Here is a 115343-nt window from a genome sequence, read left to right as displayed (position 1 = left end):
CGCGCGCGGCCGCCTCGGCCAGCACGGCCAGCGCTTCGCGCGCCGGCGTGTCGCCGAAGCCGGGACCGTTGCCGGCGAGATAGGACACCTGCACCGGCACATCGGGAGCAGACGGCAGCACCTGCTCCAGCAGCACGCGCGCCTGCGCGGCTCCATACGGCCGGCCGAGGGCGCGCGAGGCGCGCACGTCCATCACGATCGCCATGCCGCGCGCATTGGCGGCGCGGAAGACCTGGCGCAGGCGCTCGACGTGGCCTGGCTCATCGAGCTGGACGTCGGAGGCGGCGAAATCGAGCTTGATGCCGCGCCCGAAACCGGGGCTGGTGGCACAGCGCCCCAGCTCGAGCAGTGCGTAGTCCTTGAGCGGATTGAAGCTGCACAGGGCCACCAGGCGATCCGGATGGCGCGCGGCCTGGGCCGCGACCCAGTCGTTCTCGGCGCGCACGCGGGCGTATTCGTGGTCGATGGCGCGCGCCGGCAAGCCGTAGGCGTAGGCCGCCGACAGGACGGCCGCGCGGCCGACGCCGGCCGCGTCCAGTTGCGCCACCAGCGCGTCGGCGTCGACCGGCGCCAGCGCGGTCGAAGACGACATCCAGGCCGCGGCGGCAGGGCTGAACAGGTGCTGGTGGTGATCGGCGGCCGGCCGCAGTTGCGCCGGGCCCTCGCCCGCGCGCGCCGGAGCCGGCGCGGATACGGACACGAACGCGGCCGTGGCGGCGCAGAAGATGGCGCCGGTGGTGATGCTCAATCGCCTCATGCGAACCTCATGTCTGGAAACCCGAACCATGTTAGCGCAATGTCACCACCCGCTGTCAAGGCTGCGGATTCGACGCGGATGGCATAGAATCATCCGTTTTGCGCCGGCCTTGCCCGGCGCGGTTGTCAAAGGAATCATATGCAGCAGCAGTCGCAGCGCCTACCTACCCCGGGGGCCGCGCTCCCGGTCAGCCAGACCCGCTCCTTCCTCACCGTGGCCCTGATCGAGTTGTGGGAGCGCTTCGGCTACTACGGCATGCAGGCGCTGATCGTCTACTTCATGGTCCAGCGCCTGGGCTTCGACGATACCCGCGCCACCCTCGTGTGGGGCGCCGCGGCGGCCCTGATCTACGTGGCCCCGGCCATCGGCGGCTGGATCGGGGACAAGGTGCTCGGCACCCGCCGCTGCATGATCATCGGCGCCATCATCCTGTCGCTGGGCTACGCCCTGATGGGGATTCCGGTCAGTGGCACCTGGCTCACCTTCGTGGCGCTGGGCGTGATCGTGGTCGGCAACGGCCTGTTCAAGCCCAATACCGCCAACCTCGTGCGCAAGATCTACGAGGGCGACGACGCCAAGATCGACAGCGCATTCACCATCTACTACATGGCGGTCAACGTCGGCTCCACCGTCTCGATGCTGGCCACGCCGGCGATCAAGGACCATGTCAACGCCAGCTCCGGCGGCGACCTCGGCTGGCATATGGCGTTCGCCGTCTGCAGCGTCGGCCTGTGGGTGGGCCTGCTCACGGTCGGCGTGCTGCGCCGCACCGTGAGCCATATCGGTTCGCCGCCGGACGAGCTGCCGCTGGACTGGGGCAAGCTGGCGCTCGTGCTGGCCGGCGGCGTGCTCACCGTGGTCGCCTCGACCTTTATCCTCGAATACCAGTGGCTGGCGCGCCTGTTCGTCTACGTCGCCGGCCTGGTGGTGCTGGGCATCTTCATCCACCTGATCCGCACCAGCCAGGCCAGCGAGCGCGCCGGCCTGGTGGCGGCGCTGGTATTGACCTTGCAGACGGTGTTCTTCTTCATCTTCTACCAGCAGATGTCAACCTCGCTGTCGCTGTTTGCCCTGCGCAACGTCGACCTCGATTTCAACCTGTTCGGCAGCCACCTGTTCACCTGGTCGCCGGCCCAGTTCCAGGCGCTCAACGCGATCTGGATCATGGTTCTCTCCCCGGTGCTGGCCTGGATCTACACGCGTTCCAGCGGCAGCCGGCTGGACCTGTCGATCGCCGCCAAGTTCGCGCTCGGCTTCGCGGTGGTGGCCGCCGGCTTCTTCACCTACGGCTTCGCCGGCGCCTTCGCCGTGAATGGCCTCACCTCGTCGTGGATCATGATCGCGGGCTACGGCCTGTATTCGCTGGGCGAGCTGCTGGTGAGCGGCCTGGGGCTGGCGATGATCGCGCGTTACGTGCCGGCGCGCATGGGCGGCTTCATGATGGGCGCCTATTTCGTCGCGGTCGGCATCTCGCAATACCTGGGCGGCCTGGTCGCGACCATGGCCAGCGTACCGGAAGGGATGACGGATCCGCTGCAGACATTGCCGATCTATACCTCCCTGTTCAACAAGCTGGGGCTGGCGGCGATTGCCTGCACCTTGATCGCGCTGGCCGCGCTGCCCTTGATGCGGCGCCTGACCGCTGCGCATCACGCCCACGGCTGAGCGCCTATCCAGTAAGATGGCGGGGATTCCCACTCCCCGCCATCCCAGCATGTCTCTCATCCTCCCCAACCGCCAGCTCCAGCTCGCCGAGCGCGTGCACGCGATCGCACCATTTCGCGTCATGGAGATGGTCAAGGCCGCCGGCGAACTGAAACGCGCCGGCCACGACGTCATCAGCATGAGCGTCGGCGAGCCCGATTTCACCGCGCCCGACATCGTTGCCAACGCCGCCATGGAAGCGATTCGTGGCGGCGTCACCCAGTACACCGAGTCGCTGGGCCTGTTCGAGCTGCGCCAGGCGATCTCGGGCCACTACGCCGCGACCCAGGGCCTGGACATCGACCCGCGCCGCATCGTGATCACCGCCGGCGCCTCGGCCGGCCTGCTGCTGGCCTGCGCCGCGCTGGTGTCCGAGGGCGATGAAGTCCTGATGCCCGACCCCTCCTACCCCTGCAACCGCCATTTCGTGGCCAGTTTCGGGGGCCGGCCGGTGCTGGTACCCTCCTCGCACGAAGATCGCTACCAGCTCGGCGCCCACCACGTGGCCGACCTTTGGCGCGAGCGCACGCGCGGCGTGCTGGTGGCCTCGCCGTCGAATCCGACCGGCACCTCCATGACGCCGGACCAGCTGCGCGAGATGCTGGCGGCGGTGCGCGCGCGCGGCGGCTTCGCCATCGTCGACGAGATCTACCAAGGCCTGTCCTACGACCACCAGCCCGTGAGCGCGCTGGCGCTCGACCCCGACGCGATCACGGTCAACAGCTTCTCCAAGTATTTCAATATGACCGGCTGGCGCCTGGGCTGGCTGGTGGTGCCCGACAGCCTGGTACCGACCTTCGAGAAGCTGGCCCAGAACCTGTTCATCTGCGCGCCGACCGTGGCCCAGCATGCGGCCCTGGCATGCTTCCAGCCCGAGGCGCTGGCGATCTTCGAGGAGCGCCGGCGCGAATTCCAGCGCCGCCGCGACTACCTGGTGCCGGCGCTGCGCGAGCTCGGCTTCGGGGTGCCGGTGATGCCGGACGGCGCCTTCTATGTGTACTCCTACATCGACCGCGTGGCGCACCCGCTGCATGACGACAGCGCTGCGTTCAGCATGGCCGTGCTGCATGATGCCCACGTGGCGATCGTGCCGGGCGACGATTTCGGAGCGGCGGCGCCGCAGCGCCATGTCCGGTTTTCGTATGCGACGAAGTACGAGCGGATCGAGGAAGCGGTGGCGCGGCTGCGGCGCTTGTTTGCCTGACTGACCGTGGTCCCTACGGCGCCATGCCCGCCAGCAGCGCGATCAGCACGGTGGGCGCGACCGGCTTGACAAGGTAGCGGTCGAAGCCGGCCGCCAGCGCGCGCTCGCGGTCTTGCGGCTGGCCATAGCCCGACAGGGCGATCGTCAGCGGCCGGACGGCGCTCGCCTGCGCGGCGCGCAGGCGCGCCATCAGTTCCAGGCCGTCGAGGCCCGGCAGGCCGATGTCGCACACGATGGCGTCGAAGCGGCCTTCCAGCGCCAGCGCCAGCCCGGCGTTGCCGTCGCCGGCGATGTCGACCTGGTGGCCCTCGGCTTCGAGCAGCATGCGCAGCACGTCGGACGCGTCGGCATTGTCTTCCACGATCAGGATCCGGCGCGCGATGCCGGCAACCGGCGCCGCGCCGTCGGCCACGTTGCTGGACGCCGCGGCGCTCGACAGCGGCAGCGACACCGTGAAGGTGCTGCCCTGGCCCAGCCCCGGGCTGGCGGCGCCGACGCTGCCGCCATGCATGGTGACCAGGTTGCGCACGACGTTCAGCCCGACTCCGAGCCCGCCCTCCGAGCGCGCCAGGGTGCGCGGCCCCTGGGTGAACAGGTCGAAGGCGCGGCCGATGGTCTCAGAGGACATGCCGGAACCGTTGTCGTCGATGGTCACCGTCACGCCGCCCTCGGCGCGGACCCGGGCCGCGACCGCGATGCGGCCGCCATCCTGGGTGTATTTGGAGGCATTGTTGAGCAGATTGGTGAACACCTGGGTCAGGCGCACCCGGTCTCCCTCGACCACCAGGGTATCGGAAACCGAGGCGATCGCCAGTTCCTGGCCGCGCTCGCGCACGCGCGGCATGACCGTTTCCGCCGCGTGCTCGATCAGCTCGGCCAGCCGCAGCGGCTCGATCGCGAGCGTGATCTTTCCGCTGCTCAGGCGCGCGGCATCGAGCAGGTCGTCCAGCAGGCGCGCCATATGGCCCACCTGGCGCTGGATCACGCCGGTCAGGCGCTCCAGGGTGGTCGTGTTCACCGGCGAGCGCTCGAGCAGGCTGGCCGACACATTGATCGGCACCAGGGGGTTGCGCAGCTCGTGCGCCAGCATGGCGAGGAACTCGTTCTGGCGCCGGTTGGTTTCCTCGGCGTCGTCGCGCGAGGTCTGGGCGTCGACCGCGGCCAGCACCAGGTGCTCGTTCGCCTCGCGCAGGCTCGCCGTCAGCGCGAGGCTGGCCGCGAGCTCGCCGCGCAGCTGCGCGGCCTCGCGTTCCAGCGCCGCCAGGCGGAGCGCCAGGGTGCCGTCGTCGTTGCCTGGTGTCGCCGCCGTGAGATTCATTCAGACTGTCCCGCGCGAGATGGGCAGGCCGTGCAGCACGCCCTCGTACTCGGTGGCGACCGGGTCGATATGGATCCCGTCGTCGCCGATATGGAATTCGCGCAGTTCGGTGCTGTGGGCGCTGCCGCGCACCTTGACCACCGAGATGAAGCGGCGGATCTGGCCGCCGCTCTCGCCGAAACGCATCAGCACGATGGCGTCGGTGAGATAGGCGACATCGGCCTGGCCGAACCTGAGCTGGGTGAAGTCGTCGTCTAGCCCCATCGTCACCAGCACGCTGACGCCGCGCTTGGCCAGCGAGGACAGCATCTGGAACACGGTCGAGCGCAGCTGGTTGCGGCCTTCCGGCGCCAGGTACAGCGCCAGCTCGGACAGCGAATCGACCACCACCCGGCGCGCGCCGGTGCGGTCGATCGCCTCGTTCATCTCGTCGAGCAGCTCGTCGATCGTGAGGTCGATCTTGCGGCTCTCGACCATCTGCACGTCGCCGTTGGCCACCAGCCCGGCCAGCTCGGCGTTGCGCAGGCGCGAGGCGCCCTTCTCGAACGAGACCGCGACGCCCTTCTCGCCCTGGCGCGCGCCTTCTTGCAGGAAGCGGGTGCCGAGGATGGTCTTGCCGCAGCCGCTCGGGCCCGACACCAGCAGCGAGTGGCCCTGCGGCAGGCCGCCGTGGAGCAGCTTATCGAGGTCGGGCGTGCCGGTCGGGATCCGTCCGGCGTCGCGATCGACCCGGGCGCCCTGATGGTGGTCCGCCGCCAGCGGCGGCAGGATGCGCGGGTAGACGCGGATGCCGTCGTCCGTGATGCGGAAGGTGTGCGAGCCACCCAGGTGGGCCTGTCCACGCATCTTCACCACCCGCATCTTGCGCACCACCGAGTTATCCTCGTGCACCGGGGTCAGCGAAATCATGCCGTCGGCGACCGTCATGATCGGGCTGGCCTCGGCATCGCCATGCAGGTATTCGCCGATCAGGAAGGTGGTGGCCTGCCAGCTCGTCATGCGGGTGCCGAGATCCTGGATGAAGTGCTGCAGGTCGGCCACGCCCTCGTTGCCGGCGCGCGCCGTCTGCGCGACCGAGCGGAAGGAGTCGACGAACACCAGGCTCGGCGAAAAATCCTCGACCTCTTTCATCAGGCGCGCCAGTACGCCGCTGAAGTCGCCGGTGCGCAGGTCTTCGGCCAGGTTGACGTAGCGGACGCAATTGCCGACCATATCCATGTCGAAGAAGCTGTACTGCTGCTGGTAGCGCAGCATCTTGAGCGGCGGTTCACCCAGCACGGTGAAGAACAGGGCGCGGCGTTCGTTGCTGGCCAGCGAAAACATGATCTGATGGGCGAGCGTGGTCTTGCCCGATCCCGGCGGCCCGGCGATCAGGTTGAAGGAAAATTCGCTCAGCCCTCCCCCCAGCAGAACATCGAGCCCTTGCACGCCAGTGCTCAGCTTTCCAAGGGATACTTTATCGCTCATTACTTGTGCTCCTGTGCATTCTTCTCTTCCCCGTCACGTGCGGCGGCATCGAGCAGGCGCCGTGCGAGCGCCTGGCCGATCAGGGACGCCAGCAACTCGGTAAACGTCTGGAGCAGTGCCGCGTGCGCGGCTTTTGCGTGGTCGGGTGCCACGCTGGCGAGCAGCTCGTCCAGCGCGGTGATTTGGGAGTCGCGGGTCTTGCATGGCGGCGTGTCCGCCAACCATTTGAATTCTGGACCGACCAGACGGCATGCCCGCGCGTACAGCGCGCAGAAGCCGCTGTCACCGATGAGCGGACCCAACTGGTCGGCCAAGCGGCGCCAGGATTGGATGAGCTGGATATGCTCTTCAGAACGCCCGGGGCCGCCCTTACTCGTCATCATGTCTAGGTTGAATAGCAATTGCTGCCGTTTTCTTCATGAAAGGTCCATGCACACGCTCGCGCGGAATCGTCGTGCGCTCGCCCGGCGATAGGTTGACGAACATTATATCTTGGCTTCCTTCCATACCCACTAGTAACCGGCGATTAAAGTTGCCGCGCGCAATGCATCAGCACACGTATTTACGATACAAAACATGCGGTAGGCATGTGCCTGTTTCCCCGCTAAGATGTGTATCACCGAGCAATAATGCTCTTTATCAAGCAGGGGATCAATGAAAGTAACGAAGCTGGGCGCCGCCGTCTCGACGGCCGCCGTCGTGATGGGTCTGGCGTTCGCGCCGACGACCATGGCCGCAACGAGCGCACCTGCGGCGAACGCGGCTGCCGCCGCGGCCGATGCGCGATTCAAGGACATCTACACCAAGGAATGGAAGTGGCGCATCGCCGAGCGCCTGGCGCGCGACGAGAACGCACCGAACGCGCAGCCCGGGTATGCGCGGGTCGACGCCGCGGCCCAGGAAGCGCGCCGCGTCTACTGGGCCGGCATCCTCAAGGAACTCGATGCGATCCAGCCTGCCGCGCTCTCGCCCGCCGAACGCATCAACTTCGCCGTCTACCGCGCCCAGATCGCCTCCCTGCACGACGCCCAGCGCTTCCGCGAGTACGAACAGCCGGTCAACGCCGACACCGCGTTCTGGTCCGACGTCGCCTATGCCGCCCGCCGCCCGCTGAAGAGCGCCGACGAATACCGCAACTACCTGGCGATGCTCGAAGGCCTGCCCGCCTATTTCGACCAGGAGCTGGACAATATGCGCGCCGGACTGGCGCGCGGCTTCACCCCGCCGAAGGTCACCCTAGCCGGCCGCGAGGGCACCCTGACCTCGGTGCTTGATGCGAAAACGCCGCAGGACGTCGTGTTCTACAACCCGTTCAGGCAGATGCCGGCCGCGATGCCGGCCGCCGAGCAGGAAGCGCTGCGGGCGCAGGCGGTGGCCCTCATCCAGGACAAGATACGGCCGGCCTACGCCAAGGCGCTGGCCTACTTCCGCGACGAGTACGTGCCGAAGGCGCGCACCACGCTGGCGGCCCAGGACATGCCGGGCGGGAAGGCATACTACCAGTCGAAGATCGTGGAGTTCACGACGACCGGCCTCACGGCCGACCAGATCCATGCGATCGGCCTGGCCGAGATGGCGAAGATCCGCGCCGAGATGCACGACGTCATGAAGCAGGTCGGCTTCAAGGGCGACCTGCAGGCCTTCCTGCATTTCCTGCGCACCGATCCGCAGTTCTATGCCAAGACGCCGCAAGAGCTGCTCAAGAGCGCGGCCTGGACATCCAAGAAGTTCGACGCCAAGGCCGACCAGTTCTTCGGCCACCTGCCGCGCCGCCGCTTCGCGATCGTGCCGGTGCCGGACGACCAGGCGCCGTTCTGGACCGCGGGCCGCGGCGGCCCCGGCACCTACTGGGTGAACACGTACAACCTGCCGGCGCGGCCCCTCTACAGCCTGCCGGCCCTGACCCTGCACGAGTCGGCGCCGGGCCATGCCTTCCAGATCCCGCTGGCGCAGGAACAGCAAGGCGTGCCGCCATTCCGCCGCGCCTATATCTCGGCCTATGGCGAAGGCTGGGCGCTGTACACCGAGCGCCTGGGCACCGAGATGGATATCTACGAGACCCCGTACGAGGTCTTCGGCATGCTCAGCTACCAGGCCTGGCGCGCCTCGCGCCTCGTGGTCGACACGGGCGTGCACGCCAAGGGCTGGACCCGCGAGCAGGCCCAGGACTACCTGCTGCAGAACACCGCGCTGTCGAAGCACGAGGTGGAGACCGAAGTGGACCGCTACATCTCTTGGCCGGGCCAGGCGCTGTCCTATTACCTGGGCCAGATGGCGATCCAGGAAGCGCGCGCGCGCGCCGAGAAGGCGCTCGGGCCCAAGTTCGACATCCGCCACTTCCACGACACCGTGCTGCACGTGGGCTCGGTGCCGCTGCCGGTGCTGCAGCAGCGGATCGACCAGTTCATCGCGGATGGCGGACCGAGTCCGTATCCGAAGGAAGGCTGATCGTTTCATGACAAAGGGGCCGCAGCGCGGCCCCTTCTCTTACTTGTCGAACAGCTTGAACTTCAGCTGGAACGAAATCCCGCCATACAGCCGGTCCTTGTAGTTCGGGATGATCCCGACGTTCACCCCAACCCGCTTGTATTCATAGGTCAGCGTCGGGATCGCGCCCGGGAACCAGCCGCCGTCGCGGGTCTTCGGATAGCCGTCGAAGGCGGCCAGCGCCAGTCCCACGCGCACCGGGCCGACCGCATACGGCTGCCAGATCACGCCCGCGTAATTCGACCAGGCGCGGTCGCTGTTGTAGAAGCGGCCGGCAGTGGCCGTCATCGTGCCCTTGAAGCGGTACTCGAAGGCCAGGCCCTTGTTGTTGTCGTTCAGGTCCTTGTCGCCGTCGAAGTGGGCGGTGTAGAAGCCGGTGTCGATCCACAGCTCGCTGACGGGCGGCGGGTCGATCCTGGTGAAGAAGTCAGCGGCGGTGGCCGCAGGCGCGGCAAGGCAGGCGGCGCCCAGCAGCGCCAGGGAACATAAAGCACGGCTCAATCGTCGGCTCCGGGATCAAGGTGGGGAAACATCACTTCGGTGAAGCCGAAGCAGGAAAAGTCGCGGATCCGCATCGGATACAGGATGCCCAGCAGGTGATCCACTTCGTGCTGCACCACCCGCGCATGGAAGCCTTCGGCGTCAACCACGATGCGCTTGCCGAACTGGTCGAAGCCTTCGTAATGCAGGCGCGTATGGCGCGGCACGCTGCCGCGCAGGCCGGGCACCGACAGGCAACCCTCGAAGCCCTCTTCCAGCTCGTCGGACAGGGGCGTCAGCACGGGATTGATCAGGACCGTCTCGGGCACCGGCGGCGCGTCGGGATAGCGCTGGTTGCTGCCGAAGCCGAAAATCACCAATTGCAGGTCGACGCCGATCTGCGGCGCGGCCAGGCCGGCGCCGTTGGCGGCGTGCATGGTCTCGAACATGTCGGCGATCAGCGCATGCAGTTCGGGCGTATCGAATTGCGTCACCGGCTGCGCGACCCGCAGCAGGCGCGGATCGCCCATCCTGAGGATCTCGCGCACCGTCATGCCGGGCCCCGTCCTTCCAGCAAGCCGGTCAGCGAAGCGCGGAAGCCCTTGGCCGTTTCCGGGTGCTTCAGGCCGATCGCGGCCGTGGCCTGCAGATAGCCCAGCTTGGAACCGCAATCGTAGCGCTGGCCGGCGTAGCGGTAGGCCAGCACGCGTTCGTTGCGCATCAGGGCCGCGATACCGTCGGTAAGCTGGATCTCGCCGCCCGCGCCCTTGCCGATGTTTTCCAGGTAGCCGAAGATCGACGGCGACAGCACGTAGCGGCCGACCACGGCCAGGGTCGATGGCGCGTCCGCAGGCTGCGGCTTCTCGACGATGCCCGACACCAGCTCCAGGTCCTGGCGGTAAGCCGAGGCGCTGACGATGCCGTACTGGCGGGTGTGCTCGCGCGGCACGTCCTGCACCGCCAGGATGCTGCAGCGCTCATAGCCATAGACGTCGGCCATCTGGGCCAGCACCGGTTTCTGGCCGTCGGCGGTGTCCATGAAGTCGTCCGCCAGCAGCACGGCGAACGGTTCTTCGCCCACCACCGGACGCGCGCACAGCACGGCGTGGCCCAGGCCCAGGGGCGACGACTGGCGGATATAGATGCAGTTGACGTTCTTCGGGATCACGCCGCGCACGGTCTCGAGCAGGGCATGCTTGCCGGCCGCCTCGAGCTCGGATTCGAGCTCGTAGGCCTTGTCGAAATGGTCTTCGATGGCGCGCTTGTTGCGCCCCGTGATGAAGATCAGTTCAGTGACGCCGGCGGCGACCGCCTCTTCGACCGCGTACTGGATCAGCGGCTTGTCGACGATCGGCAGCATCTCTTTCGGCTGCGCCTTGGTCGCCGGCAGGAAGCGGCTGCCCAGGCCGGCAACGGGGAATACGGCTTTGCGGATCAGGTTCATGTAGTCCAGTATGGATGGTTGTTATTGCACTTATGTGACTGCGCCTGTCACTGCCCCAGCAGCGCCAGCAGCGCCGCCTCGTCCAGGATCGTGACGCCCAGCTCCTCGGCCTTGGCCAGCTTGCTGCCCGCATCAACGCCGGCCACCACGTAGGAAGTCTTCTTCGACACCGAGCCCGACACCTTGCCCCCGGCCTGCTCGATCAGCGCGCCGGCCGCATCGCGGCTCATGGTCGGCAAGGTGCCGGTCAGGACGAAGGTCTTGCCGGCCAGCGGCCCCTCGGGCGCGGCCGCCGCCGAGGCTTCGGGCAGGGATTCCAGCAGCGAGCGGCGCAGGGCCGCCAGCGCCTGCAGCCGCTCCCGGTTCTCGCGCACCGCCATCCATTCCTCGAGCGCCGCCGCGACCGTCGCCGGCAGGCCGAAGATGCCGAAGTCGGTGCGCACGCCAATCTCTTCCAGCGTCTGGCCGGCGCCCACCACCTGGCGCGCGCGCGGCTCGGTCAGTTTCGGAATGTCGAGCGCGGCCAGCAGCTTGATCTCGTCGAGCTTTTCGCGCAGCTGCGGTTTCGGCGGATGCTCGCCCTTCGGCCCCACGCCCGCTTCCAGCAAGGCGTTCAGGGCGATCTGGTTCTTTTCTTCGGCGAAGAACTCGGCGATCGATTCGGCCACCGTGCCGCCGATGTCGGGCAGCACGCGCAGCAGCGCGGCGGGCGCGCGCCGCACCAGGTCCAGGCTGCCGAGCCAGTCGGCCAGCGTCTTGGCGGTCGACTCGCCCACGTGACGGATGCCGAGCGCGAACAGCAGGCGTTCGAGCGGCGGCTGCCTGCTGGCGGCGATCGCGGCCAGCAGGTTGTCGGCCCACTTGGTGGCGACCTTGCCCTGTTTAACGGTTTCGGGCGTGGTGCCGTCGCGCTCGTCGGCCAGGCGCTTCATCTTGAGCAGGTCATCGAGCGTGAGCTTGTACAGGTCGGCCACACCCTTGACCAGGTTCGCCTCGACCAGGCTGTCGATATAACGGTCGCCGAGGCCCTCGATGTCCATCATGCGGCGACCGGCGAAGTGGCGGATCGCTTCCTTGCGCTGGGCCGCGCAGGTCAGGCCGCCGGAGCAGCGGGCGATCGCCTCATCGGCTTCGCGCACCACGTGCGAACCGCATACCGGGCATTGCTTCGGCAATGCATAGACCGCCGGCTCCGGGGTCAAGCGGCGCTCCAGCACCACCGACAATACCTCGGGGATGACGTCGCCGGCGCGGCGCACGATCACGGTGTCGCCCACGCGCACGTCCTTGCGCCGTACCTCGTCTTCGTTGTGCAGGGTGGCGTTGGTGACGGTGACGCCGCCGACCGAGACCGGCAGCAGGCGCGCCACCGGCGTGATGGCGCCGGTGCGGCCGACCTGCACCTCGATCGCCTGGACCGTGGTCAGCGCTTCCTCGGCCGGGAATTTGTGGGCCAGCGCGAAGCGCGGCGCGCGCGAGACGAAGCCCAGCGCGCGCTGGTCCTCGATGCGGTCGACTTTATAGACCACGCCGTCGATCTCGTAGGGCAGCGACTTGCGGCGTTCGCCGACGTCGCGGTAGAACTCGAGCAGGCCGTCACGGCCCGCGACCACCTTGCGCTCCTTCGCCACCGGCAGCCCGAGCGCCTCGAACCAGTCGAGCAGGCCCGAATGCGTGTCCGGCAGGTCGGCGCCGTCCACCTGGCCCACGCCATAAGCGAAGAAACGCAGCCGGCGTTCATTGGTGATGCGCGCGTCCAGCTGGCGCAGGCTGCCGGCGGCGGCATTGCGCGGATTGGCGAATTCCTTCTGGCCGGCGGCGCGCTGGCGCTCGTTCAGGGCCTCGAAGTCGCGCTTGAACATCAGCACCTCGCCACGCACCTCGAGCACGGCCGGCGCCTCGCTGCCGTGCAGCCGCATCGGGATCACGCGCACGGTGCGGATATTGGCGGTGACGTCCTCGCCCGTGTAGCCGTCGCCGCGGGTGGCCGCCTGCACCAGGCGCCCATCCTCGTAGCGCAGGCTGATGGCCAGGCCATCGAACTTCAGTTCGGCGTTGTAGACGACCTGGCGTACCTCGAGGCCTTCGCGCGCCTTGCGGTCGAAATTATCGATGTCCTCGTCCGTGAAGCCGTTGTTCAGCGACAGCATCGGCACCGCATGGGTGACCTGGCCGAACTCGGGGGACAAGGCGTCGCCCACGCGCCGGGTCGGCGAGTCGGGGTCGATTGCTTCCGGATGCGCCGTTTCCAGCGCCAGCAGCTCGTGGAACAGCTTGTCGTACTCGGCGTCGGGAATCGTCGGCGCGTCCAGCACATGGTAGTTGTAGCTGGCGCGGTTCAGTTCCGCGACCAGCCATGCCATCCGTTGGCGGTCATTCTGTTGCTCTTGCACGGTCACCGCACGTCCTCAGCTGAACAGGCGCAGCGCGCGGGTCGAGCCGGCCGGAATGTCGGCCGCGTCCATCTCCTGGTAGAACTCGCCCACCTGGGCCTTGATCTCATCCAGCGCCTCATCCACCAGCGGCTGGTCGAAATCGTCGACGATGGTCGCGTCCAGGCGCTGCGTCAGGCCGCGCGCCGTTTCGACCATGCGGCCGAAGCCGTCGCGGGCCGGGGCGACGCACGGCACGTCCAGCAGCAGGGTCAGGCGCGAGGTGGTGTCGGCGCCCAGGGTGACGTTGGTCGACAGCGTGAACAGCACGCCGCCGCCCGCGCTTTCCTTGTCGGGCATCGCGAAGCGGCCGTCCGGACGCACGTCGAAACCCGCGTTCTCGAGAGCGCCGATCAGCGTCGACATCGCCCACGGCGCGCCATTCGCGGCCAGGTTCACGCCGAGCTGGGCGTCGTGGCCGGCCACGAAGCGGTGCAGGATGCGCGCCTCGGCCATCACCTCGATCATGTCCGGCACTTCCGGCTCGGCCCCGATCTCGTCGGCCACCGCGCGCAGGCGGGTGACCAGCTCGGAGTATTCGAGTTCGTTCAGCGCCGTGGTGCGGGTCGCCATCTGCACGCCTGCTTGCAGCTTGGTGTACACGCCGCCATGCACGATCGGTTCCCAGTCGCCGCTGACGGCGAAGCCGATGTAGTGGATCGGCTTGTTGCCGACGCGGCGCAGCGTTTGCAGGGTCGGCAGGATCTTGTCGCCGCGGACAGGCGTTTCGAGCGAGAGGGGAATCAGGCAGTCGATCAGCGGATCGACCAGGCATTCTGCCAGTTCGGCCGGCGGCATGCCGGGACGGGTACCCGGCAGCGAGGCGGCCACCGCATCCTGGGCGGCGCTGGCGCCGGGGGCGCGGTAGGTGGTGGCGGGAGCGCTGGCGGTCGGCGCGACCGGCGCTGACGGCGCCGCCGGGGCCGGCGCGATGGCCGGCGTCGGCGTGTCCAGCAGCGGCTCGGGCTTGACGTCGGCCGGCACGAAGGCGTCGGCGTCGAGCACGGGTTCCTTGGCGACCACCGGCGCGTTGTCGTGCCGGTCGGCCTTGAGGTCGGCTTTAAGGTCCGCCTTAAGGTCGGACTCAAGCACCGGCTCGTGGCGGTCCACGGCCGGGGCGTGCTCGCCGTCGCGCATCAGGACGTCGTCGTGGTCGGAGGCGAAGGCGCGTTCGACGCTCTTCCTGGCCTTGTATTCCTGCCACTTGTTGTAGGTGATGACGCCGACGACGAAAACGCCGCCGGCTGCGATCAGGCTCATTTGGAAATCAGTCATGCTGCGTGTGCCTCAATAGCGAAATTCGCGCCGGACGCCGGATCCTGCTGTCGTGCGCGAAGGTTGATTCGATCGAAATGCCATCCGTGCGGGCGCTCCCCACGAAAACTCGTGCCATCATACCAACTCCCCGCCCGGATGCCATGGATAGGCTTTCAACCCGGCTTTCAACCCGGCTCTCAAGCCGGCTCGCAGGCGGGCAAGGCCACCATGACCTCGCTGCCCAGTCCCTCGCCCGCGCTCGACGCGCGCACCCAGCCGCCGTGCAGGTGCACCAGTTTCTTTACCAGCGCCAGTCCGATGCCCAGCCCGCCCTGCGCCCGGTCGGGCGTGCGCTGGCCCTGGCGGAACAGCTCGAAGACGCTGTCGACCAGGTCGGGCGCCATGCCGATCCCATTGTCGCCGACCGCGATCTCGACCATCTTGTCCACCTGCACCAGCGTGACGACGATACTCCCGCCCGGCGGCGTGTACTTGGCGGCATTGGCCAGCAGGTTGGCGATGACCTGGACCAGGCGCTTGCGATCACCATGGACGCAGGCGCCGTCCGCATGGTCGACGATCGCGAGCGCATGCGCGCGCGCCTCGACCAGCGGGCGCGCCTGTTCGACGGCCTCGTCGACCAGCAGGCGCGCCGCCACGTCTTCCTGCACCAGCGCGATCAGGCCACGCGTCACGCGCGACACGTCCAGCAGGTCGTCGATCAGGCCGGTCATGTGGGTGGACTGGCGCGCGATCACGCGCCCGATGTGCTCGACCCGCGCCGGATCGGCCTTGGCCAGCGGCAGCAGCGCCGCCGCGCTGCGGATCGGCGCCAGCGGGTTGCGCAGCTCGTGACCCAGCATGGCGAGGAATTCGTCCTTGCGCTGGTCGGCCTCGCGCAGCGCGTCCTCGGTCAGCTTGTGCTCATGGATGTCGGTGCAGGTGCCCATCCAGCGCTGGATGCCCCCATGCGCGTCGCGTACCGGCAGGGCGCGGCCCAGCACCCAGCGATAGCCCCCGTCGCGGTGGCGCAGCCGGTATTCGATTTCGTAGGGTTCGCCGGTGACCAGGGAATGACTCCACCTGGCCCAGGCGACCTCCTGATCGTCCGGATGGAACATGCCGTTCCAGCCTTCGCCGTCGGTCGACCCGTACGGCACGCCGGTGAAGGCGTACCACTGGTCGTTGTAGTAGTCGTGGAAGCCGTCGGGGAGAGTTGACCAGACCATTTGCGGCATCGCGTTCGTGATCGCACGAAAGCGTGCTTCGCTCTCCGCCAGCGCGCGCTCGGCGGCACGCGTGGCCGAGATGTCGACCACCACCGCGAAGCCCTGGCGGCGGTCGGCCAGCAGGTTGCCGGCGCCGACCAGCACCGGGATGCAGCGGCCGTCGCGGTGCAGGAATTCCTTTTCGATCAGCGGCATGACCCCGTCCTCCCGCAAGCGCGCCAGGCCGGCATCGTCGACCTCTCGCCATTGTGGCGGCGTCAGCGCGCGCCACGACAGGCCGGCGCGCAGGTCGTTCCGGCCAAGCCCCAGCATGGAGAGAAAAGCGTCGTTGCAATCGAGGATGTCGCCGTCCAGCGTGTAGCGCACCACGCCGACCGGACTGAGTTCGATCAGGCGCCCCAGTTCGCGCGCCGCCTGGTCGCCCTGCTGCGGGGCCGCCGCGGCGACGCCCAGCACGCCGACGATGGCGCCATCGGGCTCGCATACCGGCGACAGGGCCAACTGGACGCGCGTCGCCAGCTCCACCTCGGTGCTGGCCTGGGCCAGGCTGCCGTCGAGGATACGGGCGGCCAGCCCGCTGGCGCCGGGCGGAAGCGCCGCGGGCGGCATCCATGCGCCGGCAATTGCGGCCGGCGCGCCGTTCAGCAGCGCGGTATACGCCACATTGGCCGCGATCATGCCGCCGTCGGCGCGCACGATGAACATCGGCGCCGGCGACGCGCCGATCAACCGCACACCCTGCTCCAATGCTGGTGAAATGGCGGGAAACTGGGGAAGTCGGGAGTGATCGGTCATTGCAAGCATTCATACGGTGGAACAGGCCCCGGCACAGCCGAGCCAGTGTAGCATGGCGAACCGGGTAGCCAGCGTCCGCTCAGGCGGCCGCCAGGTCGGCGGCCGACTCCATGTCCACCGCGACGATGCGCGAGACGCCCTGCTCCTGCATCGTCACCCCGATCAGCTGGCTGGCCATCTCCATCGCGATCTTGTTATGCGAGATGAACAGGAACTGAGTGTGCTCGGACATGCGCTTGACCATGCGGCAGAAGCGTTCGGTATTGGCGTCGTCCAGCGGCGCGTCGACCTCGTCCAGCAGGCAGAATGGCGCCGGGTTCAGGCGGAACATCGAGAACACCAGGGCGGTCGCGGTCAGCGCCTTCTCGCCGCCCGACAGCAGGTGGATGGTGGCGTTCTTCTTGCCCGGCGGCTGGGCCATGACCTGCACGCCGGCGTCCAGGATCTCGTCGCCCGTCATCACCAGCCTGGCGTTGCCGCCGCCGAACAGGATCGGGAACAGTTCGGAGAAGTGGCCGTTGACGCGGTCGAAGGTGTCCTGCAGCAGGTCGCGCGTCTCGCGGTCGATGCGGCCGATCGCGTCTTCGAGCGTGGTAATGGCTTCGTTCAGGTCGGCGTTCTGCGAATCCAGGAAGCGCTTGCGCTCGGTGGCCTGGGCCAGCTCGTCGACCGCCGCCAGGTTGACCGCGCCCAGGCCGTTGATGGCATTCGTCAGCCGCGTGACTTCGCCCTGCAGGTACTGGGGCTTCAGTTCCGGATCGAGCTTTTCGCTCAGTGCCGCCTCGTCGGCGCCGGTGGCGGCCAGCGCCTCGGCGAACTGCTCCTGGTTCAGGCGCGCGGCCTGTTCCTTCAATTGCATCTCGGTGATGCGGTCGCGCTGCGGCTGCAGGCTGCGCTCGGACCCCATGCGCGCCTCTTCGGCCGCGCGCAGTTGCTGGGCGACTTGGTCCAGCTCGTGGCGGGCGTCGGACAGCGCCACTTCCTGTTTCGTGCGGCGCTCGAGCAGCTCTTGCAGGCCTTCGTGCGCGGTGCCGCTTTCCAGGGCTTCCAGTTCCAGGCGCGCCTGGGCCAGGCTGGCGCCGACCTGTTCGGCCTGGGTGGCGGCGGTCGCCATCGTGCGTCGCAGTTCCTCGATGCGGCTGCGCTGGGCGCGTTCGGCGAACTGCGCCTCTTGCGCGCTGCGTTCCAGCTCGCGCAGGTGCTCGCGCGCGCGGCCAAGCGCCTGCTCCTGTTCGAGGAAGGCGGTCTGGCCCGCTTCGTGCGCTTCCTGCAGCTCGGCCAGTTCCAGGTCGAGCTGTTCGAATTCCTGTTCGGCGTCAAGCTGGGCCTGGCGTTGCTCGGCTTCCTGGGCCGCGATCTCGGACAGGTCGTCCGCGATCTGGCCGCTGCGCTGGTTGAAGCGGGCCTCGATCTCGCTCTGCTTGAGCACCTCGATCTGCAGCGCATGTCCCTCGCGCTGCAAGGTGGCCACGCGGCCGCGGGCATCCTGCAGCCGGCGCGCCAGGTCGGTGACGGCGGCATCCGCGCGGACCGCGCGCGCGCGCGCCTCGTCGGCCAGCAAGGCCTGCGCCTTGAGCTGCTTGGCCGTATTCTCGATCTCGTGCTGGCGCGCCAGCATGCCGTCCTGCTCGGCGTCCGGCGCGTGGAAGCGCACGCTGGAACGGGTCACCAGGTGGCCCTCGCGGGTAACGAAGGCGGCGCCCTGCGGCAAGCGCGCGCGCTCGGCGAAGGCCTGGGCCGCGTCGTGGGCGACATACACCCCATGCAGCCAGTCTTCGAGCACGCCGCGCACGCCGGCGTCGTTCACGCGCAGCAGGCTCGAAAATGGCTTGAAACCGTCGGGTGGCGCCGGATGAGCGCCCGCCTGCGGCGCGTACAGCGCCAGGCGGGCCGGTGGTGCGTCAAGCACGAAGGCCTTGGCCCAGTCGATGTTCGACACTTCGAGGGCGCCGGAGCGCTCGCGCAGGACGGCCTCGAGCGCGGTCTCCCAGCCCTCTTCCACGTCCAGCTTTTGCCACAGGCGCGGCAAGCCGGCCAGCTCGTGCTTCTCGAGCCAGGGCCGGACCTTGCCCTGGGTCTGCACGCGCTCCTGCATCTGGCGCAGCGCGTTCAGGCGCGCCTCCAGCTGGGCGTTGGCGGCGGTTTCATGCTGCACCTGGGCGTGCGCCTCCTTGCGTTCGAGTTCGACCGCTTCCTGCCGGCCGGTCGCCTCCTCCAACAACATGGTCTGTTCTTCCAGCGCCATCTGCCTTTCTTCCAGCTGCAGGCGCAGGTTGTCGAGGGTCGCGCTGTCGGGCAGGTTGAGGCCATTGCGCTCCTGCTGCAGCCGTTCGCGCCGCGCCGCCAGGTTGTTCAGGATGCCGGCGGCGTTGCGGCCGTGGGCCGAGGCCAGCTCGATGCGCTGCTGGACCTGCATGATGCGCGCGCGCGAGGCGGTCGCGCGTTCCTGGCCGGCGCGCCAGGCCGCTTCCAGCTCGGGCAGGCGCTCATTGTGGACCTCGACCGCGATCTGGGCGCCTTCGGCGCGCGCGGCCAGTTCCTCGAGCTGCATCTCCGCCTCTTCCTGGCCCTCGCGCTGCTCCTGCTCCTGCGCCAGCCATTGATCGCGCTGGGCGGTGAGCGTGACGATCTGGTTCTGCAGGCGGGTGCGCGACTCGACCACGAACTTGATCTGCGCCTCCAGGCTGCCGATCTCGGAATTGATCTGGTACAGGGCGCCCTGCGCCGTGTGCAGGCGGTCGCCGGCGGCGAAGTGGGCCTGGCGCAGGTGTTCGAGATCGACCTCGACGCTGCGCAGCTTGGCGGTCTGCGCTTCCAGGGCCGTTTGCGCCTCTTCCATCTCGCGGAAGAATTTCACCTGTTCGGCCTTGGCCTCGTTCTTGCGCATCAACCAGAGCAGCTTCTGCTTTTCTTCCTGGTCGGCCTGCAGTTGGCGGAAGCGATTCGCCACCGCCGCCTGGGCTTCCAGTTTTTCGAGGTTGGCGTTGAGTTCACGCAGGATGTCCTCGACCCGCAACAGGTTCTCGCGCGTGTCCGACAGGCGGTTCTCGGTCTCGCGGCGCCGTTCCTTGTATTTCGAGACGCCGGCCGCTTCCTCGAGGAAGACCCGCAGTTCTTCCGGACGCGATTCGATGATGCGCGCGATCATGCCCTGGCCGATGATGGCGTAGGCGCGCGGACCGAGACCGGTGCCGAGGAAGATGTCCTGGATGTCGCGCCGGCGCACCGGCTGGCCGTTGATGTAATAAGTGGACGTGCCGTCGCGCGTGAGCGTGCGCTTGACCGCGATCTCTGCGTACTGGCCCCACTGGCCGGCGGCCTTGCCGGCGCTGTTGTCGAACACCAGTTCGACCGAGGCGCGGCCGGCGCTCTTGCGGTGGGTGGAGCCGTTGAAGATCACGTCCTGCATCGACTCGCCGCGCAGTTCGGAGGCTTTCGACTCGCCCAACACCCAGCGCACCGCGTCGATGATATTGGATTTGCCGCAGCCGTTGGGACCGACCACGCCGACCAGCTGACCCGGCACCTGGAAATTGGTGGGATCGACGAACGACTTAAATCCCGACAATTTGATGGAAGAGAGGCGCACGTGGCTCGGCTATGACGGTAGAGGTAAAGCGCGCATCATACCATTGCCGGCATGGGCCTGACCGCCGCGCTCAGGATGCGGCCGACCACGCCCTCGGCCGCCACCACACGCATCGCGCCTTCGCGCAGCAGCTCGGCCAGGCGCGCGGCCGGCAGCGAAAACGCTTCCTGGCGCCCGGCGCCCGAGAAGATGTACAGCGTGCGCAGCGGGCTGACCCAGGCCAGGCGCACCCGGCGCACGATGTGCGCCTCGCTCAGCTCGAGGCGCATGCCGCGCTCCAGGCCGGCAAGCAGGGCGGCGGCCGGATCGCTTGCGGCGGCCTGCGCTTCCTCGGCCTGGATCCGGGCCTGTTCCCGCTCTTCTTCCTGTTCCCGGGCGACCCGGCGCAGCGCATCCTGCTGCGCAGCCTCGAGCGCCAGTTCGAGCTGGCGTTCGGGCAGCAGCTCGATCGGCGCGCGCACGATCGACGCGTGGCATTCGGCCAGCTCGGCGAAGAACTGCAGGCGTTCGGCATCCTGCCAGCGGGTGGCGTCGAGCCAGTTGTTCAGGCTTGCCAGCAGCGCCGGCAGGCGCGCGATCAGGGCCTTCCTCTGCTCCTGGGTCGCCTTCGGCTTGACGCTCCAGATCAGGTCTTCCATCGTGCGCGTGGCATTGTCGACGGCGCCGGGACGGCTGTCCTCGATCGTGTAGGCCAGCGCCAGCGCGGCGCTCCAGCGGCCTTCGAGAAATCCCGAGACGGCCGGGATCAACTGCTCTCCGGTGAGGCGCAGCGCCACCGCGCGCCGGGCCGAACGCTCGGCGGCGGCGCGCTTTTCGCTGCGCATGGCCTGGGCGATGGGCGCCGCCATCGCCGCCTCTTCCATATGATCGCGCGCGGCCAGGCCGGCTTCGAGGTCGGCCACGGCCGCATCGAACTCCGGATCGACCTGGCCGCGCACGCGCTCGACGCTGCGGCGCATGGCGCGGTAGACCGGGTCGTCCGCGTCCAGGGAGCGTTCCCAGCCGGCCTGCGACAGCAGGTCGAGCAGGCGACGCGCCGGATGGCTCTCCTGGAAGAAGAAGCTGCGGTCGCGCAGCGCGGTGCGCAGGACCGGCAGTTGCAGGTGACCGATCAGTTCGCGCGTCTCGGGGGCGACGCCGTCGTCCTGCAGCACACTGCCGAACACGCGCGACAGCAGGTCGAGCGTCGTTTCGTCGGCGCGCGACAGGGCGCCCTGCGGCAAGCTGGCGCGCAGGCCCGGAAGGACGGGGATGCCGGGGGCCGCGTCCGGGGCCGCGGCGCCAGCGCGGGCCAGCAGATCGATCAGGGGCTGCGCGGACGGCGCCGGCGGTGCGGCGCTGCCGGCGCCACCCGGCGCGCAGACCTGAGCCGGAGGGGCGCTCGCGCCGGCGGCAGCGCTGCAGGGAACGGCGCCCGCTGCAGGCACGGGCGGCGCCAACGGCGCCACAGCGAAGCCGGACGCCGCGCTCGGACGCCAGCCGCCGCTGCCCTGCGGCAGGTTCGGGATCTCGTCGACAGCCAGCGCCGGGTCGAACAGCTGGCGCAGCTGCTGGGCCAGCGCGGCATCGCGCCGGGCGCGCTCGGCCTGGCGCGACGCCCGGTCGTCGGTCTTGCTGAAGCGGGTGTCGGCGTTGCCGCCCTTGCGTGCCTTGAGCTTCTCGATCAAGGCCTCGATCAGGGCTTGATACAACGGCCCCAGGTCGAACATCAGGCCGGGGCGCAGCAGCGGCGCCAACAGGCCGTGGGCCTCGGGATCGGGCTCGAACTGGCGCCAGGCAGCGTCCACGGCGGCCAGGAAAACGTCGGGACGGAAGGGGTTGTGCGCGGCGCGCACCAGGTCGCGCCCTAGCAGCAGGCCGAGGCGCACGCCCAGCGTGGCCAGGCCCTCGGAATGCTGCAGGTCGAAGGGCCGGCTGACGGCGCCCAGCGCCATCTGCTGGTCGATCTGCTCCAGCGGGACCAGGCTCAGTTCGGCCGCCGTGGCTGGAGCCGCATCCGGGGCGCCGGCGGCGTGCGGGAGCAGGCCCGCGACTTCCCGGCGCAGCGCCGCTTCGATCTCGCTCGTCGCCAGGTGGGTGAAGGCGTAGCCGTTGTCCTTGAGGAGATTGCCCGATTTTACGCGCCGCATGACGGTGGCGGGGTCGAGCCCGGCCGCGGTCAGGTCGAGCAGCGCGGACACCATGCGCCGCGCCATGTCCGCCAGGCCGGACTCGGCATGGCTGCGCGCGATGTCGACCAGCTCGGCCAGCGCCGCCTGCTGGGCGGATGCGGCCTTGCGCGCGGCAGAGTTCTGGGCGGATGGGGTGGCCATGACGGTTCGGCGAAGTGAGGCAAGCCCCTATTCTGCCATATTCTTACCTTTCAGCAATGACGAAACACCTTCTGGCCGGAGCGCCGCCGGCCGCCGACGCCCCGGCCGGCGATTACCCCCGGTTCAGATATTGCGCAGGATGGCGCCTTTCGGCGGCGCGAAGTCCAGCACCTCGTGGATCATCTTCGCCTTCTTGGCATCGCGCGCGGTCAAGTGCAGGTCGCCGTACTGGTGCACGCTCCACTGCTCGGGCGCGAGTTCGATTTCCTTGCGCAGGATGGCCTCGGTGCGCGCATCGTCGGCGCGCAGGCCTTCGACGATGATGTTGAGCGCATCCGGCCGCGAACCGGGAGAAGCGGTCGCATGCGACTTGTGGATCATGAAGCGCGCGGTCTCGCTGGCATAGCGGCGCGAGCCGGCCAGGTAGAGCACCACCGCGATCGATGCTACCGCCCCGGCGTTGTACATCACAAACTTGATGGGCGAGCTGGCCATGAAGTTATACAGGCACAAGCCGTCGCTGACATAGCCGCCATTCGACTGCAGCAGCACGTGGGCGGTATCGATCCCGTCCTCGGTCATCGCCGCCACCGCCTCGAACATCCGGTGCACCATATCGCTGTTGACGTCGCCCGACAGCGTGTACCAACCCTCTTTCTCCTGCAAATTTTTTTCTTCGTTCACAGTCCATTCCCGCCTACAAAGTAAGTGGAACAAGTGTAGCAAATCACGACAAACAGCCTGACTGCCCTGCACCAATAGTGCGCAGCAATACTTTCCAGCAATTTTATAATGAGGGTCAGTGTAGATTTATTGGGCAATTCCTCAAAGTTGTCAAACAATTCGACTTTGACCCTAATTGATATTGGGTCGTTTAGCGCTACCAAAATCGGCGATTGATTCTGGGCGTCAAACAGTTCTCCTGATGCACGCTTTTTGTTTCTCGGGAGCCTGGAATTAATGAGGGTCGGAGTAGAATTAACGAGCAACTTAAAAAGTTGTCAAAGAATTCTACTCTGACCCCAATTGATGGGTTGGGGGGGGAGGCAATTCAATGCGGGGCTTGTGTGGTTGACAGGGTTGGCGGGCTGGCATATCCTCCGCAGTCTTGATCGGGAGAGCGCAGCGACGCTGCCGCCGAAGGGGCACTCACCCATAAACTCTCAGGCAAAAGGACCGGTCAAGGGACGGCGGCGCACGGCGCGGCCGGTCAACTCTGGAGAGCGGCCGCGATGCGGCCCACCGAAGGGGCAAGCGGCGCCGGCCGCTATCTCTCAGGTACCAAGGACAGAGGGGTCGATAGCGCACGACGATCGTGCCGACACCCTATTCATGCCCGAGGATTCCATGACGCTCAAAGCGACCCCGCTCAATTCCGCTCACCGTGCCCTTGGCGCCAAGATGGTCGACTTCGGCGGCTGGGATATGCCCGTCAACTACGGCTCCCAGATCGAAGAGCACAACGCGGTGCGCCTGGATGCGGGCATGTTCGACGTGTCCCACATGTGCGTCGTGGACGTCAAGGGTGCCAACACCCGCTCCTTTCTGCGCGGCCTGCTGGCCAATAACGTCGACAAGCTGCAAGTGCCGGGCAAGGCCCTGTACTCGTGCATGCTCGATCCGCAAGGCGGCGTCATCGACGACCTGATCGTCTATTTCTTCTCCGAGGACTGGTTCCGCATCGTCGTCAACGCCGGCACCGCCGACAAGGACGTGGCCTGGATGAACGCGCAGAATGCCGCCACCAACAGCGGCGTGAGCATCATCCAGCGCCGCGACGGCAACGACCCGATCGCCCTCATCGCCGTCCAGGGCCCGAACGCCCGCGCCAAGCTGTGGCAGGTGCTGCCGACTACCAGGTCCGCAACCGAAAACATCAAGCCCTTCAACGCCGCCATCGTCGGCGACACCGCCTTCGGCGAAGCCATGGTCGCCCGCACCGGCTACACCGGCGAAGACGGCTTCGAGATCGGCGTGCCCGCGAGCCAGGCCGAAGCCCTGTGGAACGCCCTGCTCGCCGCCGGCGTCAAGCCGGCCGGCCTCGGGGCGCGCGACACCCTGCGCCTGGAAGCCGGCATGAACCTGTACGGCCAGGACATGGACGAAACGACCAATCCGCTCGACGCCGGCCTGGCCTGGACCATCGACCTGGTGTCCGAGCGCGACTTCATCGGCAAGGCCGCGCTGCAGGCCAAGGGCCAGGGCGCCCAGTTCGTCGGCCTGATCCTGCGCGAGAAAGGCGGCATCCTGCGCGCCCACCAGAAAGTCGTGGCCGCATCGGGTAACGAGGGCGAGATCACCAGCGGCACCTTCAGCCCATCCATGCAGCAGGCGATCGCCCTGGCGCGCGTGCCGATGGACGTCGCCGTTGGCGACACCGTGCACGTGATCATTCGCGACAAGCGCCTGGCCGCCAGCGTGGTCAAGCTTCCGTTCGTGCGCAACGGCAAAGTGCTGGCCGCCTGAGTCGCCGCGCCGGATAACAAACACCTATACTGATAACCCCACCATCCCCAGGAGTTTCCATGAACATCCCTACCGACCTGAAATACACCGAATCCCATGAATGGGTGCGCCGCGAAGAAGACGGCAGCCTGACCGTGGGCATCACCGAATACGCGCAGGACGCGCTGGGCGACATCGTGTTCGTCGAACTGCCGCAGGTCGGCAAGGAATTCACCGCGGGCATGGATGCCGCCGTGGTGGAATCGGTCAAGGCCGCCAGCGACATCTACGCGCCGGTCGCGGGCACCGTCACCGCCGTCAACCAGGCGGTCGCCGACGCCCCCGACTCGATCAACCAGGATGCCTACGGCGCCTGGCTGTTCAAGCTGGCCCGAGCGACGCCGCCGCATACGACAAGCTGCTCGACGCCGACGCCTACGGCAAGACCACCGACCACTGATGGTCCAAGGTGCGCCCGTCCCCGGGCGCACCTCCCTGTGCACCCCTCCTTGATCCAGCCAGCATTGGCGCCAGACTCCTTTCTATCATGACCCGCTCCAGCCTCACCCAACTTGAAGCACGCGATTCGTTCATCCCGCGCCACATCGGCCCGTCCGAATCCGAACAGGCAGCCATGCTGTCGACCCTCGGCTACGCCACCCGCGCCGCCCTGATCGACGCCGTGGTCCCGGCCAACATCCGCCGCAAGGACAAGCTGGACCTGGGCCAGTTCGCCGAGCCGCGTACCGAAGAAGAAGCACTGGCGCTGCTGAAAAGCCTGGCGTCGAAGAACAAGGTCCTGAAATCGCTGATCGGCCAGGGCTACTACGGCACCCACACGCCGAAAGTCATCCTGCGCAACATCTTCGAAAACCCGGCCTGGTACACCGCCTACACCCCTTACCAGCCCGAGATCTCGCAAGGCCGCCTGGAAGCCATCCTGAACTTCCAGCAGGCGATCACCGACCTGACCGGCATGGGCATCGCCAACTCGTCGATGCTGGACGAAGGCACCGCCGCCGCCGAAGCGATGACGCTGATCCAGCGCGTCGGCAAGTCGGCCTCGAAAGTGTTCTACGTCGCCGACGACGTGCTGCCGCAGACCCGCGAGATCATCGAGACCCGCGCCGAACCGATCGGCGTCGAAGTGCGCACCATCGCACCGGCCGACATCGAAAAACTCGAGGAAACCTGCTTCGGCGTGCTGCTGCAATACCCGGGCGTCGATGGCGAGGTGCGCGACTACCGCGCCGCCGTCGAGCACCTGCATGCGGCAGGCGCGATGGTGATCGTGGCCGCCGACCTGCTGGCCCTGACCGTCCTGACCCCGCCGGGCGAATGGGGCGCCGACGTCGTGGTCGGCAACAGCCAGCGCTTCGGCGTGCCGCTCGGTTTCGGCGGCCCGCACGCCGGCTACCTGGCCACCCGCGACGAATTCAAGCGCAGCATGTCGGGCCGCCTGGTCGGCGTCACCATCGACGCCCAGGGCAACCCGGCCTACCGCCTGGCCCTGCAGACCCGCGAACAGCACATCCGCCGCGAAAAGGCGACCTCGAACATCTGCACCGCCCAGGTGCTGCTGGCCGTGATGGCCGGCATGTACGCGGTCTACCACGGCCCGCAGGGCCTGGCCCGCATCGCGCGCCGCGTGCACCGCCAGACCACGATCCTGGCCGCCGGCCTCCAGCAGCTGGGCTTCGAGCTGGCCAACAAGACCTTCTTCGACACCGTCACCGTGCGCGTGCAGGATGCGAACGCGATCCACCAGCAAGCCAATGCGCGCGGCCTGAACCTGCGCCAGATCGACGCCGCCACCGTCGGCGTCTCGCTCGACGAAACCGTCACCCGCGACGACCTGGCGAACCTGTTCGCCGTGTTCGGCAATGGCAGTGGAAATGGCAACAGCGTGGACCTCGACCAGCTCGACGCCGGCGTCGCCGACGCCTTCCCGGCCGCGCTGGCCCGCACCAGCGCCTACCTGACCCACCCGACCTTCAACCGCTACCACGCCGAGCACGAGATGCTGCGCTACCTGCGCGCGCTGGCCGACAAGGACCTGGCGCTGGACCGCACCATGATCCCGCTCGGCTCGTGCACCATGAAGCTCAACGCCACCGCCGAGATGGTACCGGTCACCTGGCCCGAGTTCTCGAACGTCCACCCGCTAGCGCCGAACGAGCAGACCATCGGCTATCGCGAGATGATCGCCCAGCTGGAAGCCATGCTGTGCGCCGCCACCGGCTACGCCGCCATCTCGCTGCAGCCGAACGCCGGCTCGCAGGGCGAGTACGCGGGCCTGCTGGTGATCCAGAAGTACCATGAATCGCGCGGCGAAGGCCATCGCAACGTGTGCCTGATCCCATCCTCGGCGCACGGCACCAACCCGGCCTCGGCCAGCATGGTCGGCATGAAGGTCGTGGTCACCGCCTGCGACGACAACGGCAACGTCGACCTGGCCGACCTGAAGGCCAAGGCCGAGCAGTACAGCAAGGACCTGGCCTGCGTGATGGTCACCTACCCCTCGACCCACGGCGTATTCGAGGAAGGCATCAAGGAATTGTGCGAGATCGTGCACCTGCATGGCGGCCAGGTCTACGTCGACGGCGCCAACATGAACGCGCTGGTCGGCCTGGCCGCGCCGGGCGCCTTCGGCGGCGACGTCAGCCACCTGAACCTGCACAAGACCTTCTGCATCCCGCACGGCGGCGGCGGCCCCGGCGTCGGCCCGATCGGCGTCGGCGCCCACCTGGCGAAGTTCCTGCCGAACCAGCTGTCGACCGGTTATGTGCGCGACGAGAACGGCATCGGCGCCGTCAGCGCCGCCGCCTTCGGCTCGGCCTCGATCCTGCCGATCTCGTGGATGTACATCGCGATGATGGGCGCCGAAGGCCTGACCAGCGCGACCGAAGTGGCGATCCTGAACGCCAACTACATCGCGCGCCGCCTGGCGCCGCACTACCCGGTGCTGTACGCGGGCCACGACGGCCTGGTCGCCCACGAGTGCATCATCGACCTGCGCCCGCTGCAGGACAAGACCGGCATCAGCAACGAGGACGTCGCCAAGCGCCTGATGGACTTCGGCTTCCACGCCCCGACCATGAGCTTCCCGGTGCCGGGCACCCTGATGATCGAGCCGACCGAGTCGGAATCGAAGGCCGAGATCGACCGCTTCATCGAGGCGATGATCACCATCCACGCCGAGATCGTCAAGGTCGAGCGCGGCGAGTACGACCGCATGGACAACCCGCTCAAGGGCGCGCCGCACACCGCCGAAGTCGTGACTTCCGACGATTGGCAGCACGGCTACACCCGTGAAGTGGCGGCCTTCCCGGTCGCCGGCCTGCGCAAGAAGAAGTACTGGCCGCCGGTCGGCCGCGCCGACAACGTGTACGGCGACCGCAACCTGTTCTGCGGCTGCGCGCCGATCAGCGATTACGAGTAATCGCCCGGGTTGACCGAACCCGTCACTTGCGGCTCGAGGCGAGCCGCAAGTGCGACGCCTGGTGACGGCGGCGTTCCCTGTTGGCCCCGCGGCGTTCGCGCGCCGGATCAAATGGTTTTGACAAGGGAACGCCGCCGTCGTCTTTGCGGCCCGCGTCCTCCGCCTGCGGGGCCGCCGCTTGCGCGCCCTCTTCTTCCAGCCTGAACCCCGCCACCGTGCGCGACAGCGCCAGCGCCTGCATCTGCAGGGTGCGCGCCGCGCTCGCCGCTTCTTCCACCAGCGTGCAGTTCTGGCGCGTCACCTGGTCCATCTGCACGATCGCCTGGCCCACGTCGGCCAGGTGCGTGGCCTGGCCTTCGCCGGCGGCGCCGATGCGCCCCGCCAGGTCTTCCACCTCGCGCACCGTGCCGGCGATGCGCTCCATGCTGCTGCCCGCGTGCAGGGCCCAGGCCGCGCCGCCGTCGATCTCGGCCAGCGACTGCGCCGCCACGGCGCGGATCTCGCGGCTGGCGGCGGCCACCCGGCGCGCCAGCGCCCGCACCTCGCCGGCCACCTCGGCCATCGCCGGCGACTGCGCACCGGCATCCATGCCGGCGTCCATCTGTGTGCGCGCCGCATCCAGCGCCGCGTTCAGGGCCAGCGTGCCGGTCTCGCTCGCCGCCAGCTCCAGCCCCTCGACGATCTCCACCACCCGCTGCGCGCCGCGGCGGCTGCCCTCGAGCGTCGCCACCAGCCGTTCGACCACGTCGCTGCCTTCGTGCGCCACCTCGCCGGCGCCGGCGGCCAGGCGGTTGGCGGCGCGCGCCTGGTCGGCGCCCAGCCTGACGTCGGCCGCCAGCTCGCGCAGCGCGCCTTCGGTATGCGCCAGCGCGCTGGCGCGGAACACGGCGCGGCTGCCCAGGCTCAGGCTGCCCAGCTTGATGTCGCGCGAGGCGGCGCCGATCAGGCGCGCCGATTCCAGGATCGAACGCAGGGTGCCGTTCAGGTTGCGGATGCTGGCATCCAGCTGGCGCGAGGTGTCGGCGATCTCGTCGCCGCCGTAGTCGTGGTCGAGATGCGCTCGCAGCGTCAGGTCGCCGCTGGCCAGGCCGCTGGCGGCCCGCCCGATGCCGCGGATCTCGGCCAGCAGGATGCGGCGCACCGCGAAGGTGATCGCCAGCGACAGCGCGATCGCCAGCAGCACGACCGCCGGCATCAGGACCGAGATCATGCGAAAGTCGGCCTTGGCGCTGCTGGAGGCCTCGCGCGACAGCGCTTCTTCGAGCACGCCCAGGTCGGCCAGGCGCTGCGCCACCAGCGCGAACGCGCTTTCGGCCTTCTGCATGGCGTTGGCGCTGATCGAGCCGTCCAGCGGCGCCAGCTCGATCACCTCGCGCACCGCCTCGGCGTAGCGCAGCTGGGCCGCGGCGGCCTGCTCCACGTGGCGGTCCTCGGCCTCGGTCAGGGTCATCCTGCCCAGGGTCTCCAGGCCGGCCGCGATGCGCCGGTGCTGGGCCAGGATGTCCTGGCGCAGCGGCTCGGTGCGCGCCACCGGGAAGCTGCCGCCCATCCAGCTCAGCAGGCGATAGATGTCGGCGTGCGCTTTCTGCGACTGCGCCGCCAGGCTGCTGGCGGCGCCCATGCTGGCCGCGCGCTGGCCGACGATCGATTCGAGCGAACCGTTCTGGCGCACCATCGCGTAATACGCCACCCAGGACAGCAGGAGCAGCAGCGCCAGCACGGCGCCGGGGGCGAGCAGCAGCTTGGGGCCGATTTTCAGCCGTGACAGCATGGAGAACCCGGGAACGCGGTCGGCGGGCGGCGTGGTCATGGCGTCCTCTCGTCTTGGTGCATTATTTCTTCAGTGCATACAACAATGTACGCCGCAGGCGCGCGCCGCACTTGTCGCGGCGCAAGGCCCATGTCCGCTGCGGCGACTTGCCGCGCAGGGGAGTTTTGGGCAAGAATCCGTCCAACCAACAATAACCAGTTACACGGAAAACCTCCCATGCGCCTGCCATGTGCACGCCTCCCGCATTGCCTCCTGTTTGCCATCCTGGCCCTCGCCCTGTGCGTCCGGGCCGGCGCCGCCCCGCTGCCGCCCTGGACCGGCGACCTGCAGCACACCTCATGGACGCGCGAGGACGGCGCCCCGTCCGCGGTGTATTCGATTACCCAGGATGCCGCCGGCATGCTGTGGTTCGCCGCCACCGATGGCCTGTACAGCTTCGACGGCGCGCGCTTCGTGCGCAACGACGAGGTCTTCGGCCACAAGCTGCGCTCACCGCTGACGATGGCCGTGGCCGCCGATGGCGACGCCATCTGGGTCAGCTACCAGTTCGGCGACATCAGCCGCTTCGAGCGCGGCGCCGTCCATCACTACGTCGGCAAGGATTCGCCGCCCACCACGGTTTTCCGTTTCGGGCGCACGCCCGACGGCGTCATGTGGGCCTCGAGCGGCACCGGCATGCACCGGCTCGAAGGCAAGCGCTGGCTTGAGGTAGGACCGTCCGCCGGGCTGCCATACGGCCGGCCGCATGGCTTCAGCGCGCTGGCCGACGGCAGCCTGCTGGTCTACTGCGCCGACGGAATCTACCGCGGCGCGCCCGGTTCCGCCGCCGGCGAGCGGCGCTTCATCAAGGTGCTCGACCAGCCGCAGCTGGGAAGCGGCTACCTCCGTCCCGACGGCAAGATCGTGATCAAGACCCGGGCCCCCGGCCTGCGGCTGTTCGATCCCGCCAGCGGCGCGACGGCGCCGCTGATCCTGCACAATGGAGGCGCGCCGCTGCTCGGCTACGAAGGCGATGCGCGCGGCGGCTTGTGGGTCTCCACCGGCGATGCGGTGCAGCTGCTCGACGGCAAAGGCAAGCTGGTGCGCCAGCTCTCGACCGCCGCCGGCTTCACCGACGGCATCTTCAACGCCACCTTCGACGACCGCGAAGGCAATCTGTGGTTCACCACGGCGAACGGCGTCGACCGGGTGCGCCAGGCCCGCCTGTCGACCGTCGCGCTGCCGCCGGGCTTCGTTCCCGCGCTCAGCGTCGCGCCCGGCGACGCTGGCGCCGTCTGGATCGGCAATACCGACCGCACCGGCGCCTTCGATTTCGCCAGCTTCGTCCTCGCGCCGGACGGCAGCCGGCGCGCCACGGAGGTCATGGACGTCAGCGCCAGCCACCGCGCGCCCGACGGCACGCTCTGGTTCGGCAACAATGCCAGCCTGTGGCGGGTGCGCGACGGGGCCATCCGGCGCTGGGCGCTGCCCCCGCAACTGACGGGACGCAATGTGCAGGCGATGACGACCGGCGCCGACGGCGCGCTGTGGGTGTCGGTGATCGGCCACGGCGTGCATACCTTCCGCGATGGCGCCTGGCGCAAGGGCGACGGACGCGCGGCGCTGGCCGGTCCGACCGCGGTCACGCTGGCGACCGATCGCCAGGGCCGCATCTGGTTTGGCTACACCGACAACCACATCGCCATCCTCGACGGGGATGCGCTGCGCCACTACGGACCGCGGCAGGGCCTGGCGGTCGGCAATGCGCTGGCGATCGTGCCCGGCAGCGCCCGGGTCTGGATCGGCGGCGATCGCGGCCTGGCCTGGTTCGACGGCGAGCGCTTCGTGACCCTCGACGAGCGCGGCGGCCGGGGATTCCGCGGCGTCTCCGGCATCGTCGAGCGCGCCGACGGCGAGCTGTGGCTGCACGACACCGGCGGCCTGGCGCGCGTCACGGCCGCCGACCTGACGCGGGCGCTGGACGCGTCCGACGCCACGGTCGCGGCCGAGCGCTTCGACCACCTGGACGGTCACCGCGGGATGCCGGCGCAGATGCAGCCCCTGCCTTCGCTGGTCCAGGCCGACGACGGCCGCCTGTGGTTCGCCACATCCAGCATCGTGGGCCACGTCGATCCCGCCAGGATTGCGCGCAATCCGCGCGCGCCGACGGTCATGGTGACCGCCATTCGCACCGACCAGGGCAGTCATGCGCCCGCGCCCGGCCTGGTGCTGCCGGCCCGCACGACCCGGCTCGAGATCGATTTCACCGCCACCGCGCTGTCGATGCCGGAACGGGTGCGCTTCCGTTACCGGCTCGCCGGCCAGGATGCGGACTGGCGCGAGGCCAGCGGGCCGCGCCAGGCGGTATATACGAACCTGGCGCCGGGAGACTACCTGTTCGAGGTCAGCGCCGCCAACGAGGATGGCGTCTGGAGCCGGCAGCCGGCGCAGGCGGCCCTGCGCATCGAGGCCGCCTGGCCCCAAACGCTGTGGTTCCGGCTGGCCTGCGCCATTCTCCTGCTGGGCACGGCCTGGCTGCTGCATCGCTGGCGCCTGGCGCGTCTCGCGGCGCGCCTGCGCGAGAAGATGCTGGTGCGTACCCGCGAACGCGAGCGCATCGCGCGCACCCTGCACGACACCTTCCTGCAGAGCGTGCAGGCGCTGGTGCTGCGCATGCACGTGCTGATGGGCAGGCTGCCGGCCGACAGCGGGATGCGGGCCGAGGTCGAGGACGTGCTGACGCGGGCCGAAGACGTGATCGAGGAAGGCCGCCAGCAGGTGCGCCAGCTGCGGGTGCCGGGCGTGCGCCACGGCTGCCTGCCGCAGGCGCTGGAAGACGCCGGCGGCGCACTGGCGGCGTCGTCCGGCACGGCCTTCGTCCCGGAAGTCGCGGGCAACGTGCGCGAACTGGACCCGGAAGTCGAGGACGAGATGTTCACCATCGGCCGCGAAGCGCTGTCCAACGCCTTCCGCCATGCCGGCGCCACGCGGATCAGGCTGACGCTCGACTACCACGCCGACAGCCTGCGCCTGGCGGTGAGCGACGACGGCCAGGGCATCCCGCCCGACATCCTGGCCCGCGGCGGGCGCGAAGGACACTGGGGCCTTCCCGGCATGCGCGAGCGGGCGCGCCTGGCCGGCGGCGTCCTGAACATCGACAGCACTCCGGCCGGCACCGTCGTCAGTGTGCGCATACCGGTAACAACTGCTTACCAAGGCATGCGTCGCGCATGAGCACAGCGCCCTGTAACGCGCTATGCTTGCACGAGACCCGACCGAGGAAAAACCGATGAAAGCCCGCGCCTTCGTATTGACGCTTGTTGTGCTGACGACCGCCGGGGTGCATACCCGGGCCCTGGCCCAGTTGCTGCCCGACCCGGCGCCGCGCCAGCCGGCCCAGCTCGAACCCGGCAAACCCGCTGCGCCCGATCCGTTCGCCGGCAGCCACCAGCCTTATCCGCGCGTGTACGGCGGTAACGTGGCGGCCCAGCCCAACGACCACGTGTTCACCGGCATGCGGCGCGATCCGCGCCTGACTGGCGGCGTCGAGGTGGCGCCCAACGTCGCCATCGAGGGCGGTTACGTCAACCTGCCGGACAAGGGTTTGCACGAGGTCGAGCCGGGCAAGCCGGCGGACGCCTCGATCCCGCTGGGCGAAAAAGGTTCCAGCAACCACCTCGCCGCCAGATACTCGCTGTCGGCCGGCGACCGCCTGTCGGCCTACGGCAAGGCCGGCATCGCCTATACTAAAAAAAAGAAGGAACGAGGCGTGGCCGGGTCGGAGACCGGTCTGTACACCGGCGCCGGCGCCAGCTACAAGGTCGACAAGCGCACCACCGTGAGCGGCGACTTCGTGCGCCATGGCGACGCGGCGAAGAAGCTCGACCGCGTGCGCGACGGCCTGCAGGGCAATCTCAAGATGGGCTTCTGAAAGGACGCGACATGAAACGCCCAGCCATCCTGCTCGCGGCAGCCGTCGCCACCGCCGCTCCAGCGCAGGCGCAACTGGTTGAGCCGGCCGCCGCGCCGGTGGAACTGGCCGACACCCGCCCACGCAGCGTGTTCTCGGCCCCGCGCGATCCCCACTCCCGGACCTTCCCTCGCGTCTACGGCGGCAACCTGAACGCCAATCCCAACGACCGCCTGTTCGGCGGCCTGTTCAAGACCGACCCCAGGCTGCTGATGGGCGTATCGGTGACGCCGGCGCTGGCCTTCGAGGCCGGCTACGTCAATCTGCTCGACCAGGGTTTTCGGCCGGTGAACGAACGCGATCCCGAAGACACGACCGGCGCGATCGGCCTGCGCGGCTTCAATCTGCACACCGCCGTCAAGGTCACGCAGCCGCTCGGCGAACGCCTGTCGGCCTACGGCAAGCTGGGCGTGGCGCACAGCCAGAACCGCCGCGGCGTCCGCAAGGGCGTCGATACCGGCTTGTACACGGGCGTCGGCGCCAGGTACCAGGTCAGCGAGCGGGTCACGATCGACGGTTCCTTCGAGAACCATGGCCACGCGGCCGAGCGCTTCCAGGATGCGACCAACTCCAGCAGCCGGGTCAAGGCCAACCTGAGCCTGGGCTTCTGAAGCCCCCCTCGCGCGACGGGCGCGCGCTACACTAGCGCCCATGAGATTTTCCGCTTTCCTGGCGCGCTACCGGCGCCTGCTCGGCATCGGCCTGGCGTCCCTGTTGCTGCACCTGGCCGCCCTTGCATGGCTGGACTTCCCCATTCAACGCGCGGCGGCCGTGCGCGAGCCTGCCCCACTGGCGCTGAGGCTCGCGCGCGCCGGGACGGATCGCGCAGCACACCGGCCAGCACCCAGCCCGCCGCCCGCATCCCGGCCTGCCCCGGAACCCGCGCCCGAGCCGGATGCACAGCGGGATGTCCAGCCGGATGCCGAGCCGGATGCCGAGCCGGATGCCGGACCAGATGCCGCACCGGCTGCGCTGCCCGTGCTCGCGCCGCTCCAGGCGGACGGCCGAGGCGAGGTGCGGCCGGGCGCGATGCCCGGCCAGTTCCGCGTCTCGCCGGCGCCTCCGGCGCGCCTCGACTATCGAGTGAGCGGCGCAGGCGCGGCGCGCCTGGACTGGCGCACCGACGGCAGCAGCTATCGGCTCACGCTCGACGGCATCCTGGGATCACTGGACAGCGAGGGCGGCCTGGACGACGGTGGCCTGGCACCGCTGCGCGCCAGCGAGCCGGCCGGGCCGGGCCGTGCGACCACCGACTTCGATCGCGAGCAGGGAGTGATCGTCTCGCATCTCGGCGCGCGCCGCGATCAGCTGGCGGGCGGGGCCCAGGACCGCGCCTCGCTGCTGCTGCAGCTGGCCGGCATGGGACGCGCCAATCCGGACCAGCTGCGGGGCGTGCTGGCCTTCTGGATCGGCGCCGCCGGCGGGGCGCGCCAGGAACGCTACGAGGTCATGGGAATGGAGACGGTCGACACCGGGATCGGCCCGGTGGAAGCGCTGCGCATGGCGCAGCTGGCGCCCGAGGGGGCGCCGCGGCTGGAAATATGGCTCGCGCCCGGCCAGGCCTGGCTGCCGGTGCAGCTGCGCCTGACGCTGGTCGACGGCGCGGTGCGCACCCAGACCCTGGAGGCCGTCGAGATCGAAACCGAAACCGACAGCGCGCCCGGGCCTTGACGCAAGCGTCCGGTCAGGCCAGCTTGGCCGCGTGCTCGCGGGTCGCGTGGAACACCAGCTTGGGCCAGCGCTCCTGGGTCAGCCGCAGGTTCACGCCGGACGTCGCCAGGAAGGCCATATTGCCGGCCGCATCGTAGGCGACCTGGTGGCCGAGCTGGTTCTCGAAGTCGGCCAGCGATTTCTTGTCTTCGCTCGAAATCCAGCGCGCGCTGCTGATGCTGCTGCTTTCGAACACCGCGTCCACGCCATACTCGTTGAGCAGGCGGCTGGCCACGACCTCGAACTGCAGCACGCCGACCGCGCCCAGGATCAGGTCCGAGCCCAGCACCGGCTTGAACACCTGTACCGCGCCCTCTTCGCCCAGCTGCTGCAAGCCCTTGTGCAGCTGCTTCACTTTCAATGGATTGCGAATCCGCACCGTGCGGAACAGGTCCGGCGCGAAGTACGGGATGCCGGTGAAGGTCAGCATCTCGCCTTCGGAGAAACTGTCGCCGATCTGCATATTGCCGTGGTTCGGCAGGCCGATGATGTCGCCGGCATAGGCCTCTTCAACCTGTTCGCGGCTCGACGCCATGAAGGTCACGACCGACGACAGCTTGACTTCGCGTCCCAGGCGCAGGTGCTTGACCTTCATGCCTTTCTCGAAGCGTCCCGAGCACACGCGCAGGAAGGCGATGCGGTCGCGGTGGGCCGGGTCCATATTGGCCTGGATCTTGAACACGAAGCCGGAGAACTTGGGTTCGACCGGCGCGACCGCGCGTACGGTGGCGTCGCGTTCGCGCGGGCCGGGGCCCAGTCAACCAGTGCCGACAGGATCTCGCGCACGCCGAAGTTGTTGATTGCCGAACCGAAGAACACCGGGGTCTGCACGCCCGACAGGAAACGCTCCAGGTCGAACACGTGCGAGGCGCCGTGCACCAGCTCCACTTCCATCTTGAGCTGCTCGATCTCGAGCGGGAACATCGCGGCCAGCTTCGGATTGTCGATGCCCTTGACGATCTCGAAGGCGCCGTCGGCCTTCTCTTCGCCGGCCTTGAACAGCATGATCTCGTCGCGCAGCAGGTGGTACACGCCGCGGAAGTTCTTGCCCATGCCGATCGGCCAGGTCACCGGCGCGCACTCGATCTTGAGCACCGACTCGACTTCGTCCAGCAGTTCCAGCGGATCGCGGGTCTCGCGGTCCATCTTGTTCATGAAGGTGACGATCGGCGTGTCGCGCATGCGGCACACGTCGAGCAGCTTGATGGTCTGTTCCTCGACGCCCTTGGCGGCGTCGATCACCATCAGGGCCGAGTCGACCGCGGTCAGCACGCGGTAGGTGTCTTCCGAGAAGTCCTGGTGGCCCGGGGTGTCGAGCAGGTTGATCACGTGCTCGCGGAACTCGAACTGCATCACGGAGGACGCGACCGAGATGCCGCGCTGCTTCTCGATGTCCATCCAGTCCGAGGTCGCGTGGCGGCCGCTCTTGCGGCCCTTGACGGTACCGGCGAGCTGGATCGCGCCCGAGAACAGCAACAGCTTTTCGGTCAGCGTGGTCTTGCCCGCGTCGGGGTGGGAAATGATGCCGAAGGTGCGGCGGCGCGCGACTTCGCGCGCGATCGCGCCGGCCTGGCGGGGAACGGCGACGTCGAGGTCGTCGCTGGAAATGTCGGTGTCGTTGGCCATAAATCGAGCCCTGTAGTCGGGCCGCGGGCGACCCTTGTCGGAAAACCCTCGATTTTACCGTTTCCGGGACGCGCCGTGTGAACAAAACGGCGCGCCCGGCACTGCGCGCATTGCCTGGCCGCGCCCGCCCTAGTCGCGCACCCGGCGCCAGCCGGTGCGGCGCGCGTCCTGGGTCCTGGCCGGCGCCACCTCGGTGGTGATGGTATTGCCCTTGGCGGTCGTGGTGATCAGCTTGAGCGCTCCCGACGGCAGGCGCACGATGGTCGTACCGACCGCCGCCGCGTCGCCCGACAGCAGCACGCCGGCGATGTCGTTCGAGACCGCGGCGCCGCTGCACACGTCGACGAAATAGGCGTAGCTGATGCCGCCCACCGCGCAGGCGGTCGACGACTGCGGCAGATTGGTCACCACGGTCAGGGTCCCGGCCACGATCTTCGGATCGAGGTTGACCCGCTCGCCGGAATTCTTGTCGAAATCGACGAACCAGCCGCGCTGGCGGCCAAGGTCGGCGATCGTCCCGCCGATCGTGAACTGGTTCGAGCGCGGCACGTCGGGAGCGGCGTCATCGTAGGGTCGGGTCTCGGTCAGGGCGCGTTCGGCATAGGTCTCGTCGTCGCGCCAGGCAGCGGCGTCGTAGGCGGCGCCGTCGTCCTTGAGCACGTAGGCGCTTTGCACCTCGGTGTTCTGGATGTCCGGCAGGTCGAGCATGCGGCCGGTGCCGAAGGCCACCACGCGCGTCGTCGGCGAGGCGTCCGCGCCCTCCCCGCTCGATCCGACCTGGCAAACGGCGACGTCGGGGCGGGTGGTGATCGGCTGGTCGGCGCCGGCATCGGCCATCAGCAGCCGCTCGACCCGCTCGCCGGTGAAGTCGAAGCGCCACATCCGGCCCTGGTTGTCGCCGCCGTAGACGTAGGTCACCAGCGGATCGGTGTTCGGGTTGGCCGTGATCGCCGTGATCTTCGCCAGGCCGGACGGCGTCGTCGCGTCGCCGCTGCCGGTGGTGAGCATGCCCTTGTCCAGCACGTCGCCGGCGCCCAGGTTGGCGATCGCCTGGCCGGTTGCGACGTCGATCACGAACAGGTAGCCCTTGCCGCTGCCCGACTGGATGTCGTCGGCGCCCGGGATGTTGTTGTAGCCCGAGGTCAGGAACACCACCCAGCGCTCTTCGCCGCCGACCCGGATGGTGCCGAATTGCGGGTTGCCGAAGGTGAAACCCATGTCGGGCTGGTGGTGCACGCCGCCGCACACCGTGCTGTCGGCGCAGATTTCCCACAAGGGCCGGGGATCGGCCGGATCGGTGACGTCCAGCGCATAGTAGCCGCGACCGCCGGCATTCAGGCCGGCAACCAGCACCGAGCGCCATTCGCCGTTGATCTTGACGTCGGCCAGCTCGGGCGAGCCATCGGTGCTGAACTGGTGGCTCGAGGCGTAATTGACGCTGGCCTGCCGGTACAGCTTCTTCATCGTGATGCGCGGCATGTAGGCCCACAGCTCGGTGCCCTTCTCGGCTTCGAAGGCGTGCAGCATGCCGTCGTTGGCGGCGATGAAGACGACCGGGTCGCGGCTAGCGTTCTCGCTGCGGAAGGCCGCGTAGTCGGCGCTGCCGTAGGCCTTGCGCGGCTCGCGCAGGTAGGCCGGCTTGGACGACGCCACGTCGCCCAGGACCTCCAGCTGCGCGCCGTTGGGGCCGGTGTCCTCCGGCCCGGTCGTGGTGTAGGCGCGCAGCAGGACGTTGTTGGCATGCTGCTGCTGGCCGCGCAACCAGCCGACGATGGTCCGTCCGTCGTTGACGACGGCGCGCTGGTCGGCCGACAGGCGCGCGCATTGCGGCAGCGCCGAGCACTTGTTCGAGAACCAGGCCTGGTCCGCGCCCAACTGGTCGTAGGCGAAGGCGGTGCGGGCGCCGGTGGCCGGGTTGCGCCACCAGATGTTGCGGGTGTCGGAGTCGGCTCCCACCTTCTGGCCGATGCTCCACGACGTCTTCCAGTCGACGTCCTTGCTGACCTCGCCGGTGACGATGTCGATCACGCGCTTGGAGAGGTTGCCCGTCCACTTCACCGTGGTGAAGGTGGCCGAGAAGATGTCGCGGTCTTCCTGGGCCACGTTGGGGGTCGACGTCGCGGCCGCGGCGGCCGCGCCGGTGGCGACCTGGATGTCGTTCAGCACCCGGTTCAGGCTGTCGACCACCTGCAGCGGATCGGAGGCCGGGAAGTACTTGCCGCCGCCATTGATGGCGGCGTGCCACAGGTCGTCCACCCGCGACTGCAGCGCCGTCGACAGGTCGGTAGTGCCGGTATTCGGATCGGGCCAGACGTAGGCGCCGTTGTTGTTCCACGGGCAGCCGGTCCTCACGCCGTTGATCAGGTTATAGAAGTCGCCGCCGACCACCGGCTTGGTGTCGTAGTCCGGCTCATAGGTCATGATGCCGTCCACCCCGAGGCCCAGGGCATAGGTGCGCATATGCAGGTGGTTGTTGCCGGTGCCCGGCACCTGGCCGGTCTTCGACATGTCGTCGATCTCGGGACGCAGCGACACGGTGCCGGTGCTCGAGCCGCCGTTGTACCAGTACAGCGCGACGTCGGCCAGCGAAGGCAGCGTTTGCGCGCGGGTGTCGAGGCAGCCCGTTTCGCGGGTGCAGAAGCGCGCCGGGTTGACGGTGTTGTCGTTGTTGACGACGGTTTCCTCGTACTCGGCGGGCGAGTAGCGGCTCGCCGCCTTGACCAGCGTCTTGGGGCTGTTGCCATTCCAGTAGCCGTCGGTGGTCACGAACGTGAAGTTCTGCTGGCAGGCATACTCCACCGTTTCCGCCCCTGCCGCCTGCTTGTACGGCGCCTGGTTGGCGAACATCTTGCCGATCGCATGCAGCGCCAGGCGCACCGGGGTGCCGCCCGCGCTGTTCATCGCGTACAGCGCGTCGTACCAGTCGATCCGGTTCTGGCCGGTGAACGGCTTCGGACGGCTCATGGCGCCCTCCGCGGCCGCGTCCTGCAGCCCGACCAGGCCGACCTTGTAGGCTTCGCCCAGCGGCTGGAAGGCCAGGCCGACGGCCGTCTTCATCATCTGGTTGCGCGTCTTGTAATAGGCATACCAGTTGGCGAAGTTGGTCATCTCCTCGTCGTAGGTGCAGGCCGCGCCCTGGCAATCGGTGCGCTGCGCCGATTTCGGGTAGCTGTCGCGCGCCGGTACGATGTCGGTGCGGATGAACACACCGGTATCGAAGCCCGATACCGAGGTCGGCACGCCGTCGCTCGTGGCCGGCGCGCCTCCCCAGGTCAGGCTGGCGGGATTGTCGACCCGGGTATAACTCAGGTTGGCGCCAGCCATGCTCAGCGGCGCCACCAGGCAGACCATCGCGCTGGTGGCCGTCGCGCACTGCGGCGTCACGTTGTTCGGTCCCACATAGGCCTTGATCGTGCCGCGGGTGCCGATCTCGCCGGCGATCTGCGAGGCGACCTGGGCCGCCGTGTAGTTCTGGCCCAAGCGCAGCGAGTCGATCAGCGTGGTATTGCCCAGTTTTAGGCCAACCAGGCGGCTGCGGCCGTTGGTGCTGCTGCTGTTGGCGGCGCGCCCGCCGATTTGCAGCAGCGCCGTGGCGGCGGTGCCGGAATCGACGACGATCTCGTCGCCGGTGCGCTCGCCCTCTTGCACCACGGTGCAGTTGTTCTTGTTGGTGACATTGCGGCCGCAGCTGATCGGGATCACGGCCAGCATGTCGCTCGAGTCCAGCGTGATGCCGAAGTCGGCGCAGGCGCGCACCACGCCGCTCGCCTTGGGCACGCAGGCGGTGAAGGGACGATCCGATACCGCCCTGTTGACGATCGAGGCCGCCAGCGCGGTGGCCAGCGCGGTGCGCTTGGCCGCGGTGTTGGTGCCGCCCGAGGCGGTGGCCGCGTCGCGGGTGATGGTCTGGGTGCCGGACACCCCGACCACGCGCACCGCCGTGATCGAGACCGCGCTGGCCGCGCCCGAATCGTTGATGGTGATGGTCGAGTACCAGTTGGCCGAGCGGTTCGGGTCGCCGTAGCGCGGGTACTTGTAGTTGCCGACGTACTTGGCCTGGCAATCGGTCAGCGCCGTGCTGTTGCACCAGCGGACCGGGGCCGGCACCGGATACCCCTGCGGCGCCGGGGCGTTGACCGCCGTGCTCACGCATCGCTTCAGGCTGGCGTCGGTGCAGTATTCGGCGACGTTGATCGTGTAGTAATAGGGGTTGCCGCCGACCGGCTCGGCGCTGTCGTAGGTCAGGCTCGGATAGGCGTAGCCGCCGACGTTGCGGCGGCAGTCGCCGTCGCTGCTGCACCATTGCAGGTCCGGGTAGCCGGTCAGCAGATTGGTGGTGTTCTCGTTCGCATTGCGCATATTGCGCTTGTCGACGCCGAAGCCGTCGGTGGTCACGGCCTTCCAGCCGTCGGTCGCGCTGGAGGTCTGGCTCGGATACGAGGTCTGGTCGGCCCTGACCGGCGGCTGGTAGCGCACCTTCGGGTCGTAGTACTGGCGGTTGAACAGCGGCGCCGCATAGGGCGGATCGCCGATCACGCAGCCGCGCGGGTTGCGCGCCGCGAGCGTCGTGCCGGCGCGGCAGGTGGTGTTGTCGTCGACGTAGTCCGGCGTGTGGTTCCAGGCCATCGAGCCGGAGTCGTCGTACAGCAGCATCAGGTTCGGCTTGACCGTGCCGCTGCCGGTAATGCTCATCAGGGGCAGCGAGGCCAGGCCGGTCGGGCCGGCCCAGGCCGGCGTCGACGCCAGGGTCATGGCCAGCGCTACGGCCAGCGTGGTGAGGAAAGAAAAGTTCATGCGCATTCCATTCATGCTGGCGTCAGGCGCCGATCAGGACAGCCATCTGGTTGATCACGTTGCCGCCGCGCGCGCCGTCGATGCGGGCCGTGATCACGTAGTGAATCTGGGGCGAACTGGCGTAGGCCGGCGCGTCCGACGCCAGGCTCTCGCCGATCGCGACCCGGTTGCCGATCTTGACCGTGTTGGCGGACGTCAGCACGCACTCCTGGTTTTCGCTGCTGAAGCTTCCCGGGTTGCGGCACATGCGGTGGATGACGTACTGGATCCGGTTGCCGTCGGCGTCTTCGACCGCAAAGCTGTCGTCCCAGAAGCCCTTGTCCTTCGGCGTCAGCGTGGTATCGAGGCTGGCGTGGTAGCCACGCGCGAGGTCATCCTGGTTGAGGCTGGCCTTGTCGGCCGATGCGGTTTCGCTCAGCCACTGGAAGCCCGTATGCAGGCCGAAGTCGACCGCCCGGCTCAGGGTGGCGTCGTAGGCCAGGTTCGAGGCGGCCAGCGTGGCCGAATTGCTGGAGCGCAGCAGGTAGATGCTGGTCACCAGCATCACCAGCATCATGATCAGCATGACGGGCAAGGCGACCCCGGCCTGGCTGCGGGTGCTTGTCGGGAGATGGGTCATGCGGTGGGCCTCCAGCCGGTATTGCGCAGCGGGACGATGGTCTCGAAAGTGCGGTAGCGGTAGCAGCGCCAGTCGACCGGATCGTCCTTGACGCGCACGTCGAGTTCGATCTCCACCGGTTCGACGCCCTGCGGCTGGGCGTTGCCGAACACCTTGATGGCCTGCGGCTGCGCCGTGCACACGCCGTCCGCGCCGGGGCGTTCGGGCGTCTTCGCGCGCGCCACGACGGCGATGCGCAGGGCGGCGATGCGCTGGTAGTCGCCTGGCCCGCCGGTCACGCCATCGAGGTCGGCGTCGATCATGGCGCTCGACCATTCGCCCACCTGCATCCCCAGTTCCGGATCGAAGTCGGCGGCGTCGCGCTTGTCGAAGCCGTACTGCGCCTTGAGCGAGACGATGTTGTCGGCCACCGCATGCGCGGCGCCGCCGTTGGCGCCGAGGTTGGTGGCGCGCAGGCGCAGCACGCCGTCCTGCACCAGCCATGTGTGGAACGACAGGTTCGCTTCGCGCCCGAGGTTGAAGATCCGGCTCGCGCTGCCGTCGAAATTGCGCTCCAGGGCGCCGGCGTTGTAGCGGTAGCGCACGTCGCCGATCGAGATCGCCGGCGCGGCGCCCTGGGCCGTCAGCGCCGCGACCTGGGCCAGCGCGCACTTGCCTTCGCCATTCTCGGGCGCGACCACGATCACGTCGCCCGGCGCGAAGCCGTACAAAGGCCGGTCGACCACCAACTGGTTGCCGCCGATGTAGTTGGTGAGCAGTCGCGTGGTGCCGGTCCCGCCCGGCGCGCTGCCCGCGTACATGGTCAGCTGGTCCGGCTTGCCGTCGGCCCCCGGCACGATCACTGCCGCGGCCAGCGGCGTGACGTCGACGTTGTCGCGCCTGGCGGAAGCGAGCGCATAGCCACTGTTGTCCGTGAACAGGGTATCGCAGCCGTTCAGGATCGGATCGTTCAGGCCATAGCCGGCCTGCTCGGCGTCGCCGCTGATCGAGAACATCGCCATCATCCCGTTCTGCATCGAATCCGATCCGCCCAGGGCGCCGCGCTTGGTGGTTTCGCCATCGGTCATCATGCGGGTGGCGAACAGCACCGCCAGCAGGCCGATCACGATGCTGACCATCAGCTCGACCAGCGAAAAGCCGGCCATGCGCTGCGGATGGAACCGGCTCATGCGCGAGCTCATGCCGACCTCGCCATATAGGTGACGATGCGGTGCGTGTTCTGCTGCGCCGCTTCGCTGCGGCGCCACTTGATGACGATCACGACGGCGGTGCGTTCGGTGTCCGCCGCCGGCGTGACGCTGATCTCGACGGCCGCGTTCGGCAGGTGACCGGCGAGCGCCGCATGCCAGGTCTCGAGGCGCTCGCCCGGCTCCGCATCCCTGGCCAGGGCATACTCGTCCAGGTGGTCCAGGTCGGTGCTCATCACGCCGATCAATTCGTTGGCGGCGATGGTGGCCTCGGCGCGCATGGCTGCCTCGGACAGGGCTGCCTGGGAATTGACTTGCAGGGCCAGCGTGCCGACCAGGCCGATCCCCAGCAGCAGGACGGCGATCAGGGCTTCGAGCAGGGCGACGCCGCGCTGGGCCTGGCGGATGGGAGAAAAACGACGAGGCATCATGGACACCTGCGCGCATCGCCAGCGGAGGCGACGCCGACCAGGTCGGGGCGGCACGTCACCACGGCCCCGGCCAGGGTCAGCACCACGGCGGTGGGGGTGAAGACGCCCTCGGCGTCGGCGCTGCCGGGGCCGAGGTCGAAGCGCATCAGCGCCGGCTTGGCGCCGTCGACCCAGCCCAGCTCGGTGAAATAGGCGGACCGTGCTTCGGAGTCGGGCGTGACCGTCAATGCCGTGGTGCGCGGCAGCGAGGCGGCGCTGCGAAAGACCGAGCTGGTCTCGACGTTGCCGTCTTCCGGCCCCGGCGCCGGCTCGTCCACGGTCGACCAGCGCTCGCTGTCGGCGGCGCAGCCATCGTCCGGAACCGGGAAGCAGACGTCGACCTGCCAGTCCAGCTGGCCGCTACCGGCGTTCTCCGTGAACACCACGCGGCTACGGCTGTTGTTGGCCAGCGCCTGGCTGCGCGCGAGCCGGAAACCTTCGGCATAGAACTCGGCCGCGCCGGTGGCGGTCGTGCCGCCCAGCCAGCCGCGCATGCCCGGGATGCCGACCGCCAGCAGGATGCCGAGGATCGCCACCACGACCAGCGCCTCCAGCGCCGTGAAGCCTTTCGCACGCACCGCGCTTGCCGGCAACACTACTGGGCGCACGTGCCCTCCTTGCGGTCGACCCAGCAGACATCGCTGTCGACCCAGCCGTCCGGCACGCCGGTCGTGGCCCGGTGGCCGGCCTGGTCGATGGTGTAGACGAAGCCGGCGGCGGCGTTCTTGCCGGTGGCGACCAGGGTATAGGCCGAGGCGGTGGCGTCTTCCAGGCTGTAGTCGAAATTCATGCCGGGGTCGGGCATGAGGCTGGCGCCTTCCTTGTCGAAGTCCTCGTACTTGTGGTAGTTGGTCCAGTACTGCTCCAGCTTGTTCTGGGTGGACGCCAGTACGCCGTGTGCCTCGACCAGGCGCGCGCGCATCACGTAGCTGTTATAGGAAGGCACGGCGATCGCGCTGAGGATGCCGATGATCGCGACCACGATCATGAGCTCGACGAGCGTGAAGCCGGACTGGCGCTGCTGCATGGGATCTCCTGGGCGGCGGACGGATTCCGCCAACAATGTTGCCATGGGGGATGATATCCCACGAAGCTTTCATTTCCCTGAGGAAAAGCTGACAAAGTCCTGACAGCGACGCAAATACGACGCTGTAAAGTCTTTTATCGCGCCGGTCCGGCGGCAAAACGCACCGTGACGCGGGCGCCGCCACCCTCGGCATCGTCGAGCAGGACGGTCGCGCCATGCGCCAGCGCGATATCGCGCACGATGGCCAGCCCCAGGCCGCTGCCGGTCGTCTTGTCGTCCAGGCGCACGTAGCGTTCGAACACGGCGGCGCGGCGCGCGGGCGGGATGCCGGGGCCGGAATCCTCGACCGTGAACAGCACGGCCTCTCCCTCGCGGGCGCAGCCGACGGTCACCCGCCCGCCAGGCGGCGTGTAGCGCAGGGCATTGTCGACCAGGTTGTCGACCAGGTCGCGCAGCTGGAACGCGTCCCCGTTCACGGGCGCCGGCGCCAGCTCGAAGCCGAGGTCGATGTCCTTGGCCCCCGCCTGGCCGACGAAGAACTGGATCGTTTCCTGCACCAGCTGCGCCAGGTCGAGCGGCGCATGCTGGCCGTCCGGCCGCCCTTCCCTGGCGCGCGCCAGCGCCAGCAGCTGGTTGACCTGGCGGATCATGCGCTCGTTGGCCAGTTCCATCATGCCCAGCGAGCCCACGGTGTCGGGGTCGCGCGCATGGCGCGCGCGCAGCCACTCGAGCTGCAGCTGCATGCCGGCCAGCGGCGTGCGCAGCTGGTGCGCCATGTCTGCCAGAAAATCGCGCTGGGCGCGCGCGCCGGCTTCGACCTTGTCGAGCAATTCGTTGAAGCCGGCGACCACCGGCGCGATCTCGTAGGGCACGCTGGCCTGCGGGATCGGCGCCAGGTCGCCGGGCCCGCGCGCGGCCAGCTCGGCGCGGATGCGCGCCAGGGGGCGCAGGCCGTTGCTGACCGACAGCCAGACCACGCCGGCCAGGGTCAGTGTCACGAGCGACACCAGCACCACCAGCGAGCGCACGATGGCCGAGCGCACCTCGAGCCGCTGGCGCAGCGTGCGCGCCACGCCCAGGTGGCGCTCGCCGTCGGTCGTCTGTACCGCCAGTGCGACCACCCGCACCGGCTCGCCGTCGACCTCGGCGTCATACGGCGCCGCGCCGGGCCGCAAGGCAGGAAAGCCGGCCGCGCCGGCCAGATGGCGGCCCTGCCCGTCGCGCACCACGAACCAGCTGCGGTCGGCATTTGGCGCGCCGGGAGGCAGTTGCGGCGCCGCGCCCGCCGCCAGCCGCGCCGCCACGTTGTTGGCGGTGTCCAGCAAGCCGCCGTCGAAAGCGACCTGGGCCGGGGTCCAGGCCAGGCCGGTCACCAGCGCGGCCAGCACCAGGTTGACCAGCAGGATCGGGCCCAGCAGCCACTTGAGCAGGCGCAGCCGGATGCTGCTCATGCCACCAGGATCATTCGGCCGCCTCCAGCAGATAGCCGAAGCCGCGGATGGTGCGGATCGCCACGCCCGAACCATCGAGCTTCAGGCGCAGGCGCGACACATAGACCTCGACCGCGTTCTGGGTCACGTCCTCGCCCCAGGGCAGGATGGCGTCGATGATCTGCTGCTTGGACACCACCCGCCCCGCATGCTGCAGCAGGTATTCGAGCACGCCCCATTCGCGGACCGACAGCTCGATGGGATTGCCGCCGACGCGGGCGCGGCGGGTGGCGCGGTCCAGGCTCAGGCCGGCGAGCGTCATGAGCGTCGAGACGGGGGCGTGGCGCCGCGCCAGCGCGCGGATGCGGGCCACCAGTTCGGCGGTGGCGAAGGGTTTCACGAGGTAGTCGTCGGCGCCGGTCTCCAAGCCGCGCACCCGGTCCTCGACCGCGTCGCGCGCCGTCAGCAGCAGCACCGGCGTGGCCGCCCCGCGCGCGCGCAGGCGGCGCACCACCTCGAAGCCGTCGATGCCGGGCAGGCCGATGTCGAGCACGGCGACCTCGATCCCTGGCTCATGCAGGGCGCGGTCGGCAGCCAGGCCGTCGGCCACCTGCGTGACCGTCATGTCCTGCGCCTGCAGCGCGCGCAGCAGGCCGTCGGCCAGCACCGCATCGTCTTCCACCAGCAATACCCGCAACCCCATATCCCCGTAGCCCTGTCTTCGTCATGCGCCGGTCGCGCCGGCGAATTATGCGGCATTTCGTCATTCTTTAACGAAACTTTGCGGCGGAAGGTGCGCCAACGCACGGTCTTCCCCAGTAGGACTGGGCTGACACAACATCATGCTTGGAGCCTACATGGGGGCGGATACTCGTCTTATGTGCGGCAACAGACGGTAGCCTTAAAGTACACCCATCGCGATGAGGTAAGAAAGACAAGCCTCAAAGAATCGCCCCCGACGCACGATAGACATAAAAGAGGACATAAGATGAACAACACTCAGTTTGGTGGTCTCACCCAAAAATCGAAAAACCAGGTCCCCGCCGCGAGTGAGGCAATCAAGTCCTCGTCGAAACCGGTCGTGAGCTACAGCGGCACCCAGCAGAACGAACTGCTGGCCGCCCTGCCCCGCACCGACCTGGAAGACATGTTCGACCACCTCGAACTGGTCCCGATGCCGTTCGGTAAAGAATTGTTCGAGTATGGCAGCAAACTGGAATACGTGTATTTTCCGACGACCGCAATCGTGTCGCTGCTGTACGTGATGGAAGACGGCGCCACCACCGAGATCGCCGTGGTCGGCCATGAAGGCGCGGTCGGCGTGTCGCTGTTCATGGGCGAGCGCGCCACCTGCAGCGCCGTGGTCCAGAGCGCGGGCTACGGCTACCGCCTCAAGACCCAATACCTGCGCGACGCCTTCAACCGCGGCGGCGCCCTGCCCCAACTGTTGATGCGCTACACCAATGCGCTGTTCGCCCAGATGGCCCAGAACGCCGTTGGCGGCCGTCACAGCTCGATCGAACAGAAACTGTGCCGCTGGCTGCTCGACCGCCTGGACCGCTCGGCCAGCAACGAACTGAAAGTGACGCAAGAACTGATCTCGATCATGCTGGGCGTGCGCCGCGAAAGCATCACCGCCGCCGCCGGCAAGCTGCAGGACGAAGGCCTGATCCAGTACCGCCGCGGCAATATCACCGTGTTGGACCGCGCCGGCCTGGAAGAATATGCGGGCGAATGCTACAAGGTCGCCAAATCGGAATACGACCGCCTGCTCATGGATGTGGCGCGTTGAGATGACGCCGTGCCGGAGCCGCCTGCGCCCCGTCCGGGGCCGGCGGATCCAGCAAGAGCGCTTCAGCCTGTACGCAAGACAAGGCAACCGCAGCCGCACTGACGGCTTCCGCCGCACCCACCTCTTCATTGCCCCCCGGGGCCGCCGCCGGAATGATGGCGCGCACGCAAGTTCCCACCCCATTCACACCACGCTCCACCACCAGGCTGCCTCCCAGCAGCAAGGCGCGTTCGCGCATGCCGAGCAAGCCATGCGATTTCGACCTGACCATGGCATCCGGGGCAATGCCGATGCCGTCGTCGGTGATCTCGAGACCCCACCCATCGGGCTCGCGCGTCAGGTTGACGATCACATTGCGCGCCTTGGCGTACTTGGCGATATTGTTCAGGGCTTCTTGCGTGATACGGAACAAGGCGATCGCCTGCATCGGGCCGGCGGCGTCGGCTTCGGCATCGATCAGGGCGTCACAGTCGAGCGACGTGACTCTTGCATAATCGGCGCAATAGCTTTGCAGCGCGGCCGACAAGCCCATATTGTCAAGCAGGCTCGGCCGCAGATTCTCGATGATGCGGCGTTTCAGCTGCACGGTATCGACCAGGGTCCGCTTGGCGCGTCCCAGCTTCGACGCCTGTTCCGGATGGCTGGCGCGCAGATGCTCGGCGACCGTGGACAGGTCCATGCCGATCGCCGTCAGGTTGGCCCCCATTTCATCGTGCAATTCGCGCGCCAGCCGCGATTTTTCCTCTTCCGACACCTTGATCAGGTGGCGCGACAGCACCGACAACTGGGCGGTACGCTCGGCCACGATCTCTTCCAGGCCATCGTTCGTGCGTTGCAGGGCGCGCTCGGCCAACAGGCGCAGGCGAAAGGCGCGCTGGATCGTCTTGTAGAACAGCAGCAGCACGAAGATGGCGGCGGCATTGATGCCGACGCCGAATACCACGGCGTGCCGGTATTGCTGGTAGAACGCGGCGGTGCGGGTGGTGAGCAATTCGTTCTGCTCGCGCGTCATGATCACGACCTGCAGGCGAATCTCGTCCATCTGCGCGCGGTCGTCGGGCGAGGCGGCGATCGCCACGATATCGTTCAGGCCACCCTCGCGGTAGACCTCCAGCGACTGCCGAAGCAGGCCGAACTTCTTGTCGACCAGCGTGCGCAGCTGCTGCAGGTTTTTTGCTTGGGAAGGATTGTCCCGCAGCAGCTCATCCAGTGAGCGCATCTGCTTGTCGATTTGCTGGGAGGCGCTGCGCAGCGGGCCGAGGTAGACCTCGTCGCCCGACAGAAAATAGCCGCGCAAGCTGCTTTCGGCATCGGTGACGATCAGGTTCAGGTATTGCAGCTCGTCCGACACCTGGGCCGTCTGCGCCTGCAGCGCATTGGCTGCCCGCATATCGTCGAGGTTACGCGCCAGGAACACGCCGTTGACGACCAACAGCACCACGCACATCAGGCACAGCAGCTTCTTGTGAAGGGGGAGACTGCGAATGGATTTCTCGTCCGCAGCGGTAGTGAAGACCATCCAGGCTTCCTTTCGCGCAAGCAATGGCGACCTTCATTATAGGCGTATGGACGCAATGTTGCACTGCGAAATTCTCTGACGTAACCTTTTGTTGCATTTGCGCCTGAGTGTTCTGTCCATTCGACCAGCCAGCAAAAACGCGCCCGGTGGGCGCGTTGTCGGATGAATCTGCCTGGAAAATCAGCCGAAGCTTAATCGAGCAGATTGTTCTTCATGGCGTAATAGGTCAGGTCGGAGTTCGACTGCAGGCCCATTTTTTCCATGATCCGGGTACGGTAGGTGGACACCGTCTTGATCGACAGCGACAGCGCGTTGCCGATGTCGGACACGGTCGCACCCTTCGCCAGCCGCAGGAAGACCTGGAACTCGCGATCGGACAGCTCGGTGTGCAGCGCCGTGTTGGGATCGCGGTCGAAGCTCTGGGCCAGCAGCTCGCCGACCGTGGAGGACACATAGCGGCGGCCCTGGTAGACGGTGCGCACGGCGGTCTTGAGCTCGTCGGCTTCGCACTCCTTGTTCAGGTAGCCGTTGGCGCCCATCTTGAACAGGTTGAGCGCATACTGCTGCGCCGGGTAGCCGGACAGGATCAGCACCGGCAGATTGGGCTGCCCCTGGCGGATGGTGCGCAGGATGTCGATGCCGCTCTGGTCGGGCATCGCGATATCCAGCAGCAGCACGTCGCAGATCTCGCGGCGTGCGATATCGAGGGCCTCGCGGCCGGTGGCGCCTTCGGCGACGACTTCGAAATCGCCCGACGACGAGAAAATCTGCTTGAATCCTGCTCTAACTATCTGGTGATCGTCACAAATGGCAACGCGTATCATTGTCTTCCCTTAAATTTTCCTTGCGCAGGAAAGTGCCGGGTCTGAACCGCCCGGTTTACATGCGTTAGATTCAGCATATGCGCGAGTGACATTTTAACACCCACAGGGCCGCGTTCAACAGGTGCACGAATGCTTGAGTCGTCATAAGCAGCGTGTGACCGACGCCGAGCAGTGCAAGCCCGGCAGCTGAACCGGGGACGACCCGCCGGCGAAGGGACGCGTGCAGGCCTTACGCCGGCCGCGACCCGTTCTTGAGCAGGTCGAGAATGTCCAGCAGGTCGGCGCGCAGTTTGTCGCCGTCGATCGCTGGCGGGCTGTCGGGCAGGTCCAGCCGGTCGAACTCGGCAGCTGCGCTGGCGCGACCGTCGAGACGGTTACGCGCGCCGCTGATGGTAAAGCCCTGCTCGTACAGCAGCGCGCGGATGCGCCGAATCAGCAGGACTTCGTGGTGCTGATAGTATCGGCGGTTTCCACGACGTTTGACCGGCTTAAGCTGGGTAAATTCCTGCTCCCAGTAGCGCAAGACGTGGGGTTTGACTCCGCACAAGTCGCTGACTTCGCCAATCGTGAAATAACGCTTGGCCGGAATCGGCGGCAGCACGTTCGGGTCGATCTTGTTCGGTCGGTCATTCATCGCTTATCGGGCGTCCTCAGGCTGCACGCGCCAGGGAACCCGCGGGTGGACTGCCTGGCGTGGTCTCTTCGACCATTCCCTTGAGTTTCTGGCTGGCGTGGAATGTCACGACGCGGCGCGCCGTGATGGGGATTTCTTCCCCCGTTTTCGGATTGCGGCCGGGCCGCTGTGGCTTGTCGCGTAACTGGAAATTGCCGAAGCCGGATAGCTTGACCGCCTCGCCGCGCTCGAGCGCATTGCGGATTTCGTCAAAAAAGGTTTCGACCATGTCCTTGGCTTCGCGCTTGTTCAGGCCGACCTGCTCGAACAGCAGCTCGGCCAGCTCGGCCTTGGTCAAGGTCGGCAATGACTGTTCAGCTTCCTTGCGTACCCGCGCCACCTGCATGGCGCGGTCCAGGTCGGCGGCCAGCGCCTCTTGGAAGACGGCGGAATCAACGTCGTTGTTGTTAATTTTGAAGCCCTGCCTTCAAGTCAAACGATGTTTCGGATGACGGGACAAGCCTGGGCTTGCCCGTCATGGACTAATCCTGCTACCGGATTTTGCTAATTTCGCTACTCAGGCGCGCAGCCGCGCGTTCAGTTTCGTCGAAGCGGATTCGGCGACGGCCGCCATGATGGCGTCGACCGCTTCGTCCTGCAGCGTCGATTGAGTATCTTGCAAGCTAAAGCGGAAAGCAAGACTTTTTTCATCCGTCTCCAGGCCCTTGCCGCGATATTCATCAAACAAAACAACGGCTTGCACGATCTTTCCTGCAGGATTGGAGGCGATTTCGGCATGGAATGCATCGATCACGCGCTGGGCCGGGACATCCTGTTTCACCACCAGCGCCAGGTCGCGCGTGGCGCCCGGGAACTTCGAAATCTCGGTATGGCTCGGGACCACGCGCTCGCACAGGGCGGCGGCATCGACTTCGAACAGTACCGGCGCTTGCGGCAGGTCGTATTTCTGCAGCCAGCGCGGATGCAGCTCGCCGACCAGGCCGATCTGCTTGCCGTCCAGCTCGACCGTGGCGCAACGGCCCGGGTGCAGCGCCGGGTGCTCGGCCTTGGCGAAACGCAGCTGGCGCGGGGCGAACAGCGCCTCCAGGTCGGCTTTCACGTCGAAGAAATCGACCGCGCGGGTCGGCACGCCCCACTGCTCGTCCACGGCAGGACCGTAGGCGATCGCGGCCACGCGCTTGGGCTGATCAATGCCGGCCACTGCCAGCGCACCGTCCTGGACGTCGGCATTGCGCTTGAACACGGCGCCGACTTCGAAGGCGCGCACGCGGCCGGCCTTGCGGTTGATGTTGTAGCGCACATTGGCGACCAGGCTGCCGATCAGGCTCGAACGCATCACGGAGAGCTGGCTGGCGATCGGGTTCCGCAGGCGGATCGGCTCGAGGTTGCCGGCGAAATCGGCCTCCCAGGCGCTCTCGACGAAGCTCATATTGACCACTTCCTGGTAACCCAGGTCGGCCAGTTGATGACGGATCGCGAACAGCGAACGGGTGTTTTCCGGCGCGATCAGCATGGCGCTCGGCGCCACCGGCGGATTGGCCGGGATGTTCTCGAAGCCATAGACGCGCGCGACTTCTTCGATCAGGTCTTCCTCGATCTCGATGTCGAAGCGGTACGACGGCGCCGTCACCAGGAAACTGCCCTCGGCACGCGTGAATTCCAGTCCCAGGCGGGTGAAGATGTCCGCGATCAGCTCGTCGCTCAAAGGCACGCCGATGACCTGTTGCGCGCGCGCGGTGCGCAGCATCACGGGCTGGCGCTGCGGCAGGTTGACGACCTGGTCGTCGACCGGGCCCACCCTGGTCTCGGCGGTGCCGCAGATCTCGACGATCAGCGCGGTAATGCGCTCGATATGGTCGGGAATGGTCGCGTAGTCGACGCCGCGCTCGAAGCGGTGCGCCGCATCGGTCGAGAAATTGTAGCGGCGGGCACGGCCCTGGATCGCATTCGGCCACCAGAACGCCGCTTCAAGATAGATGTCGGTCGTGTCCAGCGAGACTGCGGTGGAATCGCCGCCCATGATGCCGGCCAGCGATTCGATCTCCTTGTCGTCGGCGATCACGCCCACCCACTCGTCGAGCTCGACGGTATTGCCGTTCAGCAGCTTGAGCGACTCGCCCTTCTTGCCCCAGCGGACGTCCAGCGAACCGTGGATCCTGGCCAGGTCGAACACGTGCGACGGACGGCCGACTTCCAGCATCACATAGTTGGAAATGTCGACCAGGGCCGACACCGAGCGCTGGCCGCTGCGCTCCAGGCGGCGCTTCATCCATTCCGGCGTGGTCGCGCGGGCGTTCAGGCCGCGGATCACGCGGCCGGCGAAACGGCCGCACAGGTCGGGCGCCGACACCTTGACCGGCAGGATTTCGTCGCTGCTCACCGGTACGGCGCGCGTCGGCGCCAGGCTCAGGGGAGAGCCAGTCAGGGCCGACACTTCGCGCGCCACGCCCAGCACCGACAGGCAGTCGGCCTTGTTCGGGGTCAGCTTGATGGTGAATTTCAGGTCGTTCAGGCCCAGGTAGTCGCGGATGTTCTGGCCGACCGGCGCGTCTTCCGGCAGTTCCATCAAGCCATTACTCTCTTCCGAGATGCCCAGCTCTTTCGCCGAGCACATCATGCCCTGCGATTCGACGCCGCGCAGCTTGCCGGTCTTGATCTCGAACGGCTTGCCGTCGGCGCCCGGCGGCAGCAGCGCGCCGGACTTGGCGCAAATCGCCTTCATGCCGGCGCGCACGTTCGGCGCGCCGCACACGATATTCAGCAGGGTGCCGGTACCGGCATCGACCTGACACACGTTCAGGCGGTCGGCGTTCGGGTGCTTCGCCACTTCCTTGACTTTGGCCACCACCACGTTCGAGAACGGCGGCGCGACCGCCTCGACCTCTTCCACTTCGAGGCCGGACATGGTCAGCAGATGGGACAGCTCATCCGAACTCATCTTCGGATCGACGATGGAACGGAGCCAGTTTTCCGAGAATTGCATATTCTTTTTACCTCAGCTTCGCAAATTAATTGAACTGCTTCAGGAAACGCAGATCGCCTTCATAGAACAGGCGCAGGTCATTGATTCCATAACGCAGCATCGTCAGGCGCTCGAGGCCGGAGCCGAACGCGAAGCCGATGAACTTTTCCGGATCCAGTCCGAAGTTGCGCACGACGGTCGGGTGCACCTGGCCGGCGCCCGACACTTCCAGCCAGCGGCCCTTGAGCGGACCGGAACCGAAGGCGATGTCGATCTCGGCCGACGGTTCGGTAAACGGGAAATAGGACGGACGGAACCGGACCTGCAGGTCGTCGGTCTCGAAGAACGCCTTGACGAAGTTCAGGTACACGCCCTTGAGGTCGGCAAAACTGATGTCCTCGCCGATCCACAGGCCTTCGACCTGGTGGAACATCGGCGAGTGGGTGGCGTCGCTGTCGACGCGGTAGGTGCGGCCCGGCGCGATCACCTTGATTGGCGGCGTGTGGGTGCGCGCATAACGCACCTGCATCGGGCTGGTGTGGGTGCGCAGCAGCAGCGGCTTGCCCGTGCTGTCATTGCCCTCGACATAGAAGGTGTCCTGCATCGAACGCGCCGGATGGTTCTCGGGGCTGTTCAGCGCGGTGAAGTTGGTCCAGTCGGTCTCGATCTCGGGACCATCGGCCACGTCGAAGCCGATCGAGCGGAAGATCTGCTCCACGCGCTCCCAGGTGCGCATCACCGGGTGGATGCCGCCCTTCGAGCGGCCACGGCCCGGCAGGGTGACGTCGATGCTCTCGGCGGACAGGCGCAGCATCAGCTGCGCTTCGGCAAGCGCTTCGCGGCGCGCGGTCAATGCCTGTTCGATTTGTTCTTTGGCGGCATTGATCAGGGCGCCCTGCGCCTTGCGCTGCTCAGGGTCGAGCTTGCCGAGGCCCTTCATGAGGTCGGTCACCTGGCCGGTCTTGCCCAGGTACTTGGCTTTCGCATTTTCGAGCGCGGCGGCATCCGCGCTAGCGCTGAAGTCGTTCCTGGCCGCGACGACGAGTTCTTCCAAGTTCATGCTTGTTCTTTTCCTGTTTTTCGTTGGCGGGAGACGCCAGAATCAAAAACGGGGCACAGGTGTGACCCTTGCCCCGCTTCTAGTGCGCCCCATCGCTGGGGCGCTTCTTGCTAGCAGACTGCTTGAATTAAGCGGCCAGCTTGGCCTTGACGGCGCTGACGATCGCGGCGAATGCCGGCTTGTCATGCACAGCCATGTCGGCCAGGACTTTACGGTCCAGTTCAATCGCGGACTTCTTCAGGCCGTTCATGAAGGCGCTGTAGGTCATGCCGTGCGAACGCGAAGCCGCGTTGATACGGGTGATCCACAGTGCGCGGAAGACGCGCTTCTTGTTGCGGCGATCGCGGTAGGCATACTGGCCAGCGCGCATGACTGCTTGCTTGGCAATACGGTATACCTTGCTGCGGCGGCCACGGTAGCCTTTGGCAAGTTCAAGAACTTTCTTGTGACGGGCACGTGCAGTAACCCCACGTTTTACTCGAGGCATATTCGCTCCTTAGTGTGAGATTAAACAGCAGATGGCATCATGCGGTAGACGCTGGTCACGTCCGACGCATTGATGTTACGGGTGCCGCGCAGCTGGCGCTTGTTCTTGGTGGTCTTCTTGGTCAGGATGTGACGCTTGAAGGCCATGCCCGACTTGACGGTACCGCCCGGACGCACGCGAAAACGTTTCTTCGCGGAGCTCTTGGTTTTCATTTTTGGCATAGTCATCTGTCCTCGCGGACAGCCTCATATGGGACAGGATTGCAGGTGGCAGCAACGCTGCTCTTGGATGCCTACTTTCACTTGTCTTGCAGCAGAAGCGAGTCTGCTACAACCCGTTTCTAAAAACAGGAATCGCAGATTGTAGCACAGGTTTTGGGGGAATAGGATGGTCGCCGGCAACTCATCCGGCAATCCACACAGCGCCCGCTGAGCACGGACGTGCGAAAGCCGGGCCGCGGCGCGGGCATTCACCCCCACCACGGACCCGGCCGTGTATCTGCTTCGCGCGAAGACTTACTTCTTCTTCTTCGGTGCAACCACCATGATCATCTGGCGACCTTCGAGCTTCGGGAACTGCTCGACCGTCCCGACGGCTTCCAGGTCGGCGCGCAGGCGCTCGAGCATGCGCAGGCCGATGTCCTGGTGCGCCATCTCGCGGCCACGGAAGCGCAGCGTGATCTTGGTCTTGTCGCCTTCTTCCAGGAACTTGATGAGGTTGCGCAGCTTGATGCTGTAGTCGCCTTCATCGGTACCGGGACGGAACTTGATTTCCTTGACCTGGATGATCTTCTGCTTGAGCTTGGCTTCGTGGGCCTTCTTCTGCTCCGAATACTTGAACTTACCGTAGTCCATCAGGCGGCAAACCGGAGGGACCGCATTCGGCGCGATCTCAACCAGGTCGACGTTCTTTTCTTCGGCCAGACGGAACGCTTCGGCCAGGGTCACGATGCCCAGCGGCTCGTTGTCCACACCGTTCAAACGCATTTCCGGATGGGTGATCTCGCCATTGATGCGATTCTGCTTGTCAGTAGCTATGTCTTTTCCTTTGAATGTATTGGTATTGGCCGGGATTATTTCGTCTTGGCGGCAACTTCGCCTACCAGACGCTCCACGAGCGCGTCGACGGACATCACGCCCAGATCGACATTGCCGCGGGCACGCACGGCCACAGTGTTCGCGTCCTTTTCCTTATCCCCGACAACGAGGATATACGGCAGTTTTTGGACGGAATGTTCGCGTATTTTATAGGTGATCTTCTCGTTTCGCAAATCAGCGTGCACGCGCAGGCCCGCCGCGCGCAGCTTTGACTCCACCTGCTTGACGTAATCGGCCTGTGCATCCGAAATATTCAAGACCGCCACTTGCACCGGAGCAAGCCACAGCGGCAGCGCGCCGGCGTAGTTCTCGATCAGGATGCCGATGAAGCGCTCCATCGAGCCCACGATCGCGCGGTGCAGCATCACCGGCACCTTGCGGGTATTGTCTTCTGCGACATACTCGGAACCGAGACGGCCCGGCATCGAGAAGTCGACCTGCACGGTGCCCACCTGCCATGGACGGCCCAGGCTGTCCTTCAGGTGGTACTCGATCTTCGGGCCATAGAAGGCGCCCTCGCCCGGCAGCTCGGTCCACTCCACGCCGCAGGCGCGCAGCGCCGAACGCAGCGACTCTTCGGCCTGGTCCCAGACCTCGTCGGAGCCGATGCGGCTATCGGGACGCAGCGCCAGCTTGACGTCGATATTGGTGAAGCCGAAGTCGTCGTAGACACCCATTGCCTGGGCGTGGAATTCGGTGACTTCGCGCTCGACCTGCTCTTCGGTACAGAAGATGTGGCCATCATCCTGGGTAAAGCCGCGCACGCGCATCAGGCCGTGCAGCGCGCCGGACGGCTCGTTGCGGTGGCACTGCCCGAATTCGCCGAAGCGCAGCGGCAGGTCGCGGTAGGAGCGCATGCCCGAGTTATAGATCTGCACGTGGCCCGGGCAGTTCATCGGCTTGAGCGCGTACGAGCGGTTTTCCGACTCGGTCGTGAACATATTGTCACGGTAGTTTTCCCAGTGACCGGTCTTCTCCCACAGCGTGCGATCGAGGATTTGCGGCGCCTTGACTTCGCTATAGCCACTCACCTGGTACTTGTGGCGCATGTACTGCTCCACCTGTTGCCAGACGGTCCAGCCCTTCGGATGCCAGAACACCAGGCCCGGCGCTTCTTCCTGGAAGTGGAACAGGTCCAAAGCCTTGCCGAGCTTGCGGTGGTCGCGCTTTTCCGCTTCTTCGAGCATGTGCAGGTACTGCTCCTGATCTTCCTTTTTCGCCCAGGCAGTGCCGTACACGCGCTGCAGCATCTCGTTCTTCGAGTCGCCGCGCCAGTAGGCGCCGGCCAGCTTCATCAGCTTGAAGACCTTGATCTTGCCGGTCGACGGCACGTGCGGGCCGCGACACAGGTCGGTAAAGCCGCCTTCGCTGTACAGCGAGACGTCTTCATTGGCCGGAATCGAGGCGATGATCTCGGCCTTGTAGGCTTCGCCGATCGATTTGAAATAGGCCACGGCCTCGTCGCGCGGCAGCACCTTGCGGGTGACCGGCTCGTCCTTCTTAGCCAGCTCGACCATCTTCTTTTCGATCGCCACCAGATCGTCCGGGGTGAACGGGCGCTTGTACGAGAAGTCGTAGTAGAAACCGTTCTCGATGACCGGGCCGATGGTGACCTGGGCTTCCGGGAACAATTCCTTGACCGCATAGGCCAGCAAGTGGGCGGTCGAGTGACGGATCACGTCCAGGCCTTCCGGATCGCGGTCGGTCACGATCGCCAGGTCGGCGTCGGCGTCGATCAGGTGCGAGGTGTCGACCACCTTGCCGTTGACCTTGCCTGCCAGCGCGGCCTTGGCCAGACTCGGGGCAATACTCTGTGCTACCTGGGCCACCGTCACGGGGCCGTCGAATTGACGGCTGGAGCCATCGGGAAGTCGAACGTTCAGCATGCTGTTCTCCAATTGGCGCTCGCGCCGGTGAAAATAAACAAAAAGACAATAGAAAATTGAAAGACGAAAAAAAACGCGGCACTAGCCGCGTTTTTTCGTTGTGTTGAGCAAAAGCACACCCCTTCGCGTCTAGCGATTCCCCCACAACCAGGTTGTAGTTCGCGGTGTCATAACCGTGAGTGCCTTTCTCGCTCTTACATATGTTCTGGTGGGCGGTGCAGAATTCGAATCTGCGACCCCTTGGATGTCGACCAAGTATTCTAACCAGCTGAACTAACCGCCCGATGCCGCCATTATAAGGACCGCATGGCGGAACCGCAACCCTCGCACGGAAATAGTTGCCGCAGAGGCCGCTGGGGCCCCGTGACGCGGGATGCATTACACTTCGACACCAGGCCAATATTTACTTTTGCGATGAACTTGAAACAGCTCGACCCTTCCCACCTTCACGCCCACCTGGACGGCGACGCCAGTCACTCGCATTCGATCGAGGCGCGCAGCCAGAAGGCGCTGGCGGCGGCGCTCGGCCTGACCCTGCTGTTCGCCGTGGTCGAAGTGATCACCGGCTTCCTCTCCAACTCGCTGGCCCTGATCTCGGACGCCGGCCACATGGTGACCGACGCCGCCGCCCTCGGCCTGGCCCTGCTGGCCCAGCTCATCGCCAAGCGTCCGCCGTCGGCCCGCCACTCCTTCGGTCTCGTGCGCGCCGAGGCGCTGGCCGCCTTCGTCAACTGCCTGGCGATGCTGGGCCTGGTGGCCTGGATCGGCTACGAGGCGGTACAGCGCCTGATCCATCCCGAGCACGTGCAAGGCGGCATCGTGCTGGTGGTCGCGGCCCTGGGCGCCTCGATCAACCTGCTGGTGGCCTGGATCCTGTCCCGCAACAACGACAGCATCAATACCCGCGCCGCTCTCGTCAACGTGATGGGCGACCTGCTGGGTTCGCTGGCGGCGATCGCCTCCGGGGCCATCATCTATGTCACCGGCTGGGTGCAGGCCGACCCGATCCTGTCGATCTTCGTCGCCCTGCTGATCCTGCGCTCGACCAGCGGCATCCTGCGCGAGTCGTATCACTTCCTGATGGAAGGCGTGCCGCATGCGATCGACTACGTGCAGGTCGGCGCCGACATGGCCGCGGTCGACGGCGTGCTGGCCGTGCACGATTTGCACGTGTGGGACATGTCGCCGGGCCATCCCGCCCTGATCGGCCACATCGAGATCCGCAGCCTGGAAGAATGGCCGCCGGTGCTCGAGGCCGTGCGCGCCATGCTGCGCGAACGCCACGGCATCGATCACGTGACCCTGCAGCCCGAGGCGGCGGGCGGCAAATCGCTCTGAGGGCACCTGTAAGCAAACGCCGACCCGGCGTGCAGGCGCGCGCCGATAGCCGGCCCCCGCGCATCCCGCGATAATCGCCGGATGGAACTGAAAACCAATGTGTTCGACACGCTCATCGTCGGCGGCGGCCCCGGCGGGCTGACCGCCGCCATCTACCTGCACCGCTTCACCCGCAACGTCGCCCTGGTCGACAAGGGCAACAGCCGGCTGGGCTGGATTCCCGTATCGCACAACTATCCGGGCTTTCCCGATGGGATCAATGGCAGGCTGCTGCTGGACCAGCTGCGCTGCCAGCTCGGCAATTATGGCGGCCATGTGATCCCCGGCGAAGTGGTCGATCTGCGCATCGAGGAGGGCTTGTTCGTGGCCGACTGCTGCAGTCCCGAGGGAGATCTGACGACCTTGCGCGCGCACACGGTGCTGCTGGCGACCGGCGTGGCCGACGCCGGCATGCCGGTCGAGCGCTGGGAAGAAGCCGTGGCCGCCGGCGCGGTGCGCTTGTGCCCCGTATGCGACGGTTTCGACGTGATCGACAAGCGCATCGCGGTGGCGACGTCCGAGGTCAATCCCGTTGGACACGCGCTGTTCATGCGCAGTTTCAGCGCGGATGTGCTGCTGTTCGAGCGGGCCGACGAATCGGCCGTCAACGCAGACGAAAAGCGTCAGCTGGAGGCGGCGAACGTACGCCACATCGCCTCGCCGCTGGCCGGCGTGACCCTCACCGACGACCTGCGGCCGGTGCTACACACGCGCGATGGCGAGGATTACGAGTGCGACGTGTTTTATCCGATGCTGGGCGAAAGCGCGAGGTCAAGCCTGGCGAAGGCGCTCGGCGCCGAGACCGTCGAATGCGACAAGCTGCTGGTCGACGACCATTGCCGGACCTCGGTTCCGGGGCTGTTCGCGATCGGCGACGTGACGCGCGGCCTGAACCATATCGCGGTAGCCACGGGCCAGGCGGCGATCGCGGCCACGACCATTCACAATACGCTGCCATGGGCCCTACGACCTCGGGCGTAACCGACTGTCGATAAAATTTACAGCAAATTAACTGACGTCGCAGATACTGAACAAAATCAAGTAATTGCGAATAGGCATGGGAATTGCATAGCGATACCCATCGTCCGAATCATCATCGATTGATAGCGGCGCGACCGATCAACGCTGCCAGCGACCACGATGCTGAATATCCTCACGTTTTCGACCCTGTTTCCGAATGCCGTGGAACCGCACCATGGCATCTTCACCGAGACCAGCCTGCGCCAGCAACTGCGCCACCATCCGATGCGCTCGGTGGTGGTCGCTCCGGTGCCCTGGTTCCCGTCGGGCGCCAGGGTGTTCGGGCGTTACGCCCGCCATGCTCGGGTGCCGCGCGAGGAAGTCCGGGACGGCGTGCGCGTGCTGCATCCACGCTATGCGACCGTTCCCGGGGTCGGCATGTACGTCACCCCGTGGACGCTGTTTCACGCCGCACGCGCTGCGATCGACCGCCTACGCGCGCAGGGCGTCGGTTTCGACGTCATCGACGCCCACTACTTCTACCCCGACGGAGTGGCTGCGGCCATGCTGGGCCGCCATTACGGCATACCAGTCGTCATCAGCGCTCTGGGCAGCGACATCACCCAGCTGCCCGACCATGCCTGGCCACGCCGCCTGATCCGCCAGGCCGCGCACTCGGCCTACGCGATGATCAGCGTGTGCGAGGCGCTGCGCCAGGACATGATCCGCCTTGGCCTGCCCGGAGAACGCATCCACGCGCTACGCAACGGCGTCGATCTCGCGCTGTTTTATCCGGAACCCCATGCGCAGGCAAGGGCGGCGCTGGGCGTCGACGGCTTCACGCTGCTCTCGGTCGGCCACCTGATCGAACGCAAGGGTCATGACAAGGTGATCGCCGCGCTGCCGCAGCTGCCTGGCGTGCGCCTGATGATTGTTGGCGCCGGTCCGGAGCGCGCCCGGCTGGTGGCCCTGTGCCACGCGCTGGGCGTACAAGATCGTGTCCGCTTTCGCGGCCTGCTCACACAGAGCCAGCTGCGCACGTGCTACAGCGCTGCCGACGCGCTGGTGCTGGCCTCGAACCGGGAAGGCTGGGCCAACGTCCTGCTCGAGGCGATGGCCTGTGGTGCGCCGGCCCTCGCCAGCGACGTGGGCGGCACCGCCGAGGTGGTGCGCTGCCACGCGGCCGGGCTGCTGCTTCGCGCCAACTCGGCGGCCGGGGTGGCTGACGCAGTACGGCGCCTGCGCGACGACACGCCCACGCGCGAAGCAACCTGTGCGCACGCCCGCCTGCATTCCTGGCATGCGACCACGCACGCCCAATTCAACATCTTCGCCAACGCCGCAGGGCTTTCCATCGACCATGATCTCCACCGACCAGCTGCTTGACCTCACGCTCCAGTACAACACACAAGGATTCGTCCACCTGAAACAGCTGCTGCCGCGGGCCGTGCTGGAAGCCGCGCGCGGCGCCTTCGACGCCGCCGTCGACCGCCACTCGGCGGCGACGGACCAGGCGCGCGCCAGCGGCAAGCGCTTCCACGACCTGCCCGCCATCCTCGACGCCGACCCGGTCTTTGTCGACCTTGTCGACCTGCCCCAACTGTTCCCGCTGCTGCGCGCGACGGTGGGCGAAGATATCGCGTTGCAGGAAACCAGCGCACGCCTGTTCTTTCCGGGCCCGACCTTCACCAGCCCTTACCATTCCGACATCGCACGCGTTTCGGGCGTCGACCCCGCTTATGCGCCGGGTTTCCTGGCCAAGGCCCATTTTTACTTGGAAGACCTGGCGCCGAACCAGGGCTGCCTGTCGTTCATCCCGGGCAGCCAGCACCTGCCGCCATTGCACGTGAATCCGCACCGGCCGACGCTGGCCGCCTCCGGCGCAACGGTGCGCATCGTGCCGCGTGCCGGCGACGTCGTGCTGTTCAACACCCATGTGCTGCACATGGCCGAGGCCAACGGCACCGATCGCGTCCGCAAGTCGCTCATCTACACCTACGGGCATTTCTGGATGAAGGCCTTCCGCAGCGCTGCGCCATTTGACCTGACCCGTTTCGATGGCGATCCGCAACGCCAGCAATTGTTCGGGGTCGAGTTGCCCGGCGTGAGCCACTTCGGCCGCCGCCTGGACAGCGTGGCGCCGCCCGGCAAGGCGATCCGCCTGCGCCGGCTCTCGGAAAAACTGGTGCATCGCCTGCTGCTGGTCGACACCCTCCCGCCGCGCGCCTGAGGCGCGGGGGCCACGTCCGCATGCGTGGCGCGGGTGGATGCGCGCCAACCCTTGCGCCGGTCATCGAACGAGGCGGCCACGCCGACGCGCTGCTACTGCCCCGCTGCCAGCGCCATCCGGCGCCGGATCTGCTCCGCCGCCGCTAGATCCCCGGCAGACCTGGCGCGTTGCTCCTGCACGCCCAGCCAGGCCAGCAAGGGTCGGCGCCAGCCCTGGTTCGACGCCGTATCGGCCGCCAATTCGATGCCCGGCGGCGTCATGCGCCCGGCCTTGAACAGCGCTCCGGCCGCGACCAGGCGCGAGAGCGGATCCTCGACCTTGTCGAGCGCGCCGCCCGTGACCACGGCGCGATGCTGCTCCGGCAGCAGCGCCACATCCAGGCCATCCCACTGCCCCCCCAGGTAGGCGGCGTAGGCGCGCTGCGCCGGCGTCGCATCCGCCGCCAGCGCCGCATAACCCGGGCAATCCTCGAACACCAGGCTGGCCGCCTGAGCCGCGCAGCGCACCAGCTCCACCTGGGCCACGCGGTCAAGCCGCCCGGTGGCCGCCGTCTCGCGCCGCGCTTCGCGGAACTCGGCCTCGGACGCCGCCGTGTGGCCCTTCAGGTAATCGTCGACCGAGGCGTCGAGCGCGCCCTTGGCATTGGCCTGCCAGTCGGGCGGCAGCGGTTTGCTGGCGCAGCCGGCCAGCACGGCCGCGATGCATGCGAATGCGATCTTCATGGAAGCTTGATCTCCTGGCTGCTGCGGGCAAATGGCCACTTGCGGTTGATTTCCTCGACCAGGCGATTCACCTTGCGCAGGCTGGCGTCGACCTCGCCGCGCAGGGCGCCCAGGTCTTCGGTGGCTTCGCGCGTGTTGGCGCCCACCGCCTGGGCCTCGACCAGCACCGCGTCGACCTTCTTCAGCGTGGTGCTGGCGTCCTGCAGCACCACGTCCAGCTGGCGGATCGCGGTTTGCGTGTCGTCCATCACGCCGGCCTTGCCGAACACGCGCTGGTCGGCCTTGGCCAGGATGGCGTTGACCCGGTCCAGCGCCTCCATCAGCTTCTTCGCCTCTTCGTCGCCGCCCAGCGCCCCACCGAGCACGCCGTAGCGGCCCGACATGCGGCCCGTCACCGCCGACAGGTTGGCCAGGCTGGCGTTGACGTCCGAACCCGACGCCGTCATGGTTTCCAGGTTTTCCAGCAGCGCCCTGGCGGTGGCGACGATGCGCGGGATCTCGGCGGTGGCGTCGCCGCGCAGCACGGTGCGGGTGGAATTGGGCGGCAGCGGCGCGTCGGTCAGCACCCCGGTGTAGGCGCGCAGCCGGGTCTCGCCGACGATGCTCGACTCCAGCGTGAACACGCTCGAGGCGCGCAGCCACTTGGCGTCCTTGCTCTGGACGTCGACCGTGATCTGCACCTTGCCGTCGTCGCCCAGGTCCACCTGGCGCACGCGCCCGATCGGGAAGCCGGCGAAGGTCATGTCCATGCCGGGGATGACGCCGGTCGAATCCTCGGCCACCAGCGTCAGGCGCTGGGTCGGCTCGAACACGCCGCGCGCGTACATCACGTACAGCACGAAGGCCGCGATCAGGAGGCCCAGCAGCACCAGCAGGATCACCGCCTTGGCTTCGACGTTCTTCGGTTCGTCGGGAATGGATGGATCGGGAGTCAGGTCCGGCATGAAGTTCTTCTTCCAGGATTCAGATGTATTTCAGGGCCAGCGAGCCGCCCTCGATCACGATCAGCACGAACAGCAGGCGCAGCGCGCCGGGCTGCACGCTGGTCGCCAGCGCGCGCGGATAGCGCTGCAGCTCGAGCACGGCGGCGGTCGGGATCAGGGCCACGGCCAGGCCGAACAGCACCGTCTTGAGCACGAAGCCGGCCGTCACCACCGGCGCGAACACGCGGCCCACGGTGCGGGTGTAGTCCGGAATGCCCCAGGGCGACAGGCCATACACGTTCAGGTAGGCCAGCAGCAGCACGATGATCGAGGTGACCATCGCCAGCGAGAGCACCGCCACTGCGTTGGCGATCAGCTGCGGCACCAGGTCGCGCCGCACCCGGCGCAGCGCCTCATCGCTGGCGGCGCGGATCGACAGCCCCGAGCGCGCCAGGCCCAGGGCCGAGGCGTCGAAGGCCATGCTGGCGCGCAGCGCCACGAACAGCGCCGCGGAAAGAGGAACCAGCTCCAGCACCAGCACCCGCACCACCATCTCGAGCGCGAGGCCGGACAGGCCGTAGCTCTTGGCCGTGACCAGCACGATGCGGATGATGACCAGGCTGACCAGGCAGGACGCCAGCGTGAACCAGGGCAGCACCAGCCAGGTGCTGGCGTGGATGTGGCGTGCGGTGGCATGGAAGCTCGCGCGGCGCCAGGTCGAGGGCGAGAGCGCCGTGACGACGGCGATCGCGCCCAGGTGGATCATGTACCACCAGCTGCGCAGGTAGCGCGCCAGGTAGGCGGGCCAGAGGGTCGGTTGGGCGATGGGCGGGATCGTTCGCGGCATGGGCAGAATGATACTTGGTCCGGGCGGCTATATGCGCGTTCGTGACAAATGATTACGTTCGAACGAGCACCCTACTGCCTCCTCGCCTCCATCACTCCCGACACCTCCATGATCGCCGCCAGCGCCTTCTGCGCCTGCGCCGTCGATCCGATCTCCGCCGTGAACACCATGCGCGCCTGGCCCTTGGCACTCTGGGTATTCACCCCGATCACATTGATCTTCTCGCGCGAGAACACCTCGGAGATGTCGCGCAGCAGGCCTTGCCGGTCTTGCGCCAGGATGAACAGGTCGACCGGGTACACGGTTTCGACCCCGGCCATCCCCCACTCGACATGGATCACGCGCTCGGGCGACTTGGCCTGCATCTCGGCGAAGTTCTTGCAACTGAGGCGGTGGATCGAGACGCCCTTGCCGCGCGTGACGAAGCCGACGATCGGGTCTGGCGGCGCCGGCTTGCAGCACTTGGCCAGCACCGTCATCAGCCCCTCGGTGCCGACCACCAGCACGCCCGACTTGGCGCCCTGCTCCACGCTCGAGGCCCGGCTTTTATTGACCACCGCCGCGTCTTCGCTAGGGGCCGGCTCGGCGTTCTCGTGCAGCGCCGCTTCCACATGGCGCAGGCTGAACTTGTCCTTGCCGACCTCGATGAACAGTTCGTCCACCTTGGAAAAGCCCAGCTTCTGCGCCAGCAGCTCGAGGTTGACCGCGGTCTTGCCTTCGCGCTGCAGGGATTTCTCGACCGCGGCGCGGCCCTGGGCCAGGGTCTCGGCCTGGTCCAGCGCGTGGAACCAGGCGCGGATCTTGGACCGGGTGCGGCTGCTGACCGCGTAGCCGGGACTGAGCCAGTCGCGCGACGGCCCCTGCCCCCGCTGCCGCCCTTGGCGGTGATGATCTCGCAGGTCTGGCCGTTCTTGAGCTGGGTGTTCAGCGGCACCATCGTGCCGTCGATCTTGGCGCCGCGGCAGCGGTGGCCGACCTCGCTGTGCAGGTGGTAGGCGAAGTCGATCGGCGTGGCGCCCACCGGCAGCTCCAGCACCCGCGCCTGCGGCGTCAGCACGAAGATGCGGTCGTCCAGGCTGGTCGCCTTGAGCTTCTCGACCCACTCCTTCTGCAGGTCTTCCTGGCCGGCGACGGCGTCGGTGACGTCGGTCTTCCAGGCCAGCAGCTGGCGCAGCCAGGCGATCTTTTCGTCGTAGGCCTGGCTCTTGAAGTTGGAGCCGCCCTCTTCCTTGTAGCGCCAGTGGGCGGCGATGCCGTACTCGGCGAAGTTGTGCATCTCCTGGGTGCGGATCTGCACTTCGAGCGGGCGGCCGTCGTCGGCCGTCACCACCGTATGCAGCGAGCGGTAGCCGTTCGGCTTGGGCCGCGAGATGTAGTCGTCGAACTCCTTCGGCACCGGGGTCCAGATATTGTGGATCACGCCCAGCACCGTGTAGCAGGTCTTGATATCAAGCACGATCACGCGGAAGGCGCGCACGTCGTAGAGCTCCGAAAAATCGAGCTCCTTGCCGCGCATCTTGCTCCAGATGCTGTAGATGTGCTTCGGCCGTCCGGAGACGTCGGCCTTGATGCCGGCCGCCGCCAGTTCGCTCTGCAGGCGCGCGATCGACGAGGCCACGAAGCTTTCGCGCGACATGCGCTTCTCTTCGAGCATCCTGGCGATGCGCTTATAGGTGTCCGGTTCGATGAAGCGGAAGGCCAGGTCTTCCAGCTCCCATTTCAGTTGCCAGATGCCGAGCCGGTTGGCCAGCGGCGCATAGAAGTCCAGCACCTCGCGGCCATAGGCGCGCGTGACCTCGTCGAAGCGCTTGTGTTCGGCGAAGTAGCGCAAGGTGGCGGCGCACGAGGCCAGACGCATCAGGACCACGCGCATGTCGGTGGCCATCGCCAGCAGCATCTTGCGCAGGGTCTCGTTCTGGGCCGCGGCCTGCTGGGCCGCGTTCTTGCCGCTGCCCACCGGCGCCTGGCCGACGGTCAGGTCGCGCAGGCGGATCAGCTGGTGCACGCCCTGCACCAGCGCCGCCACCTCGGGGCCGAAGCGCTCCTCGATGCGCCCGAAGGTGGAGGGATCCATCAGCGCCAGCTCGAACAGCAGGCCCGCGATGCGGGTCTCGGCGTCGGTGTTCAGGAAAGCCAGGGTGCCGGCCGCGCCGAGCGAGAACTCGAAGGCGCCCTGGCCCGAGGAGGCCACCCGATCGCCGTAGCCGGCGGCCGCGTAGTCGAGCGCCGCATGCACGCGCACGCAGTCCTCCTGGCTCAAGCCCTGGACCAGGCCGCTGTTGACGTCGCCGAGAAGGGCGGTCGATACCATATGCCGGTTCTGCCTTAACGCAGGGCGGCGATCACGCATACCTCGACCAGGCAGGCCGGGTTGGCGAGCCTGGCTTCGACGGTCGCGCGCGGCGGGGTATGGCTCTGCGGCACCCACTCGTCCCAGACACTGTTCATGCCGGGGAAGTTATCCATGCTGGAAATGAAGATCTGGCAGGAGAGGATGCAGGTCTTGTCGCTGCCGGCCTCGCCCAGCAGGCGGTCGACGTGCCCCAGCACCTCGCGCATCTGGCCCTCGATGCCCTGGCTGGTGTCTTCGGCGATCTGGCCGGCCAGGTAGACGGTTTCGTTGTGGATCGCCACTTCGGACAGGCGTTTGCCTACATGCAGTCGTTTGATTTCCATGATCTCTTTCTTCTAGGTTTATGACGAACCGTTTGGTTCAGATTGATAATTCACCGATTGATTCAGCAGCCGATTGATTCAGCAGTCGATTGATTCAGTTCACTAAAAACGCGCGCGCAATCGCGATCTGATCGTCGTGCACGAAGGTCGGCGCATGGCCCACCCCGGGGATCTCGACCAGGCGCGGGCGCGGCCCGCGCTGCGTCATCTGCTGCGCCGTCTCGCGCGACAGCAGGTCGGACTGCTCGCCGCGCACCAGCAGGGTCGGGCAGCGGATCGCATCCCAGGCCGCCCACAGCGCGGCCTCGTCCTGGGCCGCCCCTTCCAGGGTGATGGCACGGAACGGCTGCGCCAGGTTCAGGTCGTAGTGGCGCTCCCACTGGCCGTCCCCGCCCTGGCGCAGGACGTCGGCCGCCAGCTTGCGCCATTCGTCGTCGGAGTGCGGGCCGAAGGACGCCGACACCGTTTTCACGAATTCGGCCCCGGCCGCGAAGCTGGGAAAGCGCAGGTCCTGGCCGATGTAGTCGCCGATGCGCCGCAAGGCGGCGCCATCGAGCACCGGACCAATATCGTTGAGCACGAACCTGCGCACCGGGCTGTCTTCGAGCGCGGCCAGCGCCATGCCGATCAGGCCGCCCATCGAGGTGCCGAACCACGCCACGCCCTCTTCGTCGGCGCCGGCAGTGACGCGCGCGATCAGGGTCACCATATCGGCCATGTATTGCGGCACCGTGTAATAGGCCGGATCGCGCAGGCGCTCCGAGCGCCCGCGCCCCACGATGTCCGGGCACACCACGCGGTATTCATCGCACAGGGCGCGCGCCAGATGGTCGAAATCGTCGCCGACACGGGTCACGCCGTGCACGCAGACCAGCACCTTCGGATTGTCCGCGTCGCCCCATTCCTTGTAGGCGACGCGGTGCAGCCCGGCGGGCGAACTGCACTGGACGCTATTTAATCTGGGTTCAGACATCGTGACTCCGTCATGACAATATGGGGCCGCCGGTCGGCGGCGGCTGTGCAATTCGCCATCGCGATGGCGTTGCGATTAGAATTCTACCAATTCTCAGGAAGTTCCCCCGATCACCTTCATATAGAGGACACAATGAAATCCACCATGCTAAGTGGTAAAACGGCTCTCGTCACCGGTTCGACCTCGGGCATCGGGCTCGGAATCGCGCGCTCACTGGCCGAACAGGGCGCCAACATCGTGTTCAACGGCTTCGGCGACGCCCAGCAGATCGAGAAGCTGTACACCGACACCGGCGCCGAGTTCGGGGTGCAGACCGCCTACCATAACGCCGACATGTCCAGGCCAGAAGAAATCGAGGCCATGATGGCCTACGCCCTCGAGAAATTCGGCGGGGTCGACGTGCTGGTCAACAACGCCGGCATCCAGCACGTGGCCGCGATCGAGGACTTCCCCACCGAGAAATGGGACGCCATCATCGCCATCAATCTCAGCTCGGCCTTCCACACCACCCGCCTGGCCCTGCCCGGCATGAAGCAGAAAAACTGGGGCCGCATCATCAACCTGGCGTCGGTGCACGGCCTGGTGGGTTCGAGCCAGAAATCGGCCTACGTCGCCGCCAAGCACGGCCTGGTCGGCTTGACCAAGGTGACGGCGCTCGAGACGGCGCAGACCGGCGTGACCGCGAATGCGATCTGCCCCGGTTTCGTGCTGACCCCGCTGGTGCAGAAACAGGTGGACGACCGCGCCGCGCGCGAGGGCCTGGACAACGACGCCGCGCGCAAGGCCTTGCTGTCCGAAAAGCAGCCCTCGGGCGAATTCGTCACCCCGGAAGAACTGGGCGCGCTGGCCGTGTTCTTCTGCAGTCCGGCCGCCGACCAGGTGCGCGGCGTGGCCTGGAATATGGATGGGGGCTGGGCTGCGCAGTAATCCCGGCGTGACCCACGGCGGCGCGGCCCAGGGCATCGAGGCGCTCAGCCGCCTGCTGCGCTGCTCACCCTGCGCACCTCGCTCGACATCCGCTGCGCGCTTGCCGCGCCCTGGGTGCTGGAGCGGCCGGCGGCCAGCGCCGGCGTGGCGCCCTGTCAGCTGATCGTCGAGGACGAAGCCGCGGTCGCCGCCCCCGTCCCGGCGGCGAAAGGATCGTCCTCGCCGCCGGCGACATCGTCGTCTCCCCGCAGGGCGGCGCACACCGGCTGCACGCGGGGCCGCCGGAACAGGCTCTGCCACAATAGGCGGCGCGTACTCGCCACACTACTCTACCCTCGCGCACCGCTGCAGTGCGTGGTTATCCACGACGCCCTGGTGCAGTGCAGCATGCGGATTTCCACAATAGCCCGCATGGAACGATTGCTCCAACATGGAACAACCACCAACCTCGTTGAAGAGTTGCCATGAAGAAGCCTTTTTATAAAGTACTGTATGTCCAGGTGCTGATCGCCATTGTCCTTGGCGTGTTGCTGGGGGTGTTCTACCCCGAACTGGGCACCGCGATGAAGCCTTTGGGAGACGGCTTCATCAAACTGATCAAGATGATCATCGCCCCGTGATCTTCTGTACCGTCGTCGCCGGTATCGCCGGGATGCAGGACATGAAGAAGATCGGCCGCGTCGGCGGCAAGGCGCTGATCTATTTCGAAGTCGTGTCGACCTTCGCCCTGGCCATCGGCCTGATCGTCGCCAATCTGGCCAAGCCGGGCGCCGGCTTCAACGTCGATCCGGCCCACCTCGATTCGAGCTCGATCGCGCAATACACCACCAATGCGCATGCCCAGACCACGACCGAGTTCATCATGCACATCATCCCGACGACGTTCGTGGATGCTTTCGCCACCGGTAACATCCTGCAAGTGCTGCTGGTCGCGATCCTGTTCGGCTTCGCCCTGTCGATGATGGGCGAACGCGGCCGTCCGGTGACCAAGTTCATCGACGACATCGCCCACGTGATCTTCGGCATCGTCAACATCATCATGAAAGTCGCCCCGCTCGGCGCCTTCGGCGCGATGGCTTTCACCATCGGCAAATACGGCATCGCCTCGCTGCTGCCGCTGGCCAAGCTGATGGGTTCGTTCTATCTGACCTGCGCGCTGTTCATCTTCATCGTGCTGGGCCTGATCGCCAGGTTCACCGGCTTCTCGATCTTCAAGTTCATCAAGTACATCAAGGAAGAACTGCTGATCGTGCTGGGCACCTCGTCGTCGGAAAGCGCCCTGCCGAACCTGATGCGCAAGCTGGAAAAGCTGGGCTGCTCGAAGCCCGTGGTCGGCCTGGTCGTCCCGACCGGCTACTCGTTCAACCTGGACGGCACCAATATCTACATGACGATGGCGGCGCTGTTCGTGGCGCAGGCAACCAATACCGACCTGACGCTGACCCAGGAACTGACCATCCTGCTGGTGGCGATGCTGACCTCGAAGGGCGCATCGGGCATCACCGGCGCCGGCTTCATCACCTTGGCCGCGACCCTGGCCGTGGTGCCGACCATTCCGGTGGCCGGCATGGCGCTGATCCTCGGCATCGACCGCTTCATGAGCGAGGCCCGCGCCCTGACCAACTTCATCGGCAACGGCGTCGCGACGGTCGTGGTGTCGAAGTGGGAGAACGAACTGGATTCGGCGCGGATGGACGACGTCCTGAGTGGCCGCGTGCATATCGAAGACCAGAACAGCATGAAGGAAGTGCGCGAAGCGGCGTAATTTCTCACGCTGCCGCCCCCGGAAACCGTGCCCTCGTGGCACGGTTTTTTTATGCCTGCTTTTTTATGCCCACAACCAGTCTGCTATATTGCGCCTATCCAGATCGACGAGCACGCCCACGATGCACATCGCCGCCAAACCCGACAACGAGGCAGCCCGCCTCGCCGCCCTGTACGAACTGCTGATTCTCGACACCCCGCCCGAGGAGCGCTTCGACAAGATCGCGCGGTTCGCCGCCGACGAATTCGACATGCCGATCGTGCTGGTCACGCTGGTCGATGCCGAGCGCCAGTGGTTCAAGGCGCGCGTCGGCATGCAAGTGTGCGAGACGGGCCGCAACGTCTCGTTCTGCGCGCACGCCATCCTGCACGACGAGATCATGGTGGTCGAAGACGCGCTGCAAGACCCGCGCTTCGCCGACAACCCGCTGGTGACGGGCGCGCCGCATATCCGCTTCTACGCCGGCGCGCCGCTGGCGCTGCCCTCCGGCCTGCGCCTGGGCACCCTGTGCCTGATCGACCGGCGGCCACGCACGCTGGACCCGCTCGACCTGGGCATCCTGGGCACGCTGCGCGACCTGGCCGTGATGGAACTGGCGCGCACGGAGGAACATCACGATGCCTGACAGCCACATCTTGCTGGTCGAACCGGAGCCGGTATTGCGCCGCACCGTGGTCATGACGGCGCGCAGCCTCGGCATGAGCCAGGTGCACGAAGCGGCCAACAACGACGCCGCACTGCGCATGCTGCGCTCGCGCACCTTCCACGGCGCCGTCATCGCCGTCGACTGCGTCGGCCATGGCGCCGACCAGCAATACGACCTGGGCCTGATCGACCGCTTGCGCGCCGACGATACGCCTGGCAAGGCCATGCCGATCGCGATCATGGCCGAGCAGGCCACGGCGGAACTGTTGAGTGCGCTACGCGACCGCAATATCAGCCGCGTCATTCTCAAGCCATTTCGCGCCAAGGTACTTCTGGAAACGATCGAGAAATTCAGCGCGGTTCCGCGCCTGCCCTGACTGATCAGCACTGCAGCAATGCCGGCATCACCCGGCACGCATGAACGCACGAATTGATGTAGACATATCGATCTAGACAGGATAATCTAGACTCATCCTGAACAGACGGGGTCATTCATGCCGCGCTCCCCCGACACTCCCAAGCCCACGCCCGCCGAACTCGACCTTCTCCAGGTGCTGTGGCCGCTCGGCGCCGCCACCGCCAAGCAGGTGCACGAGGCGATGCTTCCGCAACGTCCCGACGTCACCTATGCCACGGTCTTGCGCCTGATGCAGGTCATGCACGGCAAGGGTTTGCTCAGCCGTGACGAGACCGAACGTTCCCATGTGTATGCGCCCGTGCATGAACGCGACGCCCTGCAGACCAATCTGCTGCAAGACCTGATGCAGCGCGCCTTCTCCGGTTCCGCCAAGGCGCTGGTGCTGGCGGCGCTGAAAAGCGGCATCTCGAAGAAGGAACGCGACGAGATCGAGCAATTGCTGAAGGATGGGGACAAGGAATGAGCAGCGCGCATCTTGTCGCCAGCATCGGCTGGACCCTGATCCACTTTATCTGGCAGGGCGCGCTGATCGGCCTCGCGGTGGCCCTGGCCCTGTTCGCCATGCGCAAGGCCCGCGCCGAACACCGCTACACGGTGGCTTGTACCGGACTGTTCCTGTGCCTGGCGCTGCCGGCCGCGGGCCTCGTCCTGCGCCTGCAGGACGCCGGCGGCAGCCACGCCGGCGCCATCTTCGACGCTGCATCGACGGCCCCCGCCATGCAGGACGGCCTGTTCTGGGACGCCCTGCTGCGCGAGCACCTCGCCTGGATCGTGGCGTGCTGGGCCGCCTGCGCCCTCGTGCTGGCCATGCGCATGGGCCTGGGCTTGGCCTGGATACGGCGCGCGGCGGCAAGCGACACGGGCCACGCCGCCTGGCAGGCCGGCCTCGATCGGCTGGCGGCGCAATGCGGTGTCACGCGTCCGGTGCGCCTGCGCCTGGTCGAAGGCTTGTCCAGCCCGGTGACCGCCGGCTGGTGGCGGCCGGTGGTGCTGGTGCCCGCATCGCTGGTGACTGGCATGCCGCCGCCTTTGCTCGAAGCGCTGCTGGCGCACGAAGTGGCCCATATCCGGCGTCACGACTACCTGGTCAACCTGGCCCAGAACGTGGTCGAGACGCTGCTCTTCTATCACCCGGCCGTGTGGTGGATCTCGGGGCGCATCCGCACCGAGCGCGAACACATCGCCGACGATATCGCGGCAAGGCAACTGGGCGAACCGCGGCGCCTGGCCCTTGCCCTTTCCGAACTGGACAAGCTCCAGTTCTCCACCCACCACCTGGCCCAAGCGGCCAACGGAGGAAATCTGATGAAACGTATCACACGATTGGTTCGTCCCGAACACCACGCCCCGAGCTGGAAGGCAGCCATCCCGGTCATCGGCCTGGCCGTCCTGAGCGCCGCCGTTTTCGCCAACGCCCAGCCGGCGCAGGCGACGGCGCAGCGAGTCGACCAGCAGGCGATCGCCGAATTTTCATCGTGCGCCAAGCCGACGTATCCGGCCGCCGACCTCGGCGCCAGACACGAGGGCACGGTCGACCTGAGCTTCCTGGTCGGCGCCGACGGCAAGGTCAAGGAAAACAAGGTCGAGAAATCGAGCGGCCATGCCGGCCTGGACGAAGCGGCGCGCTCCGCCCTGGTCAAGTGCAGCTTCAAGCCGGCGCTGGCCGGCGGCAAGCCGGTCCAGGCCTGGACCAAGGTATCCTATGTCTGGCAGTTAAACTAAGGGCATGAACGATCCACCGGGGACGCCCGGCGGATCGACGTGCACAGCCGCCACCAGACATCCGATCGGGGCGGCCAACGAAGGAGAAGGAATGTCACGCAACAAACCGCTGTTTCGCACCCTCACCCATCCGCGCAGGAAAGCCGCGCTGACGGCATTCGGACTGGCCCTGCTTGCCGGCTGCACCCAGACGGCGCCGGTCAATCCCTTCGCCGCGATGCCGGACAGTGTCACCACCGAGCCGGTCGTGAACTTCAAGTCTTGCCGCAAGCCGGAATATCCGCCGCAGGCGCTGGCCGCCAAGGTCGAAGGGACGGTCACCCTCGCCTTCCTGGTGAGGGCCGACGGCACGGTGCGCGAAGCGGTGGTGCGCAAGACCAGCGGCAACGCCTCGCTGGACGAAGCGGCCCGCGCGGCGCTCGCCAGATGCCGGTTCCAGCCGGGCACGGTGAACGGAGCGCCGAAGGAACAATGGACCGATCTGAAATACGCCTGGGTACCGGAATGATGCGGGCCGGCGCAGCGCAGGCGGCCGCGAACCACGCCTCTTGCAGCAAGATGGAGCAGTCGTCATCCGGCACGCCGGAATGACAAAAGGGCGCTGGTCACCCGCGCCCTTTTGTCGTTTTGAACCGCGCCGACTACAGCGCCGACGTGTCGAGTTCGCAGCCGGTCGCGGCCACGATCTCGTCACGGCTCACGCCGGGGGCCAGTTCGACCACCTTGAGGCCGGTATCGGTCACGTCGATCACGCCGAGGTCGGTGATGATGCGGTCGACCACGCCGACGCCGGTCAGCGGCAGGTCGCATTTCTTGAGGATCTTGTGGCTGGTGCTGCCATCCTTGGCGGTGGCGACGTGTTCCATCACGACCACCACGCGCTTGACGCCGGCGACCAGGTCCATCGCGCCGCCCATGCCCTTCACCATCTTGCCTGGGATCATCCAGTTGGCCAGGTCGCCATGTTCCGACACCTGCATCGCGCCCAGGATCGCCAGGTTGATCTTGCCGCCGCGAATCATGCCGAAGGAATCGGCCGAGCTGAAGTATGCCGAGCCGGGCAGCGCCGTCACGGTCTGCTTGCCGGCGTTGATCAGGTCGGCGTCGACCTGGTCTTCGGTGGGGAACGGTCCGATGCCCAGCAGGCCGTTCTCGGACTGCAGGAACACCTCGATATCCTGGGGTACATAGTTGGCGACCAGGGTCGGCAAGCCGATGCCCAGGTTCACATAGAAGCCGTCCTGCAGCTCCCGGGCCGCGCGCGCGGCCATTTCATCACGAGTCCATGCCATGTTCTTGTCTCCGAATGTGGGTGATCAAGCGCGTACGGTGCGCTGTTCGATGCGTTTCTCGGGCGTCGGATTGTGGACGATGCGATGCACGAAGATGCTGGCCAGGTGCACCTGGTCCGGATCGATCTCGCCGATCTCGACCAGCTGTTCGACTTCCACGATGCAGACCTTGCCGGCCATGGCCACATTCGGATTGAAGTTACGGGCGGTCTTGCGGAACACCAGGTTGCCGGCGCGGTCGGCCATATGGGCCTTGACCAGCGACACGTCAGGGAACAGCGCGTGCTCCATCACGTAGTGCTCGCCGTTGAACTCACGGGTCTCTTTCCCTTCAGCAACGATGGTGCCGTAGCCGGTCTTGGTGTAAAAGGCCGGGATGCCGGCGCCGCCGGCGCGCAGCTTCTCGGCCAGGGTGCCCTGCGGGGTGAACTCGAGTTCGAGCTCGCCGGCCAGGAACTGGCGCGCGAATTCCTTGTTCTCGCCCACGTAGGACGAGATCATCTTCTTGATCTGACGCGTTTCCAGCAGCTGGCCAAGGCCGAAACCGTCCACGCCGGCGTTGTTGGAAATGGCGGTGAGATTCTTGACGCCCGAATCGCGCAGCGCCGCGATCAGGGCTTCCGGAATGCCGCACAGGCCGAAGCCGCCCACGGCGATGGTCTGGCCGTCCTGAACGATGCCGGCCAGGGCGGCGCGCGCGTCTGGATAAACTTTATTCATACCCGTCCCTTTTATAGTTGTGAACCAATCCCGGCAGGCGAGAGTCGTGCCTGCGGCGCCTACCGGAACAGGTTCTAAGCCAAATCTCTTCTGTACTACTGAGTAGACACTCAGCATAGAATACGTGACAACGAAGCACAATACCGTAGAACTACGGCAATCCTCCACACATACCACCGCGAATGAGCACAGCTGTCGATCTGCATCAGATGAATCCTACTTGCGTCATCGATTACGAGATGATCTTCCAGCACGCGCCGGTGGGCATGTGCGTCTCGGTCGACCGGGTGATCCAGACCTGCAACGGCGCGCTGGCGGCGATGTTCGGCTATGCCGACGGCAAGCTCGACGGACAATCGTTCAGCGTCCTGTACCCGACCATGGACGAGTTCCTGCGCACGGGCGACCGCATCATCCCCATCATGAACGCCAAGGGACGCTATTCGGACGAGCGCATCATGCGCCGCGCCAGCGGCGAGCTGTTCTGGTGCCACGTGACCGGGCGCGCGCTGGATCCCTCCCAGCCGCTGGGCGCCGGGGTCTGGACCTTCGAGGACGTCAGCGAAAAACGCCCGGTGACGGCGCAACTGACCCCACGCGAGCGCGAGATCGCGGCCCTGCTGGTGGAAGGAAAGACGAGCAAGATGATCGCACGCGATACGGCCTTGAGTCCGCGCACGGTGGAAATGCACCGGGCCAGCCTGATGCGCAAATTCGCGGCATCGACTTCGTCGGAGCTGGTGCACAAGCTGGTGGGTGTGCGCGGCTAGCAGTCCCGACCGCGCTTGGTAAATACGACGGTGCCGTCACCGGTGGCCATGGAGGGCTGACGACCGGCATGCGCGTGCGTGGGGTTGGTCCGCCGCGTCAGCACGAAGACCATGGCCGCGATCCAGCCCACCCCGGTCCAGCCCAGCAGCGCGCACCACAGGAAGACCCGGTCGGCACGGGGATAGTCGCGCTTCATGGCGATCACACCTGGCAGCAGCAACAGATAGACCGTGGTCCCCAGCAGCACGAGGGCGATGCGCAGCAGGCATAGCGCGCAGGCGGCCAGCAGGACGACCCCGATGCGCGCGATCCGCTTCATGCCTCCCCCCGAATCGGCTGGCGCAGCCGTTCACGCAAGGTCAGGACGAAGGCCCCGGCGATGCCGAAGAACAGGCCGAGCACGACGGACAGTGCGACGATCACCTTGCGCGAACCGGCCGGCTTGACTGGCACGATCGCCTCGTCGACGATCCTGACGTTGCTGGAGCGGTCTCCGGCATCGACGTCGAGTTCCTCGGTTCTGCGCAGCACCGAGTTATACAGCTCGGTCTCGGCCTTCAGGTCGCGCGCGAGCCGCTCGAGCTCGGTCGCCACGGCGGGCAGGCGCCCGGCCTCGGCCTGGAGGCCGGCAATTTCCTGGCGCACCCCGTCGAGCTGCCGGTCCAGCGCCAGCAGCTCCGGATGCCGGTCGCCGAAGCGCACGCCCAGCTCGGCGCGCCTGCGCTGCAGCTGGGCCAGTTGCTCGCGGGTCGCTGACAGCCGGCCGAGCGCCAGCCGCGTATCCTCGACAACGTCGGCGGCGCCGTGCTGGCGGCGGTAGGATTCGTAGCGCTCCTCGGCGGCGGCGACGCGCTGGCGCAGGGCGGGAAGGCGCGCGCGCAGCACGTCCATCGAACCGGTCGACTCGCTCGCTTTCTCGCTGCGCACATGCTCCATATAGACATTGCCGATCTCGTTGAGGATGGCCGTGAGCCGGCGCGGCTCGGCGCCCTCGAGCCTCACGCTGAGCACGCCGGTGTCCTTGCCGAGCTCGGCGATGTCCAGCGCGGCGCCGATCTCGTCGATCACGGCCGGGACCGAGCGCCGCGCGACCAGGTAGGCGGCGCCGGGCGCGCCCTCCAGCGCATCGATCGTCAGGCGCACGCTGCCGCCGTCCCGCGCCGCCGCCAGCGGCGTGCCGACCCGGCCGACGACGGCGCGGCTTCCGTCCCCGACGCTCAGGCTGTAGCGCTCCCGGTCGAGGCGCGTAACCTGGAGCGGCTGGTCGAGGAGGTCCGGGGGCACCGCCAGCTCGCTCACCCGGATGCGCTCGCCGCCCCAGGCGTAGCCGCCATAGGGCGCGGGCGCCAGGCCGTGGCGCGCATTCCAGCGCGCCAGCGCCGTGCCGATCGCCGGGAAGTAGCGCGGCTCGGCCACCACGTCCAGCCGCAGGCGCGTCGCGGCCGTCCCGATGACCGCGCGCGAGCGCAGCAGTTCGGCTTCGGCCATGGCGCGCCGGTAGGCCGCGGCCGGCGTGGCATGGCCGAGCAGCGTGCGCGGCTCGTACGAGCGCATGTCGGTCACGTGGATCAGCAGGTTGGCCGTATAGGACGGTGGCCGCGCCAGGGCGTAGAGGGTGCCCAGCGCCGTCACCGACACCGTCACCAGAAGGATGAACAGCCGGTGGCGCACCATGACCCCGACATGTTCCGCCAGCCTGAAGGGCACCAGCGCAGGACCGGGATCGAACCTGTCCAATGGCGTTGCTTCCGGTGTCAGGATCTCGTTCTTGCCCATGCTGTTCCCTCGGTTGGACCGGCACAGCGCACTGCTGCGCGGCTGTTCAAGAGCCTATCCCCATCAGCTCTCCATGACGTGACGCGTGAAGGCAAGCGTGCTACCACCACCCTAGCGCCATAAACCCATTACTTGCTGAGTTAGATCAAAGCGATCGGCAACTCAGCAAGCAGTATTCGTGCTTCAAGCGCCCCCAGCCGGCGCTGAAGCGGGTTCCAGCTACTAGCTGCTCCAGGAATCGCCGCTTCAGGCCGATGGCGGCCGCACCGCGACCGGCGCCACGCCGGCAACGGCGAACGGCGCGCTCAGGCGGCGCAGCTCTCCCAGGCCGCCACCCGCGGCAAACAGCACCAGCGTCGCGGCGGCGTACACGCCCAGCTTGCCCCCGAGGGAGCGCCACGGATCGGCGCCGAACGCCGGCGCCCACCATGCGGCAGCCAGGATTCCCGCCACGCAGGCGCCCAGCACCAGCCCCGCCAGCCGCAGCGGGAACATCGCGCGCCATGGCCGCTCCAGCACCTTCCCGACGGCGCGCGCATTCGCGAGTTCGCATAGCAGGAAGGCGGCCACGCTGCCGAGCGCCGCCCCGGCCAGGCCGAACCGGTGCACGCCGGCCAGGCTCAGGGTGACGGACAGCGCCAGCCCGGCAAGATTGATTCGGAGCGCCAGCCGGCCCATGTCGAGCGCCGGCATCGCGAAGCCGACCGCCACCGACTGCAGCACGACCAGCAGCAAGTACAGGCGCATCACCGGGACCGCCGCCAGGTAGCGTTCGGTGTACACCAGCGCCACGATCTCGGGCGCCAGCAGGATCAGCGCACAGGCCAGCGGCGCCAGCAGCAGCGTCGCCGCCCCGTTCCCCTTGAGCAGCAGCGCATGGACTTCGGCGCGGGCGCCAGCGGCGAAGGCACGGTTCAGGTGCGGGAGCATGGCGCTGTTGATCGGCTGGCGGATCAGCGTGGCGACCGGCAGCACCACGGCGCCGATGGTGAACGCGGCGAAGACCTGCGGCGGCATCGCCGAGGCGGCGATCCAGCCGTCGGCCTGGGCCCGCATGGCGAACAGGCTGCCGCCCGCGGCGAACGGCAGTGCATAGCGCAATTGCGCCAGCAGGCTCGCCGGCTCGCAACGCAGGCGCGCCCCGCCTGGCCGCGTCAGGAGGTAGGCCGCCAGCACCGCCAGGCGCAGCGTGGCATCGAGCACCAGCGCCGCCACCACCCAGGCGATGTCGTGCGACAGCACTGCGGCCGTGGCCACCAGCGCGGTGCGCAGCAGGGCCAGCGCCAGCTCGGTACTGCAGTGCCACAGGATGCGCCCCTCGGCGATCGCCAGCGTGGTCACGATCGTCAGCAGCACCGACAGGCCGAGGTACAGCGCCGACAGGCCGTGCGTGGCCCGGTGCAGCGCGCCGAGCAGCTCGCCCGCGAGCGGACTGACCGGACTGACAAGGAAGGCCACGACCAGGCCCATGCAGGCCAGCCAGGCGGCGGCGTTGCCGATCACCGTCAGTTGCCGGCCGCCGGCGCGCGGGAGGAAGTAGTACAGCGCCTGCGGCATGAAGGCCGGCGCCAGCGCCAGCGCCGTGCCCAGCATCAAGGTCAGGTAGCGGTACTGGCCGAAGCCATCAGGGTCGAGCTGGCGCACCAGGATTACCGGCAGCAGGAACTGCAAGGCGAACTCGACCATGCCGCCGGCGGTCAGGAACGCCGCCGACCGGCTCACTCCCATGGCTGGACCGGCGCGTCCCATGTCAGTGGCGCGCCAGGTCGATGAGTTCGCGCGCATAGGCGTCCACCATCCGCGTCAGCGAGAATTCGCGGATCACCTTGCGCAGGCTGGCGGCGCCGAACGCGTTGCGGCAGCCGGGATCGGCCATGCGCAGGATGCGGTCGGACAGCGCGGCCACGTCGGCCTTCGGATACAGATAGCCATTGCCCGAATGCTCGACCTGCTCCGACGCGCCGCCCACGTCGGCCATGATCAGGGGCTTGCCCAGGGCCATCGCCTCGAGCGCCGCGATCGAAAACGTCTCGTTGTGCGAGGGCACCACGATCACGTCGCACGAGGCGATGGCCAGCCGCACGTCGGCCAGCACGCCCGTGATCGCGACATCTCCGGTCAGGCACAGGCGCTCGATGGTGGACTCGATCGCCGGCCGCATCGGCCCGTCGCCGATCATCAGGCACTTTGCGCAGGTGCCGGCAGCGTGCGCCATGTGGAGCGCGCGCAATAGGTCCTGGTGCCCTTTCTCCTGGCGCAGGATCCCGCAGATCCCGACCACGTAGTCGTGGTCCGCGAAGCCGTTCAGGCGGCGGAAGGCGCAGATCTGCGCCGGTCCGAAGTCGTTCCTGAAGCGGCCGAGGTCCACGCCGTTGTGCACTACCTGGGAACTGCGCGCCCGCACCCGCTGGGTTTCCCAGTACGAGCGCTGGTTCTTGCAGACGAAGACCAGCAGGTCCGACATCCACATCAGGGGCCGGTACAGAACCATCTGCAGCCAGGCGCGCCGCGTGAACGGCTCGGTCGAATGCAGGATCTCGACCACACGCAGGCGTTTGCGCGACAGCAGCCGCACCGCCCATGCATAGATCAGCGGATACGGGTTGGCGCAGACGATAATGTCGACCTGGCGCTCTGCCGCATAGTCCGCCAGCCGGCGCACCGCTCCCAGGTCGAGCTTGTTGCGGGCGTTCAGGCAAAACGCCGACACCCGGCAATGCTCGTCGTCGAAGGCGCCGGGGATCTCGGCCTCGTCCTTCAGGTAGACCAGCGACACCGAGAAGCGGCGCTGGTCGAGCGCCTGCGCCAGCGTCACCGCATGGGTCTCGGCCCCGCCGACGCTGGCCGACACGACCAGGAACATCACCTGCAGCGGCCGTTCAGTTGCTTGTTCCATGGCAGACCTCCTCGAGTCCATCCAGATAGGGGCCGAGCACGTCCTGCTCGGCATAATGCCGCTCCATGTAGGCGCGGCAGCGCGCGCTGCGCGCGTGCCAGTCGGCGCCGCCCGCGGCCAGCGCGGCGACCTGCGCCGCCATGTCGTCGAGCGTGGTTGCCGCATGGCCGAGTCCTTCGCGGGCAATCACGCCGTCGGGGTCGAAGAAGGCGACCGTGGGCGTGCCGTGGATCCACGCCTGCAGGTAGGAGTTGGGGAAACCTTCGCTGTCCGAGGTATTGACGAACACGCGCGCCGCCGCGTAGCGCCCGGCCATCCTGTGGTACGGCACGCGGCCGCTGAAGGACAGGTTCGGCAGCTGTGCGGCCTGCGCCGCGATGCCGGCGTACAGTTCGGCGGCGCCGGGCTGCTCTCCCCCGATCATGCAGAAACGCAGCCGCGGCAGGCGGCGCGCGAGCTCGAGCAGCAGGTCGGGACGCTTGAACTGGCGCAGGTTGTTCACCCACAGCACGTCGATATCGCGTTCCACCGGCTGCGCCGCCGGCTGCACCAGCATGCGCGCGACGGTGCTGTGGCGCCGATAGTTCTGCAGCATGGCGGCGCGCTGGCGCTGCGTCTGGACCAGCACGAGGTGCGCCCGCCGCAAACCGTATTCGTACAGCTTGCGGTCGCGCCGGTACTTGATCAGGAGCGCATCCGGCTCACAGTCGCTGTCGTGCGCGACCCGGAACACCAGCTTGCGACCGTGGAGACGGCAGAACAGCGCCACCAGCCCCAGCTGCATGCCGGCGCAGCTCAGGTAGTACACGTCGGCATCGGCGCGCCGCAGCGCGCGCCAGGTCTTGATCCAGCGTGGATACACGAAGCGCAGCACCGGCAGTCCGGCCGCCTGGCGGAACGCGCGGTGGGTGACGATGCCCGACCAGCTGCGGCGGTCGGCCTGGCCGTAGTCGAACACGACCATGCTGACCTCGATGCCGCGCCGCACCAGTGCGCCGGCCAGCAGCGTCTGCTGGACCTGCTCGCCGCCAATCCCGTGCATATTGAATTCTTCGGCCAGCACCGGCAGGTTGTCCATGCCGACGAAACAGACTTTCATGAGGCCTCCCCCGCTGCGGGCCGGCCCCGCGCCGTGGCGCCCGCCGCCTGCGCGGACGGCGCACGGGCCAGGGTCCCGACCGCCGCGCCGTAGCACAGCCAGAAATACACATGCGTGAACGCCGGCATGAAGCTGTCGTCGGTCAGGCCCTGGACCAGCAGCAGCAGGATGCAGGCCGCGCCGCCACCGAAGAACCCGGCCAGCGCCCCCTGGGCGAGTCGGGCGGCCTGGCGCGCCGCGCGCCGCAGCAGCCGCCAGGCATGGGCGAAGAACAGCGCGGTCAGCACGCTGCCGACGATGCCGACGTCGAGCAGCGAGGCCAGGTAGGCGCTGTGCGGGTGGCTCACCGGCAAAATCGTGCGCGCCTGCGCCGCCTGCGACCACAGGATCGATGCGTGGCCAGCGCCCAGGATCGGGTGGTCGAGTATTTCTGGAATGAGCGGCAGCCAGATGGCGTCGATCCGGCCCGAGCTGAGAAAGTCGAGGTCGCCGCCGCCGACGCCGTGCAAGGCGCGCTGCGCCAGCGAATCGGACGACAGCGCCACGACCAGCGCCAATGCGACCAGTCCCCACAGCAGCCAGCTGCGGCCGCGCGCGGTCGCCAGCGCATACAGGATCACCACCGCCAGCCCGAGGAAGGCGCCGCGCGAGAATGTCATCAGGATGCCCGCCATCAGCACCAGGCAGGCCAGCGCCAGCGCGATCCGGGCCACGGCGCGCCTGGACGTCCCGAGGGCGCAGATCGCGAGCGCGAGCGCCATGTTCAGCAGCAGGCCGAGCTCGTTCGCATGCAGGCCCAGCACCGACAGGGAGCGCCGCGATTCCTGCTGCGCCAGGTCGGCGCCGGCGCTGGCGCCGAGCAGCGCGAACACACAGACCAGCGCCGCCAGCAGCACCGCCGACGACAGCACCGGCAGCAGGATCCAGCGCGGATCGTGCACGTTCGCCGCCAGCAGGCCCGCGATCGCACAGCCGGCGATGATCAGCGCGGGGGCGAACAGGCTCACCCTGAGGTAGCCCAGCGGCGTCGTTTCACGCACCACCTCGAGCACCCTGAAATACTCCGGGATGGCGCTTGCCGACCCGGCCCCGTTGAGGGCGGCGAACACGAACACGGCGACATAGGCCAGGAAGGCCGGCCGCCAGCGGGGATAACGGATGCGCCAGGGGTCGAGCGCATGGCCGCAGGCGACCGACACCAGGGCGAGCAGCATCACCAGGCCGACGATGCGCTGGCCGGACACGCCGGCCACGCCTTCGGACAGGAACCAGGTCGGCACATAGGGCAGCAGGAAGGCCGCCGCCACGGCCAGGACCCGGAAATCGCGCATGCCGAGCAGCGCCAGCACGCCGGCGCCGAAGACGGCGGCGGCGCGCACGCCGCCGAGCAGCCCGCACGCCATGCCGACCGCCAGCGCCGCCCCCAGGCAGGCCAGGTACACCAGCACCGACTCGGCCGGACGGGCCGCGGCGGGCGGACACGCAACGGCTGCCGGGATCGATGGCGACGGTGGCGGCGACAGCGGTGGCAGGATCGGATCGCTCATGGGGGTTCTCGTCGGGTCGTCGCCGGGTCGGCCCTTCAGGGAGCGAAGCAATGGGTCTTGAAATCGACCACGGTCACGTTGCCGTCCGACGAGATATGGTGACTGCCGAGCGAGCGCTGCAGGTAATCGTGGCGGATGTCGGTGACCTTGCGCTCGGAATACCTGGTCTCGTCGAGCTCGACGATCTCGTACAGGGCCAGGCCTTCGCCGTACTGGTCGAACCCCTGGCGCTGGGCGGCGCGGTAGATGCGTCCCTCGTCCACGATCAGGCCGGCATTGCGCCCCATGTCGGTATCGATGTAGAGCGGGTTCATGGGGTGCGGCGTCCAAGCTCCGCCGAGCGGATCGGGCGCATGGAACAGGCACAGCTCGGAACAGTGGTCGTTCAGGCCCGAGCGGTCGATGCTGGTGAGGAGCCACCAGCGTCCGCGGTGTTCGAAGAACATCGAGTCGGCGGCCGAGATGCCGTCGACGGCGACCGAATCGAGCGACCAGCGCAGCGGGAACTCGTCGCATTTGTAGATGCGGATCTGGTTGCTCTCGGAGGTCTCGGGGCACATATAGAGATGCCCCCCGTATTCGAACAGGAAGGGAAACGACAGGTGGAAACCCTCCTGCAGCGCCACGCCGAGGCACTTGACGTCGGCCTTGGTAATCTCGAGCACCGAGATATGCGCGCGATTGGTGGCATACACATAGTCTTCGACGAAGCAGTACACCCTTCCGGCATGGACGCGCAGGAAGGGATCGGCCCAGAAATGCCCGTCCGGCGCCGCCACCGGCACGCCGCGCCACAGAGCGGCGTTGCGCCATCCCGAGCGGGTCACCGACAGCGTCCATTTGTGACGGATGCCGAGCATGCGCCGCGCGCCGCGCATGCCGAGGCGCGCGGCCAGCTTGAGCGTGTACAGCAGCGCATGCAGGCTGTCCGGCTGCGCCGGGCAGCATCCCGAGTAGGGAACCGGGTCGCGCGCGGCCGGCAGCGCGCCCGTCGCGGCCACGTCGCCCAGCAGCCTGCGCAGCTGGGCATGCGCCTTGCAGAACAGGTGCGCCTGGTTGAGCAGGAAGGCATACTTGGTGCGGAACGCTCCCTCGACCAGGACCTGGCCCGCCTCCCCTGCCCGTCCCAGCCGGACGATGGCGAATCCGGTCTTGCGCGCGCGGTGGTAGGTTTCCCAGAAGCCGATGGGCGCGCTGCCGGCGATCTGGTCGCGCCGGTAGTCGATGCCGATCGCGCCGAGGCGCGCCACGCGGCCCAGACGCTCGTCGCACGCGACGCCATCGCAGCACACCAGCAGGTCCAGTTCCAGGCCGGCCAGCTCGGCATACGAGATCGCCGGGAGCGCCGGCCCGGGCGCCGCATCCGCAAGCACATCGGACGCCGCAGCGGGCGCCGCGGCGGACGCCAGGCCGGGCAGCGCCACGCTGCGCACCGGCACCCGGCGCGCAGCGGCAAGGGCGGCCACGTCGACCACGTCCAGGTGCATGCGGTGCGCCTCGTAGTGGCGCAGCAACTGTCGCTCGATGGCCATCACGCCGGCAAACAGCAGCGGTATCCGCGGCGCAATTCGCGGCGCAGTGTGCGGCGCAGTGTGCGGCGCAGTCCGCCCCTGGGCCGCCGGGTGGCGCTTGCGCCCGGCCCGGCCAGGCGCCGCTCCGTCAGACACCAGCACCAGCGCCAGCTCGAGGTCGCGGCTCTCCACCAGCCAGTCGCACAGGGCCGCCGCATAGGCGTCGCTCGCGCGCGTCTCGAGCAACAGGCCGACGCGCAGCCGCTTCACTGCACCCGCACGCTGCATGGCTCGCCCCTTCCCAGCGCCGTATAGTGGTCGATCAGGTATTTGGTATGGCGCACCTTGCCCAGGCTGGAGGCGCCGAACACGATCGATTCGATGCGCGGCTGGCCACAGACGTACTCGATCGCTTCCTCGGCCGGGATCGCGCCGGACGCGAACACCGACATCGCCACCGCGCGGAACTTGCGCGTAGCGACGGTTTCCTCGTAGGCCGGCAAGCCGCCGCACATGCGAAAGCCGATCTTGTTGACGTTGGCGCAGACGATCGGGTTGTCGATGCCCACGGCGTCGAGTGCCTCGAGCAGCCGCGGCAGGTTCATGGTGATGAAGCCGGGCTCAGCCCCGTAGCGCTCGCGCACATGGTCGTGGAAGGTAAGCAGCGCGTCATGGAAGCCGAGGCCCAGCGCCAGGTCGGTGACCACGTTCTGCAGGAAGATCACCGGTGTCGGGATCGCCGCGAACATCTTCATTTCGGCGTCGATCAGACGCCGGATCAGGGCGTCGACATCGCGCCGCGCCACGGCGATGCCGCTCATGACCGCCACCGTCAGCGGTGATTCATCCGGCAGGAACTTGCGGACCGTTTCGATGATGCCCAGCTCGGACACCGCGTTGGCATACTTGTGCGCGTAAGGCATGCAGGGATAGATTTTCAACTGGCGGTAGCGCGCCGGCTGCGCGCGGATGGCCTCGCAGATCGCGGCGACCCGCTCATGGGTGGTGCACATCAGCACCTCGATGCCCTCTTCCAGGACGCCGTCGAGCATCGCCATGACCGCCTTGTTGCTCTGGAACTGCATGCTCTGGGCGCGGGCATGCTCGTCCGACATGTGGTTGATGCCGAAAAACTGGTTGTCTCCAAATAGAATACGGTCCATCAAGGGCTCCCTTTCAATGCCTTCATGATCGTTTCGGGCGAACTCAGCACTGCGTCGCGCAGCCTTCCCCAGCGCCCCGGGACGCCGCCCGCACTCGCCAGGTCCGTCGCGGCGCCGGTGACGGTGTCGGCGCGGGCGCCGGCCGCGCTGGCGGCGTCGCGCCGGATCATGTCGGCCACGATGTCGGTGGCCAGGCCCGCGGCCAGGCCGCAGTGGCTGTCGACCCGGCGCTGCCGGATCGATTCGGCGAAATAGTCGATCTGGGCCGAATATTCCTCGCCACGCAGGTAGAACCACACCGGCCTGGTCAGGTCGGTGGTATAGCGGACGTTCCAGCCGGCCGACAGGTCGGGACGGGCCGCCACCGGCGTGCGCAGATGGATGTGCAGTTCCTGGCGGCTGGCCTCGATCTTGCCGTTGGTGCCCCACAACACGAGCGTGGTCGACATCTTGCGGTGGCTGTCGTCGCTCCAGTTGGCGGACAGTTGCGCGGTCTTGCCGTCGGCATAAGACAGGTTGGCATACACCTCGTCATCGGCCGACGCGGAAAAGACGCTGCTGAGGATCGAACCGGATACGCCGGTGGGCGGGCCGACCGTGAAATTGAGCAGGTCGATGCCGTGGCATGCGTAGTCGTACAGGCAGCCGCCGCCCTCGTTGCGGCTGCTGCGCCAGGTGGCGCCCTTCGGGCGCAGCACCACCGGGCCATAGCAGTCGACGCGCGCGTGATGCACGCGCCCGATCACGTCCACGTCGAGCAGGCGCCGGACCTCCTCGAAGGTGCCCAGGAAGCGGTTGTGGTAGCCGACCTGGGTCACCGCGCCGCGCGCGGCGGCCAGCGCCACCAGGCGCGCGCCTTCCTCGACGTCCAGGCAGAACGGCTTTTCGCAGAACACGTCGAGTCCGTGCTCGAGCGCCGCGTGCACCATCCGCGCGTGCAGCCGCGATGGCGTGGCGACCAGCACCGCATCGAGCCGCTCGCGCTCGAGCATGCGCGCATAGTCGCTGTAGGTGGCCACCCCGGTACAGCGGCCGATGATGTCCAGCAGGTAGGTCGCGGGATCGCAGACGGCGACCAGTTCCAGGTGGGGATGGGCGTTGACAAGGGCCTGGTGCGACAGGCCCATCTTGCCCAGGCCGGCGATGGCGATGCGGATGGGGGGCGTGTCAGGCGTGTGCATGGGTCACCTCGTGCTTGATCATGTCGTAGGCGGCGCGCCCCTTGGCGAGCAGGCCGGCATTGGGGGCGGCCCGCTCGCGCGAGGCCAGGTAGTCCAGGGCGTCCTGCCCGGTGAGCGCCGGCAGATGGGCGCAGGCGCCCTCGGCGATCAGGTAGCGGTCGACATCGAGCAGCGCGTCCTGGTAGACCGAGATGGTGGGCACGCCCAGCACGGCCATCTCGCGCGTCATGGTGCCCCCCGCGCCGATGAACAGGTCGCATTGGCCGGCGATGGTCTCGATGTCGATCACGCCGGACAGGGTGCGGCAAGCCCTGAATGCCGCGCCGGCGTAATGCTGGTACTGCTCGCGTGAGCGCGGCAGCACGGTGACGCTGGCCCGGTGCTGCAGTGCGCCGATGACGTCGTCCAGAAAGTTCCTCGGCCCCCGGTAATACTGGGCCGTCCAGGGCTCGGGGCGGACGAAGATGCGCGGCGGCGCCTGCGAGCGGCGCACGCGCGCCGGCGCCGCCGTCGGGGCCCTGCAGCGCTGCGCATATTCCCACAGGTAGATGCCCTCCTTCACGCCGGGATAGCGCTCCACCTTGGCCAGCGACGCACCCTGGCGCCTGAGGTTCCGGGCCGTGAGGAATTCCGGCACCATGATCCGGTCGGCGCAGGCGAAGGCCGGCACGTTGCCGGCCGCATGCTCGTTGTCGTTCAGGTAGACCGACCGGATTCCCAGCAGCCGGGCCACGACCGGCGAGTGGAAAGAGCTTTGCGACACCGCCACTTCGACCCCGCGCCGGCGCAGGAAGCGCACCAGCTGCGCGATGCGGATCGGGAAGCCAAAGGTCTTGCCGATCAGGGAGCGCCCATAGTGCACGCCCACCGTCGTGTGCGGAATGCGGTGCATGCGCAGCAGGTCCTCGGTATTGGCCAGCGGGCGGCTGGTGACGATGACCTCGTGCGACCGCTGCAAGTCGCCGATCATCGTGCGGAACATATTGATGTGCGGCGAATTGGATAGATCGAACCATATCTTCATGGATTCCCCCCGTGATGCGCGGCCCGGTCAGCCGATTTTCTCGTCGAAGCGTTCGCGCCTGCCGGGCCGGCGCGCCTCCCTGGCCGCCAGCTTCTCGTACAGGTCTTCCAGCGTGGCGATCATCCGCGTGCTGGAGAACTCCGTCCGGACCCGCTCGCGGCCGGCCGCACCCAGGCGCAGGCAGGCGGCCGGGTCGGCCAGCAGGCCGAGCACCGCGTCGGCGAGCGCCGTGGTGTCGCCGGGCGCGACCAGCACGCCCTCCACCCCATCGCGTACCGCCTCCGGGATGCCGCCGACGGCCGTGGCAACGACCGGGACGCCATGCGCCATCGCCTCGAGCAGGCTCATCGGCAAGCCTTCGGCGTGCGACGGCAGCACGAAGACGGTCGCCGCGTCGAGCAGCGCCGCGCGTTCGCCTGCGTTGACCCAGCCCGGCAAGTCGACGTTGGCCTGCAGTCCGAGGGCCGCGATGAGTGCGCGCGCCTCGTCGCGCTGCCCGTCGCCGCACAGCAGCAGCCGCGCCTGCGGCACGGCGGCGACGATCGCGCGCATCGCGCGCAGCAGGTCGTGGCAGCCCTTGCCAGCCTCGAGATGGCCAAGGAAGAGCAAGGTCGCCGGCGCGCGCGCGGGCGCTGTCCGGGCGCCATGCGCGCCCCCATGCGCGCGCTGCGGCAGCAGCACCGGGTTGTGCAGGACGACGACGCGGTCCTGGGACGAGACGGTGCGCACCCAGGCCTGCAGTTCGCCCGAGACGACGACGACAGCCCGCGCCCGGTCGAAGGCGAAGCGCATCAGCAGGCGGGCCAGCGGGCCGCACCCGTTGCGGTAGTAGTCCGGGTAACGCCCCGCGTGCAGGTGCAGCGCGACCGGCACCCGGCAAAAATGACCCAGCAGGAAGAAGACATACTTGCGCCAGAAGCTGGCGTTGATGGCCACGTGAATGTGCAGCAGCGCGACCTCGCCCCTGGCCAGGAGGCGGAGCGTGGCCAGCAGGGCCAGCGCGAACAGGTGGACCTTGGCCCGTCCCGGCCCGGTGCGATGCGTCGGAAGGTAGACGATGTCGCGCCGCGCGAGCAGCCCCGCGGCCCGGTACACCGCGATGACCGACGCGATGCCGCCGCAGCCATCGACATGGGTACCGAGCATCACGATCTTCTTTTCACGGTTCATGGCTGTCGCTCCAGGCATGTGTGCGCCCTCGTGTCACAGGAAGTGAGACGCCAGCAGGATCGCGCCGAGCAGGGTCAGCAGCACCGTCTTGGCGCGCCGCGTCTCGCGTTCGATAACGGCATCGCGCTCGCTCGCCGCGCGTGGCGCCGCGTGTGCTGGCGCCGGCGCCTCCGCCTCGTCCCAGAGCAATGGCAGCTGTTCGGGCGGGCCGGTGCGCTCCCGTTCGGTCAGGGGCCGGCCGATATCTAGGATTTCCACGATCGCCTCCAGGACGCAATGCGCTGTTTTGCCTGGCGCCCCCGCCCGCGCACCAGGGTGCGGGCGTAGGTCGGCAGGCTCGCCATGACCGAAGCCAGCGAGCGATACACGACGATGCGGTCGAAGTCGCGCTGCTGCCCGCGCAGCCGGCGCTTGTAGTCGTAGCGGCCGGAGAGCAGGTGATACTCGCGCATGCCGCGCCGGATCGACTCGCAGATGCTCAGGTAGCAGCACAGCAGGCCGAGCCGGGCCTGGTCGAACCCGGGGTCGTGCGCGATCACGTGCATATAGGCATGCCCGCCCACATGGGTGCACGCCACGCCGGCGCGGATACGTCCGCCGCTGCGGGCGAACAGGACGCATCCATACGCGCCAAGCATGCTCTCCAGCATGGCCAGCGAGTCCGCCGTGTGGCTCGGGGACTGTTTCTTGTGCGCCAGGCGCAGGCAGTTGAGGTCGACCAGGGCGGCGATATCGGCCGGGTCGATGGTATCGGGGCCGTGGAAGGAAAACGCGAGGTCTGGCGCCTGCTGCGCGACCATCCGCTGGGCGCGCCGGATCGCCGCCCGGGTATTTCGTCCGAGGCTGGCGAGATAGGCCGAGGGCGTGCCCGGCAGCGAGATCACGAGGTCTTCGGTGGCGCCGTAGCGCTGGCACGGAAACGGCAGTGGCCAGGGCGGCGTCTGCACCGCCGGGAAATGGATGAAATGGACGCCCTCGTGCCGCCCGAACAGGCAGCGCACCATCTGTTCGAGCGCGCCGCCTCCGATGGCGAACAGTTCGCTCAGCACCGTGATCGCGCCCCCTTCGCGGCGGTACAGCACGCCCGTGACGGGAACGCCGTCGCGCAACGCGACATGGCACGCCACCTCGGCGTCGGCCGGGAACGCCACGCAGCGCGCCTCGGTGCAGAACACGTTCTCGTGGCATGTCTCAAGCAGGGCGCGCAGGGACGGCGGAAAGGGTCGCCTGACGAGCACCGCGTCTTGCGGCGCCGCACCGGTTGCCAGGTCGAGTCGATTGTCGAATCGATCATTCATAGTTCCACCATGTCGTCTTGATCCAGGAACCGATGCTGGCAGGTGACAAGCGCCTGGCAGGTTGTGCGCCGGGCCGCACCGCGCCCATCTTCATGGTCCGCAGGCCGTCAGGCATCCGTGTCGCCCTCTTCGCGCCGGAAGCACGGCTTGCTGGCTCCCCCCGCCAGCAGGAAGCGCAGGCGTCGCAGGCCTTTTTTGGAGTGGCGCAGCGCGGCAACCCAATGGCCGAGGAGCCTGCTGCCCGCGCCGTCCCGCGCCTGCGCCTCGCCCATGAGAAGCCGGAGGTCGTGCAGCCGGGAGCGCGCCGCGTTGCGCAACAAGGTGCGCCAGCAGACGAGCGCCGCAGCGCGGGAACGGTAGATCGTCACGCTGCCGAGCAGCGTGCGGCGCGCCAGGAAATGCGACTTCCAGCCGTGATGCCCACCCATCATCCACAGTTCGCGGCCGCCCATCGCGATGGCATGGAAGATGGTCTGCAGGGTCACCTGGCGGCCTAGCCGGTAGGCATCGAAACGTGGATCGTGGCCGACCAGGTGCAGGAAGTGGCGCGTCCCGACCTTGAAGTAGAGGCTGGCCGCCACGATGCGCTCGTCGATCAGCATGATGCCAAGGTAGCCGTGGCTGTGCGCCAGCCTCACCATGCGGTCGATGTCGGTATTGGCGACATACGGCGCGGCATTGCGCGCTCCCATCCGCTGGTCGGTCAGGTGGACCAGTTCGCGTACATGGCGCGGGGTGATCTGGTGCGTCGACAGCACGTCGAAACGACAGGAGGGAAAGTGCGCTGCGCACTTGCGCATGCTGCGCCGCATCAGCTCCCTGGTGCTCTTGCCCAGCTGCCGCATATAGGCGTCCGCGCTGGGCGGAAGCTGGACCACGTTTTCTTCGAGCTGGGGCAGGACCTGGACGGGAAAGGCGAACGTGGACGCATCGATGCGCGTGTCGAGCGCATAGCCTTCGATGCGCCTTGCCGACGGGTAGCGGTAAAACACGTTGGCGGCGAAGTAAGCGAGGTCGCCCGCGCTCAGGGCGACCTGCTGGTTGACCATGCGGACCGTGTCGCGATCGATCCGGAACAGGATGAGCAGGACAATGTCATGCTCGTCGGCGGCAGCGAAGGTGTGGATGTCGTCGAGCCGTTCGTAGATGCCGATCCGGGTCAGTGTGCAATAGATATTGGCATAGAGGCGCTCGAGGACCGCTTCCGCAAAGTCAGGAATGGCATTTTCGTAAAAACGGCTGGAAACGTTGGTCTTTTCTGCATGCAATGCAAAAGGCAAATTTCCTTCTTTCAAGAAACTGGTTGGAATCGCATGAGCGGTGGTGTTTTCAATGCCCATTTTGTTACCGCCCTCTGCATGAAATGAATTTACATTGAAATTCTATTTTTTTGCGATCGGCGGGGCGTGATGAATATCAAACCATGCATGAGCAATAAAAATATATCGCTGACGAGCATGGTTTTACTATTCCTCATTGGATTCACAGCGACAAGATCGCCGATCCGCCCAGCCCCATGGGAGTTGGGGCGTGAGATTTTTCACGAAACAGCTTGACGAAGGCCTATCAGCCACGCACAGCTTTCTTAATTCATTGATTACAATAATTCGACATTAGCATATTCGGCGGCGGATATTATAATCAGCAAAGTGATCACTATCATGAACGACGGCCATGAAAAGCCGCCGCATTTTGATGCGGCGGCTCGTGCTCTTGCGAGGAACTTATGGTGCGATCGCAGGCGCCAGTGGCTGGCGCGGGGTGCCGCCGCCACCGATGCTGGTCGGGCTATTGTTGTCGACCACGCTCAGCGCCCTCATCAGGCGCTGGATGTCACGCACCCAGGCGGTATTGCCCTGGACCTTCTGATTCATGTCGAAGCCCCAGTCGCGCCGGAATTCGGCGCGTTTCGAGCCGTCCGGACCGTCTTCGGCGCTGATGTCGAAACCGGGCGCATAGGTGTCGTCGACGATGTAGGCGCCATAGTTCTGCAGCGTCCAGGCCAGTTGTTTGGCCGGCGTGGTTTCCAGGCCCAGCGACGTGATCGAGGTAGTGCCGGGAATTGCCAGCAAGGCGCCCATCTTCATGGCGGTGTTGCGGTTGCCGGTGGCGCTGCCGTACCAGCCGACCGCATAGCTGTCCGAGGTCGTTGCCGGCCAGCGCGAGCAGGCGCTGCGCGTCGTGCACCGGTACAGCGCTTCCTTGGCATACACATTGACCTTCAGCGCGTGGCGCGGACCGGTCGAGCTACCAGGACGCAACTCACCGAGGCGGATGCTGCCGCCGATGGCCGACAGGCCCGAGCCGCCGTGCGCTCCGGTAATGCCTGAACCGTACAGGTCGACATTGGTGAACTTGGCAAAGGATGTGGCCGGTCCTCCGGCGGTGCAGCGCGCCAGCGGCTGGGTTTGCACCAGCGTGCGGCCATCCCTCATCAGGAACACGGCCGAGCTGTTCTTGTTGGTGTTGGGAATGATGTAATTGCTGGGCATCGGCACCTGGTACATCAGGCCGCCCGTCGCGCTGCAACGATTCCGGCCGGTCCAGGCGGCATTGCTGTAGTTGATGTTGACCAGCGGCGCGGTTGGCTTGAGGATGATTTTCTCATCGTCGATGCCAGGCATTTGTGCCCAAATATTATTGCCCGGTCGCGAATTCAGGTTGGCGCGCACGAACCGCGCATCGCTACCGATGGGCATGTTCCAGATACTGTTGCTGGCAAACGGTTGCTTGAGAGGATCTCTGGCACCCACGGCAGTCACGCTTGCCAGGGACTTGTTTCCACTGGGGGCGTCGGTCGTGGTGGCAGGGGCGGCGGTCGCGGCGGCGCCATCGGCGGAGTTCGCGTCCGGCATGGCGTCGGTGGCGGGCGCATCGGCTGCGGTAGTGGCAGTGGTGTCGGGGGCATAATCGGCGGGACGAACTGGAGCTTCTACTTCAGCCAAAGAAACACTGGCCGGATCAAACGCGGCAGGATCCCCGCCACCGCCACATGCGGCAAGCACGGCAAACGCAGGGGCAAGCACCATGAGTTTGGCTTTCGGCTGGAGTCGAGTGGAATTGTTCACAGAATCTTTCCTTACACAATGATGAAATGAGGTCGTTGGAGGTTTCCAATGGCCAATGAGTTCCATCACTTCAGGAAAATATTTTCTGTTGGCTATTTCATCAACTCATATAAACAAAGAGTTTTCCCACTAAGAAATTGAACTAGGCTAAAAAATGTAGACTTGATATTGATTGATGCGCCCGAGGAAACAGAGTTTCTACGCGACATGCCATCATCACCACAGCTTATAGAAAGTTATGCACAGCGGCATTCGTCAATAAGCGACAAGGAGATATCGAACAAATATCGGATGACGCCATATCGAGCGTGGATGACATGCACGGCGGCATGTCATCGAACGGCTGAACGGAGAATGATCTGATTCGAGGTGTGGTGCACGGGTTCGGTCACACGTGCTTGCATCGGAGCGTCGCCACGATGGCGAGCGCAACAGTGGCAGATGATCGTGCGCGGTCGCGCCCGGTTTATTCAGCCGGCAGCCCGGCGCGCAGGGATTCCGGCAACGGCGCCGACTTGCCGAGCTTGAAGTCGACCCACACCACCTTGGCCACGCCGTCGGCATGCAGGTCCCCCGGTGCGCCGTCCGCTCCGACCAGGCGGATCTCGTGCGACACTTCGACGCTCGAGCGTCCCGGTGGCGCCACGAAGGTGCGTATCTCGATCTCTCCCGGATAGGTCAATTGCTTGAGGAAGTTCATCGATGCATTGACGATCACCGGTCCTTCGGCGCGCGAATCCGGCAGGCCGCCCACCTGTTCCAGCCAGGCGATGCGGGCCGACTCGATGTAACGGAAATAATTCGTGTTATTGACATGCCCCATGGCGTCCATATCGCCCCAGCGGATCGGCATGCGCATGGTGTGAACCAGCTTCTTGCTACTCATTCCCTGTCTCTGCTTCCCAAAAAATTACTGCGCCGTCATCCCGTCATCGGCCGTGATGATGGCGCCATTGATGAAATGGGCTTCTTCCGCCGCCAGCAGCAGCAGGAGCCCGTCGAGGTCTTCCGGCTTGCCCGGCCGCTTGCGCGGCAACATCTCGATCAGCTTGCGGCCTGGTTCGGTGTTGAAATAATCCTCGTTCGAATCGGTGGCGATGTAGCCGGGACAAATCGCATTGACGTTGATCCCGTATTTGCCCCACTCCACCGCCATCGCCTTGGTCATTTGCACCACGCCGGCCTTGCTCATGCAATACACGCCGATCTGCGGCAACACGCGCAGGCCGGCGACCGAGGCGATGTTGACGATGCGATGCTGCTTGCGCGGGTCGCCCTTGGCGCGCGCGATCATGCGCTTGGCCGTCTGCTGCGCCATGAAGAAGGCGCCGCGCAGATTGGTGTCCATGATATAGCCATAGTCGTCTTCGCCGACATCCAGCAGACGCTGGGTTGACGAGACGCCGGAATTATTGACCAGGATGTCGATCGGCCCCGCCTCGGTCTCGGCGTGCGCGATCGCCGCCTTGATGCTGCCGAGGTCGGTCACGTCGAGGCGCACCACGTGCGCGGCCCCGCCATCGGCCTCGATCTCGGCGCGCAATTCCTTCAAGCGCTCGACCCGGCGCGAGGCCAGCACGACCTGCGCTCCGGCCCCGGCCAGCGCCTTCGCGAAGCGCGCGCCGAGTCCGCTTGACGCGCCGGTGACCATCGCGATCTTTCCTTCGAAATTGACTTCGATTCCCACGTCCCGCTCCCCAATGCTGTCATGCCGGCCACGAACCTGGCTGATTGCGAAAGCATCATCATCCCACAAATGTCCAGTATTAGATTGCCTCATCTAATATTGCCTTTACAATGGCGCGCAAGTTGCATTGAACAGCAAAAACCCGCACACTCGTGCTATTTTCAAGATTGCCTACTAAGAGCACCCTGACAACCATGACAGAGACAAGCACCCTCATCGAACAATACGGACCGCGCGAAGCCATGGAGTACGACGTCGTGATCGTCGGCGGCGGCCCTGCCGGCCTGGCCGCGGCGATCCGGCTCAAGCAGCTGGCTGCAGAAAAAGGCCAGGAAGTATCGGTTTGCGTATTGGAGAAAGGCGGCGAACTGGGCGCCCACATCCTGTCGGGCGCGGTGATGGATCCGCGTGCGCTAAACGAACTGATTCCTGACTGGAAAGAAAAAGGCGCACCGCTGAACACGCAGGTCACGGAAGACCGTGTCATGTTCCTGACCGAAACCAAATCGTTTTCGACGCCCGTGTTCGCCATTCCGCCGGCGCTCAAGAACCACGGCAACTACATCGTCTCGCTCGCCAACGTCGTGCGCTGGCTGGGCCAGCAGGCCGAAAGCCTGGGCGTGGAAATCTTCCCGGGCTTCCCGGCCGCGGAGATCCTGTACAACGAGGACGGCTCGGTCAAGGGCGTGGCGACCGGCAATATGGGCGTCAACCGCGACGGCGAGCCGGGCGCGGACTTCCAGCTCGGCATGGAACTGCACGCCAAATACACCTTCTTCGCCGAGGGTTCGCGCGGCCACCTGGGCCGCCAGCTGATGGCGAAGTATGACCTGAACAAGGGCAAGGATCCGCAGACCTACGGCATCGGCATCAAGGAGCTGTGGGAGATCGATCCGGCCAGGCACCAGCCGGGCCTGGTGATCCACACGGCCGGCTGGCCGCTGCCGAACGATACCTATGGCGGCTCCTTCCTGTACCACCTGGAAAACAACCTGGTCGCGGTCGGCTATGTGGTGGGGCTGGGTTACCAGAACCCCTATCTGTCGCCGTACGAGGAATTCCAGCGATACAAGACCCACCCGGACATCCGCGGCTTCTTCGAAGGCGGCAAGCGCATTTCGTATGGCGCGCGCGCCATCACCGCTGGGGGTCTGCAATCCTTGCCGAAGACCGTGTTCCCGGGCGGTGTTCTCATCGGCTGCGACGCCGGCTTCCTGAACACCAGCCGCATCAAGGGCAGCCACGCGGCGCTCAAGACCGGCATGCTGGCCGCCGAAGCCGCCTTCGCGGCGCTGGGCGAAGGACGCTCGAGCGACGAGCTGAGCGCCTTCCCGGCAGCATTCGAGAAATCGTGGCTGCACGAAGAGCTGCATATCGCGCGCAACTTCAAGCCGTGGATGAGCAAGGGACTGGTCCTGGGCACGATCATGACCGGCATCGACCAGATCGTGTTCCGCGGCAAGGCGCCCTGGACCCTGCACCACCAGCACGCCGACCACGAATGCCTGAAGCCGGCTTCGCACTACAAGCCGATCGCTTATCCGAAGCCGGACGGCAAGCTGACCTTCGACAAGCTGTCGTCGGTGTTCATCTCGAACACCAACCACCGCGAGGACGAGCCGGTCCACCTGACGCTCAAGAATCCGAGCGTCCCGGTCGACGTCAACCTGGCCAGGTATGCCGGTCCGGAACAGCGTTACTGTCCGGCCGGGGTGTACGAGTTCGTCAAGCGCGAGGATGGCGGCGACCGCCTGCAGATCAATGCCCAGAACTGCGTGCATTGCAAGACCTGCGACATCAAGGATCCGACCCAGAACATCGTCTGGGTCACCCCGGAGGGCGGTGGCGGCCCCAACTATCCGAACATGTAAGGAGCGCCCATGGCGACCATCACGCTGCACCATCGATTGCATGCCGTGAAGGCCGCCTGCCTGCTGCAATGTAATGCATACGGTCAAGGGCGGAGGCCACGGCGGCTGCAGGCTCGAGCAGCAGGTGGCCATCTTCGGCGAGATGCAGTCCCTTCTGCGCCAGCAAGGGATTATGCTGGCCTACCGATGAATCTCAGACTGACTGCTGAATTTGTCTGATTCAAAGGACATGGCGATAAAGCGCCGAATTACCCCGAACTGGACGAAAAGAGATCGGCAGCGAGCCGCGCCGGTCAGCGTGCCGGCAATCAACAGAGTGCCGGTAAGCAGCAAGATCAGCACCAGGGCCGCCGGCGGACAACCGTTGGCGCGGCCCGCAAGACGGGCCGCGCCTGTTACCGTGTGCGTCGTCCGCGACTAGCGCGGGGCGCTGCTGGCGTCGACGCCGAACCACTTGAACGACAGCCGGCGCAGGGTGCCTTCGGCGCGCGCCTCGTTCAGTATCTTGTCGATCGCGGCCTTGAAGTCCGGATTACCCTTGCGAAAAGCCACGCCGATGCGCACCGGTTCGCCCACCCGTGGTCCGGCCTTGATCGGCAATTCCGAATGCTTCAGCAGGTAGCTCACCATCAGGCTGTCGTCGAGCGACGCGTCGATGCGCCCGAAGGCGAGGTCCTGCAGGTTCTCGGGCACGGCCGGGTAAGTCCTGACCTCGATCCCCTTCACCGCCCGCGCCCGCTGCTCGAACACGCTGCCCTGGCGCACGCCCAGCTTGCGCCCCTTCAAGTCGGCCAGGCTGCGGTAACTGGCGCGCTCGTTCTTGCGCACGATGAGCTGGAAGCCCGAATAGGTATAGGGGACCGAGAAGTCGTGGGACTGCTCGCGCTCGGGCGTGATGATCACCTGGCTGATGGCGGCGTCGACCTTGCCTGACGTTACGGCCGGCAGGACGGCGCTCCATTCGGTGAACACGAACTGCGGCTTGAGCTTCATCCTAGCGGCAACCAGGCGCGCCACCTCGACGTCGTAGCCGGTCAGGTGGCCGGTCTTCGGATCCTTGAAATTGAAGGGGGGTACGTGCCTTCGACGGCGATGCGCAAGACGCCGCGGGCCCTGGTCTCGCCCATCAGGTCGGCGCCGCGCGCGACCGGCAGCACGATGGCAAGCAAGGCTGCCGCCATTCCCGCGGCCATGCACCGCTGCCGCCGCCCCTTCGTTGCTACCTCAACCATCGACTCTTACCCTGCACCACGGTCAGTGGCACTTTATAACCGAAAACCAGCGTCGGTGACTAGCCGCGCAGAGCGATGCGCTTCTGTTCTCGCGCCGAGCGGTAAACAGCCTCGATGATGCGGATGTCGCGCAAGCCTTCCTCGCCCGGCACGATGGTCTCGCGGTTATCCTTCACGCATTGCGCCATATGGTCGAGCTGGCCGACCCACTGGTTCGCATACGGCCCCGCCGGCGGCGTCACCAGGGTCTTCTCGCTGCGCTCGCCGCCGACCCACATGCGCTGGCCGCTGTAGGCGGTGGCGGGTTCCAGTTCGATCCGGCCCTTGTCGCCCATCAGCACGAACTGGTTGCGGTTGGCGCTGTACATCGACATGCATGAACCGATGACGCCGGACGGGAATTCGAGCTGGAAGTCAATCATGTCTTCGACCTCGCGGAAGCGCGGATCGCTGCGGTCGGTGGTTTCCTTGGCGAACACGGCAACCGGCTCCTCGCCGGTCATGTAGCGCGCCGCCTGCAGCGCGTAGATACCGATGTCCATCAGCGAGCCGCCGCCCGATTGCGCCTTCTTCATGCGCCAGGCATTGGGATCGCGCGCGATGAACCCGTGTTCGGAGCGGAAATAGCGCAGCTTGCCGATCGCCCCGCTGCGCGCCAGGCGGATCGCCTCGACGTTGTGCGGCTCGAAGCGCGAGCGATAGCCCAGCATCAGCTTCTTGCCGGCCTTGCGGCAGGCGGCGATCATCTGCTCGCATTCCGCCACGCTGATCGCCATCGGTTTTTCGCACATCACGTGCTTGCCGGCCTGGGCGGCGCGAATCGTGTACTCGGCATGCATGAAGACGGGCAGGCAGATGTAGACGATGTCGATGTCCGGATTGTCACGGATGCCGTCGTAGTTCTGGTAATGATAGATGCCGCGTTCGGGCACGCCATATTCAGCGGCCACCTTCTTCGCCTTGGCCGGGTCGCCGCTGACCAGCGCCACCAGGCGGCTGTGCCGGCATTCCTTGAACTGGGGGATGATGCGGCCCAGTCCATAACCGCCCAGGCCGACGACCGCATAGCCCAGCTTGCGTTCGGGATTGGCCCAGGCCGGCATGCCCACCGCGCCGGCCGCCAGCACACCACCCGCAGCCATCACCAGGCCGCGCCGATTCAGGTCGATCATTCAGGTCTCCTTGCAGAATGTTTTCGTTCGAATGCCGTGCCGGTCGAGCGGCCCGGGTTACCATTGCTTAATAAGGATACAATTGATTCGATTGAAATGGTAGCGTTAACACAGCGCACGCCAACCCAGGCATTCATAAAAGGAGACCACATTGATGACCCCATCCCGTCCATTCCGCTTCGCTCCCCTCGTTCGCGCCCTGCTCGCGGCCAGCGTGGTTGCCGCCCTGCCCGCTGCCGCCATGCCCGCCAGCTGCAGCGGCAAGCCGCCATCGGGTGAGCTCAAGGCAGAACGGATCGCCGCGATCAAGCCGTCGCGCAGCGAGCCGGGGCTGTACGAGGGACCGGTATGGATCAGGGATGCGCTGTACTTCTCGGACTTCAGCTTCAGCACAGGGTTCCCTTCGCGCGTGCGCAAGTTCTCGCCCGACGGCACGGTGAGCACGGCGCTCGAGGACGCGGGCAGCAACGGCCTGGCGGTCGACGCCAGCGGCGCGCTGATCGCCGCAACCCACAAGTACAAGGCCATGTCGCGCTATGACGTCGCGACCGGCCAGCGTGCGGAGGTCGCCACGCGCTATCAGGGACAGGTCTTCAATTCACCGAACGACATCGCGATCGCGGCCGACGGCACCATCTACTTCACCGACCCGGATTACCAGAAGGCCGCCGCTCCCGGCGGCCAGCCGGTGACCGGCATCTACCGCATCGCACCCGACGGCGTCGTGACGCTGGTGGACGGCACGCGCAAGAATCCGAACGGGATCGCGCTCTCGCTGAACGGCGACACCCTGTACGTGAACGCGAGCGACGGCGCGGTGCGCGCCTATCCGATCAGGGACGGCGTGCCGCAGGCGGGCCACGATGTCATCCGCGGCATCGAGAACGGCGACGGCATGACGCTCGACTGCCACGGCAACCTGTACGTGACCGAGCATGGACCGAAGCGCGTGCGCGTGTTCACGCCGCAGGGCCGAAAATTGGCGACCATCCGGACCGACGCCAACGTCACCAACGTGGCCTTCGGCGGCGCCGACGGCAAGACCCTGTACATCACGGGCGCCGGCGCCGTGTGGCAAGTGCGGCTCGACGTGACCGGTCTGCCCTACTGAAGCAAGAATGATCGATCAGGCGAAACTCCACGATTGACGCGTCGTTCCCGCCCTCGCCGGGCGCCTTGGCGGCAACGACCGAGAAGCTGACATCACCAGGCGCGGCGACCGGCCGCACCGAAGTTGTGGCCCGTCACCAGCATCGTGCTCTGCACCAGCATCGACAGGCCGAGGATCAGCTGCACCAGCCTGTCGTCCGGCAGCAGCCAGTAGTGGCCGCGCGGCTGCTCGGCGCCGGTGGCGGCCATGATCAGTGGCGCGATCCACGCGGCGTCGTCGTCGACGTCGAGCACGATCGCGTCTTCCGTCGTCTGCATATGCACCGTGCCGCCCTCGGCCAGCGTGAAACAGATGCCGACGCCGGTCTCTTGCGGCCGGATCAGCTCGCGCATCGCGGCGTTGTGCTCGTCAATCCAGAGTTCGACGTCCTGCGGCGTCTCGAGGGGCGTCCAGGGGCGGGGTTTGAAACGGGGTTGGTCGGACTGGAGAGTCATGTGCTGCGCGGTTGATGAAACGGCCCCTATCTTAAGGGATTTCGGGCACCCGCGCCCGGCCTCGGCATTGCTTTCCTGAGACAACGAGCTGTGTGACAATGCTTGCACGACAACAACAAAGGTCTTCGCGTGAAAGCAATCCTTGCCGCGTGCGTGTTTTCTCTTTCGGCGCTCGTGGCGGCGGCTCCCGCCGCCCCCTCACCCTACGTCCTGGCCAATACCGAAGTACGCGACGTCCGCGCCACCACCCTCGGGCGCGACTACCAGGTCTTCATCGCCCTGCCGGATTCCTATGCCACGAGCAAGCGCGCCTATCCGGTCGTATTCGTGGTCGATGCCGACTACGCCTTCCCGGTGGTGCGCAATATCGCGTCGCGCCTGAATCGGCATGCAGGCATGGAAGAAGCCATCGTCGTCGGCCTGTCGTATGCGAAGGGCGACGGCGCCGTCTTCAGCCGCCGCCGCGACTACACGCCGACGACCCCGCGCAAGCATGCCTATCGCTCCGACATGCAGGGCCGCGCGCCCGCCTTCGGCGAAGCGTCGGCCTATGGCCGCTACCTGACCGGCGAAGTCTTTCCCTTCATCGCCCGGCACTACCGCGCCGACATGAAGCGCAAGATCTTTGTCGGCCACTCCTACGGCAGCCTGCTCGGCCTGCAGATGATGCTCGAGGCGCCGCGCAGCTTCGAGCACTACATCCTCGGCAGTCCCTCGCTGTGGTTCGACGCCGGCATCATGTTCGAGCGCGAACGAGCCTATGCCGCGCGCAACAAGGACTTGCCGGCCAGCGTATTCTTCGGCATCGGCAGCCTGGAAACCCTGGCGCCCGGCAAGAAGCGCTCGCGTGCGGAAGAAGATGCCGACATGGTGGCCGACCTGCGCGAATTCGATGCGGCGCTCAAGGGCCGCGGCTACCGGCACCTGCGTACCCGCCTGAAGGTGTTCGCCGACGAAGACCATGCCAGCGTGTTGCCGATGGTCGTCACCCACGGCTTGCGGGCTTATTTGTCGACACAGAAGAAGTGAGGCAACGCCTGCTTACGGTACGTCGAGCGTGACCAGCCGGACCTCCACCCGTCCATCGTCGACCAGCAGTTCGCCAACCGACACCGGCAAGGTGAAACGGCGCCGTCCGGCGGCGCCCGGGTTGACGTAGAGCACGCCGCCGCGTTCTTCGCAGGCGGGCTTGTGCGAATGGCCGGTCACGACCACGCGCACGCCTTGCGCGGCCGGATCGACGGCGAGTTCCTTGAGGTCGTGGAGCAGGTGGATGGTGACGCCTCCCAGTACCAGGGTGACGCTCTCGGGCAAGGCTTGCGCCCAGTCGCCGTGGTCATTGTTGCCGCGGACGGCGGTCAATGGCGCCAGCCCGGCGAGCTGGTCGAGGATGTCCGCGCCGACGATGTCGCCGGCGTGCAGGATGTGATCGCTGCCACGCAGGAATTCGAGCGCCTGCGGCCGCAGCAGCCCGTGCGTGTCGGAGATCAGGCCAATGCGCACGGATCGGGTCGTCAATTAATGCCGCTTGCTGCTGGCCATCTTGGCCGTGGTATAGATCGAGTACAGCGCGGCCAGGCCCACCACCACGTAGACGATGCGGGTCAGCGCGGACTCGGGACCGAACAGCGTGGCGACCATGTCGACGTCGAACAGGCCGACCATGGCCCAGTTGAGGCCACCGATGATCAGGAGCGCCATCGCGATGTAGTCGACGGCGGACATGGCCGAGCGCTCGCGCGCATGGACGGTGACCCGGCGGTCGGGAATGGACCGGCGGTCCATGGTTGGTGCGTTGATTGTTGCCATCACAGCCTCCTTGGAAAGACGTGGGACAGCCAGGGCGTCCTGCCCCGGCACTTGACAACAATACTATCGCAAGTTATCGGACACGTTCGCACGCATCGGCGGCGTGACGAATCAACCCTTCCAGGTGCGTTCGAGACCGGTATCCGCATGGATCCAGCCGCCGCGCGGGCCGGAGCGGTAGTAGTAGCCGACCCCGCCGCCGCGGAAGCTCTTGATCAGGCCGCCGAGCACTTCCTCGTTCAGGCCGGCGATGCGGATGTCGGCCGCCTTGCCCACCATGTGCAGCGACTGGCGCGCGGCCGGGATGCCCGCTTCGCGCAGGCGCGCGTTCGATGCCGGCGAACGGTAGCCGGACAGGATCTCGAGCGGCTGCAGCAGGCCGTAGCGGGCGATGAAGGCCTGGGTGCTCCACAGCATCTCGAGCAGCTTGGGATCGATTTTGGCGGTGGCCTTGCCGTTCACGTCGCGCAGCAGGTGGCACAGCTGCTCGTAGGCGGAGTCGATCACTTCGCCATCCTTCCAGTACAGCACGCTGGCGCGTTCGCCGCTGGCCGGACGGGTCACGGACAGGGTGCGCGGCTTGACCCAGAAATCGAGGTCCAGCGCTTGCGAGTCGAACAGGTCGGGAGGCGGTTGGAGGTCGGTGGCGGCAGCGGCCAGCGGCGCGCCGAGTGCGCCCAGTGCGGCCAGGCGGGCACTATGGTGAAGAAAATCTCTGCGTGAAGCCATGTGTGCGGATCCGTTACTCGACAATTGCAAGAGTGCGTACTATAGCGTATCCGACAAGCATGCAGAAGTGTTCACGAAGCGTGCAATTGTTGTCGCTTTGTTGCAGGTTGACGCTGGAGCGGAGTATTACTCGCCGCAGTTGCAGAAGCGCTTGCGCGCCGCCGGATCGCAGGCGCCATCCAGGCGCTTCCAGAGCAGGTCGCATTCGAGGCCGAAGCAGGCTTTTTCTTTCCCGGCATTCATATAGCCATGGCGCTCGAAGAAGATGCTGGCGCCAGCCGGGCTGTGCAAATGCAACTTGCTGATGTTCCAGGCGCGCGCCTGCTGTTCCACCGCATCCAGCAGCGCGCGGCCGACGCCGCAGCGCAAGGCGTCCGGCAGCACGTAGCACAGCGCCACCTTGCCGGCCTGCGTCAACAGGGTCAGGCCGACCAGCTCGCCTTCGCTCTCGGCGACCACCGCATAATTGGTGGGCGAGGAAAACCAGGTGACGACATTGGCCGGCGTCTTGTTGCCGAGCCAGGCGCCGAGCACGCCGGGCTGGTCCTGGTGGTCGGCGCGGCAGCCCTCTTCGATCGAACGGCGCAGCAGATTGCAGGCAGCCGTTGCATCGTCAGGGACAGCCCTGCGGATTTCAATACGCGTGGACATCAATCATCAATTGGAAACGGACATGAACGAACGATGACGCGGCATCGCACGACCTCGACTATACACCGAAAGTAAGAGACCCTGCTGGCGGCACGGTCAAACGCGCCCAGGGTCCAATTCAGTAGTCGGGGGGAAGCTAGTGGCGATGCATGGCAAGTGTGGGCAAGACGCGAGGAGGCCGCATGGCGGCGCCATGCAACGACGAGCAACGCCGCCCACGCTTGTCAGGCGCGCCAATAGCGACGCCCGACTGCTGAAATGGGCTCTGCATAACCATATGACGAAACTATCGTTCCGTTCGCCGCGTGAATTAGGGAACATCCACCCTGTCACTCATACTTTCCATAAGCGAGAACCCATATGCGCAACACCACTCCGAATACGCTGCGCCGCTCGATCCTGGCACTGACCCTCGCGCTGGGCGGGGCACTGCCCCTGCACGCCAGTGCGGCCAACGTCGAACTGCTGAACGTGTCCTACGACGTTGCGCGCGAGCTGTACAAGGAAGTCAATCCGGCCTTCATCGCCTCGTACAAGCAGCAGACCGGCCAGACCGTCACCATCAAGCAATCGCACGGCGGCTCGAGCAAGCAGGCGCGCGCCGTGGCCGATGGCCTGGCGGCGTCGGTCGTGACCATGAACCAGGCCAACGACATCGACATGCTGGCCGATCGTGGCTTGGTGACAAAAGACTGGGCCAAGAAGTTTCCGAACAATGCGGCGCCGTATTACTCGACCATGGTGTTCCTGGTACGCAAGGGCAATCCGAAGCAGGTGCGCGACTGGCAAGACCTGGCGCGTCCGGGCGTTGCCGTCGTCATCCCGAACCCCAAGACCGCCGGCAACGGCCGCTATACCTACCTGGCGGCCTGGGGCTCGGTGATCAAGAAAGGCGGCAACGAAGCGCAGGCGCGCGACCTGGTCGGCAAGATCTTCAAGAACGTGCCGATCCTGGACGGTGGCGGCCGCGCCGCGACCACCACCTTCACCCAGCGCCAGATCGGCGACGTGCTGGTGACGTTCGAGAACGAAGTGAGCATGGTGCGCCAGGAATTCGGCAACGATTTCGAAGTCGTCTACCCAAGCACGTCGATCCTGGCCGAATCGCCGGTCGCCGTGGTCGACAAGGTGGTCGATCGCCTCAAGACCCGCCAGAGCGCCACCGCCTACCTGAACTTCCTGTACTCGCCGGCGGGCCAGGAGATCGGCGCCAGGCATTTCATGCGCGTGCGCTCGGAAGCGGTCATGAAGAAGTATGCGGCCAACTACAAGCCGATCAGCCTGTTCACCGTGGACGAGGTCTTCGGCGGCTGGAGCGCGGCCCAGAAGCGTCACTTCAACGATGGCGGCGAATTCGACAAGATCTACCAGGCCAAATAAGGTCGCCTGATTTCGACAGCCCTGCCGTGTGCAGGGCTGTTTTGTTTGATATGCACACAAATTAGTCACTCGACATTTCTATGTGACATGAGTTGTTAATCCTGCGAATCGGCGGCGTCACATTTCCGACAAAAAATGGCTTCCCATAGAGGAATTTGCTTGTGCGCCATAGACATGCAGCTGGGATGGATGATATTGTCCTTACTCTAGTTGCCCTAGAGACAGATGTTGATCCTGCGCCGCCTGGCGCCCCGACGTTCAACTTCAACCCAGATTCCAGACAAAGAATGATCAAGAAACTGTTCGCAACGGTCCTGATGACCTTTTCGGCTGCGGCATTCGCCGTGCCGTTCGGCTCGCAATCGGTGCTCGTGGTGGAAGACGATACCGGCAAGGTCTTGCTTGAGAAAAACGCCGATACCGTGATGCCGATCGCGTCGCTCACCAAGCTGATGACGGCGATGGTCGTCCTCGATGCCAAGCTCGACATGGATGAGATCATCGAGATCGACAGCGCGGACGTCGACCGCCTCAAGTACAGCACCTCGCGCGTGGCTGTCGGCGCCAAGCTGACGCGTCGCGATGCGCTTCACCTCGCCTTGATGTCTTCGGACAATCGCGCCGCCGCCTCCCTGGCGCGCACCTTCCCTGGTGGCAATGACGGCTTCAAGGCCGCCGTGCGCAAGAAGACCCGGCAGCTGGGCATGACCCACACCGTGATCGAAGAGCCCACCGGACTGTCGCCGCACAACCGCTCCAATGCCGGCGACCTGGTCAAGATGGCCAAGGCCTCGACCGAGTATCCCGAAATCGTGCGCATGACGACCGAGACCAAGGACGTCTTCGACATCAAGGGCCGCGACGTCAACTTCAGCAACACCAATCGCCTGGTCGGCGCCAAGGGCTGGGACGTGGGACTGTCCAAGACCGGCTTCACCAACGAAGCCGGCCGCTGCCTGATCATGAACATCACCGCCGCCGGCAAGAAGGCGACCCTGGTGCTGCTCAACGCCGGCGCCTCGTCGGCCCGCATCATGGATGCGCTGAACATCCGCCGCTTCATCACGGGCGACGAGCCGGTGAGCCGGGTGGCGCGCGCTGCGGGCGGCCCGCGCATCAAGGCCAGCGCCGGCAGCTCCAAGGCGAAGATCCGCGCCAAGTCGAAGGGCGCGAAGGCCAAGGCGACCAAGAAGCGCACTTCGGCCAAGGTCAAGGCGACGCGCAAGCGCCGGGGCTGAGAGCGTCGATGCAATGACAAAAGGGGGCCGCAAGGCCCCTTTTGTCATTGCGCCTTGCCTGCCTACGCCACCAGCTCGCGCAAGCCGCTGGTGCGGTGGGTGCGGCTGGCGATCGCCTGGCGCAGCACGTCGCCGCTCGGGGTCACCAGCGTGAATTCGCGGCTGGCGCGCGTGATGCCGGTGTAGACCAGCTCGCGCGTCAGGATGGCATTGCTCTCGCGCGGCAGCGCCAGCACCGTATGGCGGAATTCCGAGCCCTGCGATTTATGCACCGTCATCGCGAACGCCGTCTCCACATTGCGCAGGCGCGTGGCCAGCACGCTGCGCACCTGGTCCCCCTCCAGGAAGTAGACCCGCTGCGCGCCCGGGCGCGTCGGGTCGGCCAGGGTCACGCCGATGTCGCCGTTGTACACGCCCGTCGAATAGTCGTTGCGGGTTACCATCACCGGCCTGCCCACATACCATTCTGCGCTGCGGCGCAGCAGGCCGCCCGCTTCCAGGCGCTTCTCGATCGCCTCGTTCAGGCCCGCCACGCCCCACTCGCCATCGCGCACCGCGCACAGGATGCGGAAGGTCTCGAAGGCCTGCAGCACCTGGCGCACCCAGTCCTGGTCGCCCGCCGCGCCACCCTTGAGCAGTTCGAGATAAGGGGCGTAGCCGGCGTAGGCCAGCTGCAGCAGCTGGGATGGCTGCGCATGCTCGATCCAGCGCACGCCATCGAGGCTGGATCGCAAGACCTCCCCGGCGCGCGCCATGTCTCCGGCATTGACCGCCAGCGCCAGCTGGCCGATCGGACCGCCGAAGCGGCGGCTGTGGCGCAGCATGACGGTCTGCTGGGCCAGCGGCCCGCCCTCGCCGGCGTACTCCTCGGGAATCGCCTCGCCGCTGGCCGCCTTCACATAGCCGATGGTGTCCTTATCGTAGTTGCCGGCCTGCGCATCGTGGCACAGGTCGCCCAGCACGGCGCCCGCCTCCACCGAGGACAGCTGGTCCTTGTCGCCCAGCAGGATCAGCGTGGCCCCTGGCGGCAGCGCGTCGAGCAGGCTGGCCATCATCTCGAGGTGCACCATCGAGGCTTCGTCGACGATCAATACGTCGACGTCGAGCGGATTGCCGCGGTGGTGGGCAAAGGCGCGGGTGTCGGGCCGCGCCCCGAGCAGGCTGTGCAGGGTGCGCGCGGCGCCCATGCGCTCGGTCAGCTTGCGCAGCGGCAGCTCGGCGCCGACGCGGTCGGCCAGCTCCCCCAGCGCCTTGTCGATCGATTGCTTCAGGCGCGCGGCCGCCTTGCCGGTCGGCGCGGCCAGGGCCACGCGCTGGCGGTCGGCATCCGGCGCGGTCGCGAACAGCAAGGCCAGCAGACGCGCCACCGTATAGGTCTTGCCGGTGCCGGGCCCGCCCGTGATGATCGCGACCGAACCGCGCAGGGCCACGGCGCAGGCCAGCTTTTGCCAGTCGGGCTGCGCGGCGCCCGGCGCCGCCACGAACAGCTTGTCGAGCCAGGCGCGCACCAGGCTTGACTCCACCGGGTGGGTCGCCTCGGCGCGTTCGCGCACGGCGCGCGCGACCTGGGTCTCGTCGCGCCAGTAGCGGCGCAGGTAGAGGCGCTCGCCGTCCAGCACCAGCGGCTGATCGTAGTCGAACTCCTCGCGCACCCACACCTGCCCGCAGCTGGCCAGCAGCTTGCGCCAGCCCGCCACGCCCTTGGGCAGCGGCGCCGCGGCCGTTGCCAGCTGCGCCCATTGCTCCTCGCTCCAGCCCAGCAGGGACGCGGCGCCCGTCGCCAGGTCGGACAGCTGGACGCAGCTGTGGCCGTGGCCTTCGAGCTCGGACAGGATGGCCGCGGCCAGCACCAGCGGTGGCGGCGCCTCCCCCAGCTGCGCGATGAAGCGCGCGAAGGCGCTCGACAGGCGGCGCAGCTCGCCCGCCTCGGTCAGGTTGCCGATTTCATGCCACAGGGCCGCAGCATCGGGTTCAATCCTGCGATCGGGTTCAGTCTTGCCCATGCTTTTCCTTGTCCAGCAATCGTTCCAGGCCGTCCAGCAGTTCCAGGTCGGGCGCCAGCACGCAACAGCCGCGCGTGTCCGGGTTGGCGATCCCGCGCAGGAACATGAAGATCGCGCCGCCCAGCTGGTATTCCGGTTCGTAGTCCTCGCCCAGGCGCGCGCGCAGCAGGCGGTGCAGCGCCAGCAGGTAGATGCTGCCCTGGATCTCGTAGCGATGCTCGGCCATGCCGGCCTCCATCGCCGCCTGGCCGTAGGCGGCGTCGCCCGGCCCCAGCGCATTGGTCTTGTAGTCGAGCACCCAGTAGCGCCCGTCGTGCTCGAACACCAGGTCGGCGAAGCCTTTGAGCATGCCGTGCAGCTCGCGCGCGGGCAGCACTGGCCGTTCGATGCCGTTCAACAGGTGTGTGCGACACAGCTCGTCAAGCTCCGGCAGCGCGAGACGCTCGCTGGGGAACCAGAATTCCATCTCGGGCAGCACGCCCTGCAGATCGCGCAATGCCGCCCCAAGCGGCGGCAGCGGCGTATCGACGATCGCGCGCAGCCAGGCCAGCGCGTCTTCCAGCCTGTTGCCCCAGCCGGCGCGCTCGATGCGCTGCACCAGCCGCGTCTCGCAATGCGGCTGATCGAGGCAGTCGAAGCCCTCGCGCGCCAGCCATTCGAGCTGCTCGTGCATGAAATTGCCCGGCACCGAGCCGCGCGGGAAGCGGTGCCAGGCCACGTCCTCGATGCGCGGCGGCGCCGGCACCTGCGGCGCTTCTTCCAGCAGGGTTTGTTCCTGGGCACGCATCGGCATCGGCGGCGGCGCCACCGCATGCCGGGTCAGCGAGGTGAACGATCCGATCGACCAGTCCTTCTCGAAGCTGGCGCGGTACACCGGCGCATCCAGCAGTGCGGGACGCGCATCCTGGCGCACCAGCATGGTGACGCCTTCGTCAAGCTCCAGCTCACGTAACGCGATGCCGCCGCCGGTGCCGGCCACCGCGGTGAAGCGATCGCGCAGGCCGTCGGCAGGAATCCGTTCGCCGCCGGCCAGCAGGTAGCCGAGCGCAGATTCGTGCAGCCGGTTCTCGCCCTTGCGCGTGCCGGCCACCGCCGCCGCGCCCAGCCACAGGAAGTGGCGCGCCCGGGTCAGGGCCACGTACAGCAGGCGCAGGTCTTCCTCGATGCGGGCGCGGTCGACCGCTTCCAGCGCTTCGTCGGACAGGGCCAGGTCGAGGCGGCGGCTGCCCTCGTCGTCCACGTATTCGAAGAAGGCGCGGTTGTGGCGATTGGTCGCGCGCGCGGTCACCGCGAACGGTAGATACACCAGCGGATACTCAAGGCCCTTCGACTTGTGCACCGTCACCACCTTGACCAGCTCGGCGTCGCTTTCCAGGCGCAGCACGCGTTCGTCGCCGCCGGCGCCCAGCCCCTCGATCTGCTCGGCGAACCAGCGGATCAGGGCCTGCTCGCCCTCGAGCTGGGCGCTGGCCTCTTGCAGCAATTCGGCCAGGTGCAGCAGATTGGTCAGGCGCCGTTCGCCGCCCGCCTCGGCCAGCAGGCGCGCCGGCAGCCCCAGCTCATGGATGAAGGTGCGCAGCATGGCCAGCACGCCGCGGCGCTGCCAGGCGCCGTGCAGGGTCTTCAGTTGCTCGACCCGCCGCTCCCATGCCAGCTCGTCGCTCGACAGCCGGGCCAGTTCGCCCATCGGCAGCCCCGCGGTGCGGGTGGCGAAGGCGGCGCGCGCCAGGGCGCCGTCCAGGGGATTGGCGACCGCGTACAGCCAGCGCAGCACGTCGGCCGCCTCCTCGCTCTCGACCACCGAATCCTTGTCCGACAGGTAGACGCTGGCCACCTTGCGCCGCACTAGCGCCTGGCGCACGGCGGCCGCCTCGCGCCGGTCGCGCACCAGGATCGCGATATCGGCCGGCATCAGGCGCCGGAAGCGCCCTTCTTCGTCGTCGCGGAACCCTACCCGCTCGTCGTTCAACAGGCGAACGATGTGCTCGGCGCAGTGGTGGGCGAAGAAGCTGCGGTAGTCCTCGGCCTTGAGGTCGTCGCGACCGGTAGTGCACACGGCCAGCGCCTCGATCTCGCCGTCGCCATCGACGCCGATGAGCCGCTCCCTGTGGCCGCGCGCCTTGACCGCCTCGAACGGCAAGGGATTGTCGTCGCCGCGCCGGAAGCGGAAGGCCGCCTGCGCATGGCCGGCCTTGCCGTCGCCGCCCTCGGCGTGCAGGAACAGCGCATTGACCGCCCCCACCAGCGCCGCCGTCGAGCGGTAATTGGTGTCGAGCTGGTAGTGGCGGCCATTGGTGGCGCGGCGCGCGGACAGGTAGCTGTGGATGTCGGCGCCACGGAAGCCATAGATCGACTGCTTGGGGTCGCCGATCAGGAACAGCCCTTGCTGCGGATCGTTGTCGCCTACCCGGTACAGCAGGTCGAAGATGCGGTACTGGTCGGGCGAGGTGTCCTGGAATTCGTCGACCATGGCCACCGGATACTGCCCCACGATGCGTTCGCGCAGCGCCGCGCCGTTCTCGCCCGCCAGAGCCAGCTTCAGGCGCTCGAGCATGTCGGCGAAGCCGAACTGGCGGTTGCGGCGCTTGAGTTCCTGCATGCGCGCGCCGATGTGGCCGGCGGCATGGCGCAGCAGCGCGTGGGCGATCGGGTCGATCGCGCCCAAGGCCTCCTGCAGGGCGGCGGTGCCGTCGAAGCAGGCCGGGACGTCGGCGCTGAAGTCCTTGCTGAACGCGTCCACGATGCCGTCCGGGGTCAGGCGTCGCCAGGCGGTGTCGCTCAGGTCCGGCGTGTGTTGCGCCGGGTCGCGCGCCCAGGCGCGCAGCGCCTCGAACCACTTGACCAGCGAATCGGCGCGCATCTTGTTGCCGTTGAAGCACTTGGGCGCGCGTTCGCGGTGGCCCGCGATCCAGCGCTCCATGGCGTCGGCGCGTTCGATCCAGCCGTCCTTGAGGCGCGCCAGCTCGTCGCGCTGGGCCTGGGACAGGCGTGCGACCAGCTTGCCCAGCGGCGCGCGCTCCACCTCGCCCAGCAGCGGCCCGCGGTGCACCAGCAGCGGCCCGCGGTGCACCAGCTCGCGCACGCTGCCCTTGAGCGCCTCGACATCGCTCCAGGTGTCCAGCACGACGGCCAGGTTCTGCGCATCGAGGGGATAGACGTGCTGGCGCCAGTAATCGTGGGCGGCGTCCTCGAACAGCATGCGCTCGTCGCTCACCAGTTCTTCGTCGAACAGGCTGCCGCTGTCGAAGGCGTGCTCGCGCAGCATGCGCTGGCACCAGGCGTCGATGGTGAAGATCGCCGCCTCGTCCATCGTTTCGGCGGCCAGCATCAGGCGGTGGGCGGCTCGGCTGCGTTCGGCGCCCGGCGCATAGGCCTCGGCCAGCGCGTCGAGATAGGGATCCTGCTGCTGCGCTTCGCCTCGGAAGTATGCCGCCGCCTGCACCAGCCGTTCGCGCACGCGGTTGGACAGTTCGCGCGTGGCGGCGCGGGTGAAGGTCATCACCAGGATCTCGGACGGCACTAACGGGCGCACGAAGGCGTCCTCGCCCCCGTGGCCCAGCACCAGGCGCACGTAGAGGGCGGCGATGGTCCAGGTCTTGCCGGTGCCGGCCGAGGCCTCGATCAGGCGCGAGCCGTGCAGCGGGAACCGGATCGCTTCGAGTTTACTGCTCATGCGGACAACTCCTTGATCGTGACGGCGTCATCCATCCAGCGCGCCAGCGGTCCATACAATTCTTCGGCCAGCTCGTGCCAGCCACCGGCGGCGTGCGGCGCCTCGCGCAGTGCCTCGAAGCTGGGCCACATCCGCGCCAGGCACAGGTCGTCCACTTCGCCACTGAGCTCGAAGCCGCCGTCATAGGTGGCGCGCGGATCGCCGTCGGCCAGCTGCGCCAGCGCCGTGCGGCAGGCCACCGGCAGCGGCGCGTCCAGGTTGGCGCGCCACAGGCGCACCAGGTCGCGCAGGATCTGCAGCGAGTCCTCCTGGGACAGCGGCGCCATCTCGAGCACCGCGTCGCGCGCGACCAGGTAGCCGGCCACCGGATGCCCGGCCGCGCTGCT

The 115343-nt window shown here is 66.9% G+C and carries 92 protein-coding genes, 1 tRNA gene, 4 pseudogenes and 2 riboswitches (2 of these 99 cut by a window edge); of the genes and pseudogenes, 28 read left to right on the top strand and 69 right to left on the bottom strand.

What is annotated here, in order from left to right; genetic code table 11:
- Positions 1–757 carry the 5' portion of an amidohydrolase family protein gene (locus tag DIR46_RS24300; RefSeq protein WP_109347531.1) on the bottom strand. Its footprint begins 245 nt before the window's first position, so 757 of the gene's 1002 nt are visible here — the first part of the coding sequence; its start codon is at positions 755–757; its stop codon lies beyond the left edge, outside the window.
- A 138-nt stretch (positions 758–895) separates the two neighbouring features.
- Here DIR46_RS24300 and DIR46_RS24295 point away from each other — a divergent pair, with 138 nt between their 5' ends.
- Together DIR46_RS24295 and DIR46_RS24290 are read left to right on the top strand one after the other, a co-directional pair.
- Positions 896–2422, top strand: coding sequence for a peptide MFS transporter (locus DIR46_RS24295; RefSeq protein WP_109347530.1), 1527 nt, complete (start codon positions 896–898; stop codon positions 2420–2422).
- A 49-nt stretch (positions 2423–2471) separates the two neighbouring features.
- Entirely contained in the window at positions 2472–3665 is a 1194-nt protein-coding gene (locus DIR46_RS24290) for a pyridoxal phosphate-dependent aminotransferase (protein ID WP_109347529.1), read from the top strand.
- A 13-nt stretch (positions 3666–3678) separates the two neighbouring features.
- Here the strand turns inward: DIR46_RS24290 and DIR46_RS24285 are convergent, their stop codons facing one another.
- The 3 genes from DIR46_RS24285 to DIR46_RS24275 are packed head-to-tail and all read right to left on the bottom strand — an operon-like array spanning position 3679 to position 6833.
- Entirely contained in the window at positions 3679–4983 is a 1305-nt protein-coding gene (locus tag DIR46_RS24285) for a hybrid sensor histidine kinase/response regulator (protein WP_109347528.1), read from the bottom strand.
- Positions 4984–6450, bottom strand: a complete 1467-nt coding sequence (locus DIR46_RS24280; protein WP_109347527.1) for a DUF7125 family protein — start codon at positions 6448–6450, stop codon at positions 4984–4986.
- A complete protein-coding gene (locus tag DIR46_RS24275) occupies positions 6450–6833 on the bottom strand; it encodes a hypothetical protein (protein ID WP_109347526.1) in 384 nt (127 codons plus the stop codon). The genes DIR46_RS24280 and DIR46_RS24275 overlap by 1 nt, the downstream gene beginning before the upstream one ends.
- Positions 6834–7104: 271 nt before the next feature.
- Here DIR46_RS24275 and DIR46_RS24270 point away from each other — a divergent pair, with 271 nt between their 5' ends.
- Positions 7105–8898: a DUF885 domain-containing protein gene (locus tag DIR46_RS24270; protein ID WP_109347525.1), complete on the top strand. Its 1794-nt coding sequence runs from the start codon at positions 7105–7107 to the stop codon at positions 8896–8898.
- 39 nt (positions 8899–8937) lie between these two features.
- Here DIR46_RS24270 and DIR46_RS24265 read toward each other — a convergent pair whose 3' ends face one another.
- The 9 genes from DIR46_RS24265 to DIR46_RS24225 all read right to left on the bottom strand — a co-directional run bounded on the left by DIR46_RS24265 (position 8938) and on the right by DIR46_RS24225 (position 23159).
- The gene (locus DIR46_RS24265) at positions 8938–9438 is read right to left on the bottom strand and encodes a hypothetical protein (RefSeq protein ID WP_109347524.1); all 501 of its coding nucleotides are present in this window, start codon (positions 9436–9438) and stop codon (positions 8938–8940) included.
- Entirely contained in the window at positions 9435–9971 is a 537-nt protein-coding gene (def, locus tag DIR46_RS24260; protein ID WP_109347523.1) for a peptide deformylase, read from the bottom strand. The genes DIR46_RS24265 and def overlap by 4 nt, the downstream gene beginning before the upstream one ends.
- Entirely contained in the window at positions 9968–10861 is an 894-nt protein-coding gene (galU, locus tag DIR46_RS24255; protein WP_109347522.1) for a UTP--glucose-1-phosphate uridylyltransferase GalU, read from the bottom strand. The genes def and galU overlap by 4 nt, the downstream gene beginning before the upstream one ends.
- A gap of 47 nt (positions 10862–10908) precedes the next feature.
- Positions 10909–13260, bottom strand: a complete 2352-nt coding sequence (gene ligA, locus DIR46_RS24250) for an NAD-dependent DNA ligase LigA (RefSeq protein ID WP_502560180.1) — start codon at positions 13258–13260, stop codon at positions 10909–10911.
- A 9-nt stretch (positions 13261–13269) separates the two neighbouring features.
- A complete protein-coding gene (locus DIR46_RS24245; RefSeq protein ID WP_109347520.1) occupies positions 13270–14568 on the bottom strand; it encodes a cell division protein ZipA C-terminal FtsZ-binding domain-containing protein in 1299 nt (432 codons plus the stop codon).
- Between the two features lie 179 nt (positions 14569–14747).
- Positions 14748–16514, bottom strand: a complete 1767-nt coding sequence (locus DIR46_RS24240; protein ID WP_162819622.1) for a sensor histidine kinase — start codon at positions 16512–16514, stop codon at positions 14748–14750.
- Positions 16515–16653: 139 nt separating this feature from the next.
- Positions 16654–20163, bottom strand: a complete 3510-nt coding sequence (gene smc / locus DIR46_RS24235) for a chromosome segregation protein SMC (RefSeq protein ID WP_109347518.1) — start codon at positions 20161–20163, stop codon at positions 16654–16656.
- 35 nt (positions 20164–20198) lie between these two features.
- Positions 20199–22475, bottom strand: coding sequence for a DUF1631 family protein (locus tag DIR46_RS24230; protein ID WP_109347517.1), 2277 nt, complete (start codon positions 22473–22475; stop codon positions 20199–20201).
- A gap of 123 nt (positions 22476–22598) precedes the next feature.
- On the bottom strand, positions 22599–23159 hold the full coding sequence (locus tag DIR46_RS24225; protein ID WP_109347516.1) for an ATP-dependent Clp protease proteolytic subunit: 561 nt from the start codon (positions 23157–23159) through the stop codon (positions 22599–22601).
- Positions 23160–23578: 419 nt separating this feature from the next.
- Positions 23579–23664: riboswitch (glycine riboswitch) on the top strand.
- Between the two features lie 17 nt (positions 23665–23681).
- Positions 23682–23776, top strand: a riboswitch (glycine riboswitch).
- Positions 23777–23822: 46 nt separating this feature from the next.
- Between DIR46_RS24225 and gcvT the strand changes: the two genes are divergently transcribed.
- The 3 genes and pseudogenes from gcvT to gcvP all read left to right on the top strand — a co-directional run bounded on the left by gcvT (position 23823) and on the right by gcvP (position 28362).
- Positions 23823–24941 carry a glycine cleavage system aminomethyltransferase GcvT gene (gene gcvT / locus DIR46_RS24220; RefSeq protein ID WP_109347515.1) on the top strand — a complete coding sequence of 373 codons (1119 nt, stop codon included), beginning with the start codon at positions 23823–23825 and terminating at the stop codon, positions 24939–24941.
- Positions 24942–25000: 59 nt separating this feature from the next.
- Positions 25001–25380, top strand: a pseudogene (gcvH, locus tag DIR46_RS24215) (glycine cleavage system protein GcvH).
- An 87-nt stretch (positions 25381–25467) separates the two neighbouring features.
- Complete coding sequence (gene gcvP / locus DIR46_RS24210; RefSeq protein WP_109347514.1) at positions 25468–28362, top strand: aminomethyl-transferring glycine dehydrogenase; 2895 nt, start codon at positions 25468–25470, stop codon at positions 28360–28362.
- Positions 28363–28384: 22 nt separating this feature from the next.
- Here the strand turns inward: gcvP and DIR46_RS24205 are convergent, their stop codons facing one another.
- Positions 28385–30172 (bottom strand): methyl-accepting chemotaxis protein, encoded by a 1788-nt coding sequence (locus tag DIR46_RS24205; protein ID WP_229446390.1) that lies wholly within the window; start codon positions 30170–30172, stop codon positions 28385–28387.
- 177 nt (positions 30173–30349) lie between these two features.
- Between DIR46_RS24205 and DIR46_RS24200 the strand changes: the two genes are divergently transcribed.
- The 4 genes from DIR46_RS24200 to DIR46_RS24185 are packed head-to-tail and all read left to right on the top strand — an operon-like array spanning position 30350 to position 35753.
- Entirely contained in the window at positions 30350–33346 is a 2997-nt protein-coding gene (locus DIR46_RS24200) for a sensor histidine kinase (RefSeq protein WP_109347513.1), read from the top strand.
- A gap of 55 nt (positions 33347–33401) precedes the next feature.
- Positions 33402–34043: an outer membrane beta-barrel protein gene (locus tag DIR46_RS24195; RefSeq protein WP_162819621.1), complete on the top strand. Its 642-nt coding sequence runs from the start codon at positions 33402–33404 to the stop codon at positions 34041–34043.
- Positions 34044–34054: 11 nt separating this feature from the next.
- On the top strand, positions 34055–34693 hold the full coding sequence (locus DIR46_RS24190) for a putative outer membrane beta-barrel protein (protein WP_109347511.1): 639 nt from the start codon (positions 34055–34057) through the stop codon (positions 34691–34693).
- Positions 34694–34733: 40 nt separating this feature from the next.
- On the top strand, positions 34734–35753 hold the full coding sequence (locus DIR46_RS24185) for a DUF3108 domain-containing protein (RefSeq protein WP_109347510.1): 1020 nt from the start codon (positions 34734–34736) through the stop codon (positions 35751–35753).
- A 13-nt stretch (positions 35754–35766) separates the two neighbouring features.
- On the opposite strand, the pseudogene DIR46_RS24180 reads toward DIR46_RS24185, so the two are convergent.
- The 9 genes and pseudogenes from DIR46_RS24180 to DIR46_RS24140 all read right to left on the bottom strand — a co-directional run bounded on the left by DIR46_RS24180 (position 35767) and on the right by DIR46_RS24140 (position 47648).
- Positions 35767–37418, bottom strand: a pseudogene (locus DIR46_RS24180) (peptide chain release factor 3).
- A 129-nt stretch (positions 37419–37547) separates the two neighbouring features.
- The gene (locus DIR46_RS24175; protein WP_109347509.1) at positions 37548–42212 is read right to left on the bottom strand and encodes a pilus assembly protein; all 4665 of its coding nucleotides are present in this window, start codon (positions 42210–42212) and stop codon (positions 37548–37550) included.
- 22 nt (positions 42213–42234) lie between these two features.
- Positions 42235–42831: a pilus assembly PilX family protein gene (locus DIR46_RS24170; RefSeq protein ID WP_109347508.1), complete on the bottom strand. Its 597-nt coding sequence runs from the start codon at positions 42829–42831 to the stop codon at positions 42235–42237.
- The gene (locus DIR46_RS24165; protein ID WP_109347507.1) at positions 42828–44000 is read right to left on the bottom strand and encodes a PilW family protein; all 1173 of its coding nucleotides are present in this window, start codon (positions 43998–44000) and stop codon (positions 42828–42830) included. The genes DIR46_RS24170 and DIR46_RS24165 overlap by 4 nt, the downstream gene beginning before the upstream one ends.
- A gap of 8 nt (positions 44001–44008) precedes the next feature.
- Positions 44009–44449 carry a type IV pilus modification PilV family protein gene (locus tag DIR46_RS24160; RefSeq protein ID WP_109347506.1) on the bottom strand — a complete coding sequence of 147 codons (441 nt, stop codon included), beginning with the start codon at positions 44447–44449 and terminating at the stop codon, positions 44009–44011.
- Positions 44446–45096: a pilus assembly FimT family protein gene (locus tag DIR46_RS24155; protein ID WP_162819620.1), complete on the bottom strand. Its 651-nt coding sequence runs from the start codon at positions 45094–45096 to the stop codon at positions 44446–44448. The genes DIR46_RS24160 and DIR46_RS24155 overlap by 4 nt, the downstream gene beginning before the upstream one ends.
- Positions 45084–45515 carry a type IV pilin protein gene (locus DIR46_RS24150; RefSeq protein ID WP_109347504.1) on the bottom strand — a complete coding sequence of 144 codons (432 nt, stop codon included), beginning with the start codon at positions 45513–45515 and terminating at the stop codon, positions 45084–45086. Before DIR46_RS24150 ends, DIR46_RS24155 begins: the two co-directional genes overlap by 13 nt.
- Positions 45516–45649: 134 nt before the next feature.
- On the bottom strand, positions 45650–46966 hold the full coding sequence (locus DIR46_RS24145) for a sensor histidine kinase (RefSeq protein ID WP_109347503.1): 1317 nt from the start codon (positions 46964–46966) through the stop codon (positions 45650–45652).
- A 10-nt stretch (positions 46967–46976) separates the two neighbouring features.
- A complete protein-coding gene (locus DIR46_RS24140; protein ID WP_109347502.1) occupies positions 46977–47648 on the bottom strand; it encodes a response regulator transcription factor in 672 nt (223 codons plus the stop codon).
- Positions 47649–47933: 285 nt separating this feature from the next.
- On the opposite strand from DIR46_RS24140, the gene DIR46_RS24135 reads away from it, so the two are divergent.
- Positions 47934–48737 (top strand): Crp/Fnr family transcriptional regulator, encoded by an 804-nt coding sequence (locus tag DIR46_RS24135; protein WP_109347501.1) that lies wholly within the window; start codon positions 47934–47936, stop codon positions 48735–48737.
- On the opposite strand, the gene DIR46_RS24130 is transcribed toward DIR46_RS24135, so the two are convergent.
- The 11 genes from DIR46_RS24130 to DIR46_RS24080 form a co-directional block, all read right to left on the bottom strand.
- Complete coding sequence (locus tag DIR46_RS24130; RefSeq protein WP_109347500.1) at positions 48718–50256, bottom strand: CHASE3 domain-containing protein; 1539 nt, start codon at positions 50254–50256, stop codon at positions 48718–48720. The two genes, DIR46_RS24135 and DIR46_RS24130, sit on opposite strands and share 20 nt — an antisense overlap.
- A gap of 191 nt (positions 50257–50447) precedes the next feature.
- Positions 50448–51080: a response regulator gene (locus tag DIR46_RS24125; RefSeq protein ID WP_005667428.1), complete on the bottom strand. Its 633-nt coding sequence runs from the start codon at positions 51078–51080 to the stop codon at positions 50448–50450.
- Between the two features lie 229 nt (positions 51081–51309).
- Entirely contained in the window at positions 51310–51714 is a 405-nt protein-coding gene (locus tag DIR46_RS24120) for a MerR family transcriptional regulator (protein WP_109347499.1), read from the bottom strand.
- A gap of 16 nt (positions 51715–51730) precedes the next feature.
- Positions 51731–52099, bottom strand: coding sequence for an integration host factor subunit alpha (locus tag DIR46_RS24115; protein ID WP_005667425.1), 369 nt, complete (start codon positions 52097–52099; stop codon positions 51731–51733).
- Positions 52100–52270: 171 nt separating this feature from the next.
- Complete coding sequence (gene pheT / locus DIR46_RS24110) at positions 52271–54697, bottom strand: phenylalanine--tRNA ligase subunit beta (protein WP_109347498.1); 2427 nt, start codon at positions 54695–54697, stop codon at positions 52271–52273.
- Positions 54698–54722: 25 nt separating this feature from the next.
- Positions 54723–55736 carry a phenylalanine--tRNA ligase subunit alpha gene (gene pheS, locus DIR46_RS24105; RefSeq protein WP_109347497.1) on the bottom strand — a complete coding sequence of 338 codons (1014 nt, stop codon included), beginning with the start codon at positions 55734–55736 and terminating at the stop codon, positions 54723–54725.
- A 127-nt stretch (positions 55737–55863) separates the two neighbouring features.
- Positions 55864–56223 (bottom strand): 50S ribosomal protein L20, encoded by a 360-nt coding sequence (gene rplT / locus DIR46_RS24100; protein ID WP_005667421.1) that lies wholly within the window; start codon positions 56221–56223, stop codon positions 55864–55866.
- A gap of 20 nt (positions 56224–56243) precedes the next feature.
- A complete protein-coding gene (gene rpmI, locus DIR46_RS24095; RefSeq protein WP_005667419.1) occupies positions 56244–56444 on the bottom strand; it encodes a 50S ribosomal protein L35 in 201 nt (66 codons plus the stop codon).
- Between the two features lie 294 nt (positions 56445–56738).
- The gene (infC, locus tag DIR46_RS24090) at positions 56739–57296 is read right to left on the bottom strand and encodes a translation initiation factor IF-3 (protein WP_292031645.1); all 558 of its coding nucleotides are present in this window, start codon (positions 57294–57296) and stop codon (positions 56739–56741) included.
- Entirely contained in the window at positions 57296–59206 is a 1911-nt protein-coding gene (gene thrS / locus DIR46_RS24085; protein WP_109347495.1) for a threonine--tRNA ligase, read from the bottom strand. Before thrS ends, infC begins: the two co-directional genes overlap by 1 nt.
- 206 nt (positions 59207–59412) lie before the next feature.
- Positions 59413–59489, bottom strand: a tRNA-Val gene (locus tag DIR46_RS24080).
- A gap of 131 nt (positions 59490–59620) precedes the next feature.
- Between DIR46_RS24080 and DIR46_RS24075 the strand changes: the two genes are divergently transcribed.
- From DIR46_RS24075 to DIR46_RS24060, 4 genes are all read left to right on the top strand, one after another.
- On the top strand, positions 59621–60544 hold the full coding sequence (locus DIR46_RS24075; protein ID WP_109347494.1) for a cation diffusion facilitator family transporter: 924 nt from the start codon (positions 59621–59623) through the stop codon (positions 60542–60544).
- An 81-nt stretch (positions 60545–60625) separates the two neighbouring features.
- Entirely contained in the window at positions 60626–61564 is a 939-nt protein-coding gene (locus tag DIR46_RS24070) for an NAD(P)/FAD-dependent oxidoreductase (protein WP_109347493.1), read from the top strand.
- Between the two features lie 159 nt (positions 61565–61723).
- Complete coding sequence (locus DIR46_RS24065; RefSeq protein WP_109347492.1) at positions 61724–62929, top strand: glycosyltransferase; 1206 nt, start codon at positions 61724–61726, stop codon at positions 62927–62929.
- Complete coding sequence (locus DIR46_RS24060) at positions 62904–63773, top strand: phytanoyl-CoA dioxygenase family protein (protein ID WP_162819619.1); 870 nt, start codon at positions 62904–62906, stop codon at positions 63771–63773. The genes DIR46_RS24065 and DIR46_RS24060 overlap by 26 nt, the downstream gene beginning before the upstream one ends.
- Positions 63774–63865: 92 nt before the next feature.
- Here DIR46_RS24060 and DIR46_RS24055 read toward each other — a convergent pair whose 3' ends face one another.
- The 6 genes and pseudogenes from DIR46_RS24055 to DIR46_RS24030 form a co-directional block, all read right to left on the bottom strand.
- Positions 63866–64495, bottom strand: a complete 630-nt coding sequence (locus DIR46_RS24055; protein ID WP_109347490.1) for a hypothetical protein — start codon at positions 64493–64495, stop codon at positions 63866–63868.
- A complete protein-coding gene (locus DIR46_RS24050) occupies positions 64492–65439 on the bottom strand; it encodes an MlaD family protein (RefSeq protein ID WP_109347489.1) in 948 nt (315 codons plus the stop codon). The genes DIR46_RS24055 and DIR46_RS24050 overlap by 4 nt, the downstream gene beginning before the upstream one ends.
- Positions 65440–65458: 19 nt before the next feature.
- Positions 65459–66265 (bottom strand): ABC transporter permease, encoded by an 807-nt coding sequence (locus DIR46_RS24045; RefSeq protein ID WP_109347488.1) that lies wholly within the window; start codon positions 66263–66265, stop codon positions 65459–65461.
- 71 nt (positions 66266–66336) lie between these two features.
- Positions 66337–68576: pseudogene (locus DIR46_RS24040) on the bottom strand (RelA/SpoT family protein).
- Between the two features lie 14 nt (positions 68577–68590).
- Positions 68591–68941 carry a RidA family protein gene (locus DIR46_RS24035; protein WP_109347487.1) on the bottom strand — a complete coding sequence of 117 codons (351 nt, stop codon included), beginning with the start codon at positions 68939–68941 and terminating at the stop codon, positions 68591–68593.
- Positions 68942–69035: 94 nt separating this feature from the next.
- Positions 69036–69914 carry an alpha/beta fold hydrolase gene (locus DIR46_RS24030; protein ID WP_109347486.1) on the bottom strand — a complete coding sequence of 293 codons (879 nt, stop codon included), beginning with the start codon at positions 69912–69914 and terminating at the stop codon, positions 69036–69038.
- A gap of 144 nt (positions 69915–70058) precedes the next feature.
- Between DIR46_RS24030 and DIR46_RS24025 the strand changes: the two genes are divergently transcribed.
- The 7 genes and pseudogenes from DIR46_RS24025 to DIR46_RS23995 all read left to right on the top strand — a co-directional run bounded on the left by DIR46_RS24025 (position 70059) and on the right by DIR46_RS23995 (position 75899).
- Positions 70059–70841 carry a 3-hydroxybutyrate dehydrogenase gene (locus DIR46_RS24025; protein WP_109348138.1) on the top strand — a complete coding sequence of 261 codons (783 nt, stop codon included), beginning with the start codon at positions 70059–70061 and terminating at the stop codon, positions 70839–70841.
- 464 nt (positions 70842–71305) lie between these two features.
- Positions 71306–72606 (top strand): annotated as a pseudogene (locus DIR46_RS24020) (dicarboxylate/amino acid:cation symporter).
- Positions 72607–72727: 121 nt separating this feature from the next.
- Positions 72728–73231, top strand: coding sequence for a GAF domain-containing protein (locus DIR46_RS24015; protein ID WP_109347485.1), 504 nt, complete (start codon positions 72728–72730; stop codon positions 73229–73231).
- Positions 73224–73628: a DNA-binding transcriptional response regulator gene (locus tag DIR46_RS24010; RefSeq protein ID WP_109347484.1), complete on the top strand. Its 405-nt coding sequence runs from the start codon at positions 73224–73226 to the stop codon at positions 73626–73628. Before DIR46_RS24015 ends, DIR46_RS24010 begins: the two co-directional genes overlap by 8 nt.
- A gap of 117 nt (positions 73629–73745) precedes the next feature.
- Entirely contained in the window at positions 73746–74132 is a 387-nt protein-coding gene (locus DIR46_RS24005; RefSeq protein WP_109347483.1) for a BlaI/MecI/CopY family transcriptional regulator, read from the top strand.
- Entirely contained in the window at positions 74129–75391 is a 1263-nt protein-coding gene (locus tag DIR46_RS24000; protein WP_109347482.1) for a M56 family metallopeptidase, read from the top strand. Before DIR46_RS24005 ends, DIR46_RS24000 begins: the two co-directional genes overlap by 4 nt.
- 91 nt (positions 75392–75482) lie before the next feature.
- Positions 75483–75899 (top strand): energy transducer TonB, encoded by a 417-nt coding sequence (locus tag DIR46_RS23995; RefSeq protein ID WP_162819618.1) that lies wholly within the window; start codon positions 75483–75485, stop codon positions 75897–75899.
- Between the two features lie 133 nt (positions 75900–76032).
- On the opposite strand, the gene DIR46_RS23990 is transcribed toward DIR46_RS23995, so the two are convergent.
- Positions 76033–76683 carry a 3-oxoacid CoA-transferase subunit B gene (locus tag DIR46_RS23990; RefSeq protein WP_109347480.1) on the bottom strand — a complete coding sequence of 217 codons (651 nt, stop codon included), beginning with the start codon at positions 76681–76683 and terminating at the stop codon, positions 76033–76035.
- Positions 76684–76707: 24 nt separating this feature from the next.
- Positions 76708–77403 (bottom strand): CoA transferase subunit A, encoded by a 696-nt coding sequence (locus tag DIR46_RS23985; RefSeq protein ID WP_109347479.1) that lies wholly within the window; start codon positions 77401–77403, stop codon positions 76708–76710.
- Positions 77404–77612: 209 nt separating this feature from the next.
- Between DIR46_RS23985 and DIR46_RS23980 the strand changes: the two genes are divergently transcribed.
- Positions 77613–78173: a PAS and helix-turn-helix domain-containing protein gene (locus DIR46_RS23980; protein WP_109347478.1), complete on the top strand. Its 561-nt coding sequence runs from the start codon at positions 77613–77615 to the stop codon at positions 78171–78173.
- Here DIR46_RS23980 and DIR46_RS23975 read toward each other — a convergent pair.
- The 17 genes from DIR46_RS23975 to DIR46_RS23895 all read right to left on the bottom strand — a co-directional run bounded on the left by DIR46_RS23975 (position 78170) and on the right by DIR46_RS23895 (position 97594).
- Positions 78170–78493, bottom strand: a complete 324-nt coding sequence (locus DIR46_RS23975; protein ID WP_109347477.1) for a superinfection immunity protein — start codon at positions 78491–78493, stop codon at positions 78170–78172. The two genes, DIR46_RS23980 and DIR46_RS23975, sit on opposite strands and share 4 nt — an antisense overlap.
- Positions 78490–79950: a GNVR domain-containing protein gene (locus tag DIR46_RS23970; protein ID WP_109347476.1), complete on the bottom strand. Its 1461-nt coding sequence runs from the start codon at positions 79948–79950 to the stop codon at positions 78490–78492. Before DIR46_RS23970 ends, DIR46_RS23975 begins: the two co-directional genes overlap by 4 nt.
- A gap of 246 nt (positions 79951–80196) precedes the next feature.
- Positions 80197–81735 (bottom strand): oligosaccharide flippase family protein, encoded by a 1539-nt coding sequence (locus DIR46_RS23965; RefSeq protein ID WP_109347475.1) that lies wholly within the window; start codon positions 81733–81735, stop codon positions 80197–80199.
- The gene (locus tag DIR46_RS23960) at positions 81701–82846 is read right to left on the bottom strand and encodes a glycosyltransferase (RefSeq protein ID WP_162819617.1); all 1146 of its coding nucleotides are present in this window, start codon (positions 82844–82846) and stop codon (positions 81701–81703) included. Before DIR46_RS23960 ends, DIR46_RS23965 begins: the two co-directional genes overlap by 35 nt.
- Positions 82830–83945, bottom strand: coding sequence for a glycosyltransferase family 4 protein (locus DIR46_RS23955; protein ID WP_109347473.1), 1116 nt, complete (start codon positions 83943–83945; stop codon positions 82830–82832). The genes DIR46_RS23960 and DIR46_RS23955 overlap by 17 nt, the downstream gene beginning before the upstream one ends.
- On the bottom strand, positions 83942–85492 hold the full coding sequence (locus DIR46_RS23950; RefSeq protein WP_109347472.1) for an O-antigen ligase family protein: 1551 nt from the start codon (positions 85490–85492) through the stop codon (positions 83942–83944). Before DIR46_RS23950 ends, DIR46_RS23955 begins: the two co-directional genes overlap by 4 nt.
- Before the next feature lie 35 nt (positions 85493–85527).
- Complete coding sequence (locus tag DIR46_RS23945) at positions 85528–87291, bottom strand: glucosamine inositolphosphorylceramide transferase family protein (RefSeq protein ID WP_162819616.1); 1764 nt, start codon at positions 87289–87291, stop codon at positions 85528–85530.
- Positions 87270–88166, bottom strand: a complete 897-nt coding sequence (locus DIR46_RS23940; RefSeq protein WP_109347470.1) for a hypothetical protein — start codon at positions 88164–88166, stop codon at positions 87270–87272. The genes DIR46_RS23945 and DIR46_RS23940 overlap by 22 nt, the downstream gene beginning before the upstream one ends.
- Complete coding sequence (locus DIR46_RS23935) at positions 88166–89347, bottom strand: Gfo/Idh/MocA family protein (RefSeq protein ID WP_109347469.1); 1182 nt, start codon at positions 89345–89347, stop codon at positions 88166–88168. The genes DIR46_RS23940 and DIR46_RS23935 overlap by 1 nt, the downstream gene beginning before the upstream one ends.
- Positions 89334–90371, bottom strand: coding sequence for a DUF354 domain-containing protein (locus DIR46_RS23930; protein WP_109347468.1), 1038 nt, complete (start codon positions 90369–90371; stop codon positions 89334–89336). The genes DIR46_RS23935 and DIR46_RS23930 overlap by 14 nt, the downstream gene beginning before the upstream one ends.
- A 27-nt stretch (positions 90372–90398) precedes the next feature.
- The gene (locus DIR46_RS23925; RefSeq protein ID WP_162819615.1) at positions 90399–91541 is read right to left on the bottom strand and encodes a glycosyltransferase family 4 protein; all 1143 of its coding nucleotides are present in this window, start codon (positions 91539–91541) and stop codon (positions 90399–90401) included.
- 33 nt (positions 91542–91574) lie between these two features.
- Positions 91575–91799, bottom strand: coding sequence for a hypothetical protein (locus DIR46_RS23920; RefSeq protein WP_109347466.1), 225 nt, complete (start codon positions 91797–91799; stop codon positions 91575–91577).
- Complete coding sequence (locus tag DIR46_RS23915) at positions 91787–92839, bottom strand: GNAT family N-acetyltransferase (protein WP_109347465.1); 1053 nt, start codon at positions 92837–92839, stop codon at positions 91787–91789. The genes DIR46_RS23920 and DIR46_RS23915 overlap by 13 nt, the downstream gene beginning before the upstream one ends.
- A gap of 107 nt (positions 92840–92946) precedes the next feature.
- The gene (locus DIR46_RS23910; protein ID WP_109347464.1) at positions 92947–94179 is read right to left on the bottom strand and encodes a GNAT family N-acetyltransferase; all 1233 of its coding nucleotides are present in this window, start codon (positions 94177–94179) and stop codon (positions 92947–92949) included.
- A gap of 384 nt (positions 94180–94563) precedes the next feature.
- Positions 94564–95463 carry a hypothetical protein gene (locus DIR46_RS26825; RefSeq protein WP_162819614.1) on the bottom strand — a complete coding sequence of 300 codons (900 nt, stop codon included), beginning with the start codon at positions 95461–95463 and terminating at the stop codon, positions 94564–94566.
- 910 nt (positions 95464–96373) lie between these two features.
- Positions 96374–96793 (bottom strand): acyl-CoA thioesterase, encoded by a 420-nt coding sequence (locus tag DIR46_RS23900; RefSeq protein ID WP_109347463.1) that lies wholly within the window; start codon positions 96791–96793, stop codon positions 96374–96376.
- A gap of 24 nt (positions 96794–96817) precedes the next feature.
- Positions 96818–97594, bottom strand: a complete 777-nt coding sequence (locus DIR46_RS23895; RefSeq protein WP_109347462.1) for an SDR family oxidoreductase — start codon at positions 97592–97594, stop codon at positions 96818–96820.
- Between the two features lie 194 nt (positions 97595–97788).
- Between DIR46_RS23895 and DIR46_RS23890 the strand changes: the two genes are divergently transcribed.
- Positions 97789–99465, top strand: a complete 1677-nt coding sequence (locus DIR46_RS23890) for an electron transfer flavoprotein-ubiquinone oxidoreductase (RefSeq protein ID WP_205289035.1) — start codon at positions 97789–97791, stop codon at positions 99463–99465.
- Between the two features lie 417 nt (positions 99466–99882).
- On the opposite strand, the gene DIR46_RS23880 is transcribed toward DIR46_RS23890, so the two are convergent.
- Both DIR46_RS23880 and DIR46_RS23875 read right to left on the bottom strand, forming a co-directional pair.
- Complete coding sequence (locus DIR46_RS23880; protein ID WP_229446389.1) at positions 99883–100662, bottom strand: transporter substrate-binding domain-containing protein; 780 nt, start codon at positions 100660–100662, stop codon at positions 99883–99885.
- Between the two features lie 94 nt (positions 100663–100756).
- Positions 100757–101869 (bottom strand): Gfo/Idh/MocA family protein, encoded by a 1113-nt coding sequence (locus DIR46_RS23875; RefSeq protein ID WP_109347460.1) that lies wholly within the window; start codon positions 101867–101869, stop codon positions 100757–100759.
- 154 nt (positions 101870–102023) lie between these two features.
- Here DIR46_RS23875 and DIR46_RS23870 point away from each other — a divergent pair, with 154 nt between their 5' ends.
- On the top strand, positions 102024–102980 hold the full coding sequence (locus DIR46_RS23870; protein ID WP_109347459.1) for an SMP-30/gluconolactonase/LRE family protein: 957 nt from the start codon (positions 102024–102026) through the stop codon (positions 102978–102980).
- A 92-nt stretch (positions 102981–103072) separates the two neighbouring features.
- Here DIR46_RS23870 and DIR46_RS23865 read toward each other — a convergent pair whose 3' ends face one another.
- Positions 103073–103474, bottom strand: a complete 402-nt coding sequence (locus DIR46_RS23865) for a hypothetical protein (RefSeq protein WP_109347458.1) — start codon at positions 103472–103474, stop codon at positions 103073–103075.
- A gap of 129 nt (positions 103475–103603) precedes the next feature.
- On the opposite strand from DIR46_RS23865, the gene DIR46_RS23860 reads away from it, so the two are divergent.
- Positions 103604–104503: an alpha/beta hydrolase gene (locus tag DIR46_RS23860; protein ID WP_229446388.1), complete on the top strand. Its 900-nt coding sequence runs from the start codon at positions 103604–103606 to the stop codon at positions 104501–104503.
- A 12-nt stretch (positions 104504–104515) separates the two neighbouring features.
- Here DIR46_RS23860 and DIR46_RS23855 read toward each other — a convergent pair whose 3' ends face one another.
- From DIR46_RS23855 to DIR46_RS23840, 4 genes are all read right to left on the bottom strand, one after another.
- A complete protein-coding gene (locus DIR46_RS23855; protein WP_229446387.1) occupies positions 104516–104992 on the bottom strand; it encodes a metallophosphoesterase family protein in 477 nt (158 codons plus the stop codon).
- Complete coding sequence (locus tag DIR46_RS23850; protein WP_205289034.1) at positions 104993–105283, bottom strand: DUF378 domain-containing protein; 291 nt, start codon at positions 105281–105283, stop codon at positions 104993–104995.
- 111 nt (positions 105284–105394) lie between these two features.
- The gene (locus tag DIR46_RS23845; RefSeq protein ID WP_109347455.1) at positions 105395–106012 is read right to left on the bottom strand and encodes a YcbK family protein; all 618 of its coding nucleotides are present in this window, start codon (positions 106010–106012) and stop codon (positions 105395–105397) included.
- 126 nt (positions 106013–106138) lie between these two features.
- Positions 106139–106663, bottom strand: coding sequence for a GNAT family N-acetyltransferase (locus DIR46_RS23840; protein ID WP_109347454.1), 525 nt, complete (start codon positions 106661–106663; stop codon positions 106139–106141).
- Between the two features lie 360 nt (positions 106664–107023).
- Here DIR46_RS23840 and DIR46_RS23835 point away from each other — a divergent pair, with 360 nt between their 5' ends.
- Both DIR46_RS23835 and DIR46_RS23830 read left to right on the top strand, forming a co-directional pair.
- Positions 107024–108043: a sulfate ABC transporter substrate-binding protein gene (locus DIR46_RS23835; protein ID WP_109347453.1), complete on the top strand. Its 1020-nt coding sequence runs from the start codon at positions 107024–107026 to the stop codon at positions 108041–108043.
- Positions 108044–108330: 287 nt separating this feature from the next.
- Positions 108331–109281 (top strand): serine hydrolase, encoded by a 951-nt coding sequence (locus DIR46_RS23830; protein WP_109347452.1) that lies wholly within the window; start codon positions 108331–108333, stop codon positions 109279–109281.
- Positions 109282–109343: 62 nt separating this feature from the next.
- Here DIR46_RS23830 and recD read toward each other — a convergent pair whose 3' ends face one another.
- The 3 genes in view from recD to recC are tightly spaced (each overlapping or abutting the next) and all read right to left on the bottom strand, a layout consistent with a single transcriptional unit that may run on beyond the window.
- On the bottom strand, positions 109344–111284 hold the full coding sequence (gene recD, locus DIR46_RS23825) for an exodeoxyribonuclease V subunit alpha (RefSeq protein ID WP_109347451.1): 1941 nt from the start codon (positions 111282–111284) through the stop codon (positions 109344–109346).
- Positions 111271–114957 carry an exodeoxyribonuclease V subunit beta gene (gene recB, locus DIR46_RS23820; protein WP_109347450.1) on the bottom strand — a complete coding sequence of 1229 codons (3687 nt, stop codon included), beginning with the start codon at positions 114955–114957 and terminating at the stop codon, positions 111271–111273. Before recB ends, recD begins: the two co-directional genes overlap by 14 nt.
- A protein-coding gene (gene recC, locus DIR46_RS23815; RefSeq protein ID WP_109347449.1) for an exodeoxyribonuclease V subunit gamma crosses the window boundary here: on the bottom strand, positions 114954–115343 show its 3' end. Its footprint extends 3021 nt past the window's final position; the window shows 390 of its 3411 coding nt (coding positions 3022–3411); the start codon falls outside the window, past its right edge; it ends in the stop codon at positions 114954–114956. Before recC ends, recB begins: the two co-directional genes overlap by 4 nt.

Origin of the sequence: Massilia oculi, from assembly GCF_003143515.1 — a bacterium.
GTDB classification, from domain to species: domain Bacteria; phylum Pseudomonadota; class Gammaproteobacteria; order Burkholderiales; family Burkholderiaceae_D; genus Telluria; species Telluria oculi.
The sequence above is the reverse complement of the archived record's forward strand: the minus strand, read 5'-3'. Positions and strand labels throughout refer to the sequence as shown.

Coding starts and splice junctions, on each gene's coding strand:
- DIR46_RS24295 (WP_109347530.1), top strand. CDS start 896: ATGCAGCAGCAGTCGCAGCGCCTACCTACCCCGGGGGCCGCGCTCCCG.
- DIR46_RS24290 (WP_109347529.1), top strand. CDS start 2,472: ATGTCTCTCATCCTCCCCAACCGCCAGCTCCAGCTCGCCGAGCGCGTG.
- DIR46_RS24285 (WP_109347528.1), bottom strand. CDS start 4,983: ATGAATCTCACGGCGGCGACACCAGGCAACGACGACGGCACCCTGGCG.
- DIR46_RS24280 (WP_109347527.1), bottom strand. CDS start 6,450: ATGAGCGATAAAGTATCCCTTGGAAAGCTGAGCACTGGCGTGCAAGGG.
- DIR46_RS24275 (WP_109347526.1), bottom strand. CDS start 6,833: ATGATGACGAGTAAGGGCGGCCCCGGGCGTTCTGAAGAGCATATCCAG.
- DIR46_RS24270 (WP_109347525.1), top strand. CDS start 7,105: ATGAAAGTAACGAAGCTGGGCGCCGCCGTCTCGACGGCCGCCGTCGTG.
- def (WP_109347523.1), bottom strand. CDS start 9,971: ATGACGGTGCGCGAGATCCTCAGGATGGGCGATCCGCGCCTGCTGCGG.
- galU (WP_109347522.1), bottom strand. CDS start 10,861: ATGAACCTGATCCGCAAAGCCGTATTCCCCGTTGCCGGCCTGGGCAGC.
- DIR46_RS24245 (WP_109347520.1), bottom strand. CDS start 14,568: ATGACTGATTTCCAAATGAGCCTGATCGCAGCCGGCGGCGTTTTCGTC.
- DIR46_RS24230 (WP_109347517.1), bottom strand. CDS start 22,475: ATGGCCACCCCATCCGCCCAGAACTCTGCCGCGCGCAAGGCCGCATCC.
- gcvT (WP_109347515.1), top strand. CDS start 23,823: ATGACGCTCAAAGCGACCCCGCTCAATTCCGCTCACCGTGCCCTTGGC.
- gcvP (WP_109347514.1), top strand. CDS start 25,468: ATGACCCGCTCCAGCCTCACCCAACTTGAAGCACGCGATTCGTTCATC.
- DIR46_RS24205 (WP_229446390.1), bottom strand. CDS start 30,172: ATGACCACGCCGCCCGCCGACCGCGTTCCCGGGTTCTCCATGCTGTCA.
- DIR46_RS24200 (WP_109347513.1), top strand. CDS start 30,350: ATGCGCCTGCCATGTGCACGCCTCCCGCATTGCCTCCTGTTTGCCATC.
- DIR46_RS24195 (WP_162819621.1), top strand. CDS start 33,402: ATGAAAGCCCGCGCCTTCGTATTGACGCTTGTTGTGCTGACGACCGCC.
- DIR46_RS24190 (WP_109347511.1), top strand. CDS start 34,055: ATGAAACGCCCAGCCATCCTGCTCGCGGCAGCCGTCGCCACCGCCGCT.
- DIR46_RS24185 (WP_109347510.1), top strand. CDS start 34,734: ATGAGATTTTCCGCTTTCCTGGCGCGCTACCGGCGCCTGCTCGGCATC.
- DIR46_RS24175 (WP_109347509.1), bottom strand. CDS start 42,212: ATGAACTTTTCTTTCCTCACCACGCTGGCCGTAGCGCTGGCCATGACC.
- DIR46_RS24170 (WP_109347508.1), bottom strand. CDS start 42,831: ATGACCCATCTCCCGACAAGCACCCGCAGCCAGGCCGGGGTCGCCTTG.
- DIR46_RS24165 (WP_109347507.1), bottom strand. CDS start 44,000: ATGAGCCGGTTCCATCCGCAGCGCATGGCCGGCTTTTCGCTGGTCGAG.
- DIR46_RS24160 (WP_109347506.1), bottom strand. CDS start 44,449: ATGATGCCTCGTCGTTTTTCTCCCATCCGCCAGGCCCAGCGCGGCGTC.
- DIR46_RS24150 (WP_109347504.1), bottom strand. CDS start 45,515: ATGCAGCAGCGCCAGTCCGGCTTCACGCTCGTCGAGCTCATGATCGTG.
- DIR46_RS24145 (WP_109347503.1), bottom strand. CDS start 46,966: ATGAGCAGCATCCGGCTGCGCCTGCTCAAGTGGCTGCTGGGCCCGATC.
- DIR46_RS24140 (WP_109347502.1), bottom strand. CDS start 47,648: ATGGGGTTGCGGGTATTGCTGGTGGAAGACGATGCGGTGCTGGCCGAC.
- DIR46_RS24135 (WP_109347501.1), top strand. CDS start 47,934: ATGAACAACACTCAGTTTGGTGGTCTCACCCAAAAATCGAAAAACCAG.
- DIR46_RS24130 (WP_109347500.1), bottom strand. CDS start 50,256: ATGGTCTTCACTACCGCTGCGGACGAGAAATCCATTCGCAGTCTCCCC.
- DIR46_RS24125 (WP_005667428.1), bottom strand. CDS start 51,080: ATGATACGCGTTGCCATTTGTGACGATCACCAGATAGTTAGAGCAGGA.
- DIR46_RS24120 (WP_109347499.1), bottom strand. CDS start 51,714: ATGAATGACCGACCGAACAAGATCGACCCGAACGTGCTGCCGCCGATT.
- DIR46_RS24115 (WP_005667425.1), bottom strand. CDS start 52,099: ATGCAGGTGGCGCGGGTACGCAAGGAAGCTGAACAGTCATTGCCGACC.
- pheT (WP_109347498.1), bottom strand. CDS start 54,697: ATGCAATTCTCGGAAAACTGGCTCCGTTCCATCGTCGATCCGAAGATG.
- pheS (WP_109347497.1), bottom strand. CDS start 55,736: ATGAACTTGGAAGAACTCGTCGTCGCGGCCAGGAACGACTTCAGCGCT.
- rplT (WP_005667421.1), bottom strand. CDS start 56,223: ATGCCTCGAGTAAAACGTGGGGTTACTGCACGTGCCCGTCACAAGAAA.
- rpmI (WP_005667419.1), bottom strand. CDS start 56,444: ATGCCAAAAATGAAAACCAAGAGCTCCGCGAAGAAACGTTTTCGCGTG.
- thrS (WP_109347495.1), bottom strand. CDS start 59,206: ATGCTGAACGTTCGACTTCCCGATGGCTCCAGCCGTCAATTCGACGGC.
- DIR46_RS24075 (WP_109347494.1), top strand. CDS start 59,621: ATGAACTTGAAACAGCTCGACCCTTCCCACCTTCACGCCCACCTGGAC.
- DIR46_RS24070 (WP_109347493.1), top strand. CDS start 60,626: ATGGAACTGAAAACCAATGTGTTCGACACGCTCATCGTCGGCGGCGGC.
- DIR46_RS24065 (WP_109347492.1), top strand. CDS start 61,724: ATGCTGAATATCCTCACGTTTTCGACCCTGTTTCCGAATGCCGTGGAA.
- DIR46_RS24060 (WP_162819619.1), top strand. CDS start 62,904: ATGATCTCCACCGACCAGCTGCTTGACCTCACGCTCCAGTACAACACA.
- DIR46_RS24055 (WP_109347490.1), bottom strand. CDS start 64,495: ATGAAGATCGCATTCGCATGCATCGCGGCCGTGCTGGCCGGCTGCGCC.
- DIR46_RS24050 (WP_109347489.1), bottom strand. CDS start 65,439: ATGCCGGACCTGACTCCCGATCCATCCATTCCCGACGAACCGAAGAAC.
- DIR46_RS24045 (WP_109347488.1), bottom strand. CDS start 66,265: ATGCCGCGAACGATCCCGCCCATCGCCCAACCGACCCTCTGGCCCGCC.
- DIR46_RS24035 (WP_109347487.1), bottom strand. CDS start 68,941: ATGGAAATCAAACGACTGCATGTAGGCAAACGCCTGTCCGAAGTGGCG.
- DIR46_RS24030 (WP_109347486.1), bottom strand. CDS start 69,914: ATGTCTGAACCCAGATTAAATAGCGTCCAGTGCAGTTCGCCCGCCGGG.
- DIR46_RS24025 (WP_109348138.1), top strand. CDS start 70,059: ATGCTAAGTGGTAAAACGGCTCTCGTCACCGGTTCGACCTCGGGCATC.
- DIR46_RS24015 (WP_109347485.1), top strand. CDS start 72,728: ATGCACATCGCCGCCAAACCCGACAACGAGGCAGCCCGCCTCGCCGCC.
- DIR46_RS24010 (WP_109347484.1), top strand. CDS start 73,224: ATGCCTGACAGCCACATCTTGCTGGTCGAACCGGAGCCGGTATTGCGC.
- DIR46_RS24005 (WP_109347483.1), top strand. CDS start 73,746: ATGCCGCGCTCCCCCGACACTCCCAAGCCCACGCCCGCCGAACTCGAC.
- DIR46_RS24000 (WP_109347482.1), top strand. CDS start 74,129: ATGAGCAGCGCGCATCTTGTCGCCAGCATCGGCTGGACCCTGATCCAC.
- DIR46_RS23995 (WP_162819618.1), top strand. CDS start 75,483: ATGTCACGCAACAAACCGCTGTTTCGCACCCTCACCCATCCGCGCAGG.
- DIR46_RS23990 (WP_109347480.1), bottom strand. CDS start 76,683: ATGGCATGGACTCGTGATGAAATGGCCGCGCGCGCGGCCCGGGAGCTG.
- DIR46_RS23985 (WP_109347479.1), bottom strand. CDS start 77,403: ATGAATAAAGTTTATCCAGACGCGCGCGCCGCCCTGGCCGGCATCGTT.
- DIR46_RS23980 (WP_109347478.1), top strand. CDS start 77,613: ATGAATCCTACTTGCGTCATCGATTACGAGATGATCTTCCAGCACGCG.
- DIR46_RS23975 (WP_109347477.1), bottom strand. CDS start 78,493: ATGAAGCGGATCGCGCGCATCGGGGTCGTCCTGCTGGCCGCCTGCGCG.
- DIR46_RS23970 (WP_109347476.1), bottom strand. CDS start 79,950: ATGGGCAAGAACGAGATCCTGACACCGGAAGCAACGCCATTGGACAGG.
- DIR46_RS23965 (WP_109347475.1), bottom strand. CDS start 81,735: ATGCGCGCGAACTCATCGACCTGGCGCGCCACTGACATGGGACGCGCC.
- DIR46_RS23960 (WP_162819617.1), bottom strand. CDS start 82,846: ATGGAACAAGCAACTGAACGGCCGCTGCAGGTGATGTTCCTGGTCGTG.
- DIR46_RS23955 (WP_109347473.1), bottom strand. CDS start 83,945: ATGAAAGTCTGTTTCGTCGGCATGGACAACCTGCCGGTGCTGGCCGAA.
- DIR46_RS23950 (WP_109347472.1), bottom strand. CDS start 85,492: ATGAGCGATCCGATCCTGCCACCGCTGTCGCCGCCACCGTCGCCATCG.
- DIR46_RS23945 (WP_162819616.1), bottom strand. CDS start 87,291: ATGCAGCGTGCGGGTGCAGTGAAGCGGCTGCGCGTCGGCCTGTTGCTC.
- DIR46_RS23940 (WP_109347470.1), bottom strand. CDS start 88,166: ATGGACCGTATTCTATTTGGAGACAACCAGTTTTTCGGCATCAACCAC.
- DIR46_RS23935 (WP_109347469.1), bottom strand. CDS start 89,347: ATGCACACGCCTGACACGCCCCCCATCCGCATCGCCATCGCCGGCCTG.
- DIR46_RS23930 (WP_109347468.1), bottom strand. CDS start 90,371: ATGAAGATATGGTTCGATCTATCCAATTCGCCGCACATCAATATGTTC.
- DIR46_RS23925 (WP_162819615.1), bottom strand. CDS start 91,541: ATGAACCGTGAAAAGAAGATCGTGATGCTCGGTACCCATGTCGATGGC.
- DIR46_RS23915 (WP_109347465.1), bottom strand. CDS start 92,839: ATGAATGATCGATTCGACAATCGACTCGACCTGGCAACCGGTGCGGCG.
- DIR46_RS23910 (WP_109347464.1), bottom strand. CDS start 94,179: ATGGGCATTGAAAACACCACCGCTCATGCGATTCCAACCAGTTTCTTG.
- DIR46_RS26825 (WP_162819614.1), bottom strand. CDS start 95,463: ATGCCTGGCATCGACGATGAGAAAATCATCCTCAAGCCAACCGCGCCG.
- DIR46_RS23900 (WP_109347463.1), bottom strand. CDS start 96,793: ATGAGTAGCAAGAAGCTGGTTCACACCATGCGCATGCCGATCCGCTGG.
- DIR46_RS23890 (WP_205289035.1), top strand. CDS start 97,789: ATGACAGAGACAAGCACCCTCATCGAACAATACGGACCGCGCGAAGCC.
- DIR46_RS23875 (WP_109347460.1), bottom strand. CDS start 101,869: ATGATCGACCTGAATCGGCGCGGCCTGGTGATGGCTGCGGGTGGTGTG.
- DIR46_RS23870 (WP_109347459.1), top strand. CDS start 102,024: ATGACCCCATCCCGTCCATTCCGCTTCGCTCCCCTCGTTCGCGCCCTG.
- DIR46_RS23865 (WP_109347458.1), bottom strand. CDS start 103,474: ATGACTCTCCAGTCCGACCAACCCCGTTTCAAACCCCGCCCCTGGACG.
- DIR46_RS23850 (WP_205289034.1), bottom strand. CDS start 105,283: ATGGCAACAATCAACGCACCAACCATGGACCGCCGGTCCATTCCCGAC.
- DIR46_RS23845 (WP_109347455.1), bottom strand. CDS start 106,012: ATGGCTTCACGCAGAGATTTTCTTCACCATAGTGCCCGCCTGGCCGCA.
- DIR46_RS23840 (WP_109347454.1), bottom strand. CDS start 106,663: ATGTCCACGCGTATTGAAATCCGCAGGGCTGTCCCTGACGATGCAACG.
- DIR46_RS23835 (WP_109347453.1), top strand. CDS start 107,024: ATGCGCAACACCACTCCGAATACGCTGCGCCGCTCGATCCTGGCACTG.
- DIR46_RS23830 (WP_109347452.1), top strand. CDS start 108,331: ATGATCAAGAAACTGTTCGCAACGGTCCTGATGACCTTTTCGGCTGCG.
- recD (WP_109347451.1), bottom strand. CDS start 111,284: ATGGGCAAGACTGAACCCGATCGCAGGATTGAACCCGATGCTGCGGCC.
- recB (WP_109347450.1), bottom strand. CDS start 114,957: ATGAGCAGTAAACTCGAAGCGATCCGGTTCCCGCTGCACGGCTCGCGC.